The organism is Micromonospora sp. NPDC050795, assembly GCF_044456785.1.
Classification (GTDB): domain Bacteria; phylum Actinomycetota; class Actinomycetes; order Mycobacteriales; family Micromonosporaceae; genus Micromonospora.
This window is the reverse complement of sequence record NZ_JBITGE010000032.1, coordinates 1-95,173: the sequence shown is the minus strand read 5'-3', so window position 1 is coordinate 95,173 and position 95,173 is coordinate 1. Positions and strand designations below refer to the sequence as shown.

87 protein-coding genes, 1 tRNA gene and 2 pseudogenes are annotated in these 95,173 nt (G+C 71.2%); 46 read left to right on the top strand and 44 right to left on the bottom strand.

What is annotated here, in order from left to right; all coding sequences use genetic code 11:
• Nucleotides 1-55: 55 nt before the first annotated feature.
• From ACIBEF_RS25335 to ACIBEF_RS25300, 8 genes are all read right to left on the bottom strand, one after another.
• On the bottom strand, nt 56-676 hold the full coding sequence (locus ACIBEF_RS25335) for a GAF domain-containing protein (RefSeq protein ID WP_396795625.1): 621 nt from the start codon (nt 674-676) through the stop codon (nt 56-58).
• 312 nt (nt 677-988) lie between these two features.
• Entirely contained in the window at nt 989-1,321 is a 333-nt protein-coding gene (locus ACIBEF_RS25330) for a hypothetical protein (RefSeq protein WP_396795624.1), read from the bottom strand.
• A gap of 313 nt (nt 1,322-1,634) precedes the next feature.
• Nucleotides 1,635-2,519 (bottom strand): universal stress protein, encoded by an 885-nt coding sequence (locus ACIBEF_RS25325; protein WP_396795623.1) that lies wholly within the window; start codon nt 2,517-2,519, stop codon nt 1,635-1,637.
• 79 nt (nt 2,520-2,598) lie between these two features.
• Nucleotides 2,599-2,931: a cupin domain-containing protein gene (locus ACIBEF_RS25320; protein WP_396795622.1), complete on the bottom strand. Its 333-nt coding sequence runs from the start codon at nt 2,929-2,931 to the stop codon at nt 2,599-2,601.
• A gap of 41 nt (nt 2,932-2,972) precedes the next feature.
• Nucleotides 2,973-5,660 (bottom strand): HAD-IC family P-type ATPase, encoded by a 2,688-nt coding sequence (locus tag ACIBEF_RS25315; RefSeq protein WP_396795621.1) that lies wholly within the window; start codon nt 5,658-5,660, stop codon nt 2,973-2,975.
• A gap of 64 nt (nt 5,661-5,724) precedes the next feature.
• Nucleotides 5,725-6,726 carry an Acg family FMN-binding oxidoreductase gene (locus ACIBEF_RS25310; RefSeq protein ID WP_396795620.1) on the bottom strand — a complete coding sequence of 334 codons (1,002 nt, stop codon included), beginning with the start codon at nt 6,724-6,726 and terminating at the stop codon, nt 5,725-5,727.
• 38 nt (nt 6,727-6,764) lie between these two features.
• A complete protein-coding gene (locus ACIBEF_RS25305) occupies nt 6,765-9,146 on the bottom strand; it encodes a phosphoketolase (protein ID WP_396795630.1) in 2,382 nt (793 codons plus the stop codon).
• 797 nt (nt 9,147-9,943) lie between these two features.
• Nucleotides 9,944-10,192 carry a hypothetical protein gene (locus ACIBEF_RS25300; protein ID WP_396795619.1) on the bottom strand — a complete coding sequence of 83 codons (249 nt, stop codon included), beginning with the start codon at nt 10,190-10,192 and terminating at the stop codon, nt 9,944-9,946.
• Between the two features lie 29 nt (nt 10,193-10,221).
• Between ACIBEF_RS25300 and ACIBEF_RS25295 the strand changes: the two genes are divergently transcribed.
• The 3 genes from ACIBEF_RS25295 to ACIBEF_RS25285 all read left to right on the top strand — a co-directional run bounded on the left by ACIBEF_RS25295 (nt 10,222) and on the right by ACIBEF_RS25285 (nt 12,761).
• A complete protein-coding gene (locus ACIBEF_RS25295) occupies nt 10,222-10,497 on the top strand; it encodes a hypothetical protein (RefSeq protein WP_396795618.1) in 276 nt (91 codons plus the stop codon).
• A 318-nt stretch (nt 10,498-10,815) separates the two neighbouring features.
• Nucleotides 10,816-12,315, top strand: coding sequence for a SulP family inorganic anion transporter (locus ACIBEF_RS25290; RefSeq protein WP_396795617.1), 1,500 nt, complete (start codon nt 10,816-10,818; stop codon nt 12,313-12,315).
• Complete coding sequence (locus ACIBEF_RS25285) at nt 12,315-12,761, top strand: MerR family transcriptional regulator (RefSeq protein WP_396795616.1); 447 nt, start codon at nt 12,315-12,317, stop codon at nt 12,759-12,761. The genes ACIBEF_RS25290 and ACIBEF_RS25285 overlap by 1 nt, the downstream gene beginning before the upstream one ends.
• Before the next feature lie 195 nt (nt 12,762-12,956).
• Here ACIBEF_RS25285 and ACIBEF_RS25280 read toward each other — a convergent pair whose 3' ends face one another.
• Complete coding sequence (locus tag ACIBEF_RS25280) at nt 12,957-14,411, bottom strand: glucose-6-phosphate dehydrogenase (RefSeq protein WP_396795615.1); 1,455 nt, start codon at nt 14,409-14,411, stop codon at nt 12,957-12,959.
• A gap of 164 nt (nt 14,412-14,575) precedes the next feature.
• Here ACIBEF_RS25280 and nhaA (ACIBEF_RS25275) point away from each other — a divergent pair, with 164 nt between their 5' ends.
• Both nhaA (ACIBEF_RS25275) and ACIBEF_RS25270 read left to right on the top strand, forming a co-directional pair.
• Nucleotides 14,576-15,904: a Na+/H+ antiporter NhaA gene (gene nhaA / locus ACIBEF_RS25275; protein ID WP_396795614.1), complete on the top strand. Its 1,329-nt coding sequence runs from the start codon at nt 14,576-14,578 to the stop codon at nt 15,902-15,904.
• Nucleotides 15,901-17,751 (top strand): glycoside hydrolase family 15 protein, encoded by a 1,851-nt coding sequence (locus tag ACIBEF_RS25270; protein ID WP_396795613.1) that lies wholly within the window; start codon nt 15,901-15,903, stop codon nt 17,749-17,751. The genes nhaA (ACIBEF_RS25275) and ACIBEF_RS25270 overlap by 4 nt, the downstream gene beginning before the upstream one ends.
• 167 nt (nt 17,752-17,918) lie before the next feature.
• On the opposite strand, the gene ACIBEF_RS25265 is transcribed toward ACIBEF_RS25270, so the two are convergent.
• Entirely contained in the window at nt 17,919-18,092 is a 174-nt protein-coding gene (locus ACIBEF_RS25265) for a CsbD family protein (protein ID WP_396795612.1), read from the bottom strand.
• A gap of 214 nt (nt 18,093-18,306) precedes the next feature.
• Here ACIBEF_RS25265 and ACIBEF_RS25260 point away from each other — a divergent pair, with 214 nt between their 5' ends.
• From ACIBEF_RS25260 to ACIBEF_RS25250, 3 genes are all read left to right on the top strand, one after another.
• Nucleotides 18,307-19,521: a D-arabinono-1,4-lactone oxidase gene (locus ACIBEF_RS25260; RefSeq protein ID WP_396795611.1), complete on the top strand. Its 1,215-nt coding sequence runs from the start codon at nt 18,307-18,309 to the stop codon at nt 19,519-19,521.
• On the top strand, nt 19,521-19,895 hold the full coding sequence (locus tag ACIBEF_RS25255; protein WP_396795610.1) for a sensory rhodopsin transducer: 375 nt from the start codon (nt 19,521-19,523) through the stop codon (nt 19,893-19,895). The genes ACIBEF_RS25260 and ACIBEF_RS25255 overlap by 1 nt, the downstream gene beginning before the upstream one ends.
• Before the next feature lie 191 nt (nt 19,896-20,086).
• Nucleotides 20,087-21,130, top strand: coding sequence for an aromatic acid exporter family protein (locus tag ACIBEF_RS25250; RefSeq protein ID WP_396795609.1), 1,044 nt, complete (start codon nt 20,087-20,089; stop codon nt 21,128-21,130).
• 161 nt (nt 21,131-21,291) lie between these two features.
• Here the strand turns inward: ACIBEF_RS25250 and ACIBEF_RS25245 are convergent.
• Nucleotides 21,292-21,681: pseudogene (locus ACIBEF_RS25245) on the bottom strand (bacteriorhodopsin); the annotation flags it as partial.
• 365 nt (nt 21,682-22,046) lie between these two features.
• Here ACIBEF_RS25245 and ACIBEF_RS25240 point away from each other — a divergent pair.
• The 4 genes from ACIBEF_RS25240 (at nt 22,047) to ACIBEF_RS25225 (ending at nt 24,622) form a co-directional block, all read left to right on the top strand.
• On the top strand, nt 22,047-22,364 hold the full coding sequence (locus ACIBEF_RS25240) for a winged helix-turn-helix domain-containing protein (RefSeq protein WP_396795608.1): 318 nt from the start codon (nt 22,047-22,049) through the stop codon (nt 22,362-22,364).
• Nucleotides 22,255-22,512 carry a BTAD domain-containing putative transcriptional regulator gene (locus tag ACIBEF_RS25235; RefSeq protein ID WP_396795607.1) on the top strand — a complete coding sequence of 86 codons (258 nt, stop codon included), beginning with the start codon at nt 22,255-22,257 and terminating at the stop codon, nt 22,510-22,512. The genes ACIBEF_RS25240 and ACIBEF_RS25235 overlap by 110 nt, the downstream gene beginning before the upstream one ends.
• A 115-nt stretch (nt 22,513-22,627) precedes the next feature.
• Nucleotides 22,628-23,260 carry a hypothetical protein gene (locus tag ACIBEF_RS25230; protein WP_396795606.1) on the top strand — a complete coding sequence of 211 codons (633 nt, stop codon included), beginning with the start codon at nt 22,628-22,630 and terminating at the stop codon, nt 23,258-23,260.
• Nucleotides 23,261-23,728: 468 nt separating this feature from the next.
• Complete coding sequence (locus tag ACIBEF_RS25225) at nt 23,729-24,622, top strand: IS5 family transposase (RefSeq protein ID WP_396795605.1); 894 nt, start codon at nt 23,729-23,731, stop codon at nt 24,620-24,622.
• Between the two features lie 138 nt (nt 24,623-24,760).
• Here the strand turns inward: ACIBEF_RS25225 and ACIBEF_RS25220 are convergent, their stop codons facing one another.
• The 5 genes and pseudogenes from ACIBEF_RS25220 to ACIBEF_RS25200 all read right to left on the bottom strand — a co-directional run bounded on the left by ACIBEF_RS25220 (nt 24,761) and on the right by ACIBEF_RS25200 (nt 28,816).
• On the bottom strand, nt 24,761-25,423 hold the full coding sequence (locus tag ACIBEF_RS25220; protein WP_396795631.1) for a hypothetical protein: 663 nt from the start codon (nt 25,421-25,423) through the stop codon (nt 24,761-24,763).
• Nucleotides 25,424-25,463: 40 nt separating this feature from the next.
• Nucleotides 25,464-25,673 (bottom strand): annotated as a pseudogene (locus ACIBEF_RS25215) (RHS repeat-associated core domain-containing protein); the annotation flags it as partial.
• Between the two features lie 182 nt (nt 25,674-25,855).
• Complete coding sequence (locus tag ACIBEF_RS25210; protein ID WP_396795604.1) at nt 25,856-26,095, bottom strand: hypothetical protein; 240 nt, start codon at nt 26,093-26,095, stop codon at nt 25,856-25,858.
• Nucleotides 26,096-26,393: 298 nt separating this feature from the next.
• A complete protein-coding gene (locus tag ACIBEF_RS25205) occupies nt 26,394-27,377 on the bottom strand; it encodes a DUF3592 domain-containing protein (protein ID WP_396795603.1) in 984 nt (327 codons plus the stop codon).
• Nucleotides 27,371-28,816 (bottom strand): hypothetical protein, encoded by a 1,446-nt coding sequence (locus ACIBEF_RS25200; RefSeq protein WP_396795602.1) that lies wholly within the window; start codon nt 28,814-28,816, stop codon nt 27,371-27,373. The genes ACIBEF_RS25205 and ACIBEF_RS25200 overlap by 7 nt, the downstream gene beginning before the upstream one ends.
• Before the next feature lie 261 nt (nt 28,817-29,077).
• Between ACIBEF_RS25200 and ACIBEF_RS25195 the strand changes: the two genes are divergently transcribed.
• Entirely contained in the window at nt 29,078-29,530 is a 453-nt protein-coding gene (locus ACIBEF_RS25195) for a hypothetical protein (protein WP_396795601.1), read from the top strand.
• 62 nt (nt 29,531-29,592) lie between these two features.
• On the opposite strand, the gene ACIBEF_RS25190 is transcribed toward ACIBEF_RS25195, so the two are convergent.
• Nucleotides 29,593-30,441: a bacteriorhodopsin gene (locus ACIBEF_RS25190; RefSeq protein ID WP_396795600.1), complete on the bottom strand. Its 849-nt coding sequence runs from the start codon at nt 30,439-30,441 to the stop codon at nt 29,593-29,595.
• A 120-nt stretch (nt 30,442-30,561) separates the two neighbouring features.
• Here ACIBEF_RS25190 and ACIBEF_RS25185 point away from each other — a divergent pair, with 120 nt between their 5' ends.
• Together ACIBEF_RS25185 and ACIBEF_RS25180 are read left to right on the top strand one after the other, a co-directional pair.
• The gene (locus ACIBEF_RS25185; RefSeq protein ID WP_396795599.1) at nt 30,562-31,257 is read left to right on the top strand and encodes a bacteriorhodopsin; all 696 of its coding nucleotides are present in this window, start codon (nt 30,562-30,564) and stop codon (nt 31,255-31,257) included.
• Complete coding sequence (locus ACIBEF_RS25180; protein WP_396795598.1) at nt 31,254-32,324, top strand: Brp/Blh family beta-carotene 15,15'-dioxygenase; 1,071 nt, start codon at nt 31,254-31,256, stop codon at nt 32,322-32,324. Before ACIBEF_RS25185 ends, ACIBEF_RS25180 begins: the two co-directional genes overlap by 4 nt.
• On the opposite strand, the gene nhaA (ACIBEF_RS25175) is transcribed toward ACIBEF_RS25180, so the two are convergent.
• Together nhaA (ACIBEF_RS25175) and ACIBEF_RS25170 are read right to left on the bottom strand one after the other, a co-directional pair.
• On the bottom strand, nt 32,288-33,616 hold the full coding sequence (gene nhaA / locus ACIBEF_RS25175; protein WP_396795597.1) for a Na+/H+ antiporter NhaA: 1,329 nt from the start codon (nt 33,614-33,616) through the stop codon (nt 32,288-32,290). The two genes, ACIBEF_RS25180 and nhaA (ACIBEF_RS25175), sit on opposite strands and share 37 nt — an antisense overlap.
• A 309-nt stretch (nt 33,617-33,925) precedes the next feature.
• The gene (locus ACIBEF_RS25170; protein WP_396795596.1) at nt 33,926-35,008 is read right to left on the bottom strand and encodes an AI-2E family transporter; all 1,083 of its coding nucleotides are present in this window, start codon (nt 35,006-35,008) and stop codon (nt 33,926-33,928) included.
• A 196-nt stretch (nt 35,009-35,204) separates the two neighbouring features.
• On the opposite strand from ACIBEF_RS25170, the gene ACIBEF_RS25165 reads away from it, so the two are divergent.
• Genes ACIBEF_RS25165 through ACIBEF_RS25155 form a run of 3 tightly spaced genes read left to right on the top strand, consistent with a single transcriptional unit; the run spans nt 35,205 to nt 36,111 of the window.
• On the top strand, nt 35,205-35,831 hold the full coding sequence (locus tag ACIBEF_RS25165; protein WP_396795595.1) for a universal stress protein: 627 nt from the start codon (nt 35,205-35,207) through the stop codon (nt 35,829-35,831).
• Complete coding sequence (locus ACIBEF_RS25160) at nt 35,831-35,956, top strand: hypothetical protein (RefSeq protein ID WP_396795594.1); 126 nt, start codon at nt 35,831-35,833, stop codon at nt 35,954-35,956. The genes ACIBEF_RS25165 and ACIBEF_RS25160 overlap by 1 nt, the downstream gene beginning before the upstream one ends.
• Before the next feature lie 8 nt (nt 35,957-35,964).
• A complete protein-coding gene (locus tag ACIBEF_RS25155) occupies nt 35,965-36,111 on the top strand; it encodes a sensory rhodopsin transducer (protein WP_396795593.1) in 147 nt (48 codons plus the stop codon).
• A 334-nt stretch (nt 36,112-36,445) separates the two neighbouring features.
• Here the strand turns inward: ACIBEF_RS25155 and ACIBEF_RS25150 are convergent, their stop codons facing one another.
• Nucleotides 36,446-37,177 carry a sulfite exporter TauE/SafE family protein gene (locus ACIBEF_RS25150; RefSeq protein ID WP_396795592.1) on the bottom strand — a complete coding sequence of 244 codons (732 nt, stop codon included), beginning with the start codon at nt 37,175-37,177 and terminating at the stop codon, nt 36,446-36,448.
• 431 nt (nt 37,178-37,608) lie between these two features.
• On the opposite strand from ACIBEF_RS25150, the gene ACIBEF_RS25145 reads away from it, so the two are divergent.
• The 9 genes from ACIBEF_RS25145 (at nt 37,609) to ACIBEF_RS25105 (ending at nt 44,195) form a co-directional block, all read left to right on the top strand.
• On the top strand, nt 37,609-38,406 hold the full coding sequence (locus ACIBEF_RS25145) for an ABC transporter permease (RefSeq protein ID WP_396795591.1): 798 nt from the start codon (nt 37,609-37,611) through the stop codon (nt 38,404-38,406).
• Entirely contained in the window at nt 38,403-39,149 is a 747-nt protein-coding gene (locus ACIBEF_RS25140) for a phosphatase PAP2 family protein (protein ID WP_396795590.1), read from the top strand. The genes ACIBEF_RS25145 and ACIBEF_RS25140 overlap by 4 nt, the downstream gene beginning before the upstream one ends.
• A gap of 272 nt (nt 39,150-39,421) precedes the next feature.
• Nucleotides 39,422-40,258 (top strand): undecaprenyl-diphosphate phosphatase, encoded by an 837-nt coding sequence (locus ACIBEF_RS25135; protein WP_396795589.1) that lies wholly within the window; start codon nt 39,422-39,424, stop codon nt 40,256-40,258.
• A gap of 106 nt (nt 40,259-40,364) precedes the next feature.
• Nucleotides 40,365-41,621: a phosphopyruvate hydratase gene (gene eno, locus ACIBEF_RS25130; protein ID WP_396795588.1), complete on the top strand. Its 1,257-nt coding sequence runs from the start codon at nt 40,365-40,367 to the stop codon at nt 41,619-41,621.
• Nucleotides 41,622-41,688: 67 nt separating this feature from the next.
• Nucleotides 41,689-42,426, top strand: a complete 738-nt coding sequence (locus ACIBEF_RS25125) for a hypothetical protein (protein WP_396795587.1) — start codon at nt 41,689-41,691, stop codon at nt 42,424-42,426.
• Between the two features lie 146 nt (nt 42,427-42,572).
• Nucleotides 42,573-43,058, top strand: coding sequence for a fluoride efflux transporter CrcB (crcB, locus tag ACIBEF_RS25120; RefSeq protein ID WP_396795586.1), 486 nt, complete (start codon nt 42,573-42,575; stop codon nt 43,056-43,058).
• Nucleotides 43,055-43,396 carry a DUF190 domain-containing protein gene (locus ACIBEF_RS25115; RefSeq protein WP_396795585.1) on the top strand — a complete coding sequence of 114 codons (342 nt, stop codon included), beginning with the start codon at nt 43,055-43,057 and terminating at the stop codon, nt 43,394-43,396. The genes crcB (ACIBEF_RS25120) and ACIBEF_RS25115 overlap by 4 nt, the downstream gene beginning before the upstream one ends.
• Entirely contained in the window at nt 43,393-43,767 is a 375-nt protein-coding gene (crcB, locus tag ACIBEF_RS25110) for a fluoride efflux transporter CrcB (RefSeq protein WP_396795584.1), read from the top strand. The genes ACIBEF_RS25115 and crcB (ACIBEF_RS25110) overlap by 4 nt, the downstream gene beginning before the upstream one ends.
• Before the next feature lie 59 nt (nt 43,768-43,826).
• Nucleotides 43,827-44,195, top strand: a complete 369-nt coding sequence (locus ACIBEF_RS25105; RefSeq protein ID WP_396795583.1) for a hypothetical protein — start codon at nt 43,827-43,829, stop codon at nt 44,193-44,195.
• Between the two features lie 148 nt (nt 44,196-44,343).
• Here the strand turns inward: ACIBEF_RS25105 and ACIBEF_RS25100 are convergent, their stop codons facing one another.
• The 4 genes from ACIBEF_RS25100 to ACIBEF_RS25085 form a co-directional block, all read right to left on the bottom strand.
• Entirely contained in the window at nt 44,344-45,168 is an 825-nt protein-coding gene (locus tag ACIBEF_RS25100) for a sulfite exporter TauE/SafE family protein (RefSeq protein ID WP_396795582.1), read from the bottom strand.
• A gap of 198 nt (nt 45,169-45,366) precedes the next feature.
• Nucleotides 45,367-46,404: a tyrosine-type recombinase/integrase gene (locus ACIBEF_RS25095; RefSeq protein ID WP_396795581.1), complete on the bottom strand. Its 1,038-nt coding sequence runs from the start codon at nt 46,402-46,404 to the stop codon at nt 45,367-45,369.
• A complete protein-coding gene (locus ACIBEF_RS25090) occupies nt 46,401-46,877 on the bottom strand; it encodes a hypothetical protein (protein WP_396795580.1) in 477 nt (158 codons plus the stop codon). The genes ACIBEF_RS25095 and ACIBEF_RS25090 overlap by 4 nt, the downstream gene beginning before the upstream one ends.
• 139 nt (nt 46,878-47,016) lie before the next feature.
• Nucleotides 47,017-47,103 (bottom strand) — tRNA-Leu (locus ACIBEF_RS25085).
• A gap of 232 nt (nt 47,104-47,335) precedes the next feature.
• Here ACIBEF_RS25085 and ACIBEF_RS25080 point away from each other — a divergent pair.
• From ACIBEF_RS25080 to ACIBEF_RS25055, 6 genes are all read left to right on the top strand, one after another.
• Nucleotides 47,336-50,098 (top strand): tetratricopeptide repeat protein, encoded by a 2,763-nt coding sequence (locus ACIBEF_RS25080; protein WP_396795579.1) that lies wholly within the window; start codon nt 47,336-47,338, stop codon nt 50,096-50,098.
• Nucleotides 50,099-50,291: 193 nt separating this feature from the next.
• Complete coding sequence (locus ACIBEF_RS25075) at nt 50,292-52,907, top strand: fibronectin type III domain-containing protein (RefSeq protein ID WP_396795578.1); 2,616 nt, start codon at nt 50,292-50,294, stop codon at nt 52,905-52,907.
• 27 nt (nt 52,908-52,934) lie between these two features.
• On the top strand, nt 52,935-53,930 hold the full coding sequence (locus ACIBEF_RS25070; protein WP_124777372.1) for a MoxR family ATPase: 996 nt from the start codon (nt 52,935-52,937) through the stop codon (nt 53,928-53,930).
• Nucleotides 53,931-53,944: 14 nt separating this feature from the next.
• Nucleotides 53,945-55,117, top strand: coding sequence for a DUF58 domain-containing protein (locus tag ACIBEF_RS25065; protein WP_396795577.1), 1,173 nt, complete (start codon nt 53,945-53,947; stop codon nt 55,115-55,117).
• A complete protein-coding gene (locus ACIBEF_RS25060; protein WP_396795576.1) occupies nt 55,111-57,447 on the top strand; it encodes a transglutaminaseTgpA domain-containing protein in 2,337 nt (778 codons plus the stop codon). Before ACIBEF_RS25065 ends, ACIBEF_RS25060 begins: the two co-directional genes overlap by 7 nt.
• A 119-nt stretch (nt 57,448-57,566) precedes the next feature.
• On the top strand, nt 57,567-58,370 hold the full coding sequence (locus tag ACIBEF_RS25055) for a class I SAM-dependent methyltransferase (RefSeq protein WP_396795575.1): 804 nt from the start codon (nt 57,567-57,569) through the stop codon (nt 58,368-58,370).
• Between the two features lie 4 nt (nt 58,371-58,374).
• Here the strand turns inward: ACIBEF_RS25055 and ACIBEF_RS25050 are convergent, their stop codons facing one another.
• Entirely contained in the window at nt 58,375-59,166 is a 792-nt protein-coding gene (locus tag ACIBEF_RS25050) for an SDR family oxidoreductase (RefSeq protein ID WP_396795574.1), read from the bottom strand.
• Nucleotides 59,163-60,146 carry an LLM class F420-dependent oxidoreductase gene (locus ACIBEF_RS25045; protein WP_396795629.1) on the bottom strand — a complete coding sequence of 328 codons (984 nt, stop codon included), beginning with the start codon at nt 60,144-60,146 and terminating at the stop codon, nt 59,163-59,165. Before ACIBEF_RS25045 ends, ACIBEF_RS25050 begins: the two co-directional genes overlap by 4 nt.
• 153 nt (nt 60,147-60,299) lie before the next feature.
• Here ACIBEF_RS25045 and ACIBEF_RS25040 point away from each other — a divergent pair, with 153 nt between their 5' ends.
• Both ACIBEF_RS25040 and ACIBEF_RS25035 read left to right on the top strand, forming a co-directional pair.
• Nucleotides 60,300-61,520 (top strand): low temperature requirement protein A, encoded by a 1,221-nt coding sequence (locus ACIBEF_RS25040; protein ID WP_396795573.1) that lies wholly within the window; start codon nt 60,300-60,302, stop codon nt 61,518-61,520.
• 47 nt (nt 61,521-61,567) lie between these two features.
• Nucleotides 61,568-62,431 (top strand): DUF1028 domain-containing protein, encoded by an 864-nt coding sequence (locus ACIBEF_RS25035; protein WP_396795572.1) that lies wholly within the window; start codon nt 61,568-61,570, stop codon nt 62,429-62,431.
• A 36-nt stretch (nt 62,432-62,467) separates the two neighbouring features.
• Here ACIBEF_RS25035 and ACIBEF_RS25030 read toward each other — a convergent pair whose 3' ends face one another.
• Nucleotides 62,468-63,355, bottom strand: coding sequence for a phosphatase PAP2 family protein (locus ACIBEF_RS25030; protein ID WP_396795571.1), 888 nt, complete (start codon nt 63,353-63,355; stop codon nt 62,468-62,470).
• 170 nt (nt 63,356-63,525) lie between these two features.
• Between ACIBEF_RS25030 and ACIBEF_RS25025 the strand changes: the two genes are divergently transcribed.
• Nucleotides 63,526-64,194, top strand: coding sequence for a DUF3159 domain-containing protein (locus ACIBEF_RS25025; RefSeq protein WP_396795628.1), 669 nt, complete (start codon nt 63,526-63,528; stop codon nt 64,192-64,194).
• A 318-nt stretch (nt 64,195-64,512) separates the two neighbouring features.
• Here ACIBEF_RS25025 and ACIBEF_RS25020 read toward each other — a convergent pair whose 3' ends face one another.
• Complete coding sequence (locus ACIBEF_RS25020; protein WP_396795570.1) at nt 64,513-67,419, bottom strand: glycoside hydrolase family 48 protein; 2,907 nt, start codon at nt 67,417-67,419, stop codon at nt 64,513-64,515.
• An 847-nt stretch (nt 67,420-68,266) separates the two neighbouring features.
• Between ACIBEF_RS25020 and ACIBEF_RS25015 the strand changes: the two genes are divergently transcribed.
• A complete protein-coding gene (locus ACIBEF_RS25015) occupies nt 68,267-69,610 on the top strand; it encodes a GH1 family beta-glucosidase (RefSeq protein ID WP_396795569.1) in 1,344 nt (447 codons plus the stop codon).
• A 79-nt stretch (nt 69,611-69,689) separates the two neighbouring features.
• On the opposite strand, the gene ACIBEF_RS25010 is transcribed toward ACIBEF_RS25015, so the two are convergent.
• From ACIBEF_RS25010 to ACIBEF_RS25000, 3 genes are all read right to left on the bottom strand, one after another.
• The gene (locus tag ACIBEF_RS25010) at nt 69,690-70,103 is read right to left on the bottom strand and encodes a roadblock/LC7 domain-containing protein (RefSeq protein ID WP_196925059.1); all 414 of its coding nucleotides are present in this window, start codon (nt 70,101-70,103) and stop codon (nt 69,690-69,692) included.
• 5 nt (nt 70,104-70,108) lie between these two features.
• The gene (locus ACIBEF_RS25005; protein ID WP_396795568.1) at nt 70,109-72,643 is read right to left on the bottom strand and encodes a nitrate- and nitrite sensing domain-containing protein; all 2,535 of its coding nucleotides are present in this window, start codon (nt 72,641-72,643) and stop codon (nt 70,109-70,111) included.
• A 99-nt stretch (nt 72,644-72,742) separates the two neighbouring features.
• Nucleotides 72,743-74,155, bottom strand: a complete 1,413-nt coding sequence (locus ACIBEF_RS25000) for an FGGY family carbohydrate kinase (protein WP_396795567.1) — start codon at nt 74,153-74,155, stop codon at nt 72,743-72,745.
• Between the two features lie 204 nt (nt 74,156-74,359).
• Here ACIBEF_RS25000 and ACIBEF_RS24995 point away from each other — a divergent pair, with 204 nt between their 5' ends.
• Complete coding sequence (locus ACIBEF_RS24995; protein WP_396795566.1) at nt 74,360-76,282, top strand: anthranilate synthase family protein; 1,923 nt, start codon at nt 74,360-74,362, stop codon at nt 76,280-76,282.
• 94 nt (nt 76,283-76,376) lie between these two features.
• Here the strand turns inward: ACIBEF_RS24995 and wrbA are convergent, their stop codons facing one another.
• From wrbA to ACIBEF_RS24975, 4 genes are all read right to left on the bottom strand, one after another.
• The gene (gene wrbA, locus ACIBEF_RS24990) at nt 76,377-76,994 is read right to left on the bottom strand and encodes an NAD(P)H:quinone oxidoreductase (RefSeq protein WP_396795565.1); all 618 of its coding nucleotides are present in this window, start codon (nt 76,992-76,994) and stop codon (nt 76,377-76,379) included.
• A gap of 289 nt (nt 76,995-77,283) precedes the next feature.
• Nucleotides 77,284-77,652: a DUF3037 domain-containing protein gene (locus ACIBEF_RS24985; RefSeq protein WP_396795564.1), complete on the bottom strand. Its 369-nt coding sequence runs from the start codon at nt 77,650-77,652 to the stop codon at nt 77,284-77,286.
• Nucleotides 77,649-78,407, bottom strand: coding sequence for a HipA family kinase (locus ACIBEF_RS24980; protein WP_396795563.1), 759 nt, complete (start codon nt 78,405-78,407; stop codon nt 77,649-77,651). The genes ACIBEF_RS24985 and ACIBEF_RS24980 overlap by 4 nt, the downstream gene beginning before the upstream one ends.
• Before the next feature lie 63 nt (nt 78,408-78,470).
• The gene (locus ACIBEF_RS24975) at nt 78,471-78,863 is read right to left on the bottom strand and encodes a hypothetical protein (protein WP_396795562.1); all 393 of its coding nucleotides are present in this window, start codon (nt 78,861-78,863) and stop codon (nt 78,471-78,473) included.
• A gap of 138 nt (nt 78,864-79,001) precedes the next feature.
• Here ACIBEF_RS24975 and ACIBEF_RS24970 point away from each other — a divergent pair, with 138 nt between their 5' ends.
• Nucleotides 79,002-80,111 (top strand): winged helix DNA-binding domain-containing protein, encoded by a 1,110-nt coding sequence (locus ACIBEF_RS24970; RefSeq protein WP_396795560.1) that lies wholly within the window; start codon nt 79,002-79,004, stop codon nt 80,109-80,111.
• A 10-nt stretch (nt 80,112-80,121) separates the two neighbouring features.
• On the opposite strand, the gene malQ is transcribed toward ACIBEF_RS24970, so the two are convergent.
• From malQ to ACIBEF_RS24940, 6 genes are all read right to left on the bottom strand, one after another.
• The gene (gene malQ / locus ACIBEF_RS24965; protein ID WP_396795559.1) at nt 80,122-82,176 is read right to left on the bottom strand and encodes a 4-alpha-glucanotransferase; all 2,055 of its coding nucleotides are present in this window, start codon (nt 82,174-82,176) and stop codon (nt 80,122-80,124) included.
• A 201-nt stretch (nt 82,177-82,377) separates the two neighbouring features.
• A complete protein-coding gene (locus tag ACIBEF_RS24960) occupies nt 82,378-83,586 on the bottom strand; it encodes an ABC transporter ATP-binding protein (protein WP_396795558.1) in 1,209 nt (402 codons plus the stop codon).
• Nucleotides 83,587-83,596: 10 nt separating this feature from the next.
• The gene (locus ACIBEF_RS24955; RefSeq protein ID WP_124816208.1) at nt 83,597-84,433 is read right to left on the bottom strand and encodes a carbohydrate ABC transporter permease; all 837 of its coding nucleotides are present in this window, start codon (nt 84,431-84,433) and stop codon (nt 83,597-83,599) included.
• A 1-nt stretch (nt 84,434) separates the two neighbouring features.
• A complete protein-coding gene (locus tag ACIBEF_RS24950; RefSeq protein ID WP_396795627.1) occupies nt 84,435-85,352 on the bottom strand; it encodes a carbohydrate ABC transporter permease in 918 nt (305 codons plus the stop codon).
• 53 nt (nt 85,353-85,405) lie between these two features.
• The gene (locus ACIBEF_RS24945) at nt 85,406-86,692 is read right to left on the bottom strand and encodes an ABC transporter substrate-binding protein (protein WP_396795557.1); all 1,287 of its coding nucleotides are present in this window, start codon (nt 86,690-86,692) and stop codon (nt 85,406-85,408) included.
• A 334-nt stretch (nt 86,693-87,026) separates the two neighbouring features.
• Nucleotides 87,027-87,284 (bottom strand): flavin reductase, encoded by a 258-nt coding sequence (locus ACIBEF_RS24940; RefSeq protein ID WP_396795556.1) that lies wholly within the window; start codon nt 87,282-87,284, stop codon nt 87,027-87,029.
• A gap of 264 nt (nt 87,285-87,548) precedes the next feature.
• On the opposite strand from ACIBEF_RS24940, the gene ACIBEF_RS24935 reads away from it, so the two are divergent.
• From ACIBEF_RS24935 to ACIBEF_RS24915, 5 genes are all read left to right on the top strand, one after another.
• The gene (locus ACIBEF_RS24935) at nt 87,549-88,349 is read left to right on the top strand and encodes a helix-turn-helix domain-containing protein (protein WP_396795555.1); all 801 of its coding nucleotides are present in this window, start codon (nt 87,549-87,551) and stop codon (nt 88,347-88,349) included.
• Nucleotides 88,343-88,525 carry a DUF397 domain-containing protein gene (locus tag ACIBEF_RS24930; protein WP_396795626.1) on the top strand — a complete coding sequence of 61 codons (183 nt, stop codon included), beginning with the start codon at nt 88,343-88,345 and terminating at the stop codon, nt 88,523-88,525. Before ACIBEF_RS24935 ends, ACIBEF_RS24930 begins: the two co-directional genes overlap by 7 nt.
• Before the next feature lie 202 nt (nt 88,526-88,727).
• Nucleotides 88,728-89,429: a VOC family protein gene (locus tag ACIBEF_RS24925; protein ID WP_396795554.1), complete on the top strand. Its 702-nt coding sequence runs from the start codon at nt 88,728-88,730 to the stop codon at nt 89,427-89,429.
• A gap of 185 nt (nt 89,430-89,614) precedes the next feature.
• The gene (locus tag ACIBEF_RS24920) at nt 89,615-90,046 is read left to right on the top strand and encodes a hypothetical protein (protein WP_355008410.1); all 432 of its coding nucleotides are present in this window, start codon (nt 89,615-89,617) and stop codon (nt 90,044-90,046) included.
• Between the two features lie 47 nt (nt 90,047-90,093).
• Nucleotides 90,094-90,369, top strand: a complete 276-nt coding sequence (locus ACIBEF_RS24915) for a hypothetical protein (protein WP_210781930.1) — start codon at nt 90,094-90,096, stop codon at nt 90,367-90,369.
• Nucleotides 90,370-90,382: 13 nt separating this feature from the next.
• On the opposite strand, the gene ACIBEF_RS24910 is transcribed toward ACIBEF_RS24915, so the two are convergent.
• Together ACIBEF_RS24910 and ACIBEF_RS24905 are read right to left on the bottom strand one after the other, a co-directional pair.
• Nucleotides 90,383-91,168 (bottom strand): L,D-transpeptidase family protein, encoded by a 786-nt coding sequence (locus ACIBEF_RS24910; protein WP_396795553.1) that lies wholly within the window; start codon nt 91,166-91,168, stop codon nt 90,383-90,385.
• Between the two features lie 401 nt (nt 91,169-91,569).
• Nucleotides 91,570-92,280 carry an HAD family hydrolase gene (locus tag ACIBEF_RS24905; protein ID WP_393227254.1) on the bottom strand — a complete coding sequence of 237 codons (711 nt, stop codon included), beginning with the start codon at nt 92,278-92,280 and terminating at the stop codon, nt 91,570-91,572.
• 171 nt (nt 92,281-92,451) lie between these two features.
• Here ACIBEF_RS24905 and ACIBEF_RS24900 point away from each other — a divergent pair, with 171 nt between their 5' ends.
• Complete coding sequence (locus tag ACIBEF_RS24900) at nt 92,452-93,099, top strand: hypothetical protein (protein WP_396795552.1); 648 nt, start codon at nt 92,452-92,454, stop codon at nt 93,097-93,099.
• Nucleotides 93,100-93,127: 28 nt separating this feature from the next.
• Here ACIBEF_RS24900 and ACIBEF_RS24895 read toward each other — a convergent pair whose 3' ends face one another.
• Nucleotides 93,128-93,706 (bottom strand): TetR/AcrR family transcriptional regulator, encoded by a 579-nt coding sequence (locus tag ACIBEF_RS24895; RefSeq protein ID WP_396795551.1) that lies wholly within the window; start codon nt 93,704-93,706, stop codon nt 93,128-93,130.
• Nucleotides 93,707-93,883: 177 nt separating this feature from the next.
• On the opposite strand from ACIBEF_RS24895, the gene ACIBEF_RS24890 reads away from it, so the two are divergent.
• Nucleotides 93,884-95,083, top strand: a complete 1,200-nt coding sequence (locus tag ACIBEF_RS24890) for a low temperature requirement protein A (protein WP_396795550.1) — start codon at nt 93,884-93,886, stop codon at nt 95,081-95,083.
• The last annotated feature ends 90 nt before the right edge of the window (nt 95,084-95,173 follow it).

Sequence of the window (95,173 nt, the reverse complement as noted above, 5' to 3'; positions counted from 1 at the left end):
GCGGCGCCAGCACAGCCCACTCATGGTTCGTCAGATCGCCTCGTGCCACACAGGCCTAACGAGCGAGATTCATGATCCGCGAGACAGAACCTAGCTGGACGCTGATCATTCCGGTGGCCTGATGCACCTCGGGATGCCGCAGGCCCGACTGCTCGGTCCACTGATTGTCCTGGTCCGGGCGTTTCTCCGGCAGCCCGTCGAGCAGCATCGCGCGCACCGTGTCAGCCATCACCAGAGCGTCGGCCAACTGCTCGTCGTCGAGTTTCCCGGCTCGCAGGCGATAGAGGTCCAGTACGCCGAGACGGATCCCGCCGATTTGCAGCGGCAGCGCGAACACCGCGTGGACCCCGATGGCCATGGCTGCCTTCGCGAATATTGGCCAGCGAGCCTGGCAGTGCGGCGCCGCCAGGTCCGCGACCAACGCGGGAGCGCCACTGATCGCGTCGACGGAAGGGCCCTCGCCCAAAGTGAGGGCCAACTCCTCCAGGTGGGAGGCCACCACGTTACTGGCACCCAGCACCTCCCGCGGGGTGTCGCGCAGTGACACCGCGACGGCGGCGCAATCGACACCGGCCACCGCCACTGCAACGGCGCAGGCGTGCTCGACCGAGACGGTGGCACCCCGCGCTTCGGCGACGACCAGGGCCCACAGCCGGAGCCTGCGTTCGGTGCTCACCGACACTGGGGTACGACCGGGCCGGTTCCGTCGGGCGCGACCGTCCCCGGCGGATCCGGCGACCCTGAACAGGGCCCCGAAGCCCGGAGTCGGGATCTGACCCCGCTGGAAAGCTCATTCACAATTTGCTCCAACCAAATGGTCCTCGACAGACAGATGCCGGTAGCTGACCCAGGGTCCCGGGCGGCCCTCACCGTCTGAGGCCGACGTGCCGAAACCCTCCCTCGACAAGTCCGCACCCGATCAGTCGGCAGGTCCAGGCCGGATGCGACGATCAGCCGGATGGCAACGCACACCTCGGCCTGGAATCTGCTACTCGACCGGTTGGCTGGAGTTGTACCGCCACCTGGAGTCAGGGAGTTGAGCTGCGGCGCGGCGGGCGACGATATCGCTCACCCAGGCGAGCCCGTCGAGGTCGGCGGAAACGGACGTCGGTGCGAGCCGCCACACCTCCACGAAGACCGCCCGCGTCACGGACACAGCGAGCGCCGTGCTGCCCAGGCTGTCGGACAATTGCGTGAAGATGGTGCGGACAAGACAGCGGTAGAAGTGACCGAAGGCGGCCTGGTCGCGATCACCGATCCGCTTGACAAGATCAGTGACCGTCTCGGGGTCCGGCGCGACGCGCATCGACGGAACAAGCATCCAAGGCTCCCGGTGATGTGCCTGGGGCTAGGGGCACCACCGGGGACCAGAGCGGCTGCTTCGGCTGTCAGCGTACGCCTACGGTCAAGCCACGGAGCGCATCGCCGACCGTCGAGCGGGCCGACGGCCTGAGTTGCTATCACCCGCCTCACCGGCTCGCGAGCAGCACGGCTCACGGCCTGATCGGTGGCGCCGATCGGTTGGGTCGCTGCAGGGTGGTGACCGCGTCGGGCTCGGTGAAGATCAACGGCGCGCAGTGTCGCCGCCCCGACACAGCGACTGATGTGCTTCGTTGGCGATGGTGGGACCGTGTCTATGTCGTCGCGGCCCCTTGTTCTTGCGATGCGTCGTGCACGATGGTGACCGGGCAGGCCGCGTGGTGCAGGACGGCGTGGCTGACCGAACCGAGGCGCCGACCACGAAGCCCACCGCGTCCGCGGGCCCCGAGGACGACGAGTTGGGCGCGGTCGCTGGCGGTGACGAGCGCGTGTGCCGCTCGGCCGGTCGCCAGTTGCCGATGCACGACCACCTGTGGGTACTTCTGCGACCAGCCCGACAGCGCTTCGGTCAGAACCTGGTCGTGGTCGACGTGTTCGGACCCGGGGTCGCTCTCGAGCGTTGAAGCGTCGTCGGTGCTAGACGAGTCTTGCCGAGTGTGCAGAGCCCGCAGGTCAGCCTTGCGAAGCACGGCCTCGTGGAATGCGAAACCGATGGCGGCGTGGTTGCCCGGTGAGCCGTCCACACCGATCAGGATCTCACCTCCGGTCGTTGACGTGCCGCGTGTGATCAGGACAGGGCAGGCGGCGTGCGCGGCCACCGTCACCGCGACCGAACCGAGCAGCAACTCGGGAAAGCCGCCCCGGCCGCGGTGTCCCAGTACGAGGAGATCCGCGTCGGCTGACTCGCGGATCAGGACGGTGGTCGGGTTCCCGGCCAGCACCTCGCCGGTCACCGATACCTCGTCGGTGGCCGCTCGGTCGATGGCGGCCCGGATGGCCGCCTGCGGGTCGGACAGCAGACCGCCCGTCAGTTCGCCGGCCGGGTCGCTGTGTGCCCAGGCGGGGTGGTCGGCCCACGGGTCGCAGTAGACGACGCGTACCGGGCGTCCGCGTAGTGCGGCCTCGCGGACTGCGAGGTCGACCGCGACGAGGCTGCAGTCGGACCCGTCGACTCCGACAAGGATGGGTGGGCCGGTCATGGTGTACCTCCGGTGGACACTGATGAATTGTCGGTATGCCCGGCGCCACGGCGGTGGGATGGGCGGTGAGGCGGGCCGGTCATGGGTGCTTGGTAACGGTGAGCAGCACCGCGGTGTCTTCGAGCGCTTCCAGGGTGTGCCGGCGGTCCGGCACGATCAGCAGGTCGCCAGGCGCGCCGTCCCAGGACGTTTCGCCAGCGCCGAGCCGGACCCGGCCGTGCAGGACGTGGACTGTGGCCTCGCCGGGGTTCTCGTGTTCGCTGAGCATCTGACCGGCGGTCAGCGCGATCATCGTCTGCCGGAGTTGGTGCTCGTGACCGCCGTAAACGGTGGAGCTACTACGGCCGCTGGAAGCGGCGTGCGCGAGTGTGAGCTGCTGGTGGGCCAGTGCGGTCAGGGAGAACTTCTGCATGAAGGATCCTGTCAGTCTCGTTTGTAAGCCGCCCGGCCAGCTCAGGTCGACTCCGGAATGGGCCTACCAACCTCCGCTGGTGGTGGCGGGGTCGAGTGGATGCGGCGGTCGAGGCGGATGGCGGCGTAGCCCAGGGCGGACACGGCCGTCACGATCAGCAGGTCGGTGGCGGCGACCGGTTCGGTGCCGAGCAACTCGCGCAGCGGTGGGGCGTAGATGGCGGCGAGTTGCAGCAGCAGAGCGGCGCCGACGGCGGCGAACAGCATGGGGTTGGCCGTGGTGCCGGGGCGGGCGCGTGACCCCAGGGCCACGGCGAGTTGGGTGAGGCCCAGGGCGAGCAACGTCAGGGTCTGCCAGGGCCGGTCCGTGGTGTGCGCCCACACGCCGACGCCGATCGTGACGGCGGCGATGACCGCCGCGACGCGCAGGACCCGTTGCCACAGCCCGGCGCCGAGGACGGTTTCGGCCGGCGGGCGTGGGGGCTGGCGCATGCCGTCGGGGTCGGCGGGTTCGCTGCCCATGGCCAGGCCGGGCAGGCCGTGGGTGAGTAGGTTGATCCAGAGGATCTGGGCCGGGAGCAGCGGCAGGGGCAGGCCGACGAACGGCCCGACGAGCATCACGGCGATCTCGGCGGCGCCGCCGGACAGGGCGTAGAGCAGGAACCGGCGGATGTTGGCATAGACACGCCGGCCCTCCTGCGCAGCGGCGACGACGGTGGCGAGTTCGTCGTCGGCCAGGACCAGGTCGGCGGCTTGGCGGGCGACTTCGGTGCCGCGCTTGCCCATGGCCACTCCGATGTCGGCGCGGTGCAGCGCCGGGCCGTCGTTGACGCCGTCGCCGGTCATCGCGACGACCTCACCGGCGGCACGCAGGGCGTCGATGATGGCGACCTTCTGCTGCGGGGTGGCGCGGGCGAAGACCCGTACGCCGCGGGTGGCTGCCGGGCCGGGATCGGTGGTACGACAGTCGACCGCGGTCTCGCCGGCGTCGATGATGCGTAGTTCGGTGGCGATCGCGGTGGCGGTGGCGGGGTGGTCGCCGGTGATGAGGACCGGGGTGATGCCGGCGTCGCGGCACGCGGCGATGGTGGTTGCGGCGGACGCGCGCGGCGGGTCGAGGATCGCCACTAGGCCCAGTAGTCGCAGGCTGTGCTCGTAGCCTGCGGCGTCGCCGGGCACGGTGTCGCGTTCGGCCTGGGCCACGGCGAGGACCCGGTATCCCTCTCGGGCAAGGGTGTCGGCGCGGTCGGTGGCCTGACGCAGCACGTCGGGGTGGTCGGTGAGGACCGCCGGCTGCAGCAGCGCCTCCGGGGCTCCCTTGCAGATGGTCCATACGCGGCCGGTGGCCAACGGGTGTGCGGTGCTCATCCGTTTGCGGTCGCTGTCGAAGGGCGCCTCAGCATGCCGGGGAAACGCCTGGTGCAGCGCGTCGACGTCGATGCCGAGCTTGCCGCCGGCGGTCAGGAGCGCCGCCTCGGTGGGGTCACCGACGGCCATCCAGTCGTCGTTGTCGGGGCTGGGCGCTCGCAGTGACGCATCGTTGCAGAGCACGGCCGCCCGCATCAGCTCCACGAGGTCGGGGGCCTGGTCGCCGGCTTGGTCGGCGACGATGTTCTGGCCGTCTCGGTGGATCTGCCCGTCCGGGGCGAAGCCGAACCCGCTGACCGAGGCATCCCCGTGGGGGGTCCACAGCTGCCGTACGACCATGGTGCCCTCGGTGAGGGTGCCGGTTTTGTCGGTGGCCAGGATCGTCACCGATCCGAGGGTCTCCACCGCCGGCAGCCTGCGGATCACGGCGTGGCGGGCGGTCATCCGGCGTGCGCCCAGAGCAAGGCTGAGGGTGACCACCGCCGGCAGTGACTCCGGTACGGCGGCCACCACCAGGCTGATCGCGGTGACGATCATCAGCTGGAGCGGTTGTCCGCGCATCAGGCCGAGGGCCAGGACCAGCCCGCAGAGCAACAGCGCGCCGACAGCGAGCTGGCGGCCCACGCCGGCCAGGCGACGCTGCAGGGGCGTCAGGCCTGGGCTGGTGACCATCATGGAGGCGATGCGGCCCATCGCGCTGTCCGCGCCGGTCGCGGTGATGACGGCACGTCCGCGGCCCCGGACGACGACCGTGCCGGCCGATACGACTGCCGACGCGGCCGGCGTCGGATCCGCGTCGGTGGCGGCGAGGTATTTGTCGACGGGCGCGGATTCTCCGGTCAGCGCCGCCTCGTCGACGAGCAGCGCGACCGACTCCACGAGGCGGGCGTCCGCGGGTACGACGTCACCTTCGGCCAGGATCAGCAGGTCGTCCGTGACCAGGTCAGCCGCGGGAACTTCGCGTTGCCTGCCGTCGCGGACCACCCGGGCCGCCGGGGCGGTCAGGGCGGACAGGGCGGTGATGGCCCGCTCCGCCTTGATCTCCTGGAGCACGCCGACGGCGGTGTTGACGGCGATGACCAGCAGGATGACGGCCGCGTCGGTGAAGTCGGCGGTCGCCAGGGTGAACCCTGCCGCGGCGAGCAGGACCAGCACCAGCGGGTCGCGCAACTGCGTGAAAATCCGTCGCCACAGCGGTGTGGGTCGCGGCGTCGGCAGGACGTTGCCGCCGTCACGCGCCAACCGCGCCGCGGCGTCGCCCGACGACAGGCCACCGGCATCGGCCGAGGCGGTGCGCAGATCGCCGGTCAGCCGGGGCTCCGAGCCCGCATCCGGTGCGACCTGCGTCTTCGATTCGATCATTGTGGTTCGCCGCCTTTTCGATCGTGGTGACAGCCGCGCGGGGCCGGTGGTGCGCGACGGCTGGTCAGGCCCGCTCGATGACCTGTTCGGCGGGGATTCGCGGGGTGTGCGGAGCGGCGGTGCCGGCCGGGTCCGCGGTAGTGAAGCGCAGCACGAGCTGCGGGTGACCGAGGTCGGCCAGCAGGCGCCGCAGATGCTCACGGGTGACGGCCACTTCGATCGTGGCGCTCAACGGCAGGACGGACACACCAAGTTCGGTGGCGCAGAGCCAGGCGGCGGAGAGCCCCTCGCCGGCACGGAGCCAATCGAGTTTGCCGTCCTCAGGCCCGTAGAGGATCGCGAAGGTGGCGGCGTTCTCGTGGGCCTCGGAGATGGGCAGGTCGCCGTAGTGGCCGAAGTCGCGACCGGGAACGGTCGTCTGCGGGGCACGATCACCGATGGCGGAATCCGGAATGCCGGTGCCGAGCGGCCGGGTGCCGCCGGTCCAGTAGGCGAGCTCGGCCTGCCAGGCGACCTCGTCGGCCTCGGTGCGCTGGGCGTGATCGACGGCGGTGGCCAGGTCGTACACCTGGTCGGGCTGGAGCAGGTGTAGGTGAGCGCCGGCGGATTCGACGGCCGTGACGATGGAGTGCAGCTTGTCGGCGGCGACCGGGTCACTCACGACGGGCCTGCGGTCGGTGTGCCGTAGAGCGATGGTTTGCTGGTGGCGTACCGCAGCCGGGGTGACCGGGATTCGCTGGTCGAGGCGCACCCGCGCCAGGTAGTCGGGGTGCGCGGGGTCCGGCATTCGGGCGACGAGCGTGTGCCAGCCGGCGGCGGCGAGGCTGACCAGCGCGTGGTGCAGCGCGGCACCGCAGCTCAGGACGGCGAGGCGGGAGTCGGGGTCGGTGATCTCGAGGCCCCGGCTGTGATCGAGGTAGAGGTGCAGCTCGTTGCTGCTTAGACGCCACCGCCAGGGTTGCGTGTTGTGAATCGACGGGGCGTGGCCAGCCGCTGCTGCGGCGGCGGACAGCGCCCGGGCCTCGGCGCGGGTGTCGGCGGCCCGGATGGAAGCGTCAGTGCTCATGGTCGGATCTCCTCTTGCATCGATGGACGTGAGGCCGGTCAGGGCGTGTGCGGCCACACCCAGTCGCGGATCTCGGGCAGGTCCTCGCCGGTACGCCGCACGTAGGCGCGGTGCTCGGCGCGTTTGTCGACCATCTGCTGGCGCAGGACGGCTGCCTTGCGGCCGAGGCCGGGAACCCGGTCGATGACGTCCATGACGAGGTGGAAACGATCCATGTCGTTGACGACGAGCATGTCGAACGGTGTCGTCGTGGTGCCTTCCTCCTTGTAGCCGCGAACGTGCAGGTTGTGGTGGTTGGTGCGCCGGTAGGTCAGCCGGTGGATCAGCCACGGGTAGCCGTGGTAGGCCAATATGACCGGCCGGTCGGTGGTGAAGATGGCGTCGAACTCCGGGTCCGGCAAGCCGTGCGGGTGCTCGGAGTCGGGCTGTAGGCGCATCAGGTCGACGACATTGACCACCCGCACCCTGAGGTCGGGCAGGTGGTGGCGAAGCAGGTCGGTCGCGGCGAGGATCTCGCCGGTCGGTACGTCTCCGGCGGCGGCGAGCACCACGTCGGGGTCGCCGTTGTCGTTGCTCGCCCAGTCCCAGATGCCGAGGCCGCGGGCACAGTGCAGGGCGGCCTCGTTCATGTCGAGCCAGGTTGGGGCGGGTTGCTTCCCGGCGACGATGACGTTGACGTAGTCGCGGCTGCGCAGGCAGTGATCGGCCACCGAGAGCAGGGTGTTGGCGTCCGGTGGCAGGTAGACCCGGACGACTTCGGCCTTCTTGTTGACGACATGGTCGATGAAGCCGGGGTCCTGGTGGGAGGTGCCGTTGTGGTCCTGGCGCCAGACGTGCGAGGTGAGCAGGTAGTTCAGCGACGGCACGGGTCTGCGCCAGCCAAGGTGCCGGGTCGTCTTGAGCCACTTCGCGTGCTGGTTGAACATCGAGTCGACGATGTGGATGAACGCCTCGTAGCAGGAGAACAGCCCGTGCCGGCCGGTCAGCAGGTAACCCTCCAGCCAGCCCTGGCAGGTCGTCTCGGAAAGGATCTCCATGACCCGGCCGTGCCGATCCAGGTGCTGATCCACCTCGTCGACTCGGGCCTGCCACGCCTTGCCGGTGGTGTCCAGGACCGCGCCGAGCCGGTTCGATTCGGTCTCGTCCGGGCCGACGAGCCGGAAGTTGCGGTACTGGACGTTGGCTGCCAGGACGTCGCGCAACCAACCGCCCAGCACCCGCGTCGCCTCGGCGATCTCACCGGCCTTGACCGCGTAGTCACGGAAGTCGGGCAACTCCAGGTCCCGGGGAAACCGGCCGCCGTTGGTGTGCGGGTTCGCCGACATGCGCAACTCGCCTCGGGGCAGCCAGTCGACGACCCAGGACTGCGGTGCGCCGTCGGCGTCGAACAATTCCTCCGGCCGGTAGGAACGCATCCACGTCTGGAGGGAGTCGAGGTGAGCGGCGTCGTCGCGGGCCGCCGTCAGCGGGACCTGGTGGGCACGCCACGTCCCCTCCACCTGCAGCCCGTCGACGACCCCCGGGCCGGTCCACCCCTTGGGGGTACGCAGCACGATCATCGGCCAGAGCGGCCGGTCGGTCACCCCATCCTCGCGGGCTGCCCGCTGAATCTCGGCGATCTCGTCGAAGACGACGTCGAGGGTGGCGGCGAGGAGCTGGTGGACGGTGGTGGGATCGTCGCCGGCGACGAGATAGGGCTTGTGGCCGTACCCCTCGAGAAGTTTGCTCAGTTCGTCGTCACCGATGCGGGCCAGGACGGTCGGGTTGGCGATCTTGTAACCGTTGAGATGCAGGATCGGCAGCACCGCACCGTCACCGACCGGGTCCAGGAACTTATTCGAGTGCCACGACGCGGCCAGCGGCCCGGTCTCAGCCTCACCGTCACCGATGACACACGCCACGACCAGGTCAGGATTGTCCAGGGCCGCGCCGTAGGCATGCGACAGCGAGTAGCCCAACTCACCGCCCTCGTGAATCGACCCAGGCGTCTCCGGCGCGACATGCGACGGAACGCCGCCGGGGAAGGAGAACTGAGTGAACAACCGCTGCATACCGACCGCGTCCTGCGATATCCGCGGGTATATCTCCGAGTAGGTGCCCTCCAACCAGGTGTTCGCGACCAGGCCGGGACCACCATGACCCGGGCCGGTCACGTAGATGACCTCCCGGCCACGCGCAGCGATGATCCGCGACAGGTGGGCGTAGAGCAGGTTCAGACCGGGAGTGGTGCCCCAGTGCCCCAGCAGCCGCGGCTTGACCTGCGCCGGTTGCAGCGGCTCGCGCAGCAACGGGTCACCCATCAGGTAGATCTGCCCGACCGACAGGTAGTTCGCCGCCCGCCAGTACGCGTCGATGCGTGACAGCTCGTCGGAACCCAACGGCTCCCCCGCCGCCACATGGAAAGCGGAAGCGGTGTCCAGAGGTGCGGTGCGGGTCGCGGTCATCAGGACCGCCGCCTTTCCTACCGGTAGTGGAAATAGTGCCGTACACGCTTATATGACGACGGTCTGCCGAGGCAGCGAGGCGGTCATGCGGACAATCGTCAGCAGCCCGTCGCGGCCAACGGTCTGCTGCGGCGGCCGCGACTGATCATCTGAGCGGGAACGTGAGCGCCGCGCTGCTCTCCGGGGCGACCAATGCGCCACGTCCCGACGATGTGCTCCGTCTGCGCTCGCCACCGGCAGATGGTCAGGGCCATCAGGGCCAGAAGACCCCTCAAGTCCGGCCTGTCTGCTCCGGCTGCTACCGAGGTTCCGATCAGATGACGGACGTGTCGCTTCGGCGGCGTATGGCGGGCGCGAATACAGGCGCGCATCGGACGCTCCTCGATCATTTCAGCGCGGGTCCGGGGATCCCGGCTTCACCGTCACCGACAAACTGTTTCCCGACTGGCTTGGCTGGAACCTGTCGGACCGATGTAATTTGCGAGCCGGGTATCACCGAACAGCGTTCGATGGCCCGGTCGTTGCGGTTCCTACGATCACCGACCCCGCGTGGCGTCGCTGTGCACGCAGCACGGCCTTGCGAATCTCGTCCGCAGCCAGCAGCAGAACACCGCAGGCCACGAGCTGGCATCGCAGCACAGGGCAGGTGCGCGCAGCGTCTCCGGATCCTCGACGTCACCGACCGGTTCGTAACCCGCCCCGGACACCGCCTGGATCTGGTTGGGCACCCAGACCGCCTGCACCGTCATCTCGGCCTTCGTCAACGTGCCGGTCTAGTCGGTGCAGATCACCGTGGTCGATCCCAGGGTCTCCATCGCGACCAGCTTCTTGATCAGCGCCTTGTGGTGCGCCATCCGCCGGACGCCGACCGCCAGGGCGACCGACATCGTCGCCGGAAGCCCTTCCGGCACCAGGGCGACCATCACGCCGAGCGCGAAGACGAACGACGTCACCACCGGACCACTTGAGGGCAGCCGGATCGCGAACACCAGGGCCCCGATGCAGAACGCGCCGGCGCCCACCACCGCACCGGGCACGGTCGCGGGCGGAGGTGGGCGACCAGCTCACCGTGACCGCGAGCGTCGAGCGGGTCATCAACGAACGCGCGTTCGTCGTCCGCGACGTGGACCTGACCGACGGGACCCTGCTCGTGCTGTCGACGGGCTCGTCGGTGCCCGCCGCGCCGCGGTTGGTGACCGTCGAGGGCACAGTGAATCGGTTCTCCCACCGCGACCTCACCGACCGCTACCACCTCGGGCCACCGGGACCGTACCGGGCCTTCGAGGGCGGGCGGGCGCTCGTCGCCCGGAAGCTAACCGTTTGGTGATGATCGCCCTCGTGCCGCGGAGAGGGGCACCGTCGCATACCCCGAGCCGAGGGCATCCGACCGACTCAGCCCGCTTCCCGCAGCGCGACTTCGGTGATGATCATCACGGCAGCCCAACTCTACCCTCACCGGACGGTAGAGTTCGGTGCAGGTCATCGAGGTGCGACTCCTGCCCCTCGCGGCAATTCCCGGGCGACAGTGCTCGGAAGCGGTCCGAAAAGTCCGACCGGTACTCGTACGTGTGAAGCGCCGTTTCCCCTGACGGGGCACGGCGGCGCGTGTGCGCCCGGCGCGTACACCCCGAACGGAAACGGCTCCATGTCTTCTCCGCTGTCCGCGGTCGCCCGGCCGCGCCTGTCCCGTCCGTCCTGGCTGTCGCCGAAGGTGTTCCGCACCGAGGTGCTCGCCGGCCTGGTCGTCGCCCTGGCGCTGATCCCCGAGGCGATCAGCTTCTCGATCCTTGCCGGGGTCGACCCCCGCGTCGGACTGTTCGCCTCGTTCACCATGGCCGTCGTCATATCGATCTGCGGCGGCCGGCCAGCGATGATCAGCGCCGCGACCGGCGCAATCGCCCTGGTCGTTGCGCCGCTGGTGCAGGAGCACGGTCTCGGCTACCTGTTCGCGGCAGTGATCCTCGGCGGCGTCATCCAGGTGGTTCTCGCGGTGCTCGGCGTGGCGAAGCTGATGCGGTTCATCCCCCGCAGCGTCATGGTCGGCTTCGTCAACGCCCTGGCCATCCTGATCTTCGCCGCCCAGGTCCCCTACCTGCTCGGCGTGCCATGGCTGGTCTACCCGCTTGTCGGGGTCGCGTTGGTGATCATGGTCGGGCTACCTCGGCTCACCAAGGCGGTGCCCGCGCCGCTGGTCGCCATCATCGTGCTGACCGTGGTCACCGTCGCCGCCCACGTGATGGTGCCGACCGTCGGTGACCAGGGCGCCCTCCCGGACAGCCTGCCCGTGTTCGGGCTACCCGACGTGCCCTACACCCTCGACACCCTGACCTTGATCGCCCCCTACGCCCTCGGCGTGGCGCTGGTTGGGCTGATGGAGTCACTGATGACCGCCAAGCTGGTTGACGACATCACCGACACCCGCTCCAACAAGACCCGCGAGTCCTGGGGACAGGGTGTCGCCAACATTGTCACCGGGTTCTTCGGCGGCATGGGCGGCTGCGCTATGATCGGCCAGACGATGATCAACGTCAAGGCGTCCGGTGCCCGGACGCGACTGTCGACGTTCCTTTCCGGTGTGTTCCTGCTCATCCTCGTCGTCGCGCTCGGCGACGTCGTCGCCACCATCCCGATGGCCGCCCTCGTCGCCGTGATGATCATCGTCGCCGTCGGCACGTTCGACTGGCACTCCGTCGCCCCGACCACACTCAAGCGGATGCCACTCGGCGAAACCCTGGTCATGGTCACTACCGTCGGCGCAGTGCTCGCCACCCACAATTTGGCCATCGGCGTGATCGCCGGCGTCCTCACCGCCATGGTCATCTTCGCCCGGCGGGTCGCCCACCTGGTGGAGGTCACCAGCGTGCTGGACCCCGACGAGAGCACCCGCATCTACTTCGTACGAGGTGAGCTGTTCTTCGCCTCCAGTAACGACCTGGTCTTCCAGTTCGATTACGCCAACGACCCGCAGACCGTGGTCATCGACATGACCCACGCCCACGTGTGGGACGCCTCGTCGGTCGCGGCACTGGACGCGATCACCACCAAGTACGCCGCTCGCGGCAAGACCGTCGAGATCATCGCGCTGAACCAGCGCAGCGCCGCCATCCACGGCACCCTCGCCGGCAACCTGAGCGGCGGCCACTGATGCCGGAAACAGTGCGGAACGTCGGGCCGCAGGACAACAGTGGCCTGGCCGCCGGCCGGCTCATGCAGATCGGCGAAGCAGCCGACCGGGTAGGACTGAGCATTCGCACCATCCGACACTACGAGGACGCCGGCCTCATCGTCCCGTCGGCACGCAGCGAGGGCGGCTTCCGCCTCTACACCGAGCCGGACCTCGACCGCCTCGCCGTGGTCAAGCGAATGAAACCGCTCGGGTTCACCCTCGACGAGATGCGCGATTTCCTCAGCGTCCTGGACGCCCTGTGCACCGCCGACGAGGACGACCGGCCAGCCCTGCTCGACCGGCTCGGCATGTTCCACACCGTCGCGACGGCCCGGGTCGACAGCCTACGAGAGCAACTGGCCACCGCCGAGGGCTTCGCCGACACCCTGCGCCACCAACTCGACCAACACCGGCCCGCCCACTGACCGAAGCAGGTCCACGCCGCCGGCAGTCAGGTGCACGTCTGACGGGGCGAAGCTCAACCGGGCCGGACGCGCTACGACGTTGCCGCCACGGGGATCGGAACCCCTGACGTTGGCGCGCCGCCGCTGCGCCGCGCCAAGGTCTCGATCCCTCGTCAACCCCCAGCTGCCCACAGGGCAACCGAGAGCGGCTGTATGTCAGTAACGAGCCACCTCGCCGGGCGCGGGGGCAAGCAGGGAGTCGGCCGGGCCGTGGCTCCCGGCCGGGTACTCCTGTAACGGCACTGCCCCCGCTCGCCAGACTTCGAGCACCGGCGCGACGATGCGCCAGCACTCCTCAGCGGTGTCGCCCCGCACTGACAGAGTCGGGTCGCCGTCGAAGGCGCCGCGCAGCACCTCCCCGTACGGCGGCAGGCCGCCCGGGCCGAAATCGGCGACCAGATGCACCTGATCGATCTCCAACGGGTCGCCTGGGCCGTTGATGTTGACGTCGAGGCCCAGCCGGTCCGGGCCGAAGCCGATCCGCAGCCGGTCTGGTTGCTCGTACCCGGTGAGCCCGGTGGGCACCCGGGGCGGCTGCCGGAAGGTGATCACGGCTTCCTTACGCCGTCCGGCCAGCGCCTTGCCGGAGCGCAGCCGAAACGGCACACCCGCCCACCGCCAGGTGTCCACAGCCAGCACCACCTCCGCCAGGGTCTCGGTCCCCCGGGTCGGGTCGATGCCGGGCTCGTCGGCGTACGCGGGCAGTCGCCGCCCGTCCACCTCCCCCGCCGTGTATCGGGCCCGCCGGCTCCATCGCACCGGATCGCCGTCCCACACCCTGGTGGCGCGCAGCACCTGTGCCTTGCGGCCCCGCACTTCACGGGCGTCGAGGGTGGGCGGCGCGTCCATCGCCATCAGCGCGAGGACCTGCAGCAGGTGACTCTGCACCATGTCGACGAGCGCGCCGGCGCCGTCGTAGTAGCCGGCCCGGCCCTCCAGGCCCAGCGCCTCGTCGAACACGATGTCCACGCAGGCCACGTGCGCGGAGTTGAGCACCGGTTCGAAGATCCGGTTGGCGAAACGCAGACCGAGGATGTTCACCACAGTGGACTTGCCCAGGAAGTGGTCGATGCGGTGCACCTGGTCCTCTGGCACCAGCCCGGCCAGGAGGTCGTTGAGCGACCTCGCCGAAGCGGTGTCCGTGCCGAATGGTTTCTCCAGCATCAACCGGGTGCCGGGCGGCAGGCCGATGCGGGCCAACGTGGCGGCGGCACGAGCGGTGACCGCCGGCGGCAGGGCGAAGAAGATCACCGTCTGCCCCTGGCAAGCCGCCAGCAACCGCCGCAGGTCCTCCTCCGCCGTCACGTCGGCCGCCAGGTAGCGGGCGGAGCGCACCACCTCGGCCTCCCGAGGCCCGCCCGCCCCCACCGTCGCGAAGGATCCGGCTATCCGGCCACGCCACCGCTCGTCGTCCCAGTCGTCCCTGCCGCTGCCAACCAGCCGCAGGTCAGGCACAGCGCCGCTGGCCACCAGCCGACCCAGCCCCGGCAGCAGCAGACGCGCGGCCAGGTCACCGCTGGCGCCGAGCAACAGCAACGTCTGGGGTACGGCCTCGGAGAGGGCGGGACGATCGGCCACGCAAGGGGCCGCGCTCGGGGTCGATGTGGTCATGCACGCTCCATGCCCCGCCGGTCGGGCGGGTACGCATCGGTCTGCCCAACATGCCTGCGCTCCGCCCAGCGGAGGTCGGACGACAGGCGTGGCGGTGTATGAACGTTTTGGCGGGGGTACTGCCAGGTCACGACGAACCACTTCGCCGGCAGAAGGGCACGCTTGTGGCTGACCATCCTGACGAGGAGCGTGCCTCACCGCCGCGGTTGTTCCGGCTGTCGTCGTGGCGCGAGGCGAAGTTCCTCGCCGAGGCGCTGCGGATGGAGACGGTCGGCGGTGCCCTGCTGCTGCTCGGCGCGGTGCTGGCTCTGATCTGGGCGAACACACCGTGGACAGACGCCTACGAGGGCGTCCGAGGTTTCGTGCCCTGGCCGGGCGGTGAGGCCCTGTACCTCAATCTCGACCTGGCGCACTGGGCCGGTGACGGGCTGCTGGCCATCTTCTTCTTCGTCGTGGGCTTGGAACTCAAACGTGAGTTCGTCGCCGGAAGTCTGCGTGATCCGCGGCAGGCCGCGCTGCCCATCGTTGCCGCGATCGGCGGGATGGCCGTACCCGCGCTGATCTTCGTCCTGTTCAACCTGAGCGACAGCGCCGCGCTGCAGGGCTGGGCGGTGCCCACTGCCACCGACATCGCGTTCGCGCTGGCCGTGCTCGCGGTGATCGGCTCGCATCTGCCACTGGGGCTGCGGGCGTTCCTGTTGACCTTGGCCGTCGTGGACGATCTGTTCGCGATCACCATCATCGCGGTCTTCTACACCGACGACTTCAACCTGCTGCTCCTGTTCTGCTCGCTGCTGCCGATCGTGGTGTTCGCCCTGCTGGTGCAGCGTGGCAAGACCTGGTGGTGGGCGCTGATCCCGCTGGCCGTCACGTCGTGGGCGCTGATGCACGCCTCCGGTGTGCACGCCACCATCGCCGGGGTGCTGCTCGGTTTCGTCGTTCCGGTGCTGGCCCGCGACGGCTCCGAACACGGCATGGCGGAGCATTTCGAGCACCTGTGGCGGCCGATCTCCGCCGGGATCGCGGTACCGGTCTTCGCGTTCTTCGCCGCCGGGGTCTCGCTGCGCGGGACCGACCTGGGGGCGATCGCGACCGATCCGATCGTTCTGGGCATCGTCGCCGGTCTGGTGCTGGGCAAGGTGATCGGCATCTTCGGCTCGTCGTACCTGATGGCCCGCTTCACTCGCGCGGAACTCGACGAGGAACTGAGCTGGACCGACCTGCTCGGGGTGTCCCTGCTCGCCGGGATCGGCTTCACCGTCAGCCTGCTGATCGGCGAACTCGCCTTCGGCACCGGCACCGAACGCGACGGTGCCGCCAAGGTCGCCGTCGTGGCCGGCTCGGTCATCGCCGCCGTGCTGGCCGCGATCGTGCTCAGCCGCCGCAACACCGTCTACCGGCGCCTGCACGAACGCGCGAACCGCGACTCCGACGCTGACGGGGTGCCCGACATCTACCAACCCTCGCCACTAGCGGAGACCAGACCGACATGACGCTTGACCAGGGCACGAACCCCTTCACCCAGCCAATTCAGACGGTCGACGGGTATCCCCGGATCGCCGATCATGCGCTGGTCGGCGACGGGGCCACGGCGGCGCTGGTCGGCATGGACGCCACCATCCGATGGCTGTGTCTGCCCCGCTTCGACGGACCGGCTCTGTTCGCGTCCCTGCTGGACGCGGAGCAGGGCGGCGCCTGGACGGTACAGCCGGCAGGGCTTCGGGAGGTGCGGCAGCACTATCTGGCCGACACCGCCGTGGTGGTCACCGATCTGCGGTGCGACACCGGCACCGTGCAGGTCACCGACGCCATGGTGGTCGACGGAACCCTCGGCACCGGCCGCCCCAGCGGGCCCGGGGAACTGGCCCGCCTGGTCACCGTTCTGCAGGGGGAGGTCGACCTGCGGATCCACCTCACCGGCCGGGGTGGGCTGACCCCTTCGGCGGGCACCGGCGAGGTCACGCTCGGGTGGCCCGATGCTCCTGACCCGGTCAAGCTGACCAGCACTCGCACTGTGGACGGGCTCGACCGGCTCGACGGGTCGGTGCGGCTACGGGCGGGTGATCGCCTGGGCCTGGTGCTGCGCTGGGCCGACGGGCCCACCCGGCTACGCACGGCGGACGAGGTGGAAGCCGCCCTGGACTCCACGGCCGCCGCCTGGCGCACCTGGACCACGAGCATCACCTACACCGGACCGTACGAGGACCTGGTACGACGCAGCGCCATCACGCTCAAGTTGTGCGACCACCACGCCAGCGGCGCCATCGTCGCCGCCCCGACGTCGTCACTTCCCGAGGCCATCGGAGGTGAACGCAACTGGGACTACCGGTTCACCTGGGTCCGCGACGCCGCCTACACCGTGTACGCGCTGCGCTGCATCGGCCTGGCCGACGAGAGCGAAGGCTTCCTCACCTGGATCCTGGACGCCTGCCTGCGCGACGGCCGGCCGCACATCCTGTACACCCTCGACGGCACTCAGCCGGGAGCTGAACACATCGACCCCGACCTGGAGGGTTACCGCGGGTCCGCGCCGGTCCGGTGGGGCAACGCCGCCGCCGATCAGGTCCAACACGACGTGTACGGCGAGATCCTCGACTGCGCCTGGCAGTGGGTTCGCGGTGGCGGCACCGTCGACGACCTCCGGTGGGCCAAGCTGGTCGAGCTCGGGGCCGCGGCGGAGGACAACTGGCGTACCCCGGATCACGGAATCTGGGAGATCCGGGACGCGGGACGCCCGTTCACCTACTCGGTGGCAATGTGCCAGGTGGCCGCGGACCGCATGGCGCGCATTGCCGCCTCGACCGGCCGCAGCGACGAGGAGGGCCGGTGGCGCAAGCTGGCCGACACGATCCACGCGCACCTGCTCGAACAGGCGTGGGATCCCGACGCCGGCCACCTCACCGAACACCTCGGCCAGCCCGGCACCGTCGACGCGAGCCTGCTGGCGTTGCCCCTGCGACGGGTCCTCGACGCGGGCGACCCGCGGATGACGGCGACGGTCGACGCCGTCGTCGAGCGGCTCGGCGCCGGCAACGACCTGCTCTATCGGTACCTTCCCGCCGAATCCCCCGACGGTCTGCGCGGGGAGGAGGGCGCCTTCCTGCTCTGTTCATTCTGGTGGGTGGACAACCTCGCGCAGAGCGGCCGGGTCGACGAGGCGCGGGAACGCTTCGAACGGCTCTGCGCCCGGGTCAACCACGTCGGCCTGCTGCCCGAACAGATCGATCCCACCAACGGACAGTTCCTCGGCAACTTCCCCCAAGCGTTCAGCCACATCGGCCTGATCAGCAGCGCCGTCAACCTCGCCCGGACCGAGCGAGTGCGAGCGGGCAACCGGTAAGGCCATGCCCGGCGGCGCTGTGTGCCCCGTCCTTGCCCATGGACGCCCCCCGCGCAGGTCGAAGGCCGTCAGTCGGGTCCGGCCGGCCACGGACGAAAGCCACGACGGGGATGCCGTCGTGGCTGTTCAGTCGGCCTGCCGTGCCGCGATCCCCTGCACGGGCCAGGTCAGCTCTTGAAGGCGTCCTTGATCTTCTCGCCGGCCTGCTTGGCGTTGGCCTTGGTCTGGTCGCCGCGGCCCTCAGCTTCGAGATTCTCGTCGTCGGTGGCCTTGCCGGCGCCCTCCTTGAGCTTGCCGGTGGCCTTCTCGGAGGCATTGCTGATCTTGTCGTCGGCACCCATGGAGCCTCCCTACGTCGGTGGTCGCGCGCTCTGCGCAGCGGCGTACCCTCGCCGGTCAGCCCCAACCATCGACCTTCTGTGGCGGGTCCGGCGGCACCGGCCCGGCGAGGCGGCAGCAGGCGTTTGACGCCGGCTCCTCCTACGACGCCGGGAACGCACCGCCACCAACTGGTCGCAGCGGGACTATCGTCCGCGCCGGCGGGTAGTCCGCTAGATGCGGCGGTTCGTCAACTGGTCCGGCAGCCTCTCGTTCACCCCTCGGGAGTACGCCGAGCCGGCTGACGAGGACGCTGTCCGGGACCTCGTCATAGGGGCACGACAGGCGGGGCGGACGATCCGTCCCGTCGGTTCGGGCCACTCGTCAAGCCCGCTGGCGCGCACCGACGACATCCTGCTCAGCGTGGACCGGCTCACCGGCGTGATCGACGAGCACGACGGTCAGGTGCGGGTGCGGGCGGGGACCAAACTCAAGACCCTCGGTGAGGGCCTGTACGACGCCGGCCTGGCCATGGACAACCTCGGCGACGTGGACTACCAGTCGATCGCCGGCGCGACCGCCACGGGCACCCACGGCACCGGCATCGGATTCGGCAACCTGTGCACCCAGGTGACCGGCGTCCGTCTGGTCACCGGTACCGGCGACGTGCTGGACATCTCCGCTGACGACAACCCGCATCTGCTGCCGGCTGCCCGGCTGTCGCTGGGCGCGCTCGGCGTGGTCACCCAGGTCACCCTGGACGTGCAACCGCACTACGAGTTGCGCCGTCGGGCGTGGTGCGCGCACATCGACTGGACCCTGGACCACCTCGCCGAGTTGCAGCACACCAACCGCAACATGGACTTCTACTGGTACCCGCGCAGCGACCAGACCCAGATCCGCACCCTGAACCGCGGCGACGGGGGGTCCGACGAGCGGGGGTGGGCCGCGCCGCGGGTGCCGGGCTCCGAACCGTGGGACACACCCCGCGAGATCCGGTCCGGTCCGATCCATCGCACCATCCCGCAGGAGCGGGACCTGCGGTTCGAGGAGATCGAGTACATGCTGCCGTCGGAGGCGTTCCCCGCCTGCTTCGCTGAGGTTCGACGCCGGATCATGCAACGGCACCGCAAGGTGGTCGGATGGCGGGTGCTCGTGCGCAGCATCGCCGCCGACGACATCTGGTTGAGCAACGCGTACGGCCGACCCACCACCACCATCGCCTGCCTGCAGAACACCTCGCTGCCGTACGAGGATTACTTCCGGGACATGGAGGCGGTGTTCCGCCAGTACGGGGGTCGGCCGCACTGGGGCAAGAAGCACTGGTTGACCGCCCGCGACCTGCGGCCCCTCTATCCCCGCTGGGACGACTTCCAGGCGGCGCGTCACCGCCTCGATCCGGACGGCGTGTTCGCCAGTCCGGACCTGACCCGCCTGTTGGAGGAGACCTGATGCCCGACGTCGGCGCCCGCGTCTGGGTCGTGCCAGGTGGGCACATCCCGTTTCCCAGCAACGGTCCGGAGCCGGCGTTCACCAGCTTCGATGAGATCTGCGTGCTCAACGCCAGCGACACCCGCGCCGATGCGCAGCTGTGGTTCTACTACGAGGACGCCGAGCCGGTCGGTCCGTACGCCATCGTCGTCGACGCCCGCAGGGTGCGGCACGTCCGGGTCAACGACCTGATCGACCCGGAGGCGGTGCGCCTGGACCGCCCGTACGGCTGCCTGCTGCGCTCCCCGGTGCCGGTGGTGGTGCAGTTCCTGCGCCAGGACACCCGGCTGCCGGGGGTGGTCGCGCTGGCCGCGACCATGGCCCACCCCGCCTGAGTCGCCAGACAGGTCTCGGGTCGCTGGCCACGACCATGGCACCCGGACTGAGTGGTCAGACAGCGTTCGGGCTCCGGCCGCACCGGGTAGGCGTGGCCATGAGGTTCACGGCCGGGGGATCCGGTAAACATGCCGTTGCAGGCCATGTGCGTGCCCGGATTGCCGAGGCCGGCAGGGCCAGCCACCACCGATTGCGAACCTATCTGATCGTGGGCTTCCAGGCCGGCGTGGCTGCCGCGCTGGCCTGGCTGGTGGCCCGCGAGGTCCTCGGCAACCCGGAGCCGACCTTCGCGCCCGCCGCGGCCGTCGGTGTGATCGCGGCGTCCCTCGGCACCCGCGCCCGCCGCACGCTGGAACTGGTCGGCGGGGTGGTGCTCGGCATTGCGGTGGGTGACCTGCTGATCAGCCTTTTCGGCACCGGGCCATGGCAGGTCGGCGTGATCGTCTTCCTGGCCATCACCGCAGCAATTGTGGTGCGCGGCTCCGGGGCGCTGTTGGCCCAGACCGGCGGTACGGCAGTGCTCGTCGCCACCCTCACCCCGACCGCACCGGATCTGGAGCTGCCCCGAACGATCAACGCGTTGATCGGCGGGATCGTGGGTCTGTTCGTGGTGCTCGTCCTCCTACCGATCAACCCGCTCCGAACGGTGCGCCGGGCCGCCGACCCCGCGCTGGACCTGTTCGCCCGGCACATGACCGCGTCGGCGCAGGCACTCACCGACGCGGACTGCGAGCGCGCGAAGGAGGTGCTGGAGCAGATGCGCGACGCCGAGCCGCAACTCGAACAGCTCGCCGAGGTGGTGGCCGCCGCCGACGAGGTCGTCCGGTTCTCCCCCGTACGATGGCGCCGACGCAGGGCACTCGGCGCGTACCGCAACGGGGTGATGCACACCGAGCGGGCGTTCCGCAACTGCCGCGGTCTGGTCCGCCGGATCGTCACCACTCTGCACGACGAGGAACCGGTGCCAGCCGGCCTACCGGCGGCGGTGGAGCACCTGGGCGAGGCGGTCCGGCTGCTGCATAGGGAGTTCCTTGCCGCGCAGGAGCCGGTGCAGACCCGCGAGCGGGTGCTACACGCGGTCCGCGAGGCGGGCGCGGCATGCCGGCAGGATCTGGGCTTCTCCGGGACGATCGTGGTCTCGCAACTGCGTACCGCCGCCAGCGACCTGCTCCGGGCCACCGGCGTGTCCCGTGACGAAGCCCGCCGCCTGGTGCGCCAGGCCGCCGCCGGCTGATCGCTGGTGTTCGCGCCCCAACTGCGCTCGGAGCAGGATTTTCGTGGCCGGCGAAGCCCTCCACCGGACGTGGCGGAGGTCAGTCCGCCGCGCGGCTGGGCCACATCATCGTCGATCGCAGGCTGGAAGTTCTCTGCGACGCTGACCTTCCGGGCGATCACCCCGAGCAGCACCCCGTAGATCACCTTCGAGGTGATATCGGCCAGCGTGTAGGTGATCTGCCGGGCCACCACCCCGTCGGCGGAATCCCACATCGCCGGCATGAGGTACGCCCCGGGATAGAGCATCCAGGAGACGAGGAGCAGCCACCACACGGACTTCGCCAGGCCCCGGGCGGCGCTGGGCAGCCGGCGCAGGCTGCCGAAGATCAGACGGGCGACCAGAACGAGCAGGAACAGGAAGAACACCGTGCTGACCAAACCCCAGATCCAGAACGGCCAGGACCGGTCCGACTCGTAGAACTGGCCCGCATAGCCCGTGTAGATCATGGCCAGGCCGGCGGCGACAAACAGCACCCAGGTGCGGTGGAAGGGCCGGCCGGTGACACCCACGCGGCAAGTAGCAGCGCGATGATCACGGCCAGGGACAGCGGAGCGACGGCCAACAGGAGCCTCCCGCTCAGGTAGGCGGTGGCGGCCACCGCCAACAGGCACAACCCGTACAGGGCCGTGACGCGCAGCAGCCACGGCACGGCTTCCCACGGTCTTCTCTGAGCCGGTTTCCGGTAGCCAACGGTCTCCTGTCTGGATCAGTAGCCGAGGGCCGCACCATCGCCGCGCGGGTTCGCGCCCGCAGTAACCACCTCGTCTGCGGCGCCGGTTACCCCGCAGCAGGCTGGGTAGTCACCCAGCATGGTTCCGTCACCGCGAATCGCTACCCGGAGCAAGGTAGGTCACGGGCCCTCCTGACGGTTCCGGTGTCACCCCTGGAACGGGCTCTGGTCGCCCTGCTGGCGCTGACGCCAGCCCGGACCGTGTCGACGACGACGATCGTGGACGCGCTGTGGGGCGACCATCCGCCCCAGTGCGCCCGCACCCGCGTCCAGGCCCTCGTCTCGGGCGTACGCCGCAAACTTGTCAGCTCGGCCGACGCGTTGGCCAACCCGCGCGCCCGGCTACGCGCTCGTGGCGCAGATCGACAACGTCCTGTTCGGCCGCCTGCTCGACGTAGGCCGTGGCTGCGTGGCCGAGCGCGACGCCGAACGGGCGTGCGCCGCGTTCGACGAGGCGATTAACCTCTGGCGGGGCCCCGCGCTCGGCGGCGTCGACGCCCCGTACGCGGGCGTGGCGCGGGCCACGCTGGCCGTTCTCGACGGCGTGTCGCATCCGGTAGCCGTACCGAGGTTCGCGAACTTAGGGATGATTAATCCATCGAACTATTGATACTCTTTCCCGCAAGATCGCCGCCGCCCGTAGCGGGCCGGTGTGCGAGGCGTGAACTTATATACAGGGGAGTAGTGCGGGGGTAATGGGTATCAGATCGAGCAAGTTTGCCCTGATGGCAATTCCAGCGTGCCTGAGCTTGGCGGCAACGTTGGCGTTCAGCGCTCCGGCTCACGCTGCAGAACAGGGGTACGACCCTGCCATTGCGGCCGCGCTTGACCGCGTTGCGGACGGCAGCTGGACTGATGCGGACATCCAGCTGATTCAAGGCGTGCCAGAAGTCGGGCAGGCGGTGCCGGACCCTCGCGACGAGGGCACGGTGAGCGAAGTGAAGATCGACACCTCGCCGAACATTTACCCCCCAGAGAACGCGCCGGGGACCTATCAGCAAGCGGCTGCGGCGACAACGAGGTGCAAAGACCTCACCGTCTCCATCGACAAAAAGGATTTCTTCGGCTCGCGGATCTACCGTTTCAATACGCGCACCGAATGGTGTTACAACGGAAGCAAGGTTACCGGGATTTACCGTAAGGATGGTTGGATTTCCAACAATACCTGGGGTATCTACTTCCGGTCATGGAGCATCGACTCGTCGTCTACCCGGCCAGACGGGAGCGCCTACCACGACAAGCGAGCCAACCTCGACTACTGCGTTGCCTACTACGGCTGCTACACCCAGACCCATCCGTACGTCTACCTGAAGATGTACAAGACGGGCGGTTACGAACATCGCCGGTATGCGGGATAACCATGGAAGAGTTCCGGTCCATCGCCATCAGAGTCGTGCTGGGACTAGCGCTTGTGGTCGCCGCCCTGGCGGTAAGCCGAGTGCTGAACGGCGGCGAGATACCGCCCGCGCCGGTTGTGCTCGGCGTAGTGGTGGCATGCTGCGCCCTGGTCTGGGTCGACCAGTTTGTCCGATGGCTGAGAAACCGTTAACTGCAAGTTGAGGACGCGCTCCGGCTTCGGCAGGGCCGCAGGGATGGTCCCGATCTGCGGCCCTGCCGAAGCTGCACCCAGTGGCGGGCGGCTTGCACCTCAGCCACTGGGTGCGTTCCGGCTGGCATTGCGACCAGAGCGTCTACCGCCCACGGCTAAGGCGTGTTTCAGAAGTCGTGGTGGCCGGTGATGGTCACGGCGTGGCGGTGATCGACAACTGAAGAGGTCTCCGGTATCTGGTTCTGCGACCAAGCAAGAGCTTCATACCGGAGACCTCGTGGCCACCTTAGCGGTGACGAGGCGGCACGACCTCACCGACGCCCAGTGGCAGCGCCTCGCCGCACTGCTGCCTGCCGCGTCGGTGAAGGGCCGTCCGCCGAAGTGGGAGAAACGGCAGCTCATCGACGGGATCAGGTGGCGGATCCGGATCGGGTCGCCCTGGCGTGACGTCCCCGCCGAGTACGGACCCTGGCAGACGCTCTACGGCCTGTTCCGCCGTTGGCAGCGCGATGGAACCTGGGACAAGATCCTGGCCACGTCACAGGCCACCGGCGATGCGCAGGGCCGGATCGGCTGGACGATCAGCGTGGACTCGATGACCAGCCGCGCCCACCAACACGCCGCTGGCGCCCGCAAAGACGGTCACCTGCAGAAAGAGCCACCCGGCGGCGTGCACGACGAACCCGCCGATCACGGCCTCGGACGCTCTCGCGGCGGTCTGACCACCAAGACGCATCTGGCCTGTGAGCAGGGACAGAAAGTCTTATCGATGGTCGTGACCGCCGGGCACCGTGGTGACAGCCCGCAGTTCATCCCGGTCCTGCGCCGGATCAAGGTGACTCGTCTCGGAGTAGGCCGGCCCCGCACCTGCCCCGACCTCGTCCTGGCCGACAAGGCCTACACCAGCCGCGGTAACCGTACTTACCTGCGCAAGCGTGGGATCAAGGCGTGCATCCCGAGCAAGAAAGGCCAGGACGCCCACCGCAAAGCCAAAGGCAGCCGCGGCGGACGCCCACCCAAGTTCGACCGAGACCTCTACCGGATGCGACACGCCGTCGAGAACGGCATCAACAGACTCAAGCGCCACCGCGGCGTGGCCACCCGCTACGACAAGCTGACCGTCCGGTTCCAGGCCATCCTGACCATGACCATCATCTGCGAATGGCTCTGACCGGACTTATGAAACACGCCTTAGTCGCCAGAGGAACCCCAGAGGTAGATTTCGCTGGGGCTGCCGTCAGCGTCATACAAGACCGCTTCGGCTGGGGTGGGCAGTGTCTGCCCACCCCAGCCGGCGTGCCCGGGAATGTCAGGCGGCAGCGTCCCGGTCAGCGGAGCCGTTTCGCCTCGTCACTACATCGCGCAGCGCCCTGAGGAACAACCAGAGTGCGATCAGGAGCACCGGCAGGACGGCCCACGACCGCCAGCTTTTCTCGGCGAGAACGTCGGGCGTGCGAATACCGGCGAGAAGGAGCATCAGGCCGGTGATGAGCAGCCGCACCCACGCGTTGGACTTCTTCACCATGCCCAGTTCCGTCGATATGAGACGCCGCGACACGAGGACCGCGACAGCCCGCGCGTCCGCTGGTTGAGCTTGGTGCACATGCCGTTGTATCCCCTCGCTCCCCAGTCGTGGGGTGCGGTCACGCCAGAATCGGCCTGCCGTCTTGAGATTGTCCCAGTCGCCGCCAATGGTAGCGGTGAAGCCGGACTTCCATGCCTCGCCAAGAACACTCGAGCCGCACTTGCGCCAGTTGCTCCGACATCCCTTCCAGCCGATCCTGGCCGCCCGCTTGCCGACCTTCCAGCCAGCCTTCCCCACGCGGATCCCGTAGCGGCCACCCTTGTAGAAGGAGCCGCCCGGTATGAACCAGGCTGCCAGGGAAATGTGCGCGTGCAGGGCTTCCCGGTAGCTGCCGGACGTACGGCAGGAGGCATTGAGGCATTCCAGGTCCACCTGATGGTCCGGCACCGGCCGTCGAGGTCGAACGAGTTGACCGATCGCCGCACACGTACTCGTAGGCGTTGCAGCTGCCACCGGCCATCGGGTCAGTGCTCAGGAACCGGCCGGTCGACGGAAGGTAGAGCCGGACGCCCATCAGCAGGACGCCGCCAAGCGCGTCCCCTGACCGCTGCTTACCGCCCAGCCAGCCGTAGCGCTGGTCCGCCTGCGCGGAGGCCCGGGGCTGCGGCCGGCCTCCGACGGTGGCTAAACTCGCCACTTGCCAGCGGGCCGGCAGCCGCTGCCGGTTTGGGTAGATCACGATGAGTAGACCGCTGCTGCGCCGCTGGTCGTGGCCCGCGGCTTCCCGACCGGTCGGAGCCAGGCACTGGGATCGACTCGCGTCTCGAACGGCACGGCATGTGCCGGAGGTCAGTCGTAGGTCCTCATGTCAGTTGCAGTTCACCAGTGCAGGCGTTTGGCATCCAAATCAACCCCACGATCAGCGGGACGTTCCCGCTGCGAGCGCCAGCACATCCACGTCACCACCATGGCAACGCCCTGGAGGCCCCACAGGATCAGGTACCAGGGGGAGCCCTCAGCGATGACGAACGCGCGCACCCCTATGGCACCCAAGGCGAAGCAACCCGCCACCCAGGCTATGACGCGCCTGCGCTGTGCCGACAGTCGACGCAGTTTCACGCGCCGACCATACAGCTGGCCGACAGCCGGCCCAAAGGTTGAAGTTCTCGTCCGCAGGCAGTGGAGCCCTGACAGCGCGGAGTGCGGACCCTTCGATCCCCGCAACGTCGGACCGGGCCAGGCCATGACCTGTCGCAGCTGCTCGCCACCCTCACCGCGCAAGGTGCCAGCTAGGGCCGGACGACTAGCCTCTATCTTGTCCGTGCGAAGTGATTCGAGGGCAGCTCGGGCCCAGTTGCCTGGTGCCACCTTCAACCGGACAGCACACGCCGGCGTCGATGTGATCGATGACCAGGGTTCAGGGCTCGGCTCCGGTGAACGCCCAGACGTTGACCAGCAAAGCCGCGCCCGCGACGGCGGCCAACGGGACGGTCGTGCCGCCGCCGATGAACAACACGGCACATATTCCGCCGAAGACTGCTCCTACCAGGGCGAAGACCGCCGCGCGCCACCACCAGGGCCGGGCCCGGGGCAGCAACGCCCCGGCCGGGAGGATGACGAGGTCGTCAAGGGTGTCACGGACGTCGGCTCGTTCCTCCAGCACCACTCGCTTCGGTGGCTGGTGTCGTAGCCGGCCGATGGGCACCAACCGCACCTGGCCGGGCAGTTCGATGACCAGCCGGCGTTTCGACGAGACGTCACCGTGGACCGTGACGGGAATGGTGCCGCTCACCGAGTCCACCGCCGGGTGCCACATGACCCGCTGCCAGCGGTCGGGACCACGGCGTCTGTCCTTCGCGATCGCGATCCAGGTGCTGTTGCCGACCGAGATCGGTGGGCCGTCCGGTCTGTCGCCCGCGAGCACTGACGCCACCATGAGAGAGCTCGACCGGCCTGCGGCACGTCGGAACAGGATGCCGCGTAGCGCCCAGGCCAGCACGACGAGTACGGCCACGAAGCCCGCGATCAGGATCGGAACCAGCAGGTCGTCCTCGGCACTGGTCTCGTCCGGGTCGGCCGGGAAGCCGCGGGGTTCGGGATCAGCCGGGTCGTACGCGACCGGAAACGCCTGGCCCTTCGTGTACCGGTCGATGTCGTAGATCCCGAAGCGCTGCACGTGTTCGCCGCCTGCCTGGTCCACCCATCGGACGCGGATGTCGTCGAGGTCCCCGATGCCATCCTCGACGACGATGCCCTCGACCACCGCAGTGGCTCGTTCCTGCGCGCAGGCGTACCGGTACGCCTGCCAACCGAGGACGGTCCCGAGGACGGCGAACGCGAACATGGCGGCGACGAGCGCCAGCAGCACGACGCGCAGAACCGGCCGTTGTCGATTCAACACACGGCCCCCTCGGTGAAGTGCGGGAGCAGTTCCCTTATCCGGGTCGGGTCACCGCTGGCGATGGCGTGCTCCACCAGTTCCTCGACGTCGAACAGCGCACCGGCGGGGTCGACCAACACGCTTGATGTCCACCGGCTGGCACGTGCCCACCCGGCCCTCAGCAGCGCGCCACCGATCACGCAGTCGAGGTAGCCGACCAGAACGGCGCGTGCGGCAGCGGATCGCAGGGGCCGGGGCAGCCTCCCCGTCTCCCGGTCGAGCGCCCGAGCCAGTTGCATCCAGGTGCCGTCCGCCACCGCATCGGCTGCGGCGGCCATCGCTGTGCGTACCGAATCCTGACCTGTCGCGTGCACGAGACGCGACGCGGCCTCCCGCGTGCTCGCTTCGAAGCGTTCCGGGGCGAGGTCGAGGAGACGGACGGGCCGAGGCTCACCCGGAACATCGTGCGCGGTGACGAGGTCTCGCACGCACCGTCGCTCAAGCGTGTCGGCGTCCCGCAGCGGCACCGGCGAACTCGCGTCCCAGCCGTGGCCGAGGTGCTCGGGTAGCGCGGCGAGACGGACGGCCAGCGGAGGCTCGATCGCGATGGCCATCGGGTCGTCCTCGTCGTCGGCGGCAGCAGCGGCGAGGCGGGGCGCGACGTACGGGTCGGCGAGTGCCGCGTCGAGGGCTTCGTACAGGTCCTCTGGGTAGTCTCCGTCCTCGCCTAGCACCTCCGTCCAGGTGTCGCCGAGCACGTGAAAGGCCGCGTCGACGGTGCCAACCTTGGTGAGGGCACCGCGTACACCAGGCGTGCCGGCAACCGCGGCGGCGTCGGCATCCGCAGCCAAGGCCAGCGGCCAGATGTGAGTCCGGCTCCCCCGCAGCAACCGCTCAGCCAGGGCGGCCGGTGCCCTGAAGCGCTTCTCAAGGCTGTCCACCAGGGATCCTCGCGCCCGACGCAGCAGTTGGGTCCGCCGGCCCCCGGCATGCTGTTCGTCGGCGAACTCGCGCGCCATGACGGCGGCGAGCTCGGCAGCGGCGAGCCGGCGCACCAGCGGCAGACCCAGGAAGAGGGTGAAGGTGCGGAACCCGGACGTCCTGGTGGGCAGGACAGCGACCTCCGGCTCGGCCACAATCCGCACGAGCAGCGGAAAGCGGAAGCCGAGGCCCTCGGCAACCTGCCGCACCAGAGTGGTCAGCTCAGGCTCCTCGGCCGGACGCACGGCGTGACCGGTGAGTCGTGGCCGGTGCGTCACCAGGGGGATCGCCGTGAACGCGAGTACGGGGAGCACGATCCACGCGAACGGCACCCAGGCGCGGAGGGCCACCACAGCGGTGAGCACCGCTGTGCCGATGAGGAGGGCGGCCGGATGCGCGAGGGCGGTCATGGCTGCGATGAGCACCCACTCACGCAGGGCAGACGGGCCAGCGGTGGTCGGGCTCGCGGCTGTTCCCATCTCGCCCCCTGCTTTCATGAGGCGTCGAGAATACGCGGTCTGCCGCCATCGGTGGAAGATCGCTGAGGGGCGCTCTCATCGCCTTCCAAGGCGAACTGGAGGCGGCGTTTTCTGCGCGGACCGAGGTCACCCGCCAAGCCGGCCTCGTTTGTCTGGCCGACCAGCTCAGCGGAGGCCGACGCAGGATGGCGGGGCCCCGGTAAGCACTCGGGCGGTCATGGTGAGGGCCTCGGCGCGGGTGCTCGCCCGTCCGTCCGTCGCATGCCTGCCCGGAGCAGCCGCCTCGATGTGGTGGCGCAGCGCCGCGATCTCCGTCCGCACTGCCGCGATGTCCGCACTCGTCGCCGTGGTCGGCTGGTCGGAGGCTGCGGAGACGCGCTCGCCCGCGGCGCGGGCCTCGACGACCCGGTCGAGATCACCTCACCGGCGCAGGGCGCAACGACGTGGAGCGTCGTGCAGGTCGACAACTCCTGGCCGGTCCGCAGGGACGCCGTCGCCGTCGACACGGCCACCGCCAGTGTCACCGCCCGCGGCGACTTCGCCTCCCGGCCGCTGCTGGCACAGGTGAACGCCTCGGCATTCAGGCCCACATGGGAGTTTTTCGGGCCGGCCGACCAGATCCTGCTCGCCGCCCTGGCCCTCGGCCTGCTATGCGTCACTATCTGGGGCTACCGGATGTGGTGGCAGCGCCCCCTCCCCCATGCCTGCCGGTGAGCCGGCGGCGAGATCGTGCCGTAACGGCGCACCCGTTCGGCGCTGTGGGCGTCGGACGTGGTTCACCGTGGCCGACGAGACCCTCCACCGGACGTGGCGGAGGTCAGTCCGCCGCGCGGCTGCGCCACATCATCGTCGATCGCAGGCTGGAAGTTCTCTGCGACGCTGACCTTCCGGGCGATCACCCCGAGCAGCACCCCGTAGATCACCTTCGAGGTGATATCGGCCAGCGTGTAGGTGATCTGCCGGGCCACCACCCCGTCGGCGGAATCCCACATCGCCGGCATGAGGTACGCCCCGGGATAGAGCATCCAGGAGACGAGGAGCAGCCACCACACGGACTTCGCCAGGCCCCGGGCGGCGCTGGGCAGCCGGCGCAGGCTGCCGAAGATCAGACGGGCGACCAGAACGAGCAGGAACAGGAAGAACACCGTGCTGACCAAACCCCAGATCCAGAACGGCCAGGACCGGTCCGACTCGTAGAACTGGCCCGCATAGCCCGTGTAGATCATGGCCAGGCCGGCGGCGACAAACAGCACCCAGGTGCGGTGGAAGCGCCGGCCGGTGACACCCAGCACCACCAGCAGCTGGATCAGCAGCACGGGCACGTCGATGGACCAGTTCATGTACCGGTAGCCGTTGGAGAACAGGGTGTCGGTGTTGACGAACGCACTCCCGTTCCAGGTGAACGCCTGAGACCAGCGCTGCGACAACACCCAGAGTTCGAGGAATGCGGAGACCATGACCACTGCGGAGAGTACCGAGGCGAGCCGGTACCGCGGGGCGATATTCGACATGGTGGCCAGGAAGTAGACCAGGCCGGCCGCCATGACGGCGTACCCGAGGGTCAGCACATGCGACACCAACGTGTACTGGATGACGTTGTAGCTGAACTCGTTCTCGAAGTTCATCCCGCCGGCCCGCCCTTCTGATCCCCGGGAGAGACCCCGAAAATCCCTAAAAAGATCCTAAGGTTGTGAAAACCGACTTTTCTGTTTTCGGGAAACCCGGCGAATCACGAAGGAGTTGCCGTGGAGTTCTGGCTGTGGTTCTACGTCGCCGCCATGGCGGCCGGCGTCGTACTCTTCGGCTTCTGGCGGGCCAACCCCAAAGGCATCCCGCCAATCGAGTACGCGATCGCTGTGGCCATCCCGCTCTGGTCGGGATTCTGGTACCTCGTCATGGCGCTCGGCGGCGGTCGGGCCGACGTCGGCGACCAGACGACATTCTGGGCCCGCTACGCCGACTGGGTGATCACCACCCCGCTGCTGCTGGTAGCCCTCTCGCTCACCGCGATGCAAGCGTTACCCAACAAGCGTTGGGGACTGGTTCGCGCGCTCGTCGCCGCCGACATCCTCATGATCACCATGGGTTTCCTGGCCGACGTCATGGAGAACCGCGCCGCGCGATACAGCCTCTACGCCGTCGGCGTGGTGGCGCTACTGGTGGTCTTCGGGCTGATCTGGGGACCACTGCGCGCCACGGCAGCCCGTCAACCTGCCCCCATGTCACGGACCTTCACCCAGGTGGCGCTCCTGCTCAGCGTGCTGTGGGTCGGCTATCCGCTGATCTGGATCCTCGGGCCGTCCGGGCTCGAACTGTTCGGGAACACCACCGACACAGCCCTGTTCGTGATCCTGCCGATCCTGTCCAAGGTCGGGTGGAGTGCAGTCGACCTGGGCCTGCTACGGCGTCTGTCAGACCGCCGCCTGCTGACCGTCGCGTGACCTCATCCCGTCGGGAGGTCGGCCGAGCGCTTGACCGTCGGCGTGGCACCTGGCGTCCGCCCGACACCTGGCTACTGCGCCGATTCGGCCTGGCCGGCCCCATCGTACTGACCGGTCTCGCCTGTCTGAGCCTGCTGAGTCGCGATACGGCGGCGGATGCCGGGACTCTCCCGCTGCTCATCGGCCTGCTGATCGGCCTGCCGCACGGCGCCGTCGATCACCTCGTGCCGGCCTGGCAATGCGCCACGGTCCGGCCGCTGCGGGCCACCATCGGGCTGCTGCTGGCGTACGCCGGCGCGGCCGCCGCCACGGTTGCGTTGTTTCTCTGGATGCCGGTGCCCGTCCTGGCCGGATTCCTGATCCTCACGGTGCTGCACTTCGGCGCCGGCGACGTTGCCTACCGGGCCGAGCGGGATGGGCAGCCACCGGCCGGTTCCGTGCTCGCCGTCCTCGCATACGGCGGCCCTCCGGTGGTGCTGCCCGCCGCGCTCTGGCCCGGGACGGTCGATCCTTTGCTGGACGCGGTCGCCCCGGGCGCTTCGGCCGCGTTCACCCCCGCCGGGCGGATGGTGGCGTTGTCCGCCGTGCTCCTGGCGGCCGTGGTGACCGGCCTGCGCGAGCTGGCCGCTCACCGTGGCGACGAGGTGGCCGCACTCGGGGTCCTGGTCGCCGCCTTCGCGCTGGTGCCGCCGCCGCTGGCGTTCGGCGCGTACTTCGCAGCCTGGCACTCCGCTCGGCACGTCGCCCGACTGCTGCACGCCGACCCGGGCAACCAGCACCATCTGGCGGCGGGGCGCCTCGATGAGCCGCTGCGCAGGTTCGCCCGACAGGCGGCGTTGCCCACCGTCGGCGCCTGCGCCGGCCTGCTCGCGCTGCTCTACGGCAGCGGCGCAACGTCCACCGCCAGCGCAACGACCGCAGGCCCGTTCGCAGCCGACTCGCTGCAGGTGATCTTCGCGGTGCTCGCCGGGCTCACCGTGCCGCACGCGGCAGTGGTCGCCCGGCTCGACAGACGGACGGCCGCGCGGCCTCAGTGTCCAGCCGCGTGGCCGGGCCGCGGCTCGTAGATGTCCGGCACACCGTCCTGGTCCCGGTCGATCGTCTCCACCTCACGCACCCGCCGGTAAACCCGAGTGCGGGCGCGCAGGATGACCGTCGCGAGCAACGCGGAGAGCAGCGAACCGGCGAGCACCGCCACCTTCACGTGGTCGTCACGCTCGCTGCCCAGGCCGTAGGCCAGCTCGCCGATGAGCAGGGAGACGGTGAACCCGATCCCGCCGAGCAACGCCAGACCCAGCACGTCGAGCCAGTTCAGGCCGTCGTCCAGGTCGGCCCGGGTGAACCGCGACACCAGCCAGGTGGCGGCCATGATCCCGACCGGTTTGCCGACGATCAGGCCGACCACGATGCCGAGCGCCACCCGGTCGGTGAACGCGGCGACCAGGCCAGCCAGACCGCCGACGGTCACCCCGGCGGCGAAGAACGCGAACACCGGCACCGCGACCCCGGCCGAGAGCGGACGAATCCGGTGCTCGAAGTGCTCGGCCAGGCCAGGGCCGGCGTCGGGACCGCCGGCTGCGGCGCTGCGGACCACCGGGACGGTGAACGCGAGCAGCACCCCGGCCACGGTGGCGTGCACCCCGGACTCGTGCATCAGCACCCAGGTCACCGCCGCCAGCGGGAGCAACAGCCACCAGGACCGCACCCGGCGCTGCACCAGCAGACCGAAGACCGCCAACGGCACCAGCGCCCCCACCAGCGGCCCGACCGCCAGGTCCGAGGTGTAGAAGACGGCGATGATGACGATGGCCAGCAGGTCGTCGACGACGGCCAGAGTGAGCAGGAAGGTGCGCAACGCCGAGGGCAGGAGCCGGCCCACCACAGCGAGCACCGCGAGGGCGAAGGCGATGTCAGTGGCGGTCGGGATTGCCCAGCCCCGCGCAGCACCGTCCCCGGCGCCCGCGGCGATCAGCACGAACAGCAGGGCGGGAACCACGACCCCGCCGACCGCGGCCGCCACCGGCACCGCCGCGCGCCGGGGATCGCGCAGGTCACCGGCGACGAACTCGCGCTTGAGTTCCAGCCCGGCGACGAAGAAGAAGATCGCCAGCAGGCCGTCGGCGGCCCACGTGGCGAGACTCAGATCCAGGTGCAGCGCGGCCGGCCCGACCCGCAGGTCTCGCAGCGACTGGTAGCCCTCCGCCCACGGGGAGTTCGACCAGAGCAGCGCCAGCACCGCCCCCACGAACAGCAGTGCGCCGCCCACGGTCTCCTTACGCAGGATGCCGGAGATGCGGCTGGTCTCACCCCACGAGCGGCGGGCGAACAGGCTGGTGTTCCGCCGGTCGGCGTCGGTCACGGACAACTCCTCGTCGGCAGGGTACGGGCCATCGCCTCGCCGACCAGACTTCCCGGCACACCCACGACCCACCCTATCCGCCGCACCGGACGCATCGATCGTCGACAAGCGGGTCGGGTGCGGCCCACCACCAACCACCAATACCCGGCTGCAGCCCACCAAACCGCCCGGCAGGCCTCGTCGCCGGGCACGCCGATGCCATCCTGGCCGAGCAGGGCGGGTACGGGGCCGTCGAGGCCCGGGATCCGGCGACTCTCCGGAATGAAGTCGGGTCGGCACTCGGCACGTCAGGCTCACGCCAAGGACATGCTATGGCTGGTCCGATGGTGGATCCTCGCTCGGTGCCGGCTCGGCGCCCTCGCGCTGCTCGGCCCGGTTCCGCAACAGGACGGAACCGGCCCGGTGCACAACGGCCAGGATCGGCACCGCGATGACGGCACCGGCGATGCCGGCGGTCAGTGTGCCAGCGGTCACCGCAAGAAGCACGGGAGCGGGGTGCAGTTTCAGGGCTCGGCCGACGATCAGTGGCTCCAGCAGGTTGCCTTCGAGCTGTTGCACGGCGATGACCGCGGCGAGCACGAGCAGGGCGTCGGTCGGTCCGTTGGTGACGAGGGCAACGAGGGCGGCGGCGGCACCCGCGACCGTGGCGCCGACGATCGGCACGAAACCGCCGAGGAAGGTCAGCAGCGCCAGCGGGAGGACCAGCGGCACACCGATCACCAGCAGGGCGACACCGATGCCGATGGCGTCGACCGCCGCCACGACCGCCTGGCCGCCGATGTAGCGGCTGACGGCCCACCAGCTGGCGCGCCCGGCCTCGTCGACCGGACCGCGCAGCCGGTCGGGAAACAGCCGCAACAGCCAGCCCCACATCCGGGAGCCGTCCTTGAGGAAGAAGAAGAGCAGGACGAGGGCCAGCAGTATCGCGCCGACCGTCTCCAGGGTGGCGGTCGCGGTCGCGGCGGGTTCGACGTCCGCGGAGGCGTCGCTCAGCCGTTGCTGGAGCACGTCGATGGCGGAGTCAAGTTGTTCCTCGCCCACCGGAAGCGGACCGTCGACGATCGTCTGTTGGACCTCGTCCAGACCACTGGACAGCGTCTCGCCGAGGTCGTCGAACTGATTGGCGACCTGGTTCGCCACCAGGAGACCGGCGAGAGTGAGCACGCCCAGCAGGCTGAACACGCCACCAAGGGCGGCCAACGCAGCCGGTACCCGGAGCCGGCGCAGCAGCCGGCTGACCGGGTTGAGCAGCGCGGCGAGCAGCAGCGCGACGATCACGGCCAGGGACAGCGGAGCGACGGCCAGCAGGAGCCGCCCGATCAGGTAGGCGGTGGCGGCCACCGCCAACAGGCACACCCCGTACAGGGCCGTGACGCGCAGCAGCCACGGCACGGCTTCCCACGGTCTGCGCTGAGCCGGTTTCCGGTAGCCAACGGTCTCCTGCCCGGATCAGTAGCCGAGGCCGCACCGTCGCCGCGCGGGTCCGCGCCCGCAGTAACCACCCCGCCTGCGGCGCCGGTTACCCCGCAGCAGGCTGGGTAGTCACCGGCATGGTTCCGTCACCGCGAAGCGCTACCCGGAGCCGACGATGACTGCCTGGTGGTGGGTGCTCCTGGTCGTCGTGGTGTGGCTGACCGTCGGCCTACTCACCGCCGCCTGGTTCGTTATTCGGGCCGGTCATCGCCACCGGCTGTGGTACGTCGTCGGTGGGCTACTTGGCCCGCTGTTCATCCCGATCGCCATCGAACGGGGACGCGCCAACGCGACAGTGGTCGATGTGGCGAACCGCCCCCCGACCGGGCAGGGCACGGGCCTGCGAGTGGCGGTCGGCGTGGACGGGTCACCCGAGTCCGACCGGGCCCTGCGCGCGATCGCCCGGGCCCTCGGCGGCACCGTCAGTGAACTGGTGCTGGTCACGGTGACGAACCCGGACCGGGTCGGGTTGGATGTCGGAGCCGAGCAGCGGGCCGCCCGCCGCATGCTCGACGAGCGTGCCGAGGCTCTGCCCGGCGAGTTGCCGCCGCCGACCACCGAGGTCGTACGCGGGCATCCGGTGGACGCGCTGCTGGCTGCCGCCGAGGCGCACGACGTCGATCTGCTGGTAGTCGGCCGCCACGGCCACGGGATGCAGAACCGGCTGCTCGGCAGCGTGGCCGAGGAGCTGTCCCGCCGTTCCCCCCGCGCCCTGCTCCTCGGCAGCCCGCGCAGTCGGTGATGCTGCCTCGCGTACTGGAGGCTCGTCGCCTCGTCGGGCGTCGCCGCTTCGTCTCCGAGCTGACGCACCACCGCGACAAGACCGGGCCCGTGGTGCAGCAGGGACTGGCTGACGGGGCCGAGTAACAGGACGCGTGACACCGCAGCGCACCGGCATCGGCGCCCGGGGCTGGGCCGTCCCGGGCGGGCGCGTCCCGCTCCCGAGCACCGGCCCAGAGCCTCAGTTCACCCGCTCCGACCAGCTCTTCGTGCTCAACCCCACGACCAGCAGACCGAAGTGATCCCGGGATCTTCTACAGGACGACGAACCGGCCGGCCCCTACCGACTGGTCGTCGGCGCCCGACGGCCTCGCCCGCCTGTGACGCGGGAACGGTAGCGCTCGAACTGATCACGTCTACCGGATCGGCGGCTCGCCAGGCTGCGCCGAAGGCCGTGGACGCCCTCGCTGTTCGACGGCCAGTGGGTGCGGCTGACCGGTGAGGGCCGCCAAGGCGGTGGCGACGGCGTGCAGGTCAGGCGTGATGTAGGTGGTGGTGGCGGGTTCACGGCGGTCGGTGTGCCCCTCGCAGGCGCGGGCATTGGGCGGATCACGCGACTGGCGTTTGTGTGGTCGGTCAGAAGCCGAGGAGGAACAGGACGCCGGCGGCGACGAGACCGGCCTCGACCAGGGTGACGAACAGCCGGTCGCTGATGCGTCCGACGACCTTCTTGCCGGCCCACGCGCCGAGCAGGGTCGCCGGGGTCAGCGCGGCGCCGTAGAGCAGGACGGTGCGGGTGAGGAGGTTCCCGGCGCCGTAGGCGGCGATCTTGGAGGTGTGCATGACGAGGGCGCTGGCGGCTTCGGTGCCGATGTACGCGGCGCGGGTCAGTCCGTAGGCGAGGAAGAACGGCGCGGTCAGCGGTCCGACGGATCCGAGCAGCGCCGATCCGAGCCCGGATGCCGCACCGACCCCGGCGAAGGTTCGGTCGGCGGGGCGCCGGGGGTGGGGGTTGATGCGGCGCCAGAGGACCACGGCAATGAGGAACCCGCCGAGGAGCCGCTTGAGTGGTCCGAGTGGCGCGTGGGCCAGCAGCAGTCCGCCGGCGACGGCGCAGGGCACGGCTCCGAGGGCGAACCAGCCCACCAGGGGCCAGTTCAGGTCCCGCCGGTTGAACCACACCCGGGCGCCGTTGCTGGCCAGTTGGGTGAGGGTCAGCATCGGCACCGCGGCCCGCAGCCCGAACAGGGCGGTGAACACGGGCAGCAGCAGGACCCCGCCGCCGAACCCGGCCACGGCCGACAGCCACGCCAGCGCGAACGCCGCCGCCGACGCCGCGGCGAGCGTGCCGAGGAGGTCACCGTTCACACAGGCTCCACACGGGTGGGGGTTGGTGCGCCTGCCCCCGGACAACAGGCCGGGAGAGAGAGATCACGGGGCCCACTGCGGAGGCGCTCCCTTCGTCTCGGGCTGGTGCAGGTGCCACGCCGGCGGCGGCAGCCGAGCGGTACGGCGCGACGGTACGCCAGGGTGCCACGGCTTGGCGGGCGGCGGGATTCGGACGGTGCGCGGTGGGTTGCGGTAGCGTCGGGTCGTACGGCTGCGGGTTGGCCGTTCTCGGCGGTGGGGCCCGCCGTCCCGGCCTGAGGGTCGGGAGAACCGCGGTCGACCGCCAACGGTCCCTACCAGTGGACGCCTGTGCTGGTAGGAGTGACTGTGCCTGAGGTGATGGATCCGCTGCCGGTTCGTGGGCTGGCCGCCTCCGTACTGCGGCCCGCCGACGCGGGTGGGCGGACGCGGTGACCGTGTCGGGCGCGTCGGTGACGGCGGGGCCGCGGCTGGCAGTGGTTCTGTTGGTGTTGACGGTGGTGGCCGCTGCGGTGGCTGGGTTCGGCCGGCTCGGTCATGCCCGGCAGATCGGTGTGGCCGCGGTGCGCGCTGCCGGGCAGTTGGCGGCGGTGTCGCTGCTGATCGGTGCGATCGTCGCTTCGGCGTGGTTCACCGCCGGGTTCGTGGTGGTGATGGGTGTGGTCGCGGCGTGGACGTCGGGCCGGCGGATAACCGGCCGGGGCGGTCAGTGGTGGGCGGCGCTGCCGATCGCGGTGGGCAGTGTTCCGGTTGTCGTGGTGGTGGTCGCGGTGGGGCTGGTGCCGGCGCGGGGGATCGCGGTCGTCCCGGTGGCGGGGATCCTGATCGGCGGGGCGATGACCGCGACGTCCCTGGCGGGGCGGCGTGCGGTGGATGAGCTGTCGGCCCGCCGCGGCGAGGTCGAGGCCGCCCTCGCGCTGGGTTTGAGTGATCGGGACGCGGCGCTGGAGATCTGCCGGCCGGCCGCCGGTCAGGCGCTGGTGCCGGCGTTGGACCAGACCCGCACGGTCGGGTTGGTCACCCTGCCCGGCGCCTTTGTCGGGGTGCTGCTCGGCGGGGGTAGTCCGCTGGCCGCCGGAGCGGCCCAGTTGTTCGTGCTCGTCGGTCTGCTCGCCGTGGAGGCGATCGCGGTGGTGGTGACCGTCGAGCTGGCCGCCCGGGGCCGGCTGCGCCGGTCTACCGCCGGACCACCCCGGTCACGGCGACGTTATGCAGGGAGTGTCCAGTGAACGAGTCAGCGGGCCGGCGGGTCGGGGCGGCGGCGGGCGGTGCCGCCCCGTCGTGGCGGTGGGCGGTGGTGGCCGTCGCGGCGTTCACCACGCTGGCGGTCACGTACCCGATGCTGGTGGACGTCGACGGGTACGGGCACGGGTGGGCGCTGGCGCACCGCAGTGGTGTGGTGGCCGCTGTGGCGGCGTCCGTGACCCGGGGTGGGCAGTTCACGCTGCTGCTGCCGGTGGTCCTGGCGGTCGGGTTCGGCGCGGCGTCCGGCGGCGCCCGGCGGCGGCTGCGGGCGGCCGCCGGCCTCGTCGCGGTGTTCACCGCCGGAACACTGCTGCGCTGGGCGGTGGCGGAGATGATCGCCCGGCCGCGACCGCCTCGGGTCGAGTGGATCGGGCCCGCGTCCGGATACGCGTTCCCGTCCGGCCACACCACCATCGCGACGCTCGGCGCCGGGGTGATCGCCTGGGCGTTGACCCGCCGGTGGAGCCAGGCACCCGTTCGGGCGGTGATCTGGGCGGGCGCCGCCGGCTACGCGCTGGCCGTCGGCTGGTCGCGGGTATGGCTGGGCGTGCACTGGCCCACCGACGTGGTGGGCAGTTGGTTGCTGGCGGTGGGGTGGCTGGTGGGCATCCGGTGGGCGCTGCTCACGGCGTCCCGCCGGCGCGGGGGCGGCGCGGCCCGGCACACGTCGGGCCAGGCGCGGACGCCGGCGGCATCGGCCACGGACGAGACGGCGCCACGCCCGTGAGTCGGCGGCGGCGACACCGCGGCACCGGTACGCGGGGGCGACCGTCGGGTCGGCTAGGGTGCGAGGGTGGGACGGTGATCGTTCCCTCCGGCGGTGGGGCCCGCCGGCCCGGATCAGGTCCGGGAAGCCCGTGGCGTCCGGCCACCAACGGTCCCTACCGGTGCGCAGGTCCACTGGTGGGAGACGAGCATGCACATTTTTGACCGTGATGGCTGCGGGAACGGCGCGGCCATGTCGCCGTGTGGCCGGGCTGATGCGCGGGGTGAGCGCCGGTGAGCGTGATCAGCCCGCTCGACGCCGTTCTGCTCGGGGTGGTGGAGGGCGTCACCGAGTTCCTGCCGATCTCCTCCACCGGCCACCTCAAGATCACCGAAGGGTTGCTGGGCGTGCCGGTGGGTGACCCGGCGGTCATCGGTTTCACCGCCGTCATCCAGGTCGGGGCGATCGCCGCGGTACTGGTCTACTTCTTCACCGACATCGTCCGCTTCCTCACCGCGTGGTGGCGAGGGCTGTTCAACCCGGGGCTGCGCGGGTCCCACGACTACCGGTTCGCCTGGTGGATCCTCTACGCCACGTTGCCGGTGGTGGTGGTCGGCCTGCTCGCCAAGCCGCTGATCGACGGTCCACTGGCGTCGTTGTGGGTGGTGGCCGGCTCGCTGGTCGTCGGCAGCGTGGTCATGTGGGTGGCCGACCGCTGGGGCCGGCACTCCCGCGGCGAGGGCGACGTCACGCTGGTCGACGCGATGCTCGTCGGCGCTTCGCAGATCCTGGCGCTGCTGTTCGCCGGGTTCTCCCGCTCCGGGGCGACGATGTCGGTCGGGCTGCTGCGCGACCTGGACCGGGTGGCCGCGACCCGGCTGTCGTTCTTCCTGTCGATCCCGGCGCTGACCGGTGCCGGGATCTACGAGTTGAAGGACGCCGCGGGCGGCACCGTCGGGGTGTGGTCGCTGGTGATCGGCACGGTGGTGTCGTTCGTGGTGGCGTACGCGTCGATCGCGTGGCTGCTGCGGTTCATCGCCCGGCACACGTTCACCACCTTCGTGGTCTACCGTCTCGCGGTCGCGGCCGCACTCTTCGCCCTGCTGGGAACCGGCGTCCTGCACGCCTGATTGCCACCGCGTCCGGACCAGTGGGGCCGGGAAGGGCTTGCGGGCATCCGGGCAGGATGCAGACTGGGTAACGGCCACGACACACACACCGTTGGAGGAATCTCGGATGGGACTGCGGATCGCGTCGGTGCGGGCGGTGGAGATCCTCGACTCGCGGGGCCGACCCACCCTGTCGGTCACTTTGAACACCGCCGACGGGCACAGCGTCTGGGCCGGAGTGCCCTCGGGGGCATCCACCGGCAGCGGCGAGGCCGTGGAGCTGCGCGACGGGGACAAGGACCGCTATGGCGGCAAGGGCGTCCTAACCGCGGTCGGGCACGTCAGTACGGAGATTTCCGACGCGCTCGCGGGGCGGGACTTCACGGACCTGGCGGCGCTGGACGAGGCGCTGGTCGACCTCGACGGCACCGAGAACAAGTCCCGGCTGGGCGCCAACGCGATCGTCGGTGTGTCGATGGCCGCCGCGCGGGCATTCGCGCAGCTGGCCGGGGTGCCGTTGTGGCGTTATCTCACGCCGGACGGGGTGCAGCCGCGGCTGCCGGTGCCGCACTTCAACGTGGTCAACGGCGGCGCGCACGCGCCGAACCGCCTCGATTTCCAGGAGTTCATGATCGCTCCGGTCGGGGCGCCGACTCTCGCCGAGGCGGTCCGCGCCGGGGCGGAGGTGTACGCGGCGCTGCGCGCCCGCCTCGCCGAGGCCGGCTTCGCCACCGGGCTGGGTGACGAGGGTGGTTTCGCCCCCGACATCGTGCAGCCCGAGCAGGTGCTGGACACCCTCGTCGCGGCGATCGGCGACGCCGGCTACACCGCCGGCCGCGACGCGGTGGCGATCGCGCTGGACCCGGCGGCAAGCGAGTTTCACCGCGACGGCCGCTATCACGTCGCCGGGGAGGCCCTGTCGGCTGAGGAGATGATCGACAGGTACGCCGCGATCGTCGACCGGTACCCGGTGTGGAGCATCGAGGACGGCCTGGCCGAGGACGACTGGGACGGCTGGGTGCGACTCACCGACAGGCTCGGCGACCGGGTGCAAATCGTCGGAGATGACCTGTTGGTCACCAATCCGGTCGTCGTGTCCCGGGCGATCGAACGGCGGGCCGGCACCGCCGCCCTGATCAAGGTCAACCAGATCGGCACGGTCACCGAGACCCTCGACACCATGCGGATCTGCCGGCAGGCCGGCTGGGCGCAGATGGTGTCACACCGCTCCGGGGAGACCGCCGACGCGTTCATCGCCGACCTGGCCACCGGCGCCGGCTGCGGTCAGCTCAAGACCGGCGCCCCCGCTCGGGGTGAGCGGGTGGCCAAGTACAACCGGCTCATCGAGATTGAAGCCGACAGCTCGCTGGCGTACGGCCTGTGAGCCGCCCACGCGGGGCAGACAGCGCATACTGAACCCACCGGCGACCCGGTGGATCGGGGTGGGGACGATGAGTCGCACCAGCGTGCACGAGGCAGCCGTCCTGCGCCAAGGCGGCCATTGTCACCCTCGGCAGGGGGCGTGCCTGGTAGAGATCGCCGCGACCCTCTCCGGCGGGCGGTGGACCGACCACCCCACCACCATCGACCCGGCTCTGGCTGCCGTGGCCCGGGCCGTCAACGACCGCAGCAGCGACGCGGGCCGGCCCGACCTGCTCGCCCTCGCGCCCTGGCTGCCCCGACCAGCAGCCACCACCAGCTCGGCGGCCACCGCGAGGATCGTGACGGTAGTGGGTCGGCGAGGACTGGCTGTCGCTGATGCCGGCACCGCCGCCCGCCTGGCCCCGGACCTCGCCACCATCGCCACCGCCGACAGCACGGCCTCGGGCTGGGCTGCGTACCAGCGGCGCCGCCGCGCCGCCCGCGTAATCCGCCTCGCGGTCCGGGCCGTGGCCCGCACCGGCGACCCAGCGCTATGGTCGCTGCTGCGCGAGGCGATCACTATCGCCCGCGCCGCCGACGGCCTGGCCGCGCTACCCGAGCGCGGTGACCTGGCGCGGCTGGGCGGGTGGCCGGAGCGGCTGCCGATCCACGTGCAGATCCGGGTTCCCGACGGTGGGGAATCCACCTACTACCACTGCACACCGGTGCTGGACCGCTGGCCCGCGACCCTGGTGCGGGACTGGGCCGTGCGCCGCGCCGAGCTGGACCTCATCACCGCGGAAGGCGGGGGCCGGGTGACGCGCTGAGCACACCGCGGCGCTATCCTCGGCGGGAGGCACCACCCGTGCCCGCGGCGGTGGGGCCCGCCGCCCCCGCCGATAGCGGGGACAACCGCGGCGCACCGCCGCCAACGGTCCCTACCAGAGCCACGCTGACTGGTAGGAGTAGACCCGTGCGGCCCGATCAGCTGCCCACCAACCCCGACGTCGACCTGCGCGTCGCCCGGCAACGCGCCGAGCTGCGCCGCGGCACCGCCAGCCTGCTCGCCACCATCGCCGCCGGCGGCGTGATCGGCGCAGTCGTCCGCTACGCACTCAGCGTGGCCTGGCCCCACGCCCCCGGCGAGTTCCCGTGGTCCACCTTCGTCACCAACGTCACCGGCTGCCTCCTCATCGGCGTGCTCATGGTCCTGATCACCGAAGCCTGGGCCGCGCCCCGCCTGGTCCGCCCGTTCCTCGGCGTCGGCGTCCTCGGCGGCTACACCACCTTCTCCACCTACGCCGTGGACATCCAACAGGCCGTCGCCGCCGGGCACCCCCGCACCGCGCTGGTCTACCTCGCCGGCACCCTCACCGCCGCCCTCGCCGCGGTCTACACCGGCATCATCCTCACCCGCCTGGCCACCCGCCAGCACCCCCGGCGAAAGGAGCACCGATGACCCTCCAAGGCCCCGCCACCCGCCTCACCATCTTCATCGGCGAGGACGACACCTGGCAGCACAAGCCGCTGTACCACGAGATCGTGCACCGCGCCCACGCCGCCGGGCTCGCCGGCGCCAGCGTGCTGCGCGGCATCGAAGGGTACGGCGCCTCCTCCCGGGTGCACACCACCCGCATCCTTTCCCTGTCGGAGGACCTGCCCATCGCCGTGATCATCGTCGACGCTGAGGACAGCATCCGCGCGTTCCTGCCCCAACTCGACGAACTGATCACCGAAGGGCTGGTGATCCTCGACCCCGTCGAGGTCATCCGCTACACCGGGCGGAGCCCGCAATGACCGTCGTCCTCGTCGCGCTCGGCGCCGCGTTCGGCGCACCTCTGCGCTACATGGTCGACCGCGCCGTGCAGGCCCGCCACGACTCCGTGTTCCCCTGGGGCACCTTCGCGGTCAACATCACCGGCTCACTCATCCTCGGCGTGCTCATCGGCGGCGCCGCGAACGGTGCCGTGCCCAGTTCCCTGATGGCCCTGCTGGGCATCGGCCTGTGCGGGGCGTTGAGCACCTACTCAACCTTCGGCTACGAGACCATCCGGCTGTTCGAGGAGGGCGCCCGCTTCTACGCGCTGCTCAACGCCACCGTCAGCATCATCGCCGGACTCGGCGCCGCGTTCGTCGGAGTCAGCCTCGCCGAGGCGATCTGGCCCTGACAGGCACTCACCGACAGCCGAGCAACCCGGCGGAGTCGAGTTGGCTGCTGGCGCAGCCCGTGTCCGCGCTGCCCCGCGCCCGCGACGACGAGCACCAGTCCAGCGATGACCAGGCGTGGGTGCCCGAGGCGTGCACGTTGCCGACCGTGGAACGGCCGCTGCGGCTTAGCGAGTTCGATGACCTGTTTGCGACCGCCTCACGCGATCAGCAGCGGCTGTCGCCGACCGCGCTGCGGTTGCGCCTGGATCGGACAGCCGAGACAACGGCGCGTGAGCTGACCGGCGGGGAGAGCTCGTGCTGCTCGTTCTTCTCGTTCGCCTTCACCGAAGACGGCAACGGGCTTCGCCTCGACGTGCAGGTTCCGGCCGCGCACGTCGAGGTCCTCGACGCGCTCGCGCAGCGGGCCGCCGCCAGGATGGCGGCGTGAGCGGCTTGCGCAGCTGTCAGGTCGCCGGGGCGGCCGGAGTGAATCTGCAGACGCTGCGCTACGACGAGCGCAGGGGCTATCAACTTTTACCGGATCAGGATGAGCCCGGTCAGCGTGGCTGGCCGCAAGCGCCCCGAGTGGCTGGCGGTCACTCGGCGGCGGAGTGGCGCCACACCTTGATCGAGGACAGGACCAGCAGGACGGCCAGGCCGGGCACGAGAACCGCGTCGGGGACGACACCGAGCAGCAGACCGCCGACGATGGTGCCGGTGATCGAACCGGCCGCGAGGACCCCGGTGAGGCGGGCGTGACGGCGCAGCACGATGAAGCTGCCGTCGCGGCTGTAGCGGGCGAACGCGACCAGCATGGTCGGCAGCGACACGGCCAGGGACAAGCTCCCGGCGACCTTGATGTCCGTGCCGAACAGCAACACGATCGTCGGGATGAGCAGTTCCCCGCCGGCCACGCCCATGATCGCGGCGACGACACCAATCAGAAATCCGGCGACCACGCCGACGACGAGCACCACGGCCGGGGCGAGAACGACATGGTGCAGGGTCCCGGTGTGGTTGCCGATCAGTGCCAGGGCGATGACAACCAGGAGCACGGCCAGGACCCGGAAGAGGGTGGCCGAACGCATCCGGGTGGCCCACGACGCGCCGGCCCAGGCGCCGGCCAGGCTGCCGAGCAGCAGGTTGGCAACCACGCTCCAGTGCGGGGTGAGGTCGGACAACGGGACCGCAGCGAACCGGGCGGGTATCGCGGTGAGGACCACGACCAGGCTCAGCGCCTTGTTGAGGATGACGGCCTGCAGGGCGGCGAACCCGAACAGCATGATCAGCAGTGGGAGCCGGAATTCGGCACCACCGAGGCCGATCATTCCGCCGAGCACGCCGACGGCCGCGCCGGCGGCGAACGCCAGGGGCAGCCAGGTTCGGGTGTTACGACGCTCGGGCGTCTGCGAGGCCTGCACGCCTGGACCCTACGAGGGCGGCGACGGCCAGCAGAAGATCACGTTCGCTCCGGCCGCCACTCGGCCGTCCTGCCGCACCACACGCGGCGGGCACCAGGAACGGAACGTCAACACTTCGCTGACGGCTACTCGTTCTCCATGCAGCGATCGAACGGTGCCAGCAGAACTGCGCGCTCGCGCGAGGCGGATTGGTGGCTGTCACCCCTCGCCCAGATGGGCCTGCCGTTTTGGTGCGACCGCCAGTGGGTGGGGTTGGCCGGTGAGGGCGGTCAGGGCGGCGGCGACGGCGTGCAGGTCAGCCTTGATGTAGGTGGTGGTGGCGGGTCCGCGGCGGTCGGTGTGCCCGGCGTAGGCGCGGGCGATGCCGTAGCCGAAGTGCCGCTCCGCCCAGGTGAGGGTGGTGTGGCGCAGCCAGTGGGTGGTGACCCCCTGGGCGGCAACCCACGGTAGCTGCCGGCCGACGCGTTTCCACAGCAGGTCGTAGCGTCGGTAAGTGGCGGGTTGGCCGTTGCGGTAGCGCAGCAGCGCATCGGTCGGTGCGACGGCGCCGCGGGCCCGGGCGTGATCGTTTAGTCGGCTGGCGAGCATCGGTGTGATGGGCTGCCAGCGTTGCGTGCCGCCCTTCTCAGACAGGCGGATCAGCGCATGGTCGGTGTCGAGGTCGATCAGGCGCAGCGCGAGAGCGCCGCCGCGTCGGCAGGCGGTCTCGGTGTGCAGGCGCAGCAGCAGCGCGTCGAGGATGGTGTCGTTGCCGCCGCTGCGGGCGGCGGCGTTGATGGCGGACAGTTCGTCGGCGGTGAGGGCGCGGCGGGTGTTGGGCAGCCGGCGGGGTTTGCGAACCCGGTGGGCCGGGCTGTCCACGGCGGTCAGGTAGCCGTCGGCGATGGCCCGGTTGTAGAAGGCGCGGGCGGCGGCGATCAGGTGCTCGCCGGCGTGCCGGCCGTGTCGGGAGTTGCGGCGGGATCGGGCGCCTGCGGCGGCCTGTCGCATGAGGGCTTCGATGTCGCTGGCCCGTACCGCGTCGATGCGCCGATCGCCGAGGGCTGCGTCCATTCGTCTCCAGGAGCTGCTGTAGGTGCGTCGGGTGCCCGGGCTCGCCGCGGCGACCACAGCTGGAAGGTACTCGGCGACTGTCGGCACGGTGGGCCGGTTACTGTCGGTGAGGTCGGCGGCGGTGAGGCCGAGGTGCTCGAGCATCGCTCGGGCGGTGGCGACACGATCGGGATCCGTGGTCATGAGGGCTCTGCGAGGATGCGGGCGTGCAGGTCGGCCAGGACCGCCGTGATGGTGTTTGAGGGGTGCACGACAATGCGGTTCTGGCGGGGCAGGGCGGCCAGGAGGACGGGTTCGCCGGGGGCGATGCCGCACAGGTGTCGGGCGGCGGCGGGTAAGGGCAGCTCTTCGCGGGTGCCCACGACGTGCGCGCCATCGGCGGCCGGGGTGATCAGGATTGCGGCGGTCACGACGTCGATGTGCAGCGTGAGGCCCGGTGTCCAGCCCAACGCCCGCAGCAGCGCCCGAGCGGTGACCCGGCCGGCGGCGTCGGGTCGGCCCACGTCGAACAGCACGCCATCACCCGTGCGGGCGGCGGGCGCGGGCAATGTCGGCAGCGGCAGCCGCTCCGGCGACGCGACCGGCAGTGGGGTGGGTATGAGCGCCTCGACGAGCTGCTCGTCGGGCCGGCGAGGGCGCGGCCTGCCGGGGCTCACCTAGGCCCCCGCCAGCACGAGGGCGAGGGTGTCAGCGCAGGTGGCGCCGGCTCCCTGGGGTCGGTGCGCACATATGAGACGTCGCGGCTCGCGTCCCCACGCGAGAGGAAATTGATCTCGCGTGGAAATCCACGAACTGTGGTGTCCGAGGGGGGACTTGAACCCCCACACCCTATACGGGTACTAGCACCTCAAGCTAGCGCGTCTGCCATTCCGCCACCCGGACCTACACGTTCAGCCTACCTTGCCGACCAGATGATCTTTCATCCGGTGGTCAGCACAGCGGGCCGCACGGGGAGTTACTGTACACGCCACTCGTGGATCATGCACATCGCCTTCCGTTGCCTCTCCCCTGGCGCTTCCGGCGCTGCTCAAGCCGCCTCAAAACGGCCGCACCGACACACCGTCGGGGCGTGTCCGGGTAGCGTCCGGCGGCCCTGTGACGGCAGCATTGCCACGTGTCCCATCCCTCCCCTCTGGCAGCCGCCCAGCACCGAGCCCTCGCCCTGCGCGCCGCGGGCGACCTCAGCGCCGCCCGGCAACTGCTCGCGGAGGTCGTCGAATCCGCTCCCCCGCCGTACGGTGACGACCATCCCGAGGTGCTGCACACCGCGCACCTGCTGGCACGGCTGCACCGGGAGGGGGACGATCCGCTCGCCGCCCGCCGGGTGTTGGAGGAGGCGTTCGCGGCGGGCGAGCGGCGCTGGGAGCACTCCGACCCGCTGATGCTCGCCCTCGCCTTCGAACTCGCCGAGGTGGCCGAGGAACTCGGCAACCGGCACGAGGCCCGCCGCAACTACACCCGCGTCGCCACCGCCGGGCCCGCCGCGCTGGGAGAGAACCACCCGGCGGTACGCGCAGCCCGCGACTACCTCGGCCCACCCCCGCCACCCCCGGGCGAGCAACACCCCGCCCCGGTGACCGAGCCGGGCGCCCGGTCGGCGCTGTCCGGCCCGACCCTGTCGCTGGCGACCCTCGCCGCGATGCGGCCAACCGCCGACGGCCCGCCGCCCGCCGTCTCACCCTGGGCGCCGCAACCGCCGGCCGCACCCCCACAAACCCCTCCGGCGGTACGCGCACCCGCCACACCCACGTCGCCCGGCAACGCCACCCCGGCACCGGTGCCAGCCCCTCGGGCGACGCCCGTTCAGCCGGCAGTCCCCTCGATGCCCGTTCAGCCGGCAGTCCCCTCGATCGCGCCAGCGCCGCCCGACCCGTCGACGGCCGCACCCCGACCTGCGACGCCGCCCGACCCGTCGACGGCCGCACCCCGACCTGCGACGCCGCCCGACCCGTCGACGGCCCCAACCCGACCTGCGACGCCGCCCCGCCCGCGCACCGAAGCGCCACCGCGGGCGAGCGTGACGCCGCCCCGTCAACGCCCCAACGAGCAACCGTCCGGACCGTCCCGCCCAGCGGCCGGCCCGATGCCCCGGCCGAGGGCTGAAGACCAGCCGGCGACGCCGGCCGAGCAGCGGTCACCAGACCGACCGCCGTCCGGGCCGACCGTGGCACCACGCCAACGAGTGGGCGGTCACGCGACCCCGCCGGTGGCCGACGTGCCACCCGCGACGTCGACCCCAACCGCCCCGGCGTCGACCGCCCCGCCGGCGACACCGGCGGTGCCGGCACCTCGCTGGGACAACCCCACCATCCAGGTACGGCAGATCGAACCGCTGCTCGCCGAGGAAGCCGCCCGAGCCGCCGACCGGCCAACCTCGCCGAGCGAATCGCACAACGTGTCCGGCTCGGAGGCGACATCATCGGGCAGCCCCTCCCCGACCGTCGGCCAACCAGGGCCGGCGTATCCGGTGAGCGGGCCACCGGCCCAGCCCATCAGCGCACCGCCGGTGACTCCGTCTCCGATCTCCGCGCCCCCCAGCCAGCCGTACCCGGTCTCGGGACCGCCGGCCCACACCTACCCCGTGTCCGCACCACCCGGCTACGCCCAACCCGTATCCGCACCACCCGGGCACACCTACCCCGTGTCCGCACCGCCCGGTTTCGGGCCGCCCGTCTCGGGGCCGCCCTACGGGCCGCCCGTCTCCGCGCCTCCGGTGAGCGCACCACCCGTACCGCCCTGGGGGTTGACCGCACCGCCCTGGAGCAGCAGCGCCCCACCGCAGCCCCTGCCAACTCCAGGTGCCGACTCCCCCACCCAGACCACTACGGCTGCGCAGACAGCCACCGCCGGGCAGGCCCCGGCGGCTGGGCAGACCATGATGGACGCGGGCGGTACCGGCGCGGACGTCGACTCTGGCCTGGGCATCCTCGACGCCCCGGTGACGCCGACTCAGCGGGCCCCTGGCGCGCTGTCCGACCAGACCGTGGTGTTGCCGTCCGTTCCGGCGCAGCGCGGCCCGGCCGGGGTCGACACCAGTCCGGGCTGGCCCGCCGTCCAGCCCGCCCCGACGGCCCCGCAGACGCACCTCACCGCCGCGCACACGCACCCCACCGCCGCGCAGGCGCACCTCACGGCCGCCCAGGCGAACCCGGGCATCGCTGAGGCGGGACCCATCGCGCAGCCGAGCCCCGCTGCGCAGCCGGCCTGGCCCCCGTCCGTCGGCGCTGACCCGGCGCTGGCACCGCCAGCCGCACCGCCGCCGGTGCAGCAGTACCACCACCAGCCACCCCAGGGGTCGTACCCGGCCCAGGACCAGCACCAGCACCAGCACCAGGCGCCGTACCCGGGTCAGGAGTACCGCCCGGTGCCGGACGCGTACCGGCCGGCGTACGCCGATGGTGGTGGGTCGACGGGCCGCAACCGGGCGGCGCTGGTCGGCGCGGTCGTGGCGGCCGGGGTGGCCGTCGTGGCGGTGGCGGGCCTGGGTGCGGTGATGCTGACCCGCGACGATCCGCCGCCGGCCGGGACCGCGCCGACGGCGGCGGCACCGACGGTGGCTGGGCTTCCGCCGGGCGATCTCACGCTGCGGGACGATTCGACCACGATCACGTTGACCTGGACGGACCCGACCGGCGGCGCGGTGCCGTTCATGGTGGCCGCGGGTCGGGCCGGGCAGGCCCTGGGCGTGATGGCCACCGTGGACCCGGGCCGGACCAGCTACACGGTCAACGGGTTGAACTCCCGAGTGGATCACTGTTTCACCGTGTTGGCGGTCTACTCGACTGACAGCTTTGCGACTTCTGGACAGGTGTGCACCGCGCGGGAGCGCGACGCCACGTCGAGCGGGGAGCCGTCCGGCCGGGCGTCGCCGCGCTGAGTCGCGCCGAAACCGCGCCGAGTCGAGCGGGAACCGGGCTGAGCTGGACGTCCACAACGCACACTCTCGGTATCCACAGGGGTGACGGTGCGGGTTCCCCCGCCACCACCAGCGCCATATGATGGCACCCGGCTCAGGGGAGGGGTTGCCGGAAGGCGCGCCACCTGCCACGACTCAGGGGAGGCAGCCGGCTGTGGCCAGCATCGACGACGCCGTACAGTCCGAGGCCCCCCGCTCCCGGTCCCGGCTGCGCGGTGGGCTGGTGACCGTCGGCACGGTGGCCGCGCTGTTGGCCGCCATGGGGCTGACCGTTCTCGGGTTGGGCGCGGCGGACAACGCGGTGGCCAACTACGACGCGAGCTCCTGGCTGTGGAGCGCGGCGCGCAGCGAGCTGGCCCGGGTCAACGGGGTCACCGCCCGGGTGGACACCCGCACGGAGATCCCCGGTGCCCGGCAGCATCCGATGCAGATCACCCAGACCGATCGGCTGCTGATCCTGCGCGACCTCCAGAGCGGGCAGGTCAGCTCCCTGGATCTGGCCACCCTCCAGCTCAGCGCGACCACCCGGACCACCCCCGGCCTGGGCGTCAGTGTGGCCCTGCACGAGGACGCGGCGTTCGTCGTCGACGCCGTGCAGGGCATCGTCCGCCAACTCGACCCGCGGTCGTTGACCCCGGTCGGCGAGCCGGTGCGCTATCCGCCGGGCATCACCGGTGGCACCTTCGACGGTAAGGGTCGACTCTGGATCGCGGTGCCCAGCCAGGGCACAGTCTCGGCGATCACCGCGGCCAAGCTGCCGTCCGCGCCGGCGACAGCCAGCGCCGGGCTCAGCCCGCAGCGGGTCGAGTCGTACGACGTCGCCGACGCCAGCCACGAGCTGGTGGTCTCCACGCTCGACGACGGGGTGGCGGTGCTCGACCGGACGGCAGGGAAGCTGGTGCGGGTGCAGCGCGGTGAGGTGCACCCGACAGCGCTGACGCTGTCCGGCCCGGCGGCGCTGCCCGCGCGTACCAGCGGCCCACGGGTGCCGGTCACGGTGACCGCCGACCGGCGGGTGCTGCTGGTGGGTGACGGTGGGCAGGAGAGCGCGTTCACCGTGCCGGGTGAGGGGGACCGACTCAGCCCGGCGGTGGCCTGGGCGAACCGGGTCTACTGCGCCGACGAGGCCACCGGCACCATCTACTCCTTCGACGCGGCGGGTCAGCTGGTCGAGACCATCCGTGGGCGGGCCAACGGGCCGCTGGAGCTGGAGGTCCGGGAGAACCACCTGTTCATCAACTCCCCCGACTCGTCGACCGCCCGGGTGGTGGACGACAAGCACCAGGTGCGCGAGGTCAACAAGTACGCCAACGACGTGCTCGGCGGTGACCCGCCGCCGGTTCCCCCGCCGCCGCCTCCGCCGAAGAAGCCGCGGGTGGGCAAGCCGAGCGCGCCGCGCAGCGTCACCGCCGCCGCCGGCAACGCCCAGGCGCGGGTGAGTTGGCGCCCGGCCGCCGCCAACGGTGCAGAGATCATCAAGTACGTGGTGCAGGGCGCCGGGCAGCGCCTGGAGGTGGGCGCGAACCAGCGGGCGGTGGAGGTCAAGGGTCTGACCAACGGCGAGACGTACCGGTTCGCTGTGCACGCCGTCAACGCCAAGGGCGACGGCCCGCCGCGCAACAGCAACCCGGTGACGCCGACGGCGGCGGTGCCCGACCCACCCGCGAGCGTCACGGCGCAGGAACGGCCGGACGGCACGGTCCTCGTCAAGTGGCCGGCGGCGAACGGGCAGGGCAACACCATCGCGAGGTACGCGGTGACGGCCAGTTCGGCGGGGACGAACGCGCCGGCCGGTGAGTCGACCAAGACGGAGCTGGTGGTGCCCGCCGGTGAGCTGGAGTTCGGCACCCAGTACGCGTTCACGGTGGTGGCGGTCAACAGCAAGGGCGCCGGGTCGGCGGCGTCACCGGTCAGCAACACCGTGGTGCCGTTCGCCGCGCCCGGTCGGCCGCTCGACCTGCGCGCCGGCACGGTCGCCAACCAGCCGGGCGCGGTGACGGTGCAGTGGGCGCCGGCCGAGGCCAACGGTCGGCCGGTGACGAAGTATTTGGTGGACGTCGGCGGGCGGGTCAGCGAGGTGACCGACACCCGCACGACCGTCACCGGGCTGGGCAACGGCCAGAACGTCACGGTGAAGGTGAAGGCGGTCAACGAGGCGGGGCCCGGCCCGGAGGCTACCGCCACGGCCCGCACGGTGGCCGAGCCACGGGTCACGGTCACCGGGTCGTCGTCGACAGCCACCGGGGCGACTGTCACGTTCACAGTGGACGCCGGTGGCGGTCAGGCCACCTGCACGCTGACCACGACGGGCGAACCGGCGAAGACCGGGGCGTGCTCCAGCATCACGATGACGGGCCTGACGCCGGGCACCACGTACACGTTCACGGTGACGGCGAGCAACGCCGCCGGCAAGGGCACCGCCACGAAGGCGCAGGCCACCCAGTCGCTGTACGGGATCGCGACCTGCCGCAACGGCGCGTCCGGGCCCGAGTCGACCTACTGTGACCGGGACCGGGAAGGCCGCAACGGCAACGAGGTCTTCAAGGTCACCCGGCAGGACAACGACCAGCAGGCCGGCTGGGCCAAGCCCGGCACCCGACTCCAGGCGTACTGCAAGAAGTCGGGCGAAGAGGTCTACGCCTACATCTACAACAACGAGAAGCGCAGCACCTGGTGGGTGCAGGTCAACTACAAGGGAAAGAACTACATCCCGTGGGCCTGGCTCAACCTGGAGGGCGGCGATGACATCAAGGTCCTGCCCACCTGCTGAACCACCAGGCGAGGAGCACCACCGACCGTGAACACCCACGAGCCGCTCACCCAGCCGGAGGTACAGGGCTTCGCCGCCCTGGCCGCCCGGCTGGCCGAGAACGTCAACGCCGTGGTGCTCGGCAAACCGCAGGTGGTGCGGCTAGCGCTGACCGCGCTCTTCGCCCAGGGTCACGTGCTGCTGGAGGACGTACCCGGGGTCGGCAAGACGACCCTGGCACGGGCCATCGCCGCCACGGTCAAGGGCGAGTGGCGGCGCATCCAGTTCACGCCCGACCTGCTCCCCTCGGACGTGTCCGGCGTGACGATCTTCAACCAGGCGACCCGGGACTTCGAGTTCCATCCGGGGCCGGTCTTCGCCAACATCGTCATCGCCGACGAGATCAACCGGGCGTCGCCGAAGACCCAGTCGGCGCTGCTGGAGGTGATGGAGGAACGGACGGTCACTGTGGACGGGGTCCGGCACCCGGTGCCGTCGCCGTTCCTGGTGGTCGCCACTCAGAACCCGGTGGAGATGGACGGCACCTACCGGCTGCCCGAGGCGCAGTTGGACCGTTTCCTGGTGAAACTCTCCGTGGGTTACCCGGACGAGGCCGTCGAGGTCGAGGTGCTGCGCGGCGCGACGGTGCGGTCCCCCGAGGCGCTCGCCCCGGTCACCGACACCGCCACCGTCGGCGAGATGGTCCGGATGGCCCGCCGGGTGCACATCGCCGAGCCGCTCTACGCGTACGCGGTCCGGTTGGCCGCTGCCACCCGCACCCACCCGCAGGTGCGCGTCGGCGTCAGCCCTCGGGGTGTGATCGCGTTGACCCGGGCGGCGTGCGCGTACGCGCTGATCGACGGGCGGGGCTGGATCATGCCGGAGGACCTGAAGGCGCTCGCCGAGGCGGTCTTCGCCCACCGGCTGCTGCTCACCCCGGACGCCCAAGTGCGCGGGATGACCCCCGCGGAGGTGCTGCGCCAGGCCGTCGCCTCGGTGCCGGTGCCGCTGCCGTCGGGGCAACCCGCTCCGGTGCAGGGCTGACCGGCAGCAGCGCGATGGGAATCACCGCCCGTGGGGTCGGGCTGCTCGTCGCCGCCGTGGTGCTGCTGGGGGCGGGTTTCCGGTTCGCGTACCCCGAGTTGACGGTGCTCGGTGCGGCGGCCGGCGCGGCCGTCGGCTACGCCGCGCTGGTCGCGGCCTGGCGGCCCCGCCTGACGGTGACCCGCCGTGCGGACCCGGACCGGGTGGCGCGCGGCGAGCCGGCGAGCATGGCGTTGACAGTGCGCAACACCGGGCGGCTGCGATCGGCGAACCTGCTGGCCGAGGACAGGTGCGGCCAGCGGACCGTGCCGGTGCCGGTGCTGCGCCTGCGACCCGGCCGGGACACCGAGGTCCGCTACGACGTGCCGACCGACCGTCGTGGGGTGGTGCCGGTTGGGCCGCTGCGGGTGACCCGCCGGGACCCGCTGGGGTTGGTGGCGCTGGCCCGCCCGTACGGTGCGGCGGTGCCGGTCTGGGTACACCCCCGGATCCATCCGCTGACGGCGGTGCCCAGAGGCACGGGGCGTAGCCTCGACGGCCGGGTGGACGGGGTCCCGCACGGGTCGATCACGTTCGACTCGCTGCGGGAGTACGTGGTCGGCGACGAGCTGCGCCGCGTGCACTGGCGCACCAGCGCCCGGGTGGGTGAGCTGATGGTGCGGGAGAACGTGGACACCAGCCTGCCGCGCCTGGTCGTCCTGCTGGACAACCGTTCCGCCGCGCACCCGCAGCGGGTCGGCGGGGTGGCGGAGTCGTTCGAGTCGGCGTGCGAGGCGGCGGCGTCGGTCGTCACCGCCGCGCACCGCGCGGACCTGCCGGTGCTGCTGCTCATGGTCGCCGCGGAACCGGCGGGGACCACGACACCTGACGGCGAGGCCGGCGGCGCGCTCGGGCCGCTGGACCGGCTCGCCGCCGCCGACCTGTCCGACGACGGTGACGCGGTGCGGGCGGCCACCACCCGACTGCGGCAGGACCGGCTCGGCGACACGCTGATCTTCCTGACCGGGCCCGGTGGCCGCGACGAGCTGGGGCACGTCGGCGCGCTGCGCGGGGCGTACCCGTCGGTGGTGGTCGCGGTGTTCGGCGCGGCCGAGCCGACGCCGCCGGGCACCGCGGGTCTCGTGGTCGTCGACGCGGCCGACGGCGCGCAGTTCGCCGCCGAGTGGGACGGGGTACGCCGGTGGTGACGCTCGCCGTGCGGGTGCTGCGGGCGGCAGTCCTGCCGCTGGCCCTGACCGGGCTGACGGCGCTCGCCGGGGTGGTGCTCGGCCGGGTGTACGCGGGCAACCTGCTGACCTGGCTGGTGATCGGCGCGGCGGCGGGTTCGGTGCTGGTCAGCGTGGCCGCCCGGCGGCTGCCGTCCTGGTTGGTGGCACCGGTGTCGGTGGCCGCGATGGCCGGCTGGACACTGTGGTCGCTGCGACTGGCCGCCACCCGCGCCGAGTTGCCGGGCGGCCTGCTGGAGGTCAGCGCGGACGCCGCTCGCAACGGCATCCCCCGGCTGCTCACCGCGATGATCCCGGTGGAGCCCACCCCGGACACCGTGCTGGTGCCGGTCGTCGCCGCCTGGCTGGCCGGGCTGACCGGCGCGGAGGTGGCGCTGCGCACCGGCCGGGTGCTGCTGGGCTACCTGCCGGCGGCCGGGCTCTACGCCGCCGCCCTCTACGTGGTCGGCCCGAACGCCGAACCGGCGGTGGGGTCGACAGTGGTGTTCGTCGCGGTCGCGGCCCTCGGCCTGGCCACCCCCACCGCGGCGGGCGGCGGCGATTCGAGCGCCGAGCTGACCCCCCGGGTACGCGCGGCGGTGCGACTGCGGCTGGCCACCAGCGCGGCGCTCGGGGTGGCACTGGTGGTCGGGCTGGTGGCGTTGCTCGGCCCGGTCGTCGCCGAGCAGGTCGACGGCCGGCCGGTGGACCCGCGCCGGTACGTGGAGCCACCGCAGGTGCAGACACTCGACGAGAACCCGCTGATCCGCATCTCCGGCTGGGCGCTGCACCCGGAGCAGAAACTGCTCGACGTGAGCACGGAACGCCCCGACGCACCGCCCGCCGGCCCTCCGCCGGAGGCCGATCCCGCGGCGGACACCGCGCGCAGTGTGCGGATCCGATTGGCGGTGCTCAGCGACTACGACGGGGTGACCTGGCGCGTCGGCGCGACGTACCGCAACGCCGGGCGGATCCTGCCGGCCGCTGCCGTGGCCCGCGACAGCACCGTGCGGACGGTCCGGCAGCAGATCAGCGTGGCCGAGTTGAGCGGTCGGCTGCTGCCCGCCGTGGCGACACCCCGGGAGGTCAGTGGCGCGCGGGTGGCGTACGACCCGGCGAGCGGGACGCTGATCCGACCGGAGGGGCTGACGCCGGGGCTGCGGTACGCGGTGACCTCCGCCGAGGAACGCCCCGACCAGAATCTGTTGGCCAGCGCGAACGTGCCCGCCGGCGAGGAGGTGGCCCGGGTGCTGCGGGTCGCCGACGGGGTGCCCGACCCGATGCGCCGGCTGGCCACCCAACTCGCCGAGGAGAACGGTGCCCCGTTCGCGCGGGCGTCGGCGATCGAGCAGTTCCTGGCCGAGCACTACCGGGTGGTGGCGGACGCCCCGAGCGGGCACGCGTACCCGAACCTGGGTTTCTTCCTGTTCGGGCCCCGCAACGGCGGCGGGCAGGAGGGCACCTCGGAGCAGTTCGCGGCGGCCTTCGCGGTCCTCGGCCGGCTCTCCGGGCTGCCCACGCGGGTGGTGGTGGGCTTCCGGACCAGCGGGCAGGGGCCGGTGCTGGCCGGTGACGCGTACGCCTGGCCGGAGGTGCTCTTCGACGGGCTGGGCTGGGTGTCGTTCGACCCGCTGCCCCGCCCCGACAACGAGCCGCGACCGGTCGAGGAGGACTTCCGCCCGACGCCGGAGGACCCGCCCCCGTCGGAGGCGCCGGCGCCGACCGCCGAGCCCAGCGCCTCACCGGAACCGGCGACCGCCGTCGACGCCCCGCCCGGCGACGACGGGGTCTCCACGCCGGTGCTGGTCGCCGGCGGCAGCGGCGGCCTGCTGCTGGTGGTGGGTGCGCTCCTGCTCACCCTGCTGGCGATGCGCCGCTCGCTGACCCGCGGCCGGCTCGTGCGGGGCGACCCCGGCCAGCGCATCGCCGGCACCTGGCGGGAGGTCACCGACGCGCTCCGGCTGGCCGGCAGACCGGTCGGCGACGACCTGGCCGCCACCGAGGTCGCCGGCCACGCCCACCAGACCCTCGCCGACGCCCGCCTCGCTCGAAGCGGAAATGACACGGTCGCTGTCACGCCCAGCGGCACGGCGCAGGCAGAAGCGTCCGGGCCGGCCGTCGACGAACTGGCCGACCTGCTCAACCAGGTGGGCTTCGCCCCCGGCGCCGCAACACCCGACCAGGCGGCTCGCGCCGCCGACGTCGCCACCGCCTACGTGACCACCCTGCGCTCCGCCCGCCCCTGGTGGCGCCGCCTGCTCTGGTCCGTGCACCCCACTCCCCTGCGCCACGCCCGGCGCTCCCCGCGCTGATCAAGAGCTTTGCGTCGGCAGCGGGCCTCCTTCTGACGCAAACTTCTTGATCACCGGCGGCAGGGGCGGGGGTAGGAAACACGGTGGCGCGGGGGGTGCCCACCTACGAGCATCAGAGCGTGGATCAGCATTCGAGCGACATCGTCGACTACTACACCCAGCGCTACCGCGAGGACCAGCGGCTCACCGCCCGCCCGCAGGCGCGACTGGAATGGATGCGCACGACGCAGCTCCTGCGGGATCTCCTGCCCGGTCCGGGTGCCCGGGTGCTGGACATCGGTGGGGGCACCGGCGAATACGCCCGCGCCCTCGTACTCGCCGGCTACGAGGTCCGCCTCGTCGACCTGGTGCCCAGCCACGTCGCGCAGGCCCGCGACGGGCACCCCCCGGTCGAGGCACAGGTGGGCGACGCGCGTGCGCTTCCCGACGCCGACGGCGGGTATGACGCCGCGCTCCTGCTGGGCCCGCTCTACCACCTGGTACGCCGTGCCGACCGGCTACAGGCCCTCCGCGAGGCGGCCCGGGTCACCCGCCCCGGCGGTCTCGTCGTGGCCGCCGTCATCTCCCGCTTCGCCGGCCCGTTGGACTTCGCGGCCACCGGACGACTCGACGAGAGGCTGCTCGACGAGGCCAGGGCGCTGCTGAGCGACGGCGTCAACGATCCGCGCATCGGCTTCACCCACGCCTACTTCCACCGGGTCGAGGAGATCACCGACGAGTGCGCCGTCGCGGGGCTGACCGATGTCGTCGTACACGGTGTGGAGGGTCCGGCCTGGACGGCGGCGGAGGCGGCGGCGAACGGACCGGCTCGGGACGTCGTCTTCGCCGCGGCGTTGGACCTGGCCCGGCTCTACAGCAGCGAGCCGGCGCTGATCAGCTCCAGCGCCCACCTCCTGGCCGTCGGGCGCGTTCCCGCGCGGTAGCGGGTCAGGTGGTCAGCCGGCGGATGAGTTTGCGCATGCCGGCCTGCCAGCCGTCCGGGTCCTCGGCGCGACGGCGCGCGTAATCGGCGACCTCGGGGTGCGGCAGGATCAGGAAACGTTCCTCGGCCAGCCCGGCGACGGCCGCGTCGGCGACCTGGTCCGGGGTGAGCACCGCACCGGACGCGGCGACCACCCGGGCGCCCAAATGAGCGTCGGCGAGCCCGTCGGCGAGCATCGGGGTGTCCACCCCCTGTGGGCAGAGTGCGCTGACCCGGATGCCCCGGTCCCGGTAGGTGATGGCCAGCCACTCGGCGAACCCCACCGAGGCGTGCTTCGTCGCGGTGTACGGGGCGTCGCCCACAGCGGTCAGCACACCCGCCGCGGAGCAGGTGTGCAGCAGGTGCCCGCCGCCCCGGGCGAGCATTCCGGGCAGCACCGCGCGGGCCGAGTAGACGTGGGCGAGCACGTTGACCCGCCAGGCGCGGTCCCAACCGGCGTCGTCGACCTCCACTCCCCCGCCGGTGGTCACCCCCGCGTTGGCGCAGAACAGGTCGATCCGGCCGTACCGTTGCTCGGTGTCGGCGACCAGCGCGCGGACCTGCTCCTCGTCGGTGACGTCGAGGGCGCGGGCGTGCGCGACCGGGCCGATGCCCTGAGCCACCGCGCGGGCGGCGTCGGCGTCCAGGTCGGCGACCACCACGGCGGCGGCCCCCTCGGCGGCGAACCGGCGCGACAGCGCCGCGCCGATGCCGCCGGCCCCGCCGGTGACCACCACGATCCGGTCGGTGAGGTTCACGCGGACGCCTCCACAACGTTGGCGCCCAGGCTGGCGATGAGGCTGAGCAGCGCGCTCGCGCCGCCGGCGGTGACCTCGGGGGTGGGCAACAGCGCCATGATCGGCACGTCCACCCCGTTGTCGGCGTAGCGGCGCACCTCGGCGCGGCACCGCTGCGGTGAGCCGTGCAGCACCAGTGCGTCGACCACCTCGTCGGGTACCGCCGCGTTGGCCCCGCGCCGGTCACCGGCGGCCCAGGCCGCCCACATGGGCGCGAGCGTCTCGTCGCGGCCGAGCCAACGGTGGAACTCGGCGTACGCCCCGACGGTGAGGTAGCTGGTGATGAGCCGACGACCCAGCGCCCGGGCGTACGCGGTGTCCTCGGTGGGGCAGACGAAGATCCGGGCGGCGACCTCGAAGCCGGTGCGGCGCTCGCCCAGCTCGGCGAGGGCGCGCGGCACGTCGTCGGCGCCGAGCCAGTTGAGGATGACCCCGTCGGCTTCCGCGCCGGCCAGCCGGAGCATCCCCGGGCGCAGCGCGGCGAGCAGGATCGATGGCGGCACCGCCGGCGGTCGTTCCAGCGTGAACCGGCGGACGGTGAACGTGTCGTAGGCCTCGTCGACGGTTTCGCCGGCCAGCGCGGCGCGCAGGAAGCGCAGCACGTCTCGGGTGCGGCGGAACGGCTCGTCGAACGGCACGGCGTTCCAGTCCCGGACGAGCACGGGTGAGGACGCGCCGATGCCGAGCGAGAACCGGCCCGGCGCGGCCTCGGCCAGCGCCGCCGCGCTCATCGCCAGCAGACCGGGGCCTCGGGTGAAGACCGGTGTGATCGCGGTGCCGAGCCGCAACCCTGGCTGCCAGGCCGCGGCGAGCGCCAGCGGGGTGAACGCGTCGGTCCCGGCGACCTCGGACGACCAGACGTCGGTGAACCCGGCCCGGTCGAGGGCCGCGTAGGCCGCGTCGTGCTGCGCCAGCGCGATCCCGCTCAGCGGCACCGTCATGCCCCATCGATTCGTCACCGGTCGATCGTGCCCGTTGACGCAGGCCCGAGCAAGATCCCCGGGTTGGGCAGAATCGCCGGTTCCGACGGTGCGCTTCAGCGCAGGGTGCTACGACTTCGAGGTGGACCGGACCGACGGCGCAGGCCGCTGACCATGGGTTCCAGGGTAGCGGGACACCTGGAGCCGGTCCCTGCGGCGACCCCGCCCGGCCGGGCCACCTTTCTGGAACTCTTCTTCGATCTGGTGTTCGTCTTCGCGCTGACCCGGATCTCGGCGCGCGCGTTCGAGGATCTCACCGAGGACCCTGGTCGGGAGCACGGCTGGGCGACGGTCACCGGCAGCGGCAAGACGCTGCTGTTGCTGCTCGCGCTCTGGGCGGTCTGGCAGGGCACGGCGTGGACGACGAGCCGGTACGACCCGTACCGGGTGCCGCTGCAGACCGTGGTGATCACCGCGTTGGTGTGCAGCATGTTGATGGGGGTCGCGATCCCCCGGGCGTTCACCGAGACCGCGCTGATGTTCGCGGTGGCCTACGTGGTCGCGCAGGTGACCCGGCCGGTGATCCTGTCGATCGCGCTGGGACCGCACCCGTACCGCCGGCTGAAGGTGCGCATGGCGGTGGTCTTCGCCGTCAGCGGGGTGCTCTGGATCAGCGGTGCCCTGTTGGAGACCAACGCGCAGGTGGTGCTCTGGTCGGCGGCGCTGGCCATCGAGTACCTGGCCGCCCGCTGCGGCTGGCCGGTGCCCGGCCTGGGCCGTTCGACGATCTCAAAGTGGGAGATCGCCGGGGAGCATCTGGCCGAGCGGTACCAGCAGTTCTTCCTCGTCGCGCTGGGCGAGACGATCCTGGTGGCGGGTTTCGCGTACAGCAAGGTGCCGTACGAGATGTCACACGCGTGGGCGTTCGCGCTGGCGTTGGCCACGTCGATCATGCTGTGGCGGATCTACGTGCAGCGGGCCGGGCGGATCCTGGGCGAGGCGGTGATGAAGGCCCGACACCCCGCCACCATCGGCCGGTCGGCGGCCGACACCCACCTGGTGATGGTGATCGGCCTCGCTGCCACCGCGATCGGATACGAGTTGATCATCGAGCATCCGCTGGAGCGGATCCCGGGGCCGTGGTTGGCCATGGTCCTGGGTGGTCCGGCGCTGTTCCTGGCCGGGCGCGCCCGCCTGGAGTACGAGGTGTTCGCGCGGGTCTCCCCGTCCCGGTGGATCGCCGTCACGGTGCTGGTGGCGTCGTCGGTGCCGCTGCTGTTCCTGCCGGGTGTGGTCGCGGCCGCTGTCGGGGCGCTGGTGCTGGCCGCGGTCGCGCTGCTCGACGCCCGTCGGGCCCGGGGCGCCCCACCGGAGCCCGCCGCGCCACCCTTCTGAGCCTCGCGCGTCGATGTCACGCCGGGCCGGCCGGTTACTCTCGGCCGGTGACCTTCTCCCTCGTCGCCCGCTCCGCCGACGGCCGCCTGCACGGCGTCGCCGTCGCCAGCAAGTTCCTCGCCGCCGGGGCGCTGGTCCCGGCCGCCGCCGCCGAGGTCGGCGCGCTGGCCACCCAGGCCCACGTCAACCTCGCCTACCGCCCGCAGGGCCTCACCCTGCTGCGCACCGGGGTGGCCCCCGCCGACGTGGTAGCCGGGCTGATCGCCGCCGACCCCGAGCGGGAGCACCGCCAACTCGGCGTCGTGGGGGCCACCGGTGCGGGTGCCACCTGGACCGGGCCGGCCTGCCATCCGTGGGCCGGCGGGCGGACCGGCGACGGTTGGGCCGCGCAGGGCAACATCCTCACCGGGCCGGAGGTCGTCGACGCTCTCGGGGCGGCCTGGCAGGCGGGAGCGGCGCTGCCGTTCGCCGAGCGGCTGGTCGCCGCGCTGCGGGCCGGCGACGAGGCCGGCGGCGACCGGCGGGGCCGGCAGAGCGCCGGTCTGCTGGTGGTCGAGCGCGGCGGCGGGTACGGCGGCACCAGCGACGTGGTGGTCGACCTGCGCGTGGACGACCACCCGGACCCGGTCGCCGAGCTGGGCCGGCTGCTCACTGTGCACACCATGCTGTTCGGCCGACCCGACCCGGCGACCCTGCTCGACCTGAGCGGCGCGGTCGCCGCCGAGGTGGCGGCGTTGCTCGGCGCGCTGGGCCACCCGGTGCACGCCGACGGCACGGAAGCGGCGTTGATCTCCTGGGCCGGGTTGGAGAACCTGGAGGAGCGGCTGGTGCCGGGCCGCATCGACCCGGTGGTGCTCACCCACCTGCGCGGTGTCGCCCCGCACGTCCCCGCACCCCGCGCCGCGAGCTGACCCCGCCCGGCCGCCCAGGTGGCTACGCTGGCGGGCTCAGCCCTTGACCCGGGGCACCAGCCGGTGCACGACGGTGAGCGCCAGAGCCATCACCACCGCCATCGTGCCGGCGATCCCGGCGGCGCTGCCCGCGTACCCGACGAACAGAGGTCGGCGGGCCAGCTCCTCCGGCCCGACGTCGCGCAGGTCGAGCAACCAGGACAGAGAGAGCCCACAGGCCACCAGGGCAACCACACCACCGAGCCCGAGCACCAGCGCCGCGACCCGGTGCGCGTCGCCGGGGGCGATCTCGGCCTGCTCCCGCTGGGTGACCAGCAGCAGCAACCCGGCCAACGCCGCCCACACACCCACCACCAGGTACGCGGCGACGGCGTCGCTGGGTCGGTGCCAGCCGGCGGAGAGGGTGGCGACTCCGGCGACGGCGGCGTACCCGGCACCGATGAAGGCACCGACGGCTCGCACCTTGCGCGGCAGCACGAGCATCAGCGCGACCGCCACCGAGGCGGCCACCGTGGCGTGCCCGCTCGGGAGGCTGTTGCCCACCGCGGCGCGTTCCGGGTCGACACCGTAGTCGGGCCGGTTCAGCCCGTACTTGAGCAACTGGGTGGTGACGTTCGCTCCCGCGATCAGCAGGGTCGCGGTGATCGCCAGGGCGATCCGCCCCCGGATCAGCGCGATGAACCCGATCGTCGCAGTGACGGCCAGCAGCGAGACCACCGACATCGCGTTGAGGATCTTGTCGACGGGACCGTCGATCGTGTCCTGCCCGATCCGGTTGCCGGTGAGGGCGACCGTGTCCACCCACTGACCTATCTCGGAGTGCACGGCCACCCGCCACACGGCGAGGAAGGCGGCCGCCTGGACGAGGGCCAGTACGACCAACCAGACAGCGGTCCAACCCCGTGCCGTCGCGCGCATCCGCACACCGTAGCGGCAGGTGTCAGCGGTCCGACCGGTGGCCCGCCACCATCTGCCGGTTAAGTTGTGCCGGAGGCGAGGAGGCGGTGGTGAGCGGAGTACCGGAGCGCGACAGCGGCCCGACCGAGACCGGCCCGGAGCAGGGTGAAGGCGACAAGTTGGGGCCGGCGGGGCCGGTGCCGACGGGCGGCGACACCGGCCCGGGTGGGCCGGCGCGGGCCGAGTCGCTGACGGATCTGCTGGGCGGGCGACGCGGCGCGATCGACGCCACCCTGCCGCCGCTGGCCTTCGCGGTGGGCTGGCTGCTGGGCGGCGAGTCGCTGTGGGGCGGGGTCGGCGCAGCGTTGGCCGTGGGCGCGGTGGTGGCCGGCGTACGGCTGCGCCGGGGTGACCGGCCGCGCTCGGTGCTGATCGGGCTGCTGGCCGTCTGCGTCGCGGCGTTGATCGCGGTGCGCACCGGCCGGGCCGAGAACTTCTTTCTGATCCAGGTGCTGTCGAACGCCGCGAGTGCTCTGGCGTGGACGGTCAGCATCGTGGTGCGGTGGCCACTGCTCGGTGTGCTGGTCGGCGCGGTGCTGGGCCAGCGGGCCCGGTGGCGGCGCGACCCGGCGCTGCTGCGCGGCTACGGCCGGGCCAGTTGGGTGTGGACGGTGACCTACCTGCTGCGGGTGGCCGTGTTCGTGCCGCTCTACCTGGGTGGGCAGGTGCTCGCGCTGGTGGTGGCCCGGGTGGCGCTGACCTGGCCACTGGTCGCGGCGGCATTGGCGCTGAGCTGGCTGGTGCTGCGGCGTTCGCTGCCGGCCGGGCACCCGGGGTTGCGTCACCCGGTCGTGCCGCCGCGCTGACAGCCGGTCCCGCCGGCCGGACTCGGGGCAAAAAAAGTGGAGAGGCCGCCACGGGGGGAGCGGCCTCTCCGGTGACGTACGTTACTCCGTCACAGACCTCGGTGTGATCCCGCGACGGCCCGAATTTCTGGGCTTTTTCGCGGCTGGCTCCAGTCCGGGCGGTGGGGTGGGCCAGCCGATCCGCTGCGTCGGCCAGATGGCCGGCCCACCCCGGCCTGACCGTGGGTGTCAGGCCGTCCCGCCGACCCCGGTCCGTCGTTCCCCGGACCGGGGTCGAATCCCGGGGTGGGCGGTCCACGCCACCCACCCCGGGTCGTCTCAGCCGTTCGGGAACATGCTGCCGTAGTCGGCGTACGCCATGGCGACGTCAGCCTGCGCCCAGAACCGGTGGTAGTTGAAGGTCGGCTCCGGACCACCGTTCAGGTACGCCTGCACCTTGGGCCAGTCCGGGTCGTTCTTGTAGAAGGACCGGATGTCGAGGAAGCTCTTGCCGGCGGCGATGGCGTCGCCGTTCGGCATCTTCCCGGTCCAACCCGACGGGACGTAGAGGCCCTGCCCGGTGGACGCGTTGTACACGTCGTCGAAGCGCCGGTAGTCGCCGCGCGTCTCCGTGGTGGAGACACCCTTGGCGTCGCTGGCGGCCGACAGGGCGTCGAGCAGCCCCTTGGCGGTGGTCTTCGCCGCCGCGTTGCCCGACTTGGCCGCGTACGCGATCAGGATCCGGGCGTAGGCGGCGGTGACACCGACGTCCTGGCCCTTGCTGATGACCTCGACGTGCAGGCCGGTGTTGGGCTGCGGGTTGGACGGGTTCCAGGTGGTCGGCTGACCGGTCCACGCCATGTCCGACGGGATCGACCAGTTGGTGCCGAGGGTGGTGTTGGCGATCGCCCAGGGCACCCACTTGTCCAGCAGCGCCTTGGCCTTCGCGTTGCCGGTCTGCTGGTACAGCTCGGCGATGCGCTGCATCGACCAGGCCTGCATTCCGAACCACTGGTTCGACGGCGGGTCGTTGTAGACCGGGTCGACGTCGTAGAACATGCCGTAGAAGGTGCTGGTGCCGGCCGGCGGCTGGGCGTAGCTACCGTCCCAGCTGTTCGTGGCGCCACCGGCGATGCCACCCTCGGCGGACTGCAGCCAGGTGTAGAACTCCAGCTGCCGCTCGAAGCTCTTGGTCCAGTCGGCGACCGCCGTCGACGACTGCGGCTTGAGCTCCGGGGTGTTGGTCAGCGCCCAGGCCGCGAACGGGTTCTGGTAGCCGAAGTGGTTGTGGCTGGAGCCGATCCGCCAGGACCAGTTCTGGCTGGCGTCGTACGCGCCGCCCCAGGCGTAGTACCAGGACAGCAGGTAGTGCGCCGAGTCCTTGCCGCTGCCGGCGGGGCAGGTGCTGGCCCCGACGCAGTTGCCGATCTTCTTGAAGTACTTGTCGAACATCGCGTACCGCAGGTAGTCGCCCATCTTGGCGGCCTTGGTGATGGTGGCCGCGACGTCGGCCTGCTTGTTCTGCGCCTTGGACCAGGTCAGCGCCCAGTACGCGGCCTGCACGGCGCGGGCGTCGGCGTCCGGGGCGTTGGTGTACTTCCACTGCTTGGCGGGGGCGCCGGTGTCCTTGACGAACAGGTCGAGGTAGCCGTACTGACCGCCGTGCTTGAAGGTGTCGCAGGAGGGCTGCGGGATGGTCTCCCACACCGACTCCTGGGTGCCCCGCTGGAAGGTGTTGATGTAGGCCGGCTTGGTGGTGCCGTCACCGCAGCGGCCGAAGCCGTAGGTGTTGTCGACGTCCATCAGCCAGTGCATGCCGTAGATGTCGCCGGTGCCGTAGGTGGACTGCAACTCCGAGCGGAGCGGGTCCTGGCCGACCGGGACGTTCGGGTTCAGCGCCGACGGGTACTGGCTGGGCAGGTTGTACTCCGCGGCGTACTGCGGCGTCCCCGCGGACCCAGCAGTTGGCTGGTCGGCGTGCGTGGGGATGATGTACTTCTCCATCACCGTCCAGGCGTTGTTGAACGGGGCCCAGTTCTGGGTGACCTTGCCGTAGTAGGCCTCCAGCCAGAGCCAGAAGCTGAACGCCTCCGAGGTGGTCTCGTGGCCGTGGTCGGGCGCCTCGACGATCAGCGTCTCCACCGAGTGGTACGGCACGCCCTCGGGGCTGAAGTAGCCCGAGTTCTTGATCTTGCCGTACTGCTCCAGGAACTTCGCGGTGTAGGCGTTGTCGCCGCCGGGGGTGTCGTTGTCGATCTCGGTGGCGCTGACCGCCAGCGAGGCGAGACCGGTGGCGGACGCGGTGATGGTGGCGGCGCCACCGACGGTGTCGGCGTCCTCCGCCGCGGCGACCGTGACGGTGACCCCGGTGTTCCAGTTGCTCGGGGTCAGCGTGACGGTGGCCGGCGAGACCGTGACGTCGGTGTCACCGGTGCGGGTGAGGGTGACCGGCACGTTCGCCGTCGGGGCGGCGCTGAGCTTCAGGTTGAAGGTGGCGCTGCCACCCTCGGCGACGCTCACCGCGGACGGGGTGGCGACCAGTGTCGGGCCGGTGGCGGCCCCGACGGTGAACGCCTTCTCGTCGACCCCGATGCCGTTGGCGTTGTCGTAGGCCTTGGCCTGGACGGTGTAGCTGCCGGCCGGCAGGTCCTCCTGCGTGTACGCGTACGGGGCGGAGGTGTCGGTGTTGATCAGCAAGCCGTTGCGGTAGAACTCGACCTTGCTGATCGTCCCGTCCGGGTCGCTGGCGGTGGCCGTCAGCGGCACGTCGGCCGGCGCGGTGAACGGCCCGCTCGGCAGGCCGAGGGAGACCGTCGGCGGCTGGTTGGCCGGGGTGCCGTTGCAGGGGGTGCCGTTGAGCGTGAACGAGGTGGGCTTCGGGTTGCTGCCCGAGTGGGCGCCGTTGAAGCCGATGGTGGTGGAGGCCCCGGTGGCTAGGTTGCCGTTGTACGACTCGTTGGTCGCGGTGACCTCGCTGCCGGTCTGGCTGTATCGGGCCGACCAGCCCTGGGTGACCCGCTGACCGCTGGTCGGGAAGGTCCACTTGAGCGTCCAGTTGCTCACCGGGTCACCCAGGTTCTTGATGGTGACGTTCGCGGTGAAGCCGGTGTTCCAGTCGTTGGTCGCGTAGACCACGTCGCAGGCCGGTGCGGCCTGTGCGGCGCCGGCAGGCAGGGTCACCCCGCCGATGGCGAGCAGCGCGGCGGCGGCGAGCGCCACGCGGCGGCGTATTGCCAGTTGTCTCATGTGCGCGGTGTCTCCTCGGACCAGGCCGGGATGGTCCCCGGCGAGGCGCCTGCCCGCGGCGGTGGTGGTGGTCCGCGGGGATGTCGAGGCGCCGGGAAGGTGGTCTTCCCCGGGCCCGGCCGGGGTAGGGCGGTCGCGGCCCGCACGGGAGGGGGTCCCGCCGGCTGCGCTCGGGTGACCGTGACCGGAGCTGGCGCTGCCGGTTGCCCTCGGTGGACCCGCCTCACGCGATGTGGCTCCTGTCGCGTCGAATCGACAGTGTGCCATGGAAGCGCTCCCACAACAAGCGCGCGGAGCGCTGGATCAGCTCCTTGTTTCGATCTCGTTTTGGGTCTTTCACAAAGGCGTGACGGGCGTTACAGTCGCAACATCGGTCGATGGGAGCGCTTCCATCGACAAGGTTCCAACAAGAAGATCACTGGGGTCGTCCTGACGAGCCCAGGGAACCAGACCGAGGGCCGACGACGGGCCAGCCCGGACGCCGTCGTCAGCCATCGTCCCGCCACAGGGAGGGAGGTGGAACCAGAGCCACTCGCGTGGCCCGGCTCCCGCGCGACACGCACGGCAGGACCCAAATTCCGCCCGCGTGTGTGCAGTTACGGTGGGGACGGGGGTTGCCCTCCCCCGTCCCCACACTAAACCCCCGTACACGATAGGAAAAGAGGCCGACGGGACAGGCGCGCCGCGCCGCCCGGACGGCCTCGTTCGCTGCTCGGGGCCCACACCCGCCTCCCAACCGTCAGCGCCGGCCGTTCTGACGGCCGGCTGACCGGCCGGCAGCGTCTGCCCTATCATGGGAGCGCTCCCGAATCCTTCGTCGGTGGCCCCGTATCCATGAGGAGAATCCATGTCGATACCTACCGGGCCCGCCGGCCCGCTGCGCTTCCCGGACAACTTCGGCTGGGGCGCGGCCACCTCCGCCTACCAGATCGAGGGCGCCGCCAAGGAGGACGGGCGCGGCGAGTCGGTCTGGGACACCTTCAGCCGCGTCCCAGGTCGCACCCGCAACGGCGACACCGGCGACGTGGCCATCGACCACTACCACCGCTACGCCGAGGACCTCGACCTCATGCGCGACCTCGGGTTGCGCAGCTACCGCTTCTCCATCTCCTGGCCCCGGATCCAGCCCGACGGCACCGGCACGCCCAACCAACGCGGCCTCGACTTCTACCGCCGCCTCCTCGACGGCCTGCACGAGCGCGGAATCACCCCGATGGCCACCCTGTTCCACTGGGACCTCCCGCAGGCGCTCCAGGACACCGGCGGCTGGGAGTCACGCGACACCGCCCACCGCTTCGCCGACTACGCCGACGTGGTCTTCCGCGCCCTCGGCGACCGGGTGCCGGCCTGGCTCACCATCAACGAACCCAAGACCGTGGTGCAGAACGGCTACCTCACCGGCCACCACGCCCCCGGGCGGCAGGACCCGGACGCCGCCTACCTGGTCGCCCACCACCTGCAACTCGCCCACGGGTACGCCGTCGCCGCGCTGCGCGCCACCGGCAGCGACAGCCGCATCGGCCCCGCGCTCAACCTGCACCCCTGCTACCCCGCCGACGACTCCCCGCAGGCTGCCGCGGCCGCCCGCCTCTACGACGCCTACGAGAACCGCCTCTACCTCGACTCCCTGCTCAAGGGCAGCTACCCGGAGGACCTGCTGGCCGACCTGGGCCCGCAGAGCCGGATGGCCCAGGGCATCCGCGACGGCGACCTGGAGACCATCTCCGCGCCGGTCGACCTGCTGGCCGTGCAGTACTACACCCCGATCTACGTCACCGGCGACGGCGGCACCACGCACCGCTGGGAGACCTCCGAGGCCGAATGGCAGCAGATCTACCCCGAGGGGATGTACGACCTGCTGACCCGGATCACCCGCGAGTACGGGCCGATCCCGCTCACCATCACCGAGAACGGGCTGCCCACACCGGACACCCTGGGCGCGGACGACACCGTCCAGGACATCGGGCGGATCAGGTTCCTGCGCGACCACCTCACCGCCGCGCACCGGGCCATCGCCGAGGGAGTGCCGCTGGAGAGCTTCCACGTCTGGTCACTACTCGACAACTTCGAGTGGGACCAGGGCTACGACCAGCGCTGGGGCCTCGTCTACGTGGACTACGCCACCCAGCGTCGGGTGCTCAAGAACTCCGCCACCTGGTACCGCTCGGTCATCGCCGACGGCGGCTTCTGAACGCGCCGCCACCCGGACGCCCGGGCCCGGACGGCTCGGCTCGGGTGAGCCGCGACCGTCCGGGCCTCGGCCGGCTCACTCAGCGGGGCAGCGCCTGCTGCAACTCCGCCCGCAGGGCCGGGGTGAGCATCTCCCCCGCCTGCTTGGCCAACCGGGCCATCTCGTAGCCCACCACGCCGATGTCCGCGTCACCGGCGGCCAGCGTGGCCAGAATCGAACCGTCGCGGATCTGCATCACCAGGAAGTAGCCCCGGCCCATCTCGACCACCGTCTGCTTGACGACATCGCCGTCGAACATCGAGGCCGCGCCCGCGGTGATACTCATCAGCCCGGAGGTCACCGCGGCGAGCTTGTCCGCGTTGTCACGCGGCAGGTGATCGGAGATCGCCACCAGCAGCCCGTCGGAGGAGACCACCACCGCGTGCGCCACACCCGGCACCCGCTCCGCGAACGCGCTCACCAGCCAGCTCAGGTCACGCGCCTCCTGGCTCAACGTCGTCACTGTCGTCGTCCCCCTTCGTCGTGCCCCTGGGACGGTGGCACGTGTATCTCGGTGGTGTCCTCAGCCTCGGCGCGCCGTACTCCGCTGTAGAGCCGCGAGAGCATGCCGCCGACCGCCTCCGGGTCCGGGTCGGTGCGGGTCGGTGCCGTCATCGGTTGTGCCGAACGGGTGACCGCGCTCAACTGCGCCATGGGCACCCGCACCGGCAATCCCCGCTCATTGGTGCCGGCGGTCACCGGGATCGTCGGTGGCGCCGCCGCGGCGGGCACCACCGACGCCGGACCCTGCCGCGAATACCAGCCCCCGCCGGCACCGCGAGCGGCGGCGGGGGTCAACACGTCCTCGGCGCGTACCGGCACCGGGCGGCCCTGACGCGGCACGCCGACGCCCGGCGGGCGACCAGCCACCGGCAGGTCCCGCACCGCGCCGTTCACCAGCGGGGCAGCGGCCGGCCGGGCGGCCCCCGGCTGCGGAACCACCCCTCGTGCCGCGCTCGCCGCCAGCATCCGCGCCGACGGGGGCGCGTCCAGCTCCACGTTGCCCGGCGGCGCCAGCAACTCCGCGGGCAATGCGAGCCGGGCGACCAGGCCGTCCTCGCCGCCCTGCAACCGCACGCGGACGCTCAACCGGGACGCGAGGTGACTGACCACGAAGAGCCCCATCCGCTCCACCGCCGCGACGTCCGCGGCCGGAGGGGTGGCCAGCACCTCGTTCGCCTGCACCAACGCGGTCGGGCTCATACCCAGACCCCGGTCGACGATCTCGATCAGCGCACCGCCCGCCTCGACCCGGGCGGTCACCACCACGACGGTGTCCGGGCGGGAGAAGGCCGTGGCGTTCTCCAGCAGCTCGGCGAGCAGGTGCACCAACTCGCCGACGGCGTGCCCGACCACGTGCACGTCGGCGACCGACTCGATCCGGACCCGCTGGTACTGCTCGATCTCCGCGGCGGCGGCCAGCAGCACCGCACCGAGCCCGACCGGCCGGTTCCACCGGCGGGTGGAGTCGGTGCCGGCGAGCACCAGCAGGCTCTCGTCGTTACGGCGCATCCGGGCGGCCAGGTGATCGAGCTTGAACAGGTTCTCCAGCTGGTCCGGGTCACTCTCCTCGCGCTCCAGGTCGTCCAACAGTTCGAGCTGACGCTCCACCAGCACCTGGCTGCGGCGGGCCAGGTTGACGAACATCGCGTTGACGTTGCGCCGCATCAGCGCCTGCTCGACGGCGACGGTGACCGCGCTGCGGTGCACCGCCACGAACGCCTCGGCCAGCTCGCCGATCTCGTCGAGTGAGCGGACCACCGCCGGCGCGACGTCGATGCGCGGCACCCCACCGGTGACGGTCTTCAGTCGGTCCAGGGCGTCCGGCAACTCGACCTGGGCGATCCGCAACGCCTGGCTGCGCAGCAGCCGCATCGACCGGGCGACCGAGCGACCGATGAGCAACGAGATCAGCAGCGCGGCCAACAGGACCGTGACCACCCCGCCGACGACCAGCAGGGTCGTCCGCAGCTGATCGTCGCTGGCCTCCTCTGCCTGGCGGACAGCGTCGTCGAGCACCCCCGCCTCAAGCTGACGCAGCAGCTCCTGACGCTGCTGGCTGGCCGACCACCACTGCTCCGACGGCAGCACCTGCGGCGACGCACCGCCGGAGGACAGGCTGCGCTCCTCCAACCCGGTGGCGACCAGGAACATCGGCGACACCGAGGTCTCGTCGTAGCGGCGGATCTGCTCACTGGTCGCGGCCACCCGGAACGCGCCGAGCGCGGTGAGTTGCTGACCGCGCAGGTCGGCGAGGATCACCCGGTCCTCGGTGCCGTACGCACCGGCGCGGGCGGCGGCGTAGAGCTGGGCCCGCACCCGGGAGGACAGCTCCTTGACCCGGGCCAACTGGACGTAGCGCAGCACCGCGTCGTTCAACGCCGGCTGGTCCTGCCCCGGCGTCGGTTCGGCGAGCAGGTCGAGCAACGCCCCGACGGCCCGGTGGTAGTTACCCAGGATGGTCTCGGTGCTGAGCACCGCCGGTGGGATCGCCGAGCGGATGTCGACCACCTGGTCGTACGCCTCCAGCGCCTCGGAGAAGGCCACCCGCCAGGACGCGTCCGCGTCGGCCAACGGCTCGGCGGCCCGGCTGAGGTCCACGATGGCCTTGTCGGTGGCCTCCTGCAACGGCTTCAGGTCGTTTGCCGCGGCCTGCCGGTCACCACCTTTACGCAGCTCACCCAGCTCCCCCGCCGAACGGTCACGCTCCTGCTGAAGCTGGTGCACCGCCGCGGTGATCTGCCGGCCGATGCCGACCTGACTGGAGAAGTCGTTCAACGCCGTCGTCCGCCCCACCAGGGTGCTGGTCTGCACCCCGGCGAGCAGGAGGAACGCCATCGACGGCACCAGCAGCACCGTGGCGAGCTTCGTGCTCATCCGCCAGTCGCGCAGCCGGAACGGCGACCGCCGCCGATGCGGAACGACCCGGACATCGAAGCGACGTCGGCGATGGTTCGACACCGCGCCGTTCGCCGGGTCGGGACCTGCCGCCACCCTGCCTCCTCCGTCCTACCGCGTCCACCACGGTCGGGGGAGCGCAGTCCATCCAACCAGGCTCGGTACCGCTGTCAACGGCCCGGGCGAGGCCGAGGTTCAGGAAGGATACTGCGGGTGGGAACGTCCTGCCGTGGTCGGCAAAACCAGCTCGTCCGTCCGGCCGATGTCGGCGAGCTGGATCGCGTCACCGAAGCGCCCCAGCGCCACCAACGCGGCACCGGTGGCGCCGATCTCCGGGTTGCGCTGATGCGACACCGGCCGCGGGGCGAGCGCGGTCGCGAAGGCCTGCCGCCACCACACCGAGGCGGCCACCGCACCGCCGCCCAACACCACGCTGACCGGTTTGTCGATGGTGGACTCCAGCACCCCGAGATCCTCGGCGACCAGCTCACACAACCCCTGCATCAGCCCGGCCAGGATGTCGACCGAGGTGGTGCTGAAACTCAGACCGCGCAGCTCACCACTGCCCGCCGGGGCCAGCCCCGGCGCCCGGTCGCCACCGAAGCGGGGATTCGCCGGCCGGCCACCACCCGTCGGCACCAGCGCCAGCGCCGCGTCCAGCTCAGCGCCCTGCGGCAACCGCAGCTCCCGGTTCGCCCAGGCGAAGAGGTTGCCCCCGTTGGCGTACGCGGCCCCCGTCACCACGTGCTCGTGGTCGACCCGGTAACGCCACAACCGTTCGGGCAGGCGCGGCATCGGCTCGCCGGCCGGGATCCGCTGCATCAGCCGTACGGCGGCGGAGGTGCCCACCGTGACAGCGACCCGGCTCGGGTCGACGCAGCCCGAGCCGACGTTCGACGCCCCACCGTCGCCCACCGGCGGCGACCAGCGGGCCTTCGCCAACTGCGGCCACCGACGAGCCAGGTCGACCCGGAGCCGGCCGTGCCAGTCCAGCTCGCCCAGCGGCGGCAGCTCCGTCGGCCGCGCCTCGGCCAGCGTCAGCGCCTCCTCGTCCCAGCGCAGGGTGCGCAGATCCAGCAGACCGGTCCCGGAGGCCTGGGAGATCGACATCGGTGCCGAGTCGAGCAACTCGCCCAGCACGTACTCGGGCAGACCCACGAACCGGGCGATCGGGGTGCCGGACTGCTCCCGCAACCAGGGCAACCGCATCGACCAGTACGAACGGTGCCACCAGCAGCCGGTGCGCTGGTGGAAGCCGTCCGGGTCGGCCGGCCCCGCGGTGCGCCCTACCGGGGCGGGCCGGGTGTCCAGCCAGGTGACCACCGGGCCCAGGGGAGCGCCGTCGCGGTCCAGCGGGAGCACGGAGTGCCACTGGGCGGAGACCGCCACCAGGCCGACGTCGTGCAGGTGCCCCGAGTCGGCCAACTCGTCCAGGCACTCGACCAGGCTGGCCAGATAGTCCCGACCGGACAGCGTGCCGGTGCCGTCGTCGCCGATGGCGAGGTCGACCTTGCGGCGGGCCAGAGCGCCGGGCAGCGGCTGGGTGTCCGCGTCCAGCACCAGCCCGCGTACCGAGGAGGTGCCCAGGTCGAGCGCGAGAATGTTCATCGCCGGTCAAGTTACCCCGTGCCAGCCGGCCGACGGGCGCGTAGGGTGGATCACATGCTCGCGCAGTTGACCGTGTGGTGGCCCGCCGACCCGGCGGCCATCTCCCGCGCGTAGCTCCATCCACGCGGCCGCCATCGAGGCGGTCGCCGGATCTCCCGGCTTAAGGGCCGCCCGACGGCGGCACCCAGCCCGACGGAGAATCCGATGACCCACCTGACCGACCTGCTCGCCGCCGTCGCCAGCGGCGTCGACCCCGGCCCCTTCGCGCTTCTGCGCCGTGAGGGCGCGGACGACCTGGACCTGTTTGCCGGCCCGGTCGACACCGTCGAAGAGCTCACCGACCTCCCGCTGCCGACCGGCCCGCCCGGGGCGCGGACGCTGGCCCTGGTGCCGTACCGGCAGATCACCGAACGCGGCTTCGCCTGCGTCGACGACGCCGCCCCGCTGGAGTTCCTCCGGATCCGCGAGCACCAACGGATCACGCTGGCCGACGCCCTCGCCGCGCTGCCCGACGAACCGGTGCGCACCACCGACGCGGGCTTCGACGTCAGCGACGACGAGTACGCGCGGACCGTGCAGCGGGTGCTGTCCGAGGAGATCGGCCGCGGTGAGGGCGCGAACTTCGTCATCCACCGTGCCCTGCACGCCACCGTTCAGGGCCCACCGCTGGCGGCCGCGCTGGCCGCGCTACGCCGGCTGCTGATCGCCGAGCGCGGCGCGTACTGGACGTTCGTGGTCCACACCGGCACCCGGACGCTGGTCGGCGCCAGTCCGGAGCGCCACGTCAGCGTCGACGACGGACTGGTGATGATGAACCCGATCAGCGGAACCTTCCGCTGCCCCGGTGGCGTCGCGGACCGGGCGGCACTGCTGCGTTTCCTCGCCGATGAGAAGGAGATCGAAGAGCTCTACATGGTGCTCGACGAGGAGCTGAAGATGATGGCCGCCGTCGCCGAGCAGGGTGGGCAGGTGATCGGACCGCACCTGAAGGAGATGTCGCACCTGGCGCACACCGAGTACCTGCTCGCCGGGCGGGGCACCCGCGACGTGCGGGAGGTGCTGCGCGAGACGATGTTCGCCCCCACCGTCACCGGCAGCCCGATCGAGAACGCCTGCCGGGTGATCGCCCGGCACGAGCGCCGGGGCCGGGGCTACTACGGGGGCGTGCTGGCACTGCTCGGCCACGACGAGACCGGCCGGCAGACGCTCGACGCCCCGATCCTGATCCGAACCGCCGAGATCTCCCCCACCGGCCGACTGCGGGTGCCGGTCGGCGCGACCCTGGTCCGGCACTCGACGGCGGCCGGCGAAGTGGCCGAGACGCACGCCAAGGCCGCCGGGGTGCTGGCCGCGCTCGGCCTCGGGCCGGCGGCGTCCGTCGGCGACCGCGGGCCGGTCGCGCGGCTGGTAGACGACCCGGCGGTACGCGACGCGCTGGCCGCCCGCAACGCACCGCTCGCGCGGTTCTGGCTGGACCAGCGGTCACCGGACGCGCCCGGACTGCCCGGGCTGGTCGGCCGCCGAGCGTTGATCGTGGACGCCGAGGACACCTTCACCAGAATGCTGGCCCACCAACTGAGCGCGTTGGGCCTCGCGGTGACCACCCGTGCCTGGCACGCGAGCGGCCCGGTCGACGACTACGACCTGGTGGTCGTCGGTCCCGGGCCGGGCGACCCGGGCAGCGCGGACGAGCCGAAGATGCTGGCGTTGCGCACGCTGCTGACCGGGCTGCTGACCACCGGCCGTCCCACCCTCGCGGTCTGCCTCGGCCATCAGGTGCTGGCCGGGTTGCTGGGGCTGACGCTGCACCGCCGGGACGCGCCCTACCAGGGGTTGCAGCGGGAGGTGTCGTTGTTCGGCCGCACCCGCCGGGTCGGGTTCTACTCGACGTTCACCGCCCGCTCCGACGCCGACCGGCTGGCCACCGCGTACGGGCCGGTGGAGCTGGCCCGCGACCCGGACGACGGCGCGGTGCACGCCCTGCGGGGCCGCGGCTTCGCCGGGGTGCAGTTCCACGCGGAGTCGGTGCTCAGCCCCGACGGGCTCGCCGTGCTGAGCGAACTGCTGACGGAACTGCTGCCCGTGTCACGCCCGGACGAGCTGTCCGCGATCCGCGAAGGCGCATAGTCGGCCCGGCCCGGGGGTAGGGCTGGATGGACCGGTGGCGCGGCGGGCCGAGAGCCCCCGCCCGCGCCACCGGTCGCCCTCGTCCCACGTTCGGTCAGCCGGCCATACCCGCCTTCAGCGCGGTCCCCAGCAGCACGGAACGCCGGGCGGTCAGCGCGCAGGCCCCGAGGGCCACGGCGTCCGGCGCGATCTCCCCGTTGTTGCTGGTGTGCGAGGGACCGTACGGGTTGCCGGCGATGAACTGACTGGTGTCGGTGTAACCGGGGGTGACCACCACACCGCCCCAGTGGTAGAAGACGTTGAAGAGCGAGGTCAGCGTGGTCTCCTGCCCGCCGTGCGAGGTCGCCGTCGAGGTGAAGGCGGAGTAGACCTTGTTGGCCAGCGCGCCCTGGGCCCAGAGCGGGCCGGTCGTGTCGATGAACTGCTTCAACTGCGCGGCGATCATGCCGTACCGGGTCGGCGCGCCGAGAATCACCACGTCGGCCCAGGCCAGGTCGTCGATCATCGCCTCGGGCACGTCCTGGGTCTCCAGGTGGTGCGCCTGCCACCCGGAGTTGGAGCGGATCGCCTCGTCCGGCGCCAACTCGCGCACCTTGCGCAGGCGTACCTCGGCACCGGCGTCCCCGGCGGCCTCACACACGGCCTGCGCCATCTGGTACGTGATGCCGGTGGCGCTGTAGTAGATCACCGCTACCTTGGTCTGGGCAGCCATCAGAGTGTCCCCTTCTCGTCTCGGATCAGCTCCCGCGACTACCCGCTGCGGACGCGCTCTAACGACAGCCTCCGGGGCCGCCGGCTACCGGCACGGCCGGCTCAAGTTTTCCGCAACTTCCCGGTCGTTCCGGCCCGCCGCCACGCCCGGACGACGATCCTGGTGCCATCGGTGCCGGCGGGATCGAGCCGCCGCCCCGCACCGGGGACCTGAACGGGGGATCGCGCTCCGCCGGCAACGGCGCTGGCGTAGCGCGATCAGGGGACGATCACCGCTCCCCCGCTCCGGCTCAGCGGACCAGGGTCGCCATCAGCCGTTCCAGCTCGGCCGCCGGGTCGACGGTGAGACCGGTGTGCACCGGCCCGGTCTGGATCATCGTGCTGCGCGGCGCGGCCAGCCAGTGGAACCGCTCACCGAGGCGCATCCGGGTCGCCGGCCCGTCACCGGAGCAGGTCCGGTCCCAGGAGTCGAGCACCGCGGCCACCGCCGGCAGGTCGACGTCGGGCGCCAGCGCGCGCACCCGGTCGGCGTCCAGGTGCGTCCGCGCGGCCAGGAAGTCGCGCTGCTGGCAGTAGAGCAACACCCCGACGTTGATCTGCTCACCGCGCTCGATGCGGGGCACGAGCCGGATCAGCGCGTACTCGAAGGGTTGCCTCATGCCCCGCTCCCCGATGGCAGCCAGTCGGCCGTGCGGGCGACCCGGCGGGACAGGTGTTCCAGGTACGCGCCGCGCGCCGCGTCGGCCGTCTCGAAGTCGGCGGCGGTCAACCACTCCCCCGGCACCAGGGCCAGCACTTCGGTGAGCAGCTCCGGGGTGACCTGGGGGGCCAGCTCGGCGTCGGCCTCGGCCAGCCGCGACGCGTACGGCGCCAGCACGTGGTCCTCCGCGCGGTAGGCACGGTGCACGGCGGCCTCGGCGCGCGGCCAGTTGTGGTGGAAGTACAGCGAGGCGCCGTGGTCGATGAGCCACAGCTCCCGGTGCCAGACGAGCAGGTTCGGGTTGCGCCAGCTCCGGTCGACGTTCTCCACGTACGCGTCGAACCAGAGCACCCGGGAGGCCAGCGCCGGGTCGACCGGGTGCGCCACCGGGTCGAAGCCCAACGCCCCGGGCAGGAAGTCCATCCCGAGGTTGGCGCCGCCGCTGCTGCGCAGCAGCTCCTGCACCTCCTGGTCGGGCTCGGCCCGCCCGATCACCGGGTCGACGTCGAGGACCACCAGCGGCGGCACCCGTAACCCCAGCCGTCGCGCCAGCTCACCGCAGATCACCTCGGCGATCAGCGCCTTGGGCCCCTGCCCGGCGCCTCGGAACTTCGCCACGTAGGTGCCCAGGTCGTCGGCCTCCACCACGCCCGGCAGCGACCCACCCTCGCGCAGCGGGGTGACGTAACGGATCGCGGTGACCTGGCGGAGCACGCCGCCCACCCTACTGTGGCCGGCCGGGACGGGTGGCGGGCCTGCCCAGACCGGCCCGCGCGGTCAGTCGATCTTGTCGCGCAGCTTGTCGACCTGGGTCTGCAGGCGGTCCACAGCGTTTTCGTTGTTGACGAACGTGGTGATACCCGCGGCCAGACCGAGCCCGATCAGCACGGCCAGGATGCTGAGCACCAGGCCGCCGATCGACACGCCACGACCGGTGACCCCGGGTCGACTCGCCATCTTGAGGCCGACGATGCCCAGGATGATCCCGATGATGCCGAGCACCAACCCCAGCCAGGCGAGGATCGCCGTCAACACGCTGAACAGAGCGGCCACCCCGAACACCAGGGCGAAGGTCGCCGCGGCGCTCGTCTTCGCGCGGGCGTCCCCCCGATGGCCCCGGGACCCGGCCGTCACGCCGGCGCCCCGCGCCGGCTCGCTTGCGGCAGTCATGAGATTCCCTTCCGTACGCGCGGCGCGCGCACTTCCGGCGAGCCGCATTCCCCCGACGACCGCCGTTACGCCTCCCACCAGCAGGAGTGTCGGTGCCCGGCCCTAGGCTGGCCGCCCGGCCATGAAAAGGAGCGCAGGATGCCTGTCGACCTCAGCGCGGCCGACGCGCTGGCGCTGCGGATGACCAGCCTGCTGCTGCGCCCGCACCCGAGCACCCGCCCCGGCACCGTCGCCGAGGTGGTCGAGTGGTTCGGCGCGATGCAGGCACAGGATCTGGCCAGCGGGCTGTGGTCGCTGGGCGTCCGGCTACCCGGTCACGGCGTGGCCGACGTGCAGGCGGCCCTGGAGCGGCGTGAGGCGCTGCGCACCTGGCCGATGCGGGGCACCGTGCACCTCGTTCCGTCCGCCGATGCCCGCTGGATGCTGGAGGTGACGGGCGTACGGTCCCTGGCCGGCGTGGCGACCCGGCGGGCGCAGCTGGGGCTGAGCGAGGCCGACGCGGACCGGGCGGTGGACGTCCTCGGCACCGCGTTGGCCGGCGGCGGTCGACTCACCCGCGCGCAGTGCCTCGCCACCCTGCGGGCGGCCGGCCTGGGCACCGACGGGCAACGTGGCTACCACCTGCTGTGGTATGCGAGCGTGCGCGGCGTGACCTGCGTGGCGCCGAACGTCGGCACCGAGCAGACCTTCGCCCTGCTCGACGAGTGGGCCCCCACGTCCCACCGGCTGGAGCGGGACGAGGCGTTGGCCCTGCTCGCCCACCGATACGTTCGCGGGCACGGCCCGGTCACCGACCGCGAGTTCGCCGGGTGGAGCGGCCTCACACTGACCGACGCCCGGCGCGGCCTGGCCGCCGCCGACGACGCGCTGAGCACAGTACGCGTCGACGGCACCGCGATGTACGTCGACGCGGCCCTGGCCGACGCGCCACGCACCGCGCCGGACGACGTGTTGGCGCTGCCCGGCTTCGACGAGTACCTGCTCGGCTACCGGGACCGCACGTTGATGCTCGACCCCGCCCACCAGGCGGCCGTCGTGCCGGGCAACAACGGCATCTTCCAGGCCACAGTGGTCCGCTCCGGTCGGGTGGTGGGCGTGTGGAAACGCAAGATCGGCCGCACGGCGGTGACCGTGACGATCCAGCCGCTCATGACGCTCGACGCCGCCGCGCGGGCCCGGGTGGAGCAGGCACTCGGGCGCTACGCGGAATTCCTCGGGCTGCCGGCCCGCTTCGACTGGCTGACCTGACCGCGCGGCGTCACCGCTGCGGCGGTGCTGGGTCGGCCGGTCGTGGGCGGGCGGCGCTGAACAGGTCGACGATCCGGGCCACCCGGGGGTCCGCGCGGATCTGCGCCACGCTGGCCGGCAGCGGCAGCCGCCAGTTCGGATACTCGTCGACAGTGCCCGGCATGTTGGGTTGGCGCACCTCGCCCAGCACGTCGTAGAGGGAGACGCCGAGCAGCCGGGTCGGGCTGGCCGCGAGCGCAGCGTGCATCGCGACCACCACCTCGCCGTCGTCGGGTGCCGAGCTCGCATCGGGCAGCGCCGAATCGGCATCCGTCCTTTGCTCTGCACCCGCGGAGGCGACAGTGTCGGCCGGTGGCCGCGAGGTCGGCTCGGGCAGCAGGTTCTCGGCGCGCAGCATGCCCAACAACCGGTCCCGGTCGGCGGCGGCCCGGGCCCGCTCCACCGCCACGTCGGTGCCGAGCAGCTTCAGCTCGTCGCGCACCCGCACGTGCTCACCGGTCAGGAAGCCCGGCGCGGTGGGCAGGTCGTGGGTGGAGATGGTGGCGAGGGCGTTGCGCGGCCACCGGGCCGGCGGGACGAAGTCACCGGCCTCGTCGCGCGCGAACCACAGCACTGTCGAGCCGAGCATGTTGCGCCCCCGCAACCCTCGGGTCACCGCCGGTTGGACCGTGCCGAGATCCTCACCGACCACCACCGCGCCGGCCCGGTGCGCCTCCAACGCGAGGATGCCCAGCATCGCCTCGGCGTCGTAGCGCACGTAGGTGCCCTCGGCCGCACCGCCGCCCGGCGGCACCCACCACAGTCGCCACAGACCGGCGACGTGGTCGACCCGCAGGCCACCCGCGTGCCGCAGGACGCGGCGCAGCATGTCCCGGTACGCGGCGTACCCGGTTGCGGCGAGGCGGTCCGGGCGCCACGCGGCGAGCCCCCAGTCCTGGCCGAGCTGGTTGAAGTCGTCCGGTGGCGCGCCGACCCGCACTCCCTGGGCCAGCACGTCGGCGAGCTGCCACCCGTCCGCGCCACCCGGGTCGATGCCGACGGCCAGGTCGTGCACGACACCGACCGGCATCCCCGCCGAGCCTGCCGCCGCCGTGACGGCGTCGAGCTGCTCGTCGCAGAGGTGTTGCAGCCAGGCGTGGAAGGCGACCCGGTCGGCGAGACGCCGACGCTGCTCGGCGACCGCCGGAGCGTCCGGGTGGTGCAGTTCCGCCGGCCAGGCCCGCCAGTCGTTGCCGTGCCGCTCGGCGAGCGCGCACCAGGTGGCGAAGCTGGTCAGCGCCGGGTCCGCGCCAAGGTCCACCGGCTGGGCGTACGGGTGCAGCAACTCCAGCGCGCGCAGCTTGGCGGCCCACACCTCGTCGTAGTCGATCAGGGGCCCCCGGTCGGGACGTAGCGCGTCGACCACCGCCCGGGTGGCCGGGTCCGCCGCCCGGTACGCGGCGGTGTCGCTGACCCGCAGGTAGAGCGGGTTGACGAAGCGTCGACTGGCCGGCGAATACGGCGAGGTGGCCACGGGGTGCGCCGGCCCGACCGCGTGCAGCGGGTTGAGCAGCACCAGCCCCGCCCCGTTGGCACCGGCCCATCCGGTGAACTCGGCGAGATCACCGAGGTCTCCCATGCCCCAGGAACGCTCCGACGTGAGCGCGTAGAGCTGGAGCATCCACCCCCAGCTCGACGGCGGCACCGGCAGCCGACGCGGCACCACCACCAGTGTCACCTCGCGGTCGGCGCAGGCCAGCCGGTGCCAACCCAGCGGCAGGTCCGCCGGCAGCTCGCCGTCGACTGCGCGGCGGCCACCGTCCTCCAGGGTCACCATCCCCGGGCCGGGCAGCGCCCGGCCGCGACCGTAAGTGAGCACGACCGTCTCCGGCAGGGCGTTCCGGTCGACCGCGCGGGCGGCGGCGAGCGCGTCGGCGATCGCTGACGGGCTGGTGGCGTCCACGCCGAGCAGCCCCAGCACACCCACCACTGTCCGCGGTGCGACCTCGACGCGGCGGTGCCGCCAATCCTCGTACCAGGTGGAAACACCGTGCGCGTTGGCCAGCGCGGCCAATCGTCGGTCCATGTGCCCCCCGCTCCACGACGCGACCTACGACCACCCTGCCACGCCCACCCGAACCCCGCAGAACACGCACCCCACCCACCCCGCCCCGCGCCCCGCGCCCCACCCCCCGCCGCGCCGATCTTGCACTTTCTGTCGCGACACAAGGGGCATTCCACCTGTATCGACAACCGAAAGTGCAAGATCGGCGGCGAAAGGAGGTCGTCAGTCGGCGAGCGCGCCGGCTGCTCGGCCCTCCTGCAGGGTCAGGTTGCGGCCGTTGGCCGGGTCGAACAGGTGGATCTTTTCCAGGTTGAACCAGACCCGGCGGGACTGGCCCTCGGCGACCGGGGACTCGGCGGACAGGCGGGTGACCAGGTTGCCACCGGCGCCGGCGAAGTCGGCGGCGCCGGCGTCGGCGGCCAACTCCTCCAACTCGGCGGCGCTGGCCTTCTCCCCCTCGACGGTGAAGTAGACGTACTTGTCCGAGCCCATCGACTCGACGATGTCCACCGGCGCCTCGAACTCCAGACCCCGCCGACGGGTGTCGTCGTCGACCAGTTCGGCGTCCTCGAAGTGCTCGGGCCGGATGCCGAGGATCAGCTCGCGGGGCGCGTCGGCCGCCTCCAGCTCACGGCGGATCCGGTCACCGATCGGCACGGTGCCCAGGGCGGTGTGCAGCTCGCCGTCCTGCACGGCGGCGTGTAGGAAGTTCATCGACGGTGAGCCGATGAAGCCGGCCACGAAGAGGTTCTTCGGGTGGTCGTACAGCTCCTGGGGAGGCCCGACCTGCTGCACCGCGCCGCCGCGCATGATCACCACACGGTCGCCGAGAGTCATCGCCTCGGTCTGGTCGTGGGTGACGTAGACGGTGGTGGTGCCGAGCTGCTTCTGCAGGCGGGACACCACTGTGCGCATCTGCACCCGCAGCTTGGCGTCGAGGTTGGACAACGGCTCGTCCATCAGGAATGCCTTCGGCTGGCGGACGATCGCCCGGCCCATCGCCACCCGCTGACGCTGGCCACCGGAGAGGTTGGCCGGCTTGCGGTCCAGCAGCGAGGTCAGCTCCAGCACCTTCGCCGCCTCGTCGACCTTGCGGTCGATGGTCTCCTTGTCGAGCTTCGCCAGTCGCAGCGGGAACGCCATGTTCTCCCGCACCGTCATGTTCGGGTACAGCGCGTACGACTGGAACACCATGGCGATGTCCCGGTCCCGGGGGGCCTTGTCGTTGACCCGCTGCCCGGCGATGCGCAGTTCACCGGAGCTGATGTCCTCCAGCCCGGCGATCATGTTGAGGGTGGTGGACTTGCCGCAGCCCGAGGGCCCGACCAGGATCACGAACTCGCCGTCGGCGATCTCCAGGTCGACGTCCTGCACGGCGACGGTCCCGTCCGGGAAGCTCTTGCTCACCTTGTCCAGCACGATGTCAGCCATGACTACCCACCTATCCCTTGACCGCGCCGGAGGTCAGACCGGACACGATGCGACGCTGGAAGAAGAGAACGAACAGGATGATCGGAACGGTGATCACCACGGCGGCGGCGCAGATCGCCCCGGTGGGGTCCTCGAACTGCGACGCCCCGGTGAAGAACGACAACGCGGCCGGCACCGTGCGGGACCGCTCGGTCGAGGTCAGCGAGATCGCGAACAGGAAGTCGTTCCAGCAGAAGATGAAGACCAGGATCGCCGTGGTGAACAGCCCGGGCGCGGCCAGTGGCGCGATCACCCGCCGGAACGCCTGCCCCTGGGTGGCGCCGTCCATCTTCGCGGCCTTCTCCAGGTCCCACGGGATCTGCTTGAAGAACGCCGACAGCGTGTAGATCGCCAGCGGCAGCGCGAAGGTGATGTACGGCAGGATCAGCCCCAGCCAGGTGTCGAAGATCTTGAGCTGACGCTCGATCTCGAACAGCGGCGACACCAGTGACACCTGCGGGAACATCGCGATCAGCAGGGAGACGCCGACCAGCAGCTTCTTGCCGGGGAAGTCCAGCCGGCTGATCGCGTACGCGGCCATCGCTCCGAGCACGACCGCGACCAGCGTGGCTATCAGCGCGACGCCGATCGAGTTCACCAGCGCCCGGACGAACTGGTCGGTGTCGAAGATGGTCCGGTAGTTGTCCAACGTCCACTCCCGCGGGATGAAGTTCCCGTCGGTGAGGGTCGCCGGCGTCTTGAACGACAACGACGCGATCCACAGCACCGGGACCAGCGCGAAGACGACCACGAGGACGTCGAGCAGACCCCAGCGCAGCTTTGCCCTGGTAGTGGTTTCGACAGCCATGTCAGCGCCTCTCCCCGTCGTCGCTGCCGGGAGCAGCGGTGCCGAACAGCTTCACGAAGACGAAGGCGATGATCGCCACGGTGATGAAGATCAGCACCGACATCGTCGAGCCGATGCCGAGGTTGAGACCCCGGATCAGGTTGTTGTAGGCGAGCATCGACACCGACGACGTCTCGTTGCCTCCGGCGGTCAACACGAAGATGTTGTCGAAGACCCGGAACGCGTCCAGGGTGCGGAACAGCAACGCGACCAGGATCGCCGGCTTCATCACCGGCAGCATCACCTTGGTGAACTTCTGCCAGGCGGTCGCGCCGTCGGTGGAGGCCGCCTTGAGCAGGTCCTCCGGGACCAGCGCCAGTCCGGCCATCAGCAGCAGCGCCATGAACGGGGTGGTCTTCCAGATCTCCGCCAGCATGATGATCGCCAGGGAGCTGGCCCGCTCGGTGAGTGGCGCGCCGTCGCTGAACAGGTCGGCCAGGTAGCCGGTGCCGGGCGTCCAGGCGTACCGCCAGGAGAACGCGGCGACCACTGTGACGATCCCGTACGGGATCAGCGCCGAGGTCCGGACCAGGCCGCGCCCGACGATGGTGCGGTGCATGATGATCGCCAGGCCCATGCCGAGCACCAACTCGACGGCGACGGTGACCACCGTGATCAGCATGGTCACCCCGAACGCGGTCCACCAGAACTCGTTGGTGAGCACGGTGACGTAGTTCTCCAGCCCGATGAACTCACGCTGGTCGGGAAAGCGCAGGTCGAAGCGCTGCAACGACAACCAGACCGAGTAGATGATCGGGTACGCGGTCACCGCGATCATGACCAGCGCGGCCGGCGCGCAGAGCAGCAGACCGAGCCGGCGTTCGGCCTTCTTGTTCTCGCTCAACGGGGGCTTGCGACGGCTGCCGCGTTGGGTGGGCACTGTGGCGCGCGGGCCGTCGGTCTGGTCCGGCGTTTCGGTGGTGGCGGGCCGGGTCACGGCAGGACCCCCTTGGACTGGAGGGCGTCGGCGATGGCGTCGCGCAGCTCGTCGGCGGTCTGCTGCGGACGGATGCCGGACGGCGGCGACAGGATCGCCGACATCACTGTGGAGATGCTCTGGTAGGCGGGGGTCAGCGGACGCGTCGCCGGTTCCTTCAGCTCCTCCAGGATGGTGTCCTTCATCGGGTACGCCTCGGTCATCTCCGGGTCGTCGAAGACCGCCTCGATGGTCGGCGGCACACCGTCGTTGATGGCGGAGAACTTCTGGTGCTCGGCGCTGCGGATGCACCGGGCCGCCTCGAAGGACTGCTCCGGGTGCTTGGAGTAGGAGCTGACCGCCAGGTTGACCCCACCGATGGTGACCTTGCTGGGGGTGCCCTCGTCGATGCCCGGGATCCGAGCCCAGCCGACCTGCTTGGCCAGGTCCGGGTTCGCCTCCTGGAGAGCCGGGTAGACGAACGGCCAGTTCACCTGGAACGCGCCCTCGCCGGACTGGAACTCCAGCCGAACGGGGTCCTCGGTGGCGTTGCTGAACGACGGCGAGGTCACGCCCGACGTGGCGAACTTCTTCAGCTGCTCCAACGCCCGGACGGTGCCCTCGTCCATCACGGCCTTCGTACCGTCGTCGTTGAGGATCTTCCCGCCGGCGCTTTCGGCGAGGGTGTTGTAGAGGACGACCAGGCCCTCGTACTGCGCGCCCATGGTGAGCACCTGGTACGGCTTGCCCTGGTCCTTGAGCTGCTGGGCCGCGCTGATCATCTGGTCCCAGGTGGTCGGCGGCTGCGGCACCAGGTCCTTGCGGTACCAGAGCAGCTGGACATTGGTGTTCTTCGGCGCCGCGTACACCTTGTCCTTGTAGCGGGCGGTGTCCAACGGCCCGGCGAGGGTGCCCTGCTCGACCTCGGCCTTGTCCTGGCCGGTCCACTCGCGGATCCAGTCGGCGCTGGCGAACTCCTGGGTCCAGGTGACGTCCAGCCCGAGCAGATCCATCCCGCTGTCCTCGGCGGCCAGCCGGCGCACCATCTGCACCCGCTGGTCGTCGGCCTGCCGGGGCAGCACCCGGTAGGCGATCTCGTACCGTCCCTGGGCCTGCGCGTTGCAGTCGTCGACGACCTTCTGCAGGTTCTGCTCGGGCGGGTAGTACAGGTTGATCGTCGGTGGGCCACCAGCGTCGTCCGCGCCGCACGCGGCCAGCGGTGCCACGAGTGCCAGCGCGGCGGCCGCCGCGCCCAGCCGTGCTACCGGCCGGCGTCGCTGTCGAGCCGTTTCGGGGTCCGTCATCGCCCTTCCCCTCTCCTCGGCGAAAGACCGGGGAGGGCATCCGTGCCCCGGCGCACGGCGAGCCGATTCCGAGTCGGCAAGCTGCGGAAACACCGGCCCAGATGCTCTGTAGCGGGTACTCTGCCCCACCCGTGAAGCCACGAAACCTGGCTGTTACAACGGAAGTTCACGCCCGGACCGCCGCCAACGCCCGCACCCGAATGCCACCAGAGTCAAACCCGCTTGACGGTACGAGCAGCGCCAGCCTGGCCGGCATCCACGTCAGCGAGCAGGGTGTGGCCGAGGCGCGGGCCCGTCGCCTGACTTTCCGGGCTGAACGACGGCACGCCGACCGTCAGCGCCGGGCCCTGGCCCAGGAGAGGAAGCGTTCGGTCATCCGGGCCGGCGGATGATCCGGGTGGAGTTGGGTGAGCTGGCTCGTCGCCTCGTGCATGAGAGTGCCGAGATAGATCAACAGTGCGGTCCGGTTGGCCCGGTACTCCGTCAGCAGGGCCAGCTTGGCCGGTTGACACGGCCACTCGGTGCCACAGTTGCGGCACCGCCAGAGCGGGCGCATGGCGACGTGCGGGACGGGCGGCCGGACCACAACCATCACCGCCACCGCACCAAAGGGCTCAGCACATCGTCCTCCTGAAGGTGGGTGAAGGGGCCGCTCCCGCAAGGGGAAGACGGGAGCGACCCCGGGTGCAGAGCCTGCCGCCGCCATTCCGGCCACCAGCGGACCCGCCACTGGTGACAGTCTGGTGATGACGCGACTACCTTCGATACGTGCTCGCGCCGTCCGTGCAGCTCAGCGGTCCAGGTGAGCACCCATGAGGGACACGCCGAGCCAGACTGAGCGAAGGTTGGGGAATCGATGGGGACCGTCACCGACTACGTGCTGGAGGAGTTGCGCCTGCTCCGGGCGGAAACAGGGCTCAGTCAGGACGACTTCGGCCGAGGCATCGGCTATTCGGGTTCACACGTCAGCTCGGTGGAGACCGGCGGGCGACCGCCCACGAAGGAGTACATGAGGGCGGTCGACACCCGCCACCAGACCGGCGGACGCTTCCTCCGCATGCTCGACGGGTTGGCCCGGCTCGACGCCGAGCCGGCCTGGCTTCGCGAGTGGATCGAGTTCGAGCGGGAGGCGACCACGCTGCGCTGGTTCGAATTGGCGTACGTGCCGGGCCTGCTCCAGACCGAGCGCTACGCTCGCGCGACGCTGGCCGGTGGCCGGTTCGACCCCGAGGATGTGGACCGGATCGTCGCCTCCCGGCTGGAACGCCAGGCGATCCTGCAACGCCCGCGCCCGCCGCAACTCATCGCCGTGCTGGACGAGGCGGTGCTCCGCCGGCCGGTGCTCGACCAGCCGGGCCTCATGGTCGAGCAGTGCGAGCACCTGGCCCAGTTGGCGGTGGCGGAGCATATCCAGGTGCACATCGTCCCGACGGATGCTGGGATGTATCTGGGGCTGGCCGGTCAGTTCATCATCGCCGAGATGCCGGACGGCGAGCGGGTGGCCCACGCCGACAACCAGCTCACCGCGCAGTTCGTCGATGCGCCAACCGACGTCGCTAAGCTGGCGAAGACGTGGGAGATCGTGCGGAGCGAGGCGCTCCCCCGCCGGCAGTCAACCGAGCTGATCAAGGAAGTGGCGAAGTCATGGGCATGCTGACCCCACAGTGGCGAAAGTCGACCCGGTCCGGCGGCAACGGCGGCTCCTGCGTCGAGGTCGCCGACAACCTGCCGAGCGTGGTGCTGGTGCGCGACACCAAGGACCGTGACGGCGGCACCCTGCACGTCGACCCCACAGCCTGGAAGGCCTTCATCACGTACGCCAAGCAGCACTAACCCGCCCCGGCCCCGCCAACCCCGCCGATCTTGCAGTTTCGGTCGTCGAAAAGCGTGGAATGCCGCCTACGTCGGGACAGTAAGTGCAAGATCGCGGCCCAGCCCCGCCCGGCTCGGCTCGGCTCGGCTCGGTCGCGGCGTCGTGCGGGGACTCCCCTCTCAACGCGCGCGGGCACCCCTTGGGACCAGGCATGCTGACACGATGATCGCGCGCTTCAAGGACCTCTGCCTGGACGCCAACGACCCGCTCGCACTGGGTGCCTTCTGGGCCCGGATGCTCGACGGGGACGTGGCCGACGCCGGTGACGACGACACCCGGGTGGACCCGCGCTCCGCGCGCTCACCCGCGGAGTCGATCTGGGTGAACAAGGTGCCGGAGCCTCGGGTCGGCAGGACCCGCGTACACCTGGATCTGCGGTTGCCCGGCGCGGACCCGGCGCCGCTGCTCGCGGACGGCGCCCGACTGGTCCGCGAGCCGAACGACGACGGCCGGTGGGTGCTGGCCGACCCGGACGGCAACGAGTTCTGCGCGCTCGCGGCCGACGCCCACAGCCGACCGGGGCCGTTTCAGCTCGTGGTGGACGCGCTCGACCCGGCCGCCCAGGCGACCTGGTGGGCCGGCGTGCTCGGCGGCACCGCCGAACACGGAACGATCGACGCGATGGTGCTCGGGTCCGCCGGCCTGCCCTGGGACCAGTGGGTCTTCGACGGGGTGAGCGAGCCCAAGACGGTCAAGAACCGGATGCACTGGGATGTCGAGCTGGCCGAGCCGGAGCCGATGGCGCTGATCGCGGCGGGCGCGACGCTGCTGCGGGAGCCGATCGACGAGGCGCACTGGTGGTGGGTGCTGGCCGACCCCGAGGGCAACGAGTTCTGCGCCTTCGCACCACGCCCCACCGGGTGAACGACCGACTACCCAGCGCGGGCGTCGTCGGCTAGCGTTTTCCTAGCGCCGTAGCTGGCGCGTTCGCCGCCGCCGTCGACACGCCTCCGGCCTACCCATGCCTGCCCGATCGGTTGGTAATCGCGGGAACGTCCCACCGCCGCTCCCCCGTTTCGGCAGGATCGTCCCAACGAGGAGGTGCCGTCGTGCAGGACACCCGCGCTCTCGCCCTGACGTTCGAGGTGAGCGGCCTGCCACCGGTCAAGACCGAAGCGTTGTCCATCTTCGCCGCCGGGCACCGGCAGGCGACGAGGGTCCGCACCCTGCTCCAGGCCGCCCTCGCCGCGGCCCAGCGCACCGGCTGGACGCCGTTGCCCGGGCCGATCGAGGTGGACCTGGTGTTGCGCTGCCCGCCCGGGCACCGTACGTCCGACGCCAGCACCCTTCTCGGCGGCGTCTGCGCGGTGTTGCAGGACAAGAAGCGGGTGTCGAGCATCGGCCTCACCCATCTCGGTGTGCTGGTGGATGTCGCCCTCTACGACGACGACCGGCAGATCCGCCGGCTGTCGTACCACGAGGAGCCGGCCGAGGAGTTCTCGTACCAGGTGCGGGTCGCCGCCGTACCGACAGGGGTTTGACCGACGTCCGCGGTGGGGTATCGCGGACGCCGACGAAGGGAGCACCGATGTCGGAGCCACATGTCACGCTCGACCCCCGCGGGCTCGATCCTGTGCAGCAGAAGCTGCGCGGCCCGCTGGAGGAGCAGCTGACCTCGGCGCTTCAGGCGGCCACCGAGCGGGTCCGCTCCGGCTATGCCGGCGAACCGGTCGAGCAGGTCTGTCAGCGGCTGTTGGAGGAGACCCGCTCCGGGTTGCATCCCGACATCGCTGCCGGCTTCAACCCGGACATGGACGAGTTCTGCCGGGTGGCGGTGGCGATCGTCCGGCGCGAGGCGGGCTGAGCCGCAGCGGCTCTCAGTATCGGCTGAGCTGGGCGTACGGGCTGAGCACGATGCGTGGTGACAGCGCCGGGTCCAGCCAGTTGAGCACGTCGACCAGGTGATCGTGGGCGAGGGAGACACAACCGGCGGTGGCGTTGCCGGCGCTGGTGCTGAACTGGTGCAGGAAGATCCCGCTGCCCGCGTTCGGCACCGGCTTCGGCACGTTCGGCGGCATGTTGTAGGTGATCACCGCGAAGTGCGTGTACGCGGGGACCTCCTTCCAGAGTGCCTCGCTGGCCCCACCCGGGTTGGTCGAACTGTGCTGGAAGGTGTTGTAGAGCGCCGACGACGGGTTCTCGTTCCACCAGTCACCGCTGACCAGCCGGTGGTAGGGGAACCGCACGCCCGGGTCGGCGGCGATGCCGTACATGGTGGGGCCGATCGAGTAGACGCCGGTCGGCGTGGTCGGCACACCCTCCACGTGGTTGTCACTGAAGCCCTTCGAGCCGATCCGGGCGGGCAACGACGCCGAGGCCGGCTGCCAGGTGCTCCGCACCCGCACGAACGCCTCCAGCGTGGCGTAGGTGGTGGTGTAGCTGCTGGCGCCGACGACGATCACCTGCTTCGTCTCCGCCGGCAGCGTGGTCAGCGCGCTGGCCCGGTTCTGGGGCTGCCACTTCGGCAGGGGTCGCTGCGGCGGTGCCGTGGCTGCGCCCGCCCGCAGGGGGCCGCTCGCCGCGAGTGCGGGCGCGGCCGGGGCGAGCACGGCCGGGGCGACCAGACCCGCCGCCGCGCCGAAAAGGAGAGATCTGCGCTTCATGCCGCCATCCTGACAGTCGCACCGGCGCGCGGTCTGCCCCGCTCGAACGATTCGCGGGCCGGGTCAGGACCGGGTCCGCAACTACCCGGCCCTGACCCTCGGCCGTCCGGCAGGGAAGCGGACAGCTCCAGCACCCCGCCGCGCGGGCGTGACACGACGCCACGCGCCGGAACGGGGCGAGCCAGCCACTTTCGCACTCAGCTCCACGGTGCTCACCCGCCGAACGCCGACGCGCCCCGACACACCCCGAAGGGCCGGCAGCGCCGAGCCAGGTTAGGCGCGCTCCGACCGGCCGGACAAGCCGCGTCGGACGACCGGCGGCAGGACTGATCCCACGCTGAAAATCGGGCAGATTCGCGTAACGCGACCATGATCGCCGACGCTGTTGGGCTTCGGTACGGTCAGAAGTGGCGCAGCAGGTCCCGGAACGCGGCGAGCCGCAGCACCCCGCCGTCGGTCGGGTCCAGTTCGTCGTCCTCCAGGACCCAGGTGTTCTCGTTCGGAATGAACACCGCGTTCAACCCGGCGGCCCGCGCCGGCAGGATGTCGGACTTCGGGGAGTTCCCGATCATCCACGCCCCGTCCGGCGCGAAGCCGTGCTCCCGAGTGAGCCACCGGTACGTGTCGACGTTCTTCTCGGCGACGATGTGCGCCGCCCCGAAGTGGTGCAGCAGACCGCAGGCGTCCAGCTTGCGCTGCTGCTCCTCGCGGTCGCCCTTGGTGAGCAGCAGCAACTCGTGCCGGCCGGCCAACTCGTCGAGCGCGTCGGCCACCCCGGGCATCAGCTCCACCTGGTGCTCGACGAGGGCCACCGCCAGCCGGTCGATCTCCTGACGTTCGGAGTCGGTGGCCGGCCGTTCGCGCAGCCGCTCCAGGCACTCCGCCAGGCTGCGCAGGAAGACCTTGCTGCCGTACCCGTGCGCCACCGCGTTGGCCCGCTCGATGTCGTCGAGGACGGCCCGCAGCGCGGCCCGGTCCAGGGTGGGGTGGTCCAGCCAGCCCAGGAAGTCGTCGATCACCCGCTCGAAGACGACGTTGTTCTCCCACAACGTGTCGTCCGCATCGAAGATCAACACCTGCGCCTGTCGTCGCGCCGCCACGCCGACCGTCATGCCATGCCCTCCCCGTGCCACCGCCCGCCAGGCCGAGAGACAGGATAGGCGGGAGATGGATGTGAGATCTTCCGGATTTTCGTGAACCGTTGCGGCACAGCCGCCGTCATGTGGACGCGACATCCATGATGATTCCCGCCCAGGTTCGGGACTGCTGTTGAGGAGTACGACATGGTCACCATGAAGTGGGTCACCGGCGCGGCGGTGCTGGCCTGCACCAGCGTGCTGGTGGCGTGCCAGGGCGGCGCCGACCCGACGCCGGGTACCGCGGCGGGCACGCCGACGCCGTCGGGTGCCGTGACAGGCACGCCGACGCCCACGGCAGCGACGCCGACCCCGTCGGCGGCGGCGGCGGCGACCGACCCGCTGCTGTCCGGCAAGCGGGAGATCACGATCACCCGGGTGCGGGGGTCGGGGGAACCGTTGGAGATCAGCGGGCGGCTCGAGGAGGGCGGCGACACCGGCGGTCGCATCCTGTTCGTGCCGACACCGATCGGCGGCGACCGGTACGTCATCAGGGCATTCGGCACCAAGGACGGCCACCCCGCGAACGACGATCCGTCCTGCTGGCAGGTCAACGGCCTGGACATCGAGCCCGAACTGACCATCGGCGTCGCCGTCTGCGACCAGGACGACCCGATCCAGCGGTTCACCATCATCGCCAAGGGCGACGGCACGTACGCGATCGGCAGCGAGACCCGATTCCTCCAGCACCTCCCCGGCAACGGCCTCATCCTCAAGGAGGTGGGCAACGCCAAGCTGAACACCACGTTCCGGTTCGCCGACAAGGGCCCGGCCGACCGCGAGCCCCTCAACTGACCACGATCGAGTGTGGGCCGTGCCGTGGTCACGGCCACCGCAGCAACCGCTGCGCGATCAGTGCCTCGCGGTCCTCCTGCCCCTCGGGTCGCAGCCGACCGCCGCGGGTGAGCATCACCACGCCGTGCAGCAGGCTCCAACCCACCTCGGCGAGGGTGTCCGGGTCCCGCCCCTCGGCCAGCGGGGTCAGGGCCGCCCGCAGTTCGGCGAAGACCGCCCGCGGCGCGGCCGGCACCCCGTCCACGCCGAGGGCCAGGTCGGGGGTCAGCGCGAGCATCGCGTCATAGACCTCGGGATTCGTGTACGCGAAGTCGAGGTACGCGGTCGCGACCGCCGGCCATACCCCCTCCGGGCTGCCGGTGGTCTCCGCGTGCGCCTCGGCGAGGTCGGCCGCCAGATCGGCGAAGGCGCACACCGCGACCGCGGCGATCAGCGCCTCCAGATCGGCGAAGTGCCGATAGATGTCGCCCATGTCGATCTCGGTGCGTTCGGCGAGACGCCGGGTGGTCACACCCGCCCAGCCCTCCGTCTCGGCCAACTCTCGCGCGACAGTGACGATGAGGTCACGCCGGTCCTGTTCAGCGGCCTTCTCGGCAGGTCCGGGCACGCCCACGAGCGTAAGCGCGCACACCTGCCGTAGCGGTCGGGTGACAGATTGGCGACTGTTGTGGTGGGGCAGCGCCTTCGCTCCACGTGCCACAGCCGCCCCTGGCTCGTTAGGCGAGGAGATCACCGCGACAGGAGGGCACGTGATCGCTCGGCGACATCGGCCCGCGGCGAGCCGATGAGGAACACCCCCGACGGGTTGTTGCGCAGCGAGACCACCCGCCAGCGGGCCACCTTCCTGGAGCTCTTCCTCGACCTGGTCTTCGTCTTCGCCCTGACCAGGATCTCCGCGCGGCTGATCACCGACTTCACCGACGGCCAACGCGGCGTGTACGCGGGCCTCGGCCAGGCTCTGCTGCTGTTCCTGGCGCTGTGGGCGGTCTGGGCGGTGACGGTGTGGTCGACCAGTTGGCTGGACCCGGACACCCCGATCGTCCAAACCGTCATCATCATGACGTTGGTCAATTCCATGACGATGGCCGTCGCCGTGCCGGACGGCTTCGGCGCACGGGCCCCCCTCTTCGCCATCACCCTGGTGACCCTCCAGATCGGCCGGGTGGTGTTCTTCCGCGTCGTCGGGCACGGCCGGCCGGACCCGCAACAGTCCATCCGGATCCTGTTCTGGTTCGGCGTGAGCGCACCGTTCTGGGTCGTCGGCGGGCTGGTCGACGACGGCAGGGCTCGCGGGGTGCTCTGGACCCTCGCCGTCCTGATCGACTACACCGGACTGTTCCTCGGCTGGCCGACCCCCCGACTCGGCGCACGACGGCTCGGCGTCCAGACGATCGCAGCCGAGCACCTGGCCGAGCGGTACCAGCAGTTCCTCCTCATCGCTCTCGGCGAGGCGATCTTCGTCATCGGCCTCGCCTTCAGCGGCAGCGAGTTCCACACCGACCAGACGGGTGGTTTCGTCCTGGCGCTGGCGAGCACCGTCCTGCTCTGGCGGATCTACTTCCACGTGGCCGGGGGGATGCTGGGCACTGCGGTCGACCGTTCCCGTAACCCGGCCCGGCTCGCGACCGACATGGCGTTCGCCCACATGACCATGATCGCGGGGATCGTGCTGACCGGCGTCGGCTTCGAACTGTTCATCACCGAGCCGCGCGGTCACCTCCCGGCGACCTGGCTCATCGCCATCCTCGGGGGCCCCGCGCTCTTCCTCGCCGGGCGATCGACGCTCGAATACCAGGTATTCGGCCGGGTCTCCCGAAGCCGGATCGCCGGCCTGCTGACCCTCGGCCTGCTGAGCCCGGCAGCACCGCACCTCCGGCCGCTCACCGCCGGCGCGGTTGCCGCCGTGGTGCTGCTCGGCATCGTCGCAGCGGACACGCGACGTTCCCGTCGACAACCACCGGAGACACCCACTCCCCCGTACTAGACGAGTAAGTCCGAAGTTGGTTCAGTGGTCGTAGGCGATCAGGGATCTCGTCACGGGCTGGCCGGTGGTCCGGTTGTGCCAGATCGCGGC

Excerpts from the sequence above, each read along its gene's own strand:
- ACIBEF_RS25280 (WP_396795615.1), bottom strand. The coding sequence starts at position 14,411 with ATGACCACATCGACCCCGAGCGCGGCCCCTTGCGTGGCCGATCGTCCC.
- ACIBEF_RS25040 (WP_396795573.1), top strand. The coding sequence starts at position 60,300 with ATGGGTTCCAGGGTAGCGGGACACCTGGAGCCGGTCCCTGCGGCGACC.
- ACIBEF_RS24890 (WP_396795550.1), top strand. The coding sequence starts at position 93,884 with ATGAGGAACACCCCCGACGGGTTGTTGCGCAGCGAGACCACCCGCCAG.
- ACIBEF_RS25045 (WP_396795629.1), bottom strand. The coding sequence starts at position 60,146 with ATGACGGTGCCGCTGAGCGGGATCGCGCTGGCGCAGCACGACGCGGCC.
- ACIBEF_RS25160 (WP_396795594.1), top strand. The coding sequence starts at position 35,831 with ATGCTGCCTCGCGTACTGGAGGCTCGTCGCCTCGTCGGGCGTCGCCGC.
- ACIBEF_RS25125 (WP_396795587.1), top strand. The coding sequence starts at position 41,689 with ATGAGTCGCACCAGCGTGCACGAGGCAGCCGTCCTGCGCCAAGGCGGC.
- ACIBEF_RS24905 (WP_393227254.1), bottom strand. The coding sequence starts at position 92,280 with ATGACGGTCGGCGTGGCGGCGCGACGACAGGCGCAGGTGTTGATCTTC.
- wrbA (WP_396795565.1), bottom strand. The coding sequence starts at position 76,994 with ATGGCTGCCCAGACCAAGGTAGCGGTGATCTACTACAGCGCCACCGGC.
- ACIBEF_RS25000 (WP_396795567.1), bottom strand. The coding sequence starts at position 74,155 with ATGAACATTCTCGCGCTCGACCTGGGCACCTCCTCGGTACGCGGGCTG.
- ACIBEF_RS24935 (WP_396795555.1), top strand. The coding sequence starts at position 87,549 with ATGGGGACCGTCACCGACTACGTGCTGGAGGAGTTGCGCCTGCTCCGG.
- crcB (WP_396795584.1), top strand. The coding sequence starts at position 43,393 with ATGACCGTCGTCCTCGTCGCGCTCGGCGCCGCGTTCGGCGCACCTCTG.
- ACIBEF_RS25310 (WP_396795620.1), bottom strand. The coding sequence starts at position 6,726 with ATGAGCACTGACGCTTCCATCCGGGCCGCCGACACCCGCGCCGAGGCC.
- ACIBEF_RS25265 (WP_396795612.1), bottom strand. The coding sequence starts at position 18,092 with ATGGGTGCCGACGACAAGATCAGCAATGCCTCCGAGAAGGCCACCGGC.
- ACIBEF_RS25230 (WP_396795606.1), top strand. The coding sequence starts at position 22,628 with ATGGCAATTCCAGCGTGCCTGAGCTTGGCGGCAACGTTGGCGTTCAGC.
- eno (WP_396795588.1), top strand. The coding sequence starts at position 40,365 with ATGGGACTGCGGATCGCGTCGGTGCGGGCGGTGGAGATCCTCGACTCG.
- ACIBEF_RS24985 (WP_396795564.1), bottom strand. The coding sequence starts at position 77,652 with ATGAGGCAACCCTTCGAGTACGCGCTGATCCGGCTCGTGCCCCGCATC.
- ACIBEF_RS24910 (WP_396795553.1), bottom strand. The coding sequence starts at position 91,168 with ATGAAGCGCAGATCTCTCCTTTTCGGCGCGGCGGCGGGTCTGGTCGCC.
- ACIBEF_RS25190 (WP_396795600.1), bottom strand. The coding sequence starts at position 30,441 with ATGAACTTCGAGAACGAGTTCAGCTACAACGTCATCCAGTACACGTTG.
- ACIBEF_RS25325 (WP_396795623.1), bottom strand. The coding sequence starts at position 2,519 with ATGACCGGCCCACCCATCCTTGTCGGAGTCGACGGGTCCGACTGCAGC.
- ACIBEF_RS25165 (WP_396795595.1), top strand. The coding sequence starts at position 35,205 with ATGACTGCCTGGTGGTGGGTGCTCCTGGTCGTCGTGGTGTGGCTGACC.
- ACIBEF_RS24970 (WP_396795560.1), top strand. The coding sequence starts at position 79,002 with ATGCCTGTCGACCTCAGCGCGGCCGACGCGCTGGCGCTGCGGATGACC.
- ACIBEF_RS25015 (WP_396795569.1), top strand. The coding sequence starts at position 68,267 with ATGTCGATACCTACCGGGCCCGCCGGCCCGCTGCGCTTCCCGGACAAC.
- ACIBEF_RS24940 (WP_396795556.1), bottom strand. The coding sequence starts at position 87,284 with ATGGTTGTGGTCCGGCCGCCCGTCCCGCACGTCGCCATGCGCCCGCTC.
- ACIBEF_RS25260 (WP_396795611.1), top strand. The coding sequence starts at position 18,307 with ATGCGGCGGTTCGTCAACTGGTCCGGCAGCCTCTCGTTCACCCCTCGG.
- ACIBEF_RS25020 (WP_396795570.1), bottom strand. The coding sequence starts at position 67,419 with ATGAGACAACTGGCAATACGCCGCCGCGTGGCGCTCGCCGCCGCCGCG.
- ACIBEF_RS25255 (WP_396795610.1), top strand. The coding sequence starts at position 19,521 with ATGCCCGACGTCGGCGCCCGCGTCTGGGTCGTGCCAGGTGGGCACATC.
- ACIBEF_RS24945 (WP_396795557.1), bottom strand. The coding sequence starts at position 86,692 with ATGACGGACCCCGAAACGGCTCGACAGCGACGCCGGCCGGTAGCACGG.
- ACIBEF_RS25285 (WP_396795616.1), top strand. The coding sequence starts at position 12,315 with ATGCCGGAAACAGTGCGGAACGTCGGGCCGCAGGACAACAGTGGCCTG.
- ACIBEF_RS24930 (WP_396795626.1), top strand. The coding sequence starts at position 88,343 with ATGCTGACCCCACAGTGGCGAAAGTCGACCCGGTCCGGCGGCAACGGC.
- ACIBEF_RS24960 (WP_396795558.1), bottom strand. The coding sequence starts at position 83,586 with ATGGCTGACATCGTGCTGGACAAGGTGAGCAAGAGCTTCCCGGACGGG.
- ACIBEF_RS25200 (WP_396795602.1), bottom strand. The coding sequence starts at position 28,816 with ATGGGAACAGCCGCGAGCCCGACCACCGCTGGCCCGTCTGCCCTGCGT.
- ACIBEF_RS25095 (WP_396795581.1), bottom strand. The coding sequence starts at position 46,404 with ATGACCACGGATCCCGATCGTGTCGCCACCGCCCGAGCGATGCTCGAG.
- ACIBEF_RS25195 (WP_396795601.1), top strand. The coding sequence starts at position 29,078 with ATGCCTGCCCGGAGCAGCCGCCTCGATGTGGTGGCGCAGCGCCGCGAT.
- ACIBEF_RS25290 (WP_396795617.1), top strand. The coding sequence starts at position 10,816 with ATGTCTTCTCCGCTGTCCGCGGTCGCCCGGCCGCGCCTGTCCCGTCCG.
- ACIBEF_RS25330 (WP_396795624.1), bottom strand. The coding sequence starts at position 1,321 with ATGCTTGTTCCGTCGATGCGCGTCGCGCCGGACCCCGAGACGGTCACT.
- malQ (WP_396795559.1), bottom strand. The coding sequence starts at position 82,176 with ATGGACCGACGATTGGCCGCGCTGGCCAACGCGCACGGTGTTTCCACC.
- ACIBEF_RS24925 (WP_396795554.1), top strand. The coding sequence starts at position 88,728 with ATGATCGCGCGCTTCAAGGACCTCTGCCTGGACGCCAACGACCCGCTC.
- ACIBEF_RS24900 (WP_396795552.1), top strand. The coding sequence starts at position 92,452 with ATGGTCACCATGAAGTGGGTCACCGGCGCGGCGGTGCTGGCCTGCACC.
- ACIBEF_RS25065 (WP_396795577.1), top strand. The coding sequence starts at position 53,945 with ATGGGAATCACCGCCCGTGGGGTCGGGCTGCTCGTCGCCGCCGTGGTG.
- ACIBEF_RS24955 (WP_124816208.1), bottom strand. The coding sequence starts at position 84,433 with ATGGCTGTCGAAACCACTACCAGGGCAAAGCTGCGCTGGGGTCTGCTC.
- ACIBEF_RS24995 (WP_396795566.1), top strand. The coding sequence starts at position 74,360 with ATGACCCACCTGACCGACCTGCTCGCCGCCGTCGCCAGCGGCGTCGAC.
- ACIBEF_RS25315 (WP_396795621.1), bottom strand. The coding sequence starts at position 5,660 with ATGATCGAATCGAAGACGCAGGTCGCACCGGATGCGGGCTCGGAGCCC.
- ACIBEF_RS25320 (WP_396795622.1), bottom strand. The coding sequence starts at position 2,931 with ATGCAGAAGTTCTCCCTGACCGCACTGGCCCACCAGCAGCTCACACTC.
- ACIBEF_RS25270 (WP_396795613.1), top strand. The coding sequence starts at position 15,901 with ATGACGCTTGACCAGGGCACGAACCCCTTCACCCAGCCAATTCAGACG.
- ACIBEF_RS24975 (WP_396795562.1), bottom strand. The coding sequence starts at position 78,863 with ATGACTGCCGCAAGCGAGCCGGCGCGGGGCGCCGGCGTGACGGCCGGG.
- ACIBEF_RS24915 (WP_210781930.1), top strand. The coding sequence starts at position 90,094 with ATGTCGGAGCCACATGTCACGCTCGACCCCCGCGGGCTCGATCCTGTG.
- ACIBEF_RS25115 (WP_396795585.1), top strand. The coding sequence starts at position 43,055 with ATGACCCTCCAAGGCCCCGCCACCCGCCTCACCATCTTCATCGGCGAG.